At 67.4% G+C, this 113,452-nt stretch carries 104 protein-coding genes, 4 tRNA genes and 2 pseudogenes (1 of these 110 cut by a window edge); 69 read left to right on the top strand and 41 right to left on the bottom strand.

Annotated elements, in window-relative coordinates:
• Both ACWF4Z_RS25700 and ACWF4Z_RS25695 read left to right on the top strand, forming a co-directional pair.
• Window positions 1-141: the final stretch of a 2-phosphosulfolactate phosphatase gene (locus ACWF4Z_RS25700; RefSeq protein WP_452245692.1), read on the top strand. The gene continues 495 nt to the left of window position 1, outside the view; 141 of the gene's 636 nt are visible here — the last part of the coding sequence; its start codon lies beyond the left edge, outside the window; its stop codon occupies window positions 139-141.
• Between the two features lie 255 nt (window positions 142-396).
• Window positions 397-1,623: an MFS transporter gene (locus tag ACWF4Z_RS25695; protein ID WP_452245691.1), complete on the top strand. Its 1,227-nt coding sequence runs from the start codon at window positions 397-399 to the stop codon at window positions 1,621-1,623.
• A 204-nt stretch (window positions 1,624-1,827) separates the two neighbouring features.
• Here ACWF4Z_RS25695 and ACWF4Z_RS25690 read toward each other — a convergent pair whose 3' ends face one another.
• Complete coding sequence (locus tag ACWF4Z_RS25690; RefSeq protein WP_452245690.1) at window positions 1,828-2,646, bottom strand: DUF6597 domain-containing transcriptional factor; 819 nt, start codon at window positions 2,644-2,646, stop codon at window positions 1,828-1,830.
• A gap of 55 nt (window positions 2,647-2,701) precedes the next feature.
• Here ACWF4Z_RS25690 and ACWF4Z_RS25685 point away from each other — a divergent pair, with 55 nt between their 5' ends.
• The 4 genes from ACWF4Z_RS25685 (at window position 2,702) to ACWF4Z_RS25670 (ending at window position 5,556) form a co-directional block, all read left to right on the top strand.
• Entirely contained in the window at window positions 2,702-3,187 is a 486-nt protein-coding gene (locus tag ACWF4Z_RS25685) for a VOC family protein (RefSeq protein WP_452245689.1), read from the top strand.
• A 334-nt stretch (window positions 3,188-3,521) separates the two neighbouring features.
• Window positions 3,522-4,802, top strand: coding sequence for an adenylosuccinate synthase (locus ACWF4Z_RS25680; RefSeq protein WP_452245688.1), 1,281 nt, complete (start codon window positions 3,522-3,524; stop codon window positions 4,800-4,802).
• Between the two features lie 77 nt (window positions 4,803-4,879).
• A complete protein-coding gene (locus ACWF4Z_RS25675; protein ID WP_452245687.1) occupies window positions 4,880-5,152 on the top strand; it encodes a hypothetical protein in 273 nt (90 codons plus the stop codon).
• Window positions 5,149-5,556, top strand: a complete 408-nt coding sequence (locus ACWF4Z_RS25670; RefSeq protein ID WP_452245686.1) for a PIN domain-containing protein — start codon at window positions 5,149-5,151, stop codon at window positions 5,554-5,556. Before ACWF4Z_RS25675 ends, ACWF4Z_RS25670 begins: the two co-directional genes overlap by 4 nt.
• 13 nt (window positions 5,557-5,569) lie before the next feature.
• On the opposite strand, the gene ACWF4Z_RS25665 is transcribed toward ACWF4Z_RS25670, so the two are convergent.
• A complete protein-coding gene (locus tag ACWF4Z_RS25665; RefSeq protein ID WP_452245685.1) occupies window positions 5,570-7,612 on the bottom strand; it encodes a serine/threonine-protein kinase in 2,043 nt (680 codons plus the stop codon).
• 90 nt (window positions 7,613-7,702) lie between these two features.
• Window positions 7,703-9,733, bottom strand: coding sequence for a sialate O-acetylesterase (locus ACWF4Z_RS25660; protein ID WP_452245684.1), 2,031 nt, complete (start codon window positions 9,731-9,733; stop codon window positions 7,703-7,705).
• 184 nt (window positions 9,734-9,917) lie between these two features.
• Here ACWF4Z_RS25660 and ACWF4Z_RS25655 point away from each other — a divergent pair, with 184 nt between their 5' ends.
• On the top strand, window positions 9,918-10,508 hold the full coding sequence (locus ACWF4Z_RS25655; RefSeq protein WP_452245683.1) for a DJ-1/PfpI family protein: 591 nt from the start codon (window positions 9,918-9,920) through the stop codon (window positions 10,506-10,508).
• On the opposite strand, the gene ACWF4Z_RS25650 is transcribed toward ACWF4Z_RS25655, so the two are convergent.
• On the bottom strand, window positions 10,505-11,203 hold the full coding sequence (locus ACWF4Z_RS25650) for an SDR family oxidoreductase (protein WP_452245682.1): 699 nt from the start codon (window positions 11,201-11,203) through the stop codon (window positions 10,505-10,507). The genes ACWF4Z_RS25655 and ACWF4Z_RS25650 overlap by 4 nt on opposite strands.
• A gap of 88 nt (window positions 11,204-11,291) precedes the next feature.
• On the opposite strand from ACWF4Z_RS25650, the gene ACWF4Z_RS25645 reads away from it, so the two are divergent.
• Entirely contained in the window at window positions 11,292-11,882 is a 591-nt protein-coding gene (locus ACWF4Z_RS25645; protein ID WP_452245681.1) for a TetR/AcrR family transcriptional regulator, read from the top strand.
• Window positions 11,883-11,903: 21 nt separating this feature from the next.
• Here ACWF4Z_RS25645 and ACWF4Z_RS25640 read toward each other — a convergent pair whose 3' ends face one another.
• On the bottom strand, window positions 11,904-13,007 hold the full coding sequence (locus ACWF4Z_RS25640) for a glycoside hydrolase family 88 protein (RefSeq protein WP_452245680.1): 1,104 nt from the start codon (window positions 13,005-13,007) through the stop codon (window positions 11,904-11,906).
• 191 nt (window positions 13,008-13,198) lie between these two features.
• Here ACWF4Z_RS25640 and ACWF4Z_RS25635 point away from each other — a divergent pair, with 191 nt between their 5' ends.
• Window positions 13,199-14,428 carry an alginate lyase family protein gene (locus ACWF4Z_RS25635; protein ID WP_452245679.1) on the top strand — a complete coding sequence of 410 codons (1,230 nt, stop codon included), beginning with the start codon at window positions 13,199-13,201 and terminating at the stop codon, window positions 14,426-14,428.
• A 95-nt stretch (window positions 14,429-14,523) separates the two neighbouring features.
• Here ACWF4Z_RS25635 and ACWF4Z_RS25630 read toward each other — a convergent pair whose 3' ends face one another.
• The gene (locus ACWF4Z_RS25630; protein ID WP_452245678.1) at window positions 14,524-15,345 is read right to left on the bottom strand and encodes a siderophore-interacting protein; all 822 of its coding nucleotides are present in this window, start codon (window positions 15,343-15,345) and stop codon (window positions 14,524-14,526) included.
• Window positions 15,346-15,457: 112 nt separating this feature from the next.
• Between ACWF4Z_RS25630 and ACWF4Z_RS25625 the strand changes: the two genes are divergently transcribed.
• The 8 genes from ACWF4Z_RS25625 to ACWF4Z_RS25590 are packed head-to-tail and all read left to right on the top strand — an operon-like array spanning window position 15,458 to window position 27,936.
• Window positions 15,458-16,543, top strand: coding sequence for a FecCD family ABC transporter permease (locus tag ACWF4Z_RS25625; protein WP_452245677.1), 1,086 nt, complete (start codon window positions 15,458-15,460; stop codon window positions 16,541-16,543).
• Window positions 16,543-17,586: a FecCD family ABC transporter permease gene (locus tag ACWF4Z_RS25620; protein WP_452245676.1), complete on the top strand. Its 1,044-nt coding sequence runs from the start codon at window positions 16,543-16,545 to the stop codon at window positions 17,584-17,586. Before ACWF4Z_RS25625 ends, ACWF4Z_RS25620 begins: the two co-directional genes overlap by 1 nt.
• 3 nt (window positions 17,587-17,589) lie before the next feature.
• Window positions 17,590-18,567, top strand: coding sequence for an ABC transporter ATP-binding protein (locus ACWF4Z_RS25615; RefSeq protein ID WP_452245675.1), 978 nt, complete (start codon window positions 17,590-17,592; stop codon window positions 18,565-18,567).
• A 12-nt stretch (window positions 18,568-18,579) separates the two neighbouring features.
• Window positions 18,580-19,617: an ABC transporter substrate-binding protein gene (locus ACWF4Z_RS25610; RefSeq protein WP_452245674.1), complete on the top strand. Its 1,038-nt coding sequence runs from the start codon at window positions 18,580-18,582 to the stop codon at window positions 19,615-19,617.
• Window positions 19,614-20,603 (top strand): FecCD family ABC transporter permease, encoded by a 990-nt coding sequence (locus ACWF4Z_RS25605; protein ID WP_452245673.1) that lies wholly within the window; start codon window positions 19,614-19,616, stop codon window positions 20,601-20,603. Before ACWF4Z_RS25610 ends, ACWF4Z_RS25605 begins: the two co-directional genes overlap by 4 nt.
• Window positions 20,600-21,652 (top strand): FecCD family ABC transporter permease, encoded by a 1,053-nt coding sequence (locus ACWF4Z_RS25600; protein ID WP_452245672.1) that lies wholly within the window; start codon window positions 20,600-20,602, stop codon window positions 21,650-21,652. Before ACWF4Z_RS25605 ends, ACWF4Z_RS25600 begins: the two co-directional genes overlap by 4 nt.
• A 30-nt stretch (window positions 21,653-21,682) precedes the next feature.
• Window positions 21,683-22,846 (top strand): M48 family metalloprotease, encoded by a 1,164-nt coding sequence (locus ACWF4Z_RS25595; protein WP_452245671.1) that lies wholly within the window; start codon window positions 21,683-21,685, stop codon window positions 22,844-22,846.
• Complete coding sequence (locus ACWF4Z_RS25590) at window positions 22,843-27,936, top strand: AAA domain-containing protein (protein WP_452245670.1); 5,094 nt, start codon at window positions 22,843-22,845, stop codon at window positions 27,934-27,936. Before ACWF4Z_RS25595 ends, ACWF4Z_RS25590 begins: the two co-directional genes overlap by 4 nt.
• Window position 27,937: 1 nt before the next feature.
• Here ACWF4Z_RS25590 and ACWF4Z_RS25585 read toward each other — a convergent pair whose 3' ends face one another.
• Together ACWF4Z_RS25585 and ACWF4Z_RS25580 are read right to left on the bottom strand one after the other, a co-directional pair.
• The gene (locus ACWF4Z_RS25585; protein WP_452245669.1) at window positions 27,938-28,600 is read right to left on the bottom strand and encodes a hypothetical protein; all 663 of its coding nucleotides are present in this window, start codon (window positions 28,598-28,600) and stop codon (window positions 27,938-27,940) included.
• Between the two features lie 119 nt (window positions 28,601-28,719).
• Window positions 28,720-29,091, bottom strand: a complete 372-nt coding sequence (locus ACWF4Z_RS25580) for an FKBP-type peptidyl-prolyl cis-trans isomerase (protein WP_452245668.1) — start codon at window positions 29,089-29,091, stop codon at window positions 28,720-28,722.
• 174 nt (window positions 29,092-29,265) lie between these two features.
• Between ACWF4Z_RS25580 and ACWF4Z_RS25575 the strand changes: the two genes are divergently transcribed.
• The 5 genes from ACWF4Z_RS25575 to ACWF4Z_RS25555 all read left to right on the top strand — a co-directional run bounded on the left by ACWF4Z_RS25575 (window position 29,266) and on the right by ACWF4Z_RS25555 (window position 33,810).
• Window positions 29,266-29,991 carry a hypothetical protein gene (locus tag ACWF4Z_RS25575; RefSeq protein ID WP_452245667.1) on the top strand — a complete coding sequence of 242 codons (726 nt, stop codon included), beginning with the start codon at window positions 29,266-29,268 and terminating at the stop codon, window positions 29,989-29,991.
• Between the two features lie 243 nt (window positions 29,992-30,234).
• On the top strand, window positions 30,235-31,266 hold the full coding sequence (locus tag ACWF4Z_RS25570; protein ID WP_452245666.1) for a hypothetical protein: 1,032 nt from the start codon (window positions 30,235-30,237) through the stop codon (window positions 31,264-31,266).
• Window positions 31,267-31,426: 160 nt separating this feature from the next.
• Window positions 31,427-32,704 carry a phosphoribosylamine--glycine ligase gene (purD, locus tag ACWF4Z_RS25565; protein ID WP_452245665.1) on the top strand — a complete coding sequence of 426 codons (1,278 nt, stop codon included), beginning with the start codon at window positions 31,427-31,429 and terminating at the stop codon, window positions 32,702-32,704.
• Between the two features lie 52 nt (window positions 32,705-32,756).
• On the top strand, window positions 32,757-33,248 hold the full coding sequence (locus ACWF4Z_RS25560) for a SigE family RNA polymerase sigma factor (RefSeq protein WP_452245664.1): 492 nt from the start codon (window positions 32,757-32,759) through the stop codon (window positions 33,246-33,248).
• Window positions 33,241-33,810 (top strand): hypothetical protein, encoded by a 570-nt coding sequence (locus ACWF4Z_RS25555; RefSeq protein ID WP_452245663.1) that lies wholly within the window; start codon window positions 33,241-33,243, stop codon window positions 33,808-33,810. Before ACWF4Z_RS25560 ends, ACWF4Z_RS25555 begins: the two co-directional genes overlap by 8 nt.
• On the opposite strand, the gene ACWF4Z_RS25550 is transcribed toward ACWF4Z_RS25555, so the two are convergent.
• The gene (locus ACWF4Z_RS25550) at window positions 33,750-34,064 is read right to left on the bottom strand and encodes a hypothetical protein (RefSeq protein WP_452245662.1); all 315 of its coding nucleotides are present in this window, start codon (window positions 34,062-34,064) and stop codon (window positions 33,750-33,752) included. The two genes, ACWF4Z_RS25555 and ACWF4Z_RS25550, sit on opposite strands and share 61 nt — an antisense overlap.
• Before the next feature lie 66 nt (window positions 34,065-34,130).
• On the opposite strand from ACWF4Z_RS25550, the gene purB reads away from it, so the two are divergent.
• A complete protein-coding gene (gene purB, locus ACWF4Z_RS25545; protein WP_452245661.1) occupies window positions 34,131-35,567 on the top strand; it encodes an adenylosuccinate lyase in 1,437 nt (478 codons plus the stop codon).
• Here purB and ACWF4Z_RS25540 read toward each other — a convergent pair.
• Window positions 35,564-36,118, bottom strand: a complete 555-nt coding sequence (locus ACWF4Z_RS25540) for a hypothetical protein (protein WP_452245660.1) — start codon at window positions 36,116-36,118, stop codon at window positions 35,564-35,566. The two genes, purB and ACWF4Z_RS25540, sit on opposite strands and share 4 nt — an antisense overlap.
• Window positions 36,119-36,254: 136 nt before the next feature.
• Between ACWF4Z_RS25540 and ACWF4Z_RS25535 the strand changes: the two genes are divergently transcribed.
• The 7 genes from ACWF4Z_RS25535 to ACWF4Z_RS25505 all read left to right on the top strand — a co-directional run bounded on the left by ACWF4Z_RS25535 (window position 36,255) and on the right by ACWF4Z_RS25505 (window position 42,584).
• On the top strand, window positions 36,255-37,187 hold the full coding sequence (locus tag ACWF4Z_RS25535; protein WP_452245659.1) for an LLM class flavin-dependent oxidoreductase: 933 nt from the start codon (window positions 36,255-36,257) through the stop codon (window positions 37,185-37,187).
• Between the two features lie 27 nt (window positions 37,188-37,214).
• The gene (locus tag ACWF4Z_RS25530) at window positions 37,215-37,571 is read left to right on the top strand and encodes a hypothetical protein (RefSeq protein ID WP_452245658.1); all 357 of its coding nucleotides are present in this window, start codon (window positions 37,215-37,217) and stop codon (window positions 37,569-37,571) included.
• Between the two features lie 15 nt (window positions 37,572-37,586).
• A complete protein-coding gene (locus ACWF4Z_RS25525; RefSeq protein WP_452245657.1) occupies window positions 37,587-37,979 on the top strand; it encodes a hypothetical protein in 393 nt (130 codons plus the stop codon).
• A gap of 63 nt (window positions 37,980-38,042) precedes the next feature.
• Window positions 38,043-39,275 carry a glycosyltransferase gene (locus tag ACWF4Z_RS25520; RefSeq protein ID WP_452245656.1) on the top strand — a complete coding sequence of 411 codons (1,233 nt, stop codon included), beginning with the start codon at window positions 38,043-38,045 and terminating at the stop codon, window positions 39,273-39,275.
• A 1-nt stretch (window position 39,276) separates the two neighbouring features.
• Window positions 39,277-41,334 carry an ArnT family glycosyltransferase gene (locus ACWF4Z_RS25515; RefSeq protein ID WP_452245655.1) on the top strand — a complete coding sequence of 686 codons (2,058 nt, stop codon included), beginning with the start codon at window positions 39,277-39,279 and terminating at the stop codon, window positions 41,332-41,334.
• 369 nt (window positions 41,335-41,703) lie between these two features.
• Entirely contained in the window at window positions 41,704-42,039 is a 336-nt protein-coding gene (locus tag ACWF4Z_RS25510) for a hypothetical protein (RefSeq protein ID WP_452245654.1), read from the top strand.
• Between the two features lie 122 nt (window positions 42,040-42,161).
• Entirely contained in the window at window positions 42,162-42,584 is a 423-nt protein-coding gene (locus tag ACWF4Z_RS25505; RefSeq protein WP_452245653.1) for a hypothetical protein, read from the top strand.
• On the opposite strand, the gene ACWF4Z_RS25500 is transcribed toward ACWF4Z_RS25505, so the two are convergent.
• Window positions 42,562-43,143, bottom strand: coding sequence for a TetR/AcrR family transcriptional regulator (locus ACWF4Z_RS25500; protein ID WP_452245652.1), 582 nt, complete (start codon window positions 43,141-43,143; stop codon window positions 42,562-42,564). The two genes, ACWF4Z_RS25505 and ACWF4Z_RS25500, sit on opposite strands and share 23 nt — an antisense overlap.
• Window positions 43,144-43,197: 54 nt before the next feature.
• Between ACWF4Z_RS25500 and ACWF4Z_RS25495 the strand changes: the two genes are divergently transcribed.
• Together ACWF4Z_RS25495 and ACWF4Z_RS25490 are read left to right on the top strand one after the other, a co-directional pair.
• Complete coding sequence (locus ACWF4Z_RS25495) at window positions 43,198-44,247, top strand: FAD-dependent monooxygenase (RefSeq protein ID WP_452245651.1); 1,050 nt, start codon at window positions 43,198-43,200, stop codon at window positions 44,245-44,247.
• 21 nt (window positions 44,248-44,268) lie between these two features.
• A complete protein-coding gene (locus tag ACWF4Z_RS25490) occupies window positions 44,269-45,144 on the top strand; it encodes a phosphoribosylaminoimidazolesuccinocarboxamide synthase (RefSeq protein ID WP_452245650.1) in 876 nt (291 codons plus the stop codon).
• Here ACWF4Z_RS25490 and ACWF4Z_RS25485 read toward each other — a convergent pair.
• Genes ACWF4Z_RS25485 through ACWF4Z_RS25465 form a run of 5 tightly spaced genes read right to left on the bottom strand, consistent with a single transcriptional unit; the run spans window position 45,141 to window position 48,778 of the window.
• Entirely contained in the window at window positions 45,141-45,635 is a 495-nt protein-coding gene (locus tag ACWF4Z_RS25485) for a hypothetical protein (protein WP_452245649.1), read from the bottom strand. The genes ACWF4Z_RS25490 and ACWF4Z_RS25485 overlap by 4 nt on opposite strands.
• Window positions 45,632-46,249 (bottom strand): CDP-alcohol phosphatidyltransferase family protein, encoded by a 618-nt coding sequence (locus tag ACWF4Z_RS25480; protein WP_452245648.1) that lies wholly within the window; start codon window positions 46,247-46,249, stop codon window positions 45,632-45,634. The genes ACWF4Z_RS25485 and ACWF4Z_RS25480 overlap by 4 nt, the downstream gene beginning before the upstream one ends.
• Window positions 46,249-47,577 (bottom strand): hypothetical protein, encoded by a 1,329-nt coding sequence (locus ACWF4Z_RS25475; protein ID WP_452245647.1) that lies wholly within the window; start codon window positions 47,575-47,577, stop codon window positions 46,249-46,251. The genes ACWF4Z_RS25480 and ACWF4Z_RS25475 overlap by 1 nt, the downstream gene beginning before the upstream one ends.
• Window positions 47,577-48,260 carry an ABC transporter ATP-binding protein gene (locus ACWF4Z_RS25470; RefSeq protein WP_452245646.1) on the bottom strand — a complete coding sequence of 228 codons (684 nt, stop codon included), beginning with the start codon at window positions 48,258-48,260 and terminating at the stop codon, window positions 47,577-47,579. Before ACWF4Z_RS25470 ends, ACWF4Z_RS25475 begins: the two co-directional genes overlap by 1 nt.
• Entirely contained in the window at window positions 48,257-48,778 is a 522-nt protein-coding gene (locus ACWF4Z_RS25465) for a helix-turn-helix transcriptional regulator (protein ID WP_452245645.1), read from the bottom strand. Before ACWF4Z_RS25465 ends, ACWF4Z_RS25470 begins: the two co-directional genes overlap by 4 nt.
• A gap of 115 nt (window positions 48,779-48,893) precedes the next feature.
• On the opposite strand from ACWF4Z_RS25465, the gene purS reads away from it, so the two are divergent.
• The 5 genes from purS to ACWF4Z_RS25440 all read left to right on the top strand — a co-directional run bounded on the left by purS (window position 48,894) and on the right by ACWF4Z_RS25440 (window position 54,688).
• Window positions 48,894-49,148 (top strand): phosphoribosylformylglycinamidine synthase subunit PurS, encoded by a 255-nt coding sequence (gene purS, locus ACWF4Z_RS25460; protein ID WP_452245644.1) that lies wholly within the window; start codon window positions 48,894-48,896, stop codon window positions 49,146-49,148.
• Entirely contained in the window at window positions 49,145-49,813 is a 669-nt protein-coding gene (purQ, locus tag ACWF4Z_RS25455) for a phosphoribosylformylglycinamidine synthase subunit PurQ (protein ID WP_452245643.1), read from the top strand. Before purS ends, purQ begins: the two co-directional genes overlap by 4 nt.
• Window positions 49,814-49,821: 8 nt before the next feature.
• Entirely contained in the window at window positions 49,822-51,864 is a 2,043-nt protein-coding gene (locus ACWF4Z_RS25450; RefSeq protein ID WP_452245642.1) for a hypothetical protein, read from the top strand.
• 1 nt (window position 51,865) lies between these two features.
• Window positions 51,866-54,139: a phosphoribosylformylglycinamidine synthase subunit PurL gene (gene purL, locus ACWF4Z_RS25445; protein WP_452245641.1), complete on the top strand. Its 2,274-nt coding sequence runs from the start codon at window positions 51,866-51,868 to the stop codon at window positions 54,137-54,139.
• A 78-nt stretch (window positions 54,140-54,217) separates the two neighbouring features.
• Window positions 54,218-54,688 carry a DUF1707 SHOCT-like domain-containing protein gene (locus tag ACWF4Z_RS25440; protein ID WP_452245640.1) on the top strand — a complete coding sequence of 157 codons (471 nt, stop codon included), beginning with the start codon at window positions 54,218-54,220 and terminating at the stop codon, window positions 54,686-54,688.
• Window positions 54,689-54,694: 6 nt separating this feature from the next.
• Here the strand turns inward: ACWF4Z_RS25440 and ACWF4Z_RS25435 are convergent, their stop codons facing one another.
• Window positions 54,695-55,399, bottom strand: a complete 705-nt coding sequence (locus tag ACWF4Z_RS25435; RefSeq protein ID WP_452245639.1) for an SDR family oxidoreductase — start codon at window positions 55,397-55,399, stop codon at window positions 54,695-54,697.
• Between the two features lie 23 nt (window positions 55,400-55,422).
• Window positions 55,423-56,400 (bottom strand): LacI family DNA-binding transcriptional regulator, encoded by a 978-nt coding sequence (locus ACWF4Z_RS25430; protein WP_452245638.1) that lies wholly within the window; start codon window positions 56,398-56,400, stop codon window positions 55,423-55,425.
• Window positions 56,401-56,574: 174 nt separating this feature from the next.
• On the opposite strand from ACWF4Z_RS25430, the gene ACWF4Z_RS25425 reads away from it, so the two are divergent.
• From ACWF4Z_RS25425 to ACWF4Z_RS25405, 5 genes are read left to right on the top strand one after another with little or no spacing between them, the layout of a single operon-like run.
• Window positions 56,575-59,016: a beta-L-arabinofuranosidase domain-containing protein gene (locus tag ACWF4Z_RS25425; RefSeq protein ID WP_452245637.1), complete on the top strand. Its 2,442-nt coding sequence runs from the start codon at window positions 56,575-56,577 to the stop codon at window positions 59,014-59,016.
• A 26-nt stretch (window positions 59,017-59,042) separates the two neighbouring features.
• Window positions 59,043-59,369 (top strand): hypothetical protein, encoded by a 327-nt coding sequence (locus ACWF4Z_RS25420; protein ID WP_452245636.1) that lies wholly within the window; start codon window positions 59,043-59,045, stop codon window positions 59,367-59,369.
• Window positions 59,370-59,371: 2 nt separating this feature from the next.
• Window positions 59,372-60,142: a DUF1707 domain-containing protein gene (locus tag ACWF4Z_RS25415; protein WP_452245635.1), complete on the top strand. Its 771-nt coding sequence runs from the start codon at window positions 59,372-59,374 to the stop codon at window positions 60,140-60,142.
• 15 nt (window positions 60,143-60,157) lie between these two features.
• The gene (locus ACWF4Z_RS25410; RefSeq protein ID WP_452245634.1) at window positions 60,158-60,703 is read left to right on the top strand and encodes a GNAT family N-acetyltransferase; all 546 of its coding nucleotides are present in this window, start codon (window positions 60,158-60,160) and stop codon (window positions 60,701-60,703) included.
• Window positions 60,700-61,356 carry a hypothetical protein gene (locus tag ACWF4Z_RS25405; protein WP_452245633.1) on the top strand — a complete coding sequence of 219 codons (657 nt, stop codon included), beginning with the start codon at window positions 60,700-60,702 and terminating at the stop codon, window positions 61,354-61,356. The genes ACWF4Z_RS25410 and ACWF4Z_RS25405 overlap by 4 nt, the downstream gene beginning before the upstream one ends.
• Here the strand turns inward: ACWF4Z_RS25405 and ACWF4Z_RS25400 are convergent.
• From ACWF4Z_RS25400 to ACWF4Z_RS25380, 5 genes and pseudogenes are all read right to left on the bottom strand, one after another.
• Window positions 61,335-63,185 carry a putative PEP-binding protein gene (locus ACWF4Z_RS25400; protein ID WP_452245803.1) on the bottom strand — a complete coding sequence of 617 codons (1,851 nt, stop codon included), beginning with the start codon at window positions 63,183-63,185 and terminating at the stop codon, window positions 61,335-61,337. The two genes, ACWF4Z_RS25405 and ACWF4Z_RS25400, sit on opposite strands and share 22 nt — an antisense overlap.
• A gap of 51 nt (window positions 63,186-63,236) precedes the next feature.
• Window positions 63,237-63,647: pseudogene (gene dhaM / locus ACWF4Z_RS25395) on the bottom strand (dihydroxyacetone kinase phosphoryl donor subunit DhaM); the annotation flags it as partial.
• The gene (gene dhaL, locus ACWF4Z_RS25390) at window positions 63,644-64,267 is read right to left on the bottom strand and encodes a dihydroxyacetone kinase subunit DhaL (RefSeq protein ID WP_452245802.1); all 624 of its coding nucleotides are present in this window, start codon (window positions 64,265-64,267) and stop codon (window positions 63,644-63,646) included. The gene dhaL and the pseudogene dhaM, both read right to left, overlap by 4 nt.
• Window positions 64,268-64,269: 2 nt before the next feature.
• Window positions 64,270-65,274, bottom strand: coding sequence for a dihydroxyacetone kinase subunit DhaK (dhaK, locus tag ACWF4Z_RS25385; RefSeq protein ID WP_452245632.1), 1,005 nt, complete (start codon window positions 65,272-65,274; stop codon window positions 64,270-64,272).
• 45 nt (window positions 65,275-65,319) lie between these two features.
• A complete protein-coding gene (locus tag ACWF4Z_RS25380; RefSeq protein ID WP_452245631.1) occupies window positions 65,320-65,880 on the bottom strand; it encodes an RNA polymerase sigma factor in 561 nt (186 codons plus the stop codon).
• A gap of 94 nt (window positions 65,881-65,974) precedes the next feature.
• Here ACWF4Z_RS25380 and ACWF4Z_RS25375 point away from each other — a divergent pair, with 94 nt between their 5' ends.
• Complete coding sequence (locus tag ACWF4Z_RS25375; RefSeq protein ID WP_452245630.1) at window positions 65,975-67,549, top strand: serine/threonine-protein kinase; 1,575 nt, start codon at window positions 65,975-65,977, stop codon at window positions 67,547-67,549.
• Window positions 67,550-68,184: 635 nt separating this feature from the next.
• On the opposite strand, the gene ACWF4Z_RS25370 is transcribed toward ACWF4Z_RS25375, so the two are convergent.
• Window positions 68,185-68,913 (bottom strand): hypothetical protein, encoded by a 729-nt coding sequence (locus ACWF4Z_RS25370; RefSeq protein WP_452245629.1) that lies wholly within the window; start codon window positions 68,911-68,913, stop codon window positions 68,185-68,187.
• 137 nt (window positions 68,914-69,050) lie between these two features.
• Complete coding sequence (locus ACWF4Z_RS25365) at window positions 69,051-69,764, bottom strand: hypothetical protein (RefSeq protein ID WP_452245628.1); 714 nt, start codon at window positions 69,762-69,764, stop codon at window positions 69,051-69,053.
• Between the two features lie 299 nt (window positions 69,765-70,063).
• Between ACWF4Z_RS25365 and ACWF4Z_RS25360 the strand changes: the two genes are divergently transcribed.
• Genes ACWF4Z_RS25360 through ACWF4Z_RS25350 form a run of 3 tightly spaced genes read left to right on the top strand, consistent with a single transcriptional unit; the run spans window position 70,064 to window position 73,058 of the window.
• Window positions 70,064-71,347 carry an ABC transporter substrate-binding protein gene (locus ACWF4Z_RS25360; protein ID WP_452245627.1) on the top strand — a complete coding sequence of 428 codons (1,284 nt, stop codon included), beginning with the start codon at window positions 70,064-70,066 and terminating at the stop codon, window positions 71,345-71,347.
• Complete coding sequence (locus tag ACWF4Z_RS25355; RefSeq protein ID WP_452245626.1) at window positions 71,344-72,240, top strand: carbohydrate ABC transporter permease; 897 nt, start codon at window positions 71,344-71,346, stop codon at window positions 72,238-72,240. Before ACWF4Z_RS25360 ends, ACWF4Z_RS25355 begins: the two co-directional genes overlap by 4 nt.
• Entirely contained in the window at window positions 72,237-73,058 is an 822-nt protein-coding gene (locus ACWF4Z_RS25350) for a carbohydrate ABC transporter permease (RefSeq protein WP_452245625.1), read from the top strand. The genes ACWF4Z_RS25355 and ACWF4Z_RS25350 overlap by 4 nt, the downstream gene beginning before the upstream one ends.
• Before the next feature lie 3 nt (window positions 73,059-73,061).
• On the opposite strand, the gene ACWF4Z_RS25345 is transcribed toward ACWF4Z_RS25350, so the two are convergent.
• Entirely contained in the window at window positions 73,062-74,342 is a 1,281-nt protein-coding gene (locus ACWF4Z_RS25345) for a vanadium-dependent haloperoxidase (RefSeq protein ID WP_452245624.1), read from the bottom strand.
• A 129-nt stretch (window positions 74,343-74,471) separates the two neighbouring features.
• On the opposite strand from ACWF4Z_RS25345, the gene ACWF4Z_RS25340 reads away from it, so the two are divergent.
• Together ACWF4Z_RS25340 and ACWF4Z_RS25335 are read left to right on the top strand one after the other, a co-directional pair.
• Window positions 74,472-75,065 carry an RNA polymerase sigma factor gene (locus ACWF4Z_RS25340; RefSeq protein ID WP_452245623.1) on the top strand — a complete coding sequence of 198 codons (594 nt, stop codon included), beginning with the start codon at window positions 74,472-74,474 and terminating at the stop codon, window positions 75,063-75,065.
• A 2-nt stretch (window positions 75,066-75,067) separates the two neighbouring features.
• Window positions 75,068-75,742, top strand: a complete 675-nt coding sequence (locus ACWF4Z_RS25335; protein ID WP_452245801.1) for a Rieske (2Fe-2S) protein — start codon at window positions 75,068-75,070, stop codon at window positions 75,740-75,742.
• 3 nt (window positions 75,743-75,745) lie between these two features.
• Here the strand turns inward: ACWF4Z_RS25335 and ACWF4Z_RS25330 are convergent, their stop codons facing one another.
• Window positions 75,746-77,059: a glycoside hydrolase family 43 protein gene (locus ACWF4Z_RS25330; RefSeq protein WP_452245622.1), complete on the bottom strand. Its 1,314-nt coding sequence runs from the start codon at window positions 77,057-77,059 to the stop codon at window positions 75,746-75,748.
• Window positions 77,060-77,388: 329 nt separating this feature from the next.
• Between ACWF4Z_RS25330 and ACWF4Z_RS25325 the strand changes: the two genes are divergently transcribed.
• The 10 genes from ACWF4Z_RS25325 to ACWF4Z_RS25280 all read left to right on the top strand — a co-directional run bounded on the left by ACWF4Z_RS25325 (window position 77,389) and on the right by ACWF4Z_RS25280 (window position 88,745).
• On the top strand, window positions 77,389-77,622 hold the full coding sequence (locus ACWF4Z_RS25325; RefSeq protein WP_452245621.1) for a hypothetical protein: 234 nt from the start codon (window positions 77,389-77,391) through the stop codon (window positions 77,620-77,622).
• Between the two features lie 56 nt (window positions 77,623-77,678).
• Complete coding sequence (locus ACWF4Z_RS25320) at window positions 77,679-80,366, top strand: hypothetical protein (RefSeq protein ID WP_452245620.1); 2,688 nt, start codon at window positions 77,679-77,681, stop codon at window positions 80,364-80,366.
• 346 nt (window positions 80,367-80,712) lie between these two features.
• On the top strand, window positions 80,713-80,946 hold the full coding sequence (locus ACWF4Z_RS25315; protein ID WP_452245619.1) for a hypothetical protein: 234 nt from the start codon (window positions 80,713-80,715) through the stop codon (window positions 80,944-80,946).
• Window positions 80,947-81,125: 179 nt separating this feature from the next.
• Window positions 81,126-82,490: an FGGY-family carbohydrate kinase gene (locus tag ACWF4Z_RS25310; RefSeq protein WP_452245618.1), complete on the top strand. Its 1,365-nt coding sequence runs from the start codon at window positions 81,126-81,128 to the stop codon at window positions 82,488-82,490.
• Window positions 82,487-83,116, top strand: coding sequence for a histidine phosphatase family protein (locus tag ACWF4Z_RS25305; protein WP_452245617.1), 630 nt, complete (start codon window positions 82,487-82,489; stop codon window positions 83,114-83,116). The genes ACWF4Z_RS25310 and ACWF4Z_RS25305 overlap by 4 nt, the downstream gene beginning before the upstream one ends.
• Window positions 83,113-83,913 carry a DeoR/GlpR family DNA-binding transcription regulator gene (locus ACWF4Z_RS25300; protein ID WP_452245616.1) on the top strand — a complete coding sequence of 267 codons (801 nt, stop codon included), beginning with the start codon at window positions 83,113-83,115 and terminating at the stop codon, window positions 83,911-83,913. Before ACWF4Z_RS25305 ends, ACWF4Z_RS25300 begins: the two co-directional genes overlap by 4 nt.
• Before the next feature lie 13 nt (window positions 83,914-83,926).
• On the top strand, window positions 83,927-85,384 hold the full coding sequence (locus ACWF4Z_RS25295) for an FGGY family carbohydrate kinase (protein ID WP_452245615.1): 1,458 nt from the start codon (window positions 83,927-83,929) through the stop codon (window positions 85,382-85,384).
• Window positions 85,384-86,382: a 2-hydroxyacid dehydrogenase gene (locus tag ACWF4Z_RS25290; protein ID WP_452245614.1), complete on the top strand. Its 999-nt coding sequence runs from the start codon at window positions 85,384-85,386 to the stop codon at window positions 86,380-86,382. Before ACWF4Z_RS25295 ends, ACWF4Z_RS25290 begins: the two co-directional genes overlap by 1 nt.
• Before the next feature lie 328 nt (window positions 86,383-86,710).
• Window positions 86,711-87,907 carry a Gfo/Idh/MocA family protein gene (locus ACWF4Z_RS25285; RefSeq protein WP_452245613.1) on the top strand — a complete coding sequence of 399 codons (1,197 nt, stop codon included), beginning with the start codon at window positions 86,711-86,713 and terminating at the stop codon, window positions 87,905-87,907.
• A 343-nt stretch (window positions 87,908-88,250) separates the two neighbouring features.
• On the top strand, window positions 88,251-88,745 hold the full coding sequence (locus ACWF4Z_RS25280) for a YxiG-like protein (RefSeq protein WP_452245612.1): 495 nt from the start codon (window positions 88,251-88,253) through the stop codon (window positions 88,743-88,745).
• A 290-nt stretch (window positions 88,746-89,035) separates the two neighbouring features.
• Here ACWF4Z_RS25280 and ACWF4Z_RS25275 read toward each other — a convergent pair whose 3' ends face one another.
• Window positions 89,036-89,260, bottom strand: coding sequence for a hypothetical protein (locus ACWF4Z_RS25275; protein ID WP_452245611.1), 225 nt, complete (start codon window positions 89,258-89,260; stop codon window positions 89,036-89,038).
• Window positions 89,261-89,517: 257 nt separating this feature from the next.
• Entirely contained in the window at window positions 89,518-89,829 is a 312-nt protein-coding gene (locus ACWF4Z_RS25270; RefSeq protein WP_452245610.1) for a hypothetical protein, read from the bottom strand.
• A gap of 709 nt (window positions 89,830-90,538) precedes the next feature.
• Here ACWF4Z_RS25270 and ACWF4Z_RS25265 point away from each other — a divergent pair.
• Window positions 90,539-91,045: a SigE family RNA polymerase sigma factor gene (locus ACWF4Z_RS25265; RefSeq protein WP_452245609.1), complete on the top strand. Its 507-nt coding sequence runs from the start codon at window positions 90,539-90,541 to the stop codon at window positions 91,043-91,045.
• Window positions 91,046-91,056: 11 nt separating this feature from the next.
• Complete coding sequence (locus ACWF4Z_RS25260) at window positions 91,057-92,148, top strand: hypothetical protein (protein WP_452245608.1); 1,092 nt, start codon at window positions 91,057-91,059, stop codon at window positions 92,146-92,148.
• A 189-nt stretch (window positions 92,149-92,337) separates the two neighbouring features.
• Here ACWF4Z_RS25260 and ACWF4Z_RS25255 read toward each other — a convergent pair whose 3' ends face one another.
• Both ACWF4Z_RS25255 and ACWF4Z_RS25250 read right to left on the bottom strand, forming a co-directional pair.
• Complete coding sequence (locus ACWF4Z_RS25255) at window positions 92,338-92,748, bottom strand: hypothetical protein (protein ID WP_452245607.1); 411 nt, start codon at window positions 92,746-92,748, stop codon at window positions 92,338-92,340.
• A complete protein-coding gene (locus ACWF4Z_RS25250; protein ID WP_452245606.1) occupies window positions 92,745-93,416 on the bottom strand; it encodes a GntR family transcriptional regulator in 672 nt (223 codons plus the stop codon). The genes ACWF4Z_RS25255 and ACWF4Z_RS25250 overlap by 4 nt, the downstream gene beginning before the upstream one ends.
• Before the next feature lie 118 nt (window positions 93,417-93,534).
• Here ACWF4Z_RS25250 and ACWF4Z_RS25245 point away from each other — a divergent pair, with 118 nt between their 5' ends.
• Genes ACWF4Z_RS25245 through ACWF4Z_RS25215 form a run of 7 tightly spaced genes read left to right on the top strand, consistent with a single transcriptional unit; the run spans window position 93,535 to window position 103,950 of the window.
• A complete protein-coding gene (locus ACWF4Z_RS25245) occupies window positions 93,535-96,249 on the top strand; it encodes a UxaA family hydrolase (protein WP_452245605.1) in 2,715 nt (904 codons plus the stop codon).
• A gap of 59 nt (window positions 96,250-96,308) precedes the next feature.
• Complete coding sequence (locus ACWF4Z_RS25240; RefSeq protein ID WP_452245604.1) at window positions 96,309-97,151, top strand: fumarylacetoacetate hydrolase family protein; 843 nt, start codon at window positions 96,309-96,311, stop codon at window positions 97,149-97,151.
• The gene (locus tag ACWF4Z_RS25235; RefSeq protein ID WP_452245603.1) at window positions 97,148-98,599 is read left to right on the top strand and encodes an aldehyde dehydrogenase (NADP(+)); all 1,452 of its coding nucleotides are present in this window, start codon (window positions 97,148-97,150) and stop codon (window positions 98,597-98,599) included. The genes ACWF4Z_RS25240 and ACWF4Z_RS25235 overlap by 4 nt, the downstream gene beginning before the upstream one ends.
• Window positions 98,596-100,395 (top strand): IlvD/Edd family dehydratase, encoded by a 1,800-nt coding sequence (locus tag ACWF4Z_RS25230; RefSeq protein ID WP_452245602.1) that lies wholly within the window; start codon window positions 98,596-98,598, stop codon window positions 100,393-100,395. Before ACWF4Z_RS25235 ends, ACWF4Z_RS25230 begins: the two co-directional genes overlap by 4 nt.
• Window positions 100,395-101,699 carry a DUF2088 domain-containing protein gene (locus tag ACWF4Z_RS25225; RefSeq protein ID WP_452245601.1) on the top strand — a complete coding sequence of 435 codons (1,305 nt, stop codon included), beginning with the start codon at window positions 100,395-100,397 and terminating at the stop codon, window positions 101,697-101,699. Before ACWF4Z_RS25230 ends, ACWF4Z_RS25225 begins: the two co-directional genes overlap by 1 nt.
• Window positions 101,696-102,562, top strand: coding sequence for a hypothetical protein (locus ACWF4Z_RS25220; RefSeq protein ID WP_452245600.1), 867 nt, complete (start codon window positions 101,696-101,698; stop codon window positions 102,560-102,562). Before ACWF4Z_RS25225 ends, ACWF4Z_RS25220 begins: the two co-directional genes overlap by 4 nt.
• Window positions 102,559-103,950, top strand: a complete 1,392-nt coding sequence (locus ACWF4Z_RS25215; RefSeq protein ID WP_452245599.1) for an FAD-binding oxidoreductase — start codon at window positions 102,559-102,561, stop codon at window positions 103,948-103,950. The genes ACWF4Z_RS25220 and ACWF4Z_RS25215 overlap by 4 nt, the downstream gene beginning before the upstream one ends.
• On the opposite strand, the gene ACWF4Z_RS25210 is transcribed toward ACWF4Z_RS25215, so the two are convergent.
• The 8 genes and pseudogenes from ACWF4Z_RS25210 to ACWF4Z_RS25175 form a co-directional block, all read right to left on the bottom strand.
• The gene (locus tag ACWF4Z_RS25210; RefSeq protein ID WP_452245598.1) at window positions 103,907-104,950 is read right to left on the bottom strand and encodes a hypothetical protein; all 1,044 of its coding nucleotides are present in this window, start codon (window positions 104,948-104,950) and stop codon (window positions 103,907-103,909) included. The two genes, ACWF4Z_RS25215 and ACWF4Z_RS25210, sit on opposite strands and share 44 nt — an antisense overlap.
• A gap of 42 nt (window positions 104,951-104,992) precedes the next feature.
• Window positions 104,993-106,912 carry a heparinase II/III domain-containing protein gene (locus tag ACWF4Z_RS25205; protein WP_452245597.1) on the bottom strand — a complete coding sequence of 640 codons (1,920 nt, stop codon included), beginning with the start codon at window positions 106,910-106,912 and terminating at the stop codon, window positions 104,993-104,995.
• Between the two features lie 425 nt (window positions 106,913-107,337).
• Complete coding sequence (locus ACWF4Z_RS25200; protein WP_452245596.1) at window positions 107,338-108,099, bottom strand: RtcB family protein; 762 nt, start codon at window positions 108,097-108,099, stop codon at window positions 107,338-107,340.
• A gap of 148 nt (window positions 108,100-108,247) precedes the next feature.
• Window positions 108,248-108,394 (bottom strand): annotated as a pseudogene (locus tag ACWF4Z_RS25195) (RtcB family protein); the annotation flags it as partial.
• A gap of 278 nt (window positions 108,395-108,672) precedes the next feature.
• Window positions 108,673-109,119, bottom strand: coding sequence for an HNH endonuclease (locus ACWF4Z_RS25190; RefSeq protein WP_452245595.1), 447 nt, complete (start codon window positions 109,117-109,119; stop codon window positions 108,673-108,675).
• Between the two features lie 127 nt (window positions 109,120-109,246).
• Window positions 109,247-109,320, bottom strand: a tRNA-His gene (locus ACWF4Z_RS25185).
• Between the two features lie 2 nt (window positions 109,321-109,322).
• Window positions 109,323-109,396 (bottom strand) — tRNA-Arg (locus tag ACWF4Z_RS25180).
• 91 nt (window positions 109,397-109,487) lie between these two features.
• Window positions 109,488-109,558 (bottom strand) — tRNA-OTHER (locus ACWF4Z_RS25175).
• 768 nt (window positions 109,559-110,326) lie between these two features.
• On the opposite strand from ACWF4Z_RS25175, the gene ACWF4Z_RS25170 reads away from it, so the two are divergent.
• Window positions 110,327-110,402: transfer RNA gene (locus tag ACWF4Z_RS25170), tRNA-Thr, on the top strand.
• 103 nt (window positions 110,403-110,505) lie between these two features.
• Entirely contained in the window at window positions 110,506-112,290 is a 1,785-nt protein-coding gene (locus tag ACWF4Z_RS25165; RefSeq protein WP_452245594.1) for a tyrosine-type recombinase/integrase, read from the top strand.
• 30 nt (window positions 112,291-112,320) lie between these two features.
• On the opposite strand, the gene ACWF4Z_RS25160 is transcribed toward ACWF4Z_RS25165, so the two are convergent.
• Both ACWF4Z_RS25160 and ACWF4Z_RS25155 read right to left on the bottom strand, forming a co-directional pair.
• On the bottom strand, window positions 112,321-113,175 hold the full coding sequence (locus ACWF4Z_RS25160) for a hypothetical protein (RefSeq protein ID WP_452245593.1): 855 nt from the start codon (window positions 113,173-113,175) through the stop codon (window positions 112,321-112,323).
• Window positions 113,176-113,452: hypothetical protein (locus ACWF4Z_RS25155; protein WP_452245592.1), on the bottom strand; the 277-nt coding region annotated here is incomplete at its 5' end.

The raw sequence follows: 113,452 nt of genomic DNA, 5'->3' as shown, positions 1-113,452 counted from the left end.
GATCTCTGGGGAGCTGGTGGATTCCTGAGCGCATTGCAGCTGGAGGGATTCTCACCGGAGGCGAGAGCGGCGGTTGCGGCGTACGACGCTGTCGCCGACGAGCTGCCGGCACTGCTGCACGACTGCGTCGGGGGGGCGTGAGCTCACGAGGTACGGGTTCGCCGAGGATGTGGCGATCGCGGCGGAGGTCGACAGCAGTCGCTCGGTGCCGGTGCTGAAAGACGGTAAGCTGAGCGGGTCAACCTGAAACTGATTTCTGCCCGTTGACAGTGCCGGCAGGCGGCGAGCGTCCCCGTTACCTGCCGAACATGGACGGTTCTAGGCGGACGGACAGACCGGTGAAGCAGGACGCCCACGGTCGAGTCCCCGCCCCTCCGGGCAGCGGAAGGCATTACCGTGCCGGCACTCACCGGACGGCTCCGCACGCACACCTACGGGGAAGTCCTGCGTACTCCCGGGGCGTGGAAGTTCTACTTGGCCGCGGCACCAGCCCGGATCGGTCTCGCTATGACAGGCCTCGGCATCGTCTGGCTGGTCCACGGATCCACTGGCTCGTACGCGGCGGCCGGCACCGTGACTGGTGCTTACGCGGTCGCCGAGGGACTAGCAGGTCCACAGGTGGCTCGCCTGATCGACCGATTCGGTCAGACCCGGATGCTGCCGATCACCCTGCTCGCGCATGCGATCGCGGTGGCACTTCTCATCGGTCTGACGGTCGCGCACGCACCACTCTGGTGGCTCGTGCTGGGAGGGGTCCTGGCTGGTGGGTCACTTCCACAGCTAGGTGCTCAAGTCGCCGCCCGCTGGTCCTACGCACTGCGTGGGACGACGCTACTGCCATCAGCCTTCGCTCTTGAGGCGCTGGGCGTCGGGCTCGCCTTTCTGATCGGCCCACTGCTGATAGGCACGGTCGGCTCACTGAGCAGCCCAGTAGCAGGTTCGATCCTCGCCACGAGCCTCGCTCTGGCCGGGGGCGTATTTCTAGCCGTGCAACGTCGTACGGCGCCGCCCCCAACAGCACGTGGTCAACGTGAGAGCGCAAGTCGCCTGCTGAACAAGCCTTTCCTGGCGTTGAGCGGCACCAGCGTAGGTATCGGCCTGTTCTTCGGCAGCATGCAAGTGTCCGTCACGGCGTTCGCCGTCGCGCGAGGAACACCACAGCTGGCCGGACCGCTCTACAGCATCACCAGTCTGGTCGGCCTGTTCGCCGGACTCGCCTACGGCGCAAGGCGTTGGCGCACACCACCGCAAACCCAACTAGTCATCGTCCTAGCCGGCCTGACCCTGGCAACCCTCCCCCTACTAGCCGCCAACACCCCACTCACCGCAGCCTTCGCATTAGCCCTACCAGGCTTGGCAATCGCCCCCTTCCAAACCCTGTCCTCGGTCATAGCCGAGTCCTCGGTCCAACCCGGAGTCTTCACCCAAGCCTTCACCTGGCTCAACTCAGGCAACGCGGCCGGCATAGCCCTAGGAGCCGCCCTCTCCGGCCACCTGGTCGACGCCTACAACGCCAAGTACGGCTACGTCGTCGCCTTGGCCGCGACGTTGCTTGCGACCGCGATGGCGGTCGTGGTTTCCACAGCCAGGACGAAGACAACGAGCGACAAAGCGTTGACCTAGTGCCTCGCGTAGTTGGTCGGTGGTGCCTGCGACAGTCATCTCGGAGCACCCGATCTGGCCGATTTCCTGGGTCGGCCCATGAAATCGGGGGTTGCTGACCCTGAACGCGGGTGTGGATCCCCCGATTTCACTGGTTGACCCATGAAATCGGCTCGGCCGGGTGCCCACTCCATCGTTACGACCCCCGCATTACTTGCCGGAGCACTAGCGGTAGGTGATTTGACGTTCGGTGCTGGCTCGGAGGGCGTATTCGGCGGGGGTCAGGCCTATTTGTTGTTTGAACTCCTTGGAGAAGTGGGCCTGGTCGAAGTAGCCGAGGGAGGCGGAGAGCTCGGCTAGTTCGGAGACTTCGCCCTGGGCCAGGAGTTCGGCGCCGTCGTGGAGGCGGTAGCGGCGGAGGACCCACTTGGGGCCCACGCCGACGTAGCGACGGAAGAGTCGTTGCAGAGTGCGGATCGGTACGCCGAAGCGCTCGGTGACCTGATCGACCCGGGTCACCGAGCGGTCCGCGGCCATGGCGGTGACGATCTCCCGGACCAGGTCGTACGACGGATCCGGCGGCGCCAGGTGGTCATGCAGGAATGCCTCGAAGATCGCGCGACGTCGTACGTCGGAATCCTCGGCGAAGATCAGGTCCGCGAGCCGATCGCCGTCCGGGAAGACCGCGGTCAGCGGCAACACCTGGTCCCGGAAGGACGCGACGTCCAGCCCGGTCACCGCGCCGAACCCACCGGCCCAGAACTTCACGCCGAACGCCCCACCGCGCCCGACAAGCTCCCGCTCGAACTTCCGGGTGCAGACGCCGTTCACGAACGCACCACCCGGTTGCTCGAACGTCACGTTGACCGCAGGGAACGGCAGAACCTCGGCCGTGTACGGCGTCTCGAGATCCCACTCGACGATCCAGTACCACTCCACGAACCGGCCGGCCTCAGGCCCAGGAGCGAGCCGGCTCAACGAGCGATGCCGGGCCTGCTCCCGCGGATGCAGGATGCCCTTCTCGCTCTCGGATGGAGTGGTCACTCTGCTGTCGCTTTCTTACAAGACCGCTACCCGGGTCGCCGCGTTGACTAAGACCATGACGACGAACACGGTAAACCCCATCCCCGACGGTTATCACTCACTCACCCCGTACCTCGCCGTTGCGGACGGCCCGAAGGCGATCGAGTTCTACCAGTCGGTGTTCGGGGCCGAGGTGATCAGCCGGCAGGACCTGCCGGACGGGCGGGTCGGCCAGGCCGAACTGAAGTTCGGTAACTCGATGCTGCAGCTCAGCGATCAGATGCCGCAGATCGGACTGCGCGCGCCGAACGGCGAGTGGGTGCACTCGTCGCTCGTGCACTACGTGCCGGACGTGGATGCGACCTACGCGAAGGCCGTCGCGGCCGGGGCGAAGCCGGTGGAAGAGGTGCAGACCTTCATGACCGGGGACCGGTTCGGCGCGGTGATCGACCCGTTCGGCCATCGCTGGGCGATCCTCACGAAGGTGGAGGACGTGTCCCGGGAAGAGGCCGATCGCCGGGTCAAGGAGTGGCTGGCCTCGAACCCCGAAGGCCTCGACTGATCACGATCGCGGAGCCTCGCGCAGAGCACAGGTCAGCGGCCCGCCGGAACCGTCCCCTGCGGCAGTTTCGGCGGGCCGCTGACTAAGAGTGTGCACGTGATCACGCTAAATGGCAACCCGTCAATCACTTGAAAGAGACGGGTGTGATCTTGTGGACAGGACCGGAACGCGGGCGCCGAACGCAGGCCTCGCGTTCCGGTAGGCTTCTGTCGCAAGAGCCTGGATGCGTCGCCGGATGAACGTGCGGTGAACGTCTCCGGGCTTCACCGTTTCCAGCGTCGGCGACCACGGGGTGTGAGGCCGTTTCCGCCGGCGCGTGAAGAGGAGGGCTGAGATGCCCGCAATCGTGCTCGTCGGCGCCCAGTGGGGCGATGAGGGTAAGGGTAAAGCGACCGATCTGCTCGGGAACACGGGCGAGGTCATCGACTACGTGGTGAAGTTCAACGGCGGGAACAACGCCGGCCACACGGTCGTGATCGGCGCCGAGAAGTACGCGCTGCACCTGCTCCCGAGCGGGATCCTGACCCCGGGAGTCACGCCGGTGATCGGGAACGGCGTCGTCGTCGACCTGAGCGTGCTGTTCGAGGAGCTCGATGCGCTCGACGCGCGCGGGGTGGACACCTCCCGGCTGGTGATCAGCGCGAACGCGCACCTGATTCCGCCGTACAACCGGACCCTCGACAAGGTCGCCGAGCGGTTCCTCGGCAGCCGCAAGATCGGGACCACGGGCCGCGGGATCGGGCCGACGTACGCCGACAAGATGAACCGGGTCGGCATCCGCGTCCAGGATCTGTACGACGAGAAGATCCTCGAGCAGAAGGTCACCGGTGCGCTCGAGCAGAAGAACCAGCTGCTGGTGAAGGTGTACAACCGGCGTGCGGTCGAGATCCGCGAGGTCCTCGACGAGCTGCTCGGGTACGCCGACCGCCTCCGGCCGATGGTCGCCGACACCGGCCTGCTGCTGAACCAGGCGCTCGACGACGGCAAGACCGTCCTGATGGAGGCCGGGCAGGCGACGCTGCTCGACGTCGACCACGGGACGTATCCGTTCGTCACCTCGTCGAACGCGATCTCGGCCGGCGCGTGCACGGGTTCCGGCATCCCGCCGACGCGGATCGATCGAGTGATGGCGGTCGTCAAGGCGTACACGACGCGGGTCGGCGAGGGTCCGTTCCCGACCGAGCTCCTGGACGCCGACGGTGAGTGGCTGCGGCAGCAGGGCGCCGAGTTCGGTACGACGACCGGCCGCCCGCGGCGCTGTGGTTGGTACGACGCAGTCATCGCCAGATACGCCGCCCGCGTGAACGGCCTGTCGGACTTCGTCCTCACAAAACTGGACACCTTGACTGGTCGCTCGACAATCCCGGTCTGCGTTGCGTACGACGTCAACGGCGTACGGCACGAGGAGATGCCGATGACGCAGACCGACTTCCACCACGCCGTACCCGTCTACGAAGAGTTCGACGGCTGGTCCGAGGACATCACCGGCTGCCGCACCTTCGAAGACCTCCCGAAGCAGGCCCAGTCCTACGTCCGAGCCATCGAATCCCTCAGCGGAGCCCCCATCTCCGCCATCGGAGTAGGCCCCGAACGAACCCAAATCGTCCAACTCTGACCGGCCGGCCCCGGCCGGCGGGATCCCACTGCCCGGCCGGGTTGGCAATGGTCACACCGCGGTCATACCATGTGGCCATGGTGGTCAAGAAGAAGACGCTGTCCTTCGATGAGGATCTGTGGACGGCGGTCGAGCGTCGAGCGCGTGCGGCGGAGACGACGCCGTCGGCGTACATCAACGAGCTGGTGGCCAAGAGTGAGCGGCTCTATCGCGGGCTTGAAGCCGTGTCGGACTGGGAGTCCGACCATGGTGCCCTGAGCCCCGACCAGCTCGATTGGGCTGACCGGGCGCTGGCCGAAGCTCAGCGTGAAGCGGCCGATGACGACGCCAAGGGCAGTTCGAAGGCGTGACGCAACTGGTCTACGACGCCGGCGCACTGATCGCCGCAGAGCGGAATGACCCGCGGCTGTGGGCGATTCACCTGCGAGCGTTGATGCGTGGAGTCGAGCCCAGCATTCCCGCCGCAGCGCTCGCGCAGGTCTGGCGTGGTCACCAGCAGCGAGACCTACGGCGTCTCGTCGACGGATGTGAGGTTGTGCCGCTGACCCACGACCTTGCCACCAGGGTCGGAGAATTGCTGGCGGTGGCCGATCGAGCCGACGTGGTCGACGCGCAGGTCGTGGCTTGTTGCTTTCAGTCTGCCGCGACCTGTGTGACTTCGGATCGAGGGGACATTGCGCATCTGGCAGAGGCTGCGCGCACCGGTGCGTGGCGGGGCAACACGCGGTGGAAGGTGCCGATCATCTCGCTCTGAATCGGGGCTGTTGTCAGTTGCCGATGAGGGGGAGGTTTCGGATGAAGGGGGCTTGGCGGAGGTCGTTCAGGGAGGGGCGGTGGTTGAGGGATGAGGTGTCGATGGGGTGGCGGGCCCAGGAGTTGCCGGCGCCTTGGGTGGCTTGGTAGAAGGTGAGGGCGCCGATGGCCAGGAGGACGACGGCCACGGTTGCGGAGAGCCAGGACGGGCGGAAGGCGTTGCGGGCGGCGATGTGCGCGCCGCGACGGAGTGAACTGCCACCGGGGCCCCACCACGCGGTGAAGAGTGCGGTGAGGGCTGCCGAGCCGAATCCGATGGCTGACAAGGGTTTCCAGTCCAGACCGTAGGCCGTTGCCGCGACTCCGGTGACGCTGCCGCCGATGAGGCCGCCCATGATCAGGGGCAAGATCAGACACGGCAGCGTGACCAGACCGGCCGTGACTAGCTGCAGTGGTGTCGAGGCTGCGGCGACTACGCCGTCGGACTTGCCGGATCGGCCGCGCATTTGCCGGCGTCGCATCAGAGCCGTGCTGGAGCGATCGACAGTGCGTGCGATCACGAACAGCACGATCGTGATCAGTGAACCCACACTCGGGTACAGCGCGACCAGTCCGGTCAGCATCACCATGAACCCGACGATCACCACCGTCCGGCGACCGGTGGGCGGAGCCTTCTGCGGATGCGCCAGCTGCCCCGGCTGGACGCGCTGTACAGCCTGACCAGGCTGGCCGTTCTGCCCGGGCTGGTACGCCGAAGGCTCGCGGCTCCGGTACGGCGCCGGCACCGGGCTCTGGTACGGCGACACACCCGGATACGGCTGTGGTGAGCTTTGGTAAGGCAGCGGCATCGCAGCAGGAGCAGCCGCGCCAGGCGCCGGACTGTACAGCGCAGGATGCACCGGCGCACCCACACCAGCCCCAGCCACACCAGCGCCGCCGGCTCCCGCAGCGTAAGCGCCCCCAGCACCAGCACCAGCACCAGCGCCTGCGGCTCCGGCGGCGGCCGCGCGCCTGGCTGCAGCTGCCTCGCGGAGTTTGTCGCGGATCGGCGCGAAGGCCGACAGCGGCGGGATCACCGGCGGTACCAACTGCGCCACGTCGGTGGGCGTCGGCTCTTCAGGAGAGTCGGAAGGCAGCGCGCGCGTCATCATCGCCGTCGGCGGATGGAGCTGCAGTGTCGGCGGTACGGCGATCGCAGTCGGCGTCTCGCGGACCGGCAGGGCGTCACGTCCCTCGGCGTACCGGTTGAGGCCTTCCATGATCTCGGTCTGCGTGGGCCGGTCCTTCTTGGCCGGTGACAGCGCGGCGGCGAGCAGAGGCTTCAGCCGCGGGTCCAGACCCTCCAGATCGGCCTGGCCGCTGTGCACTCGATGCAAGACAGCCTCGAACGGGCCCTTGCCGAACGGCCGTCGTCCGGTCGCGGCGAACGACACAGTGGCCGCCCAGCCCCACCAGTCTGCCGATTCCGACACCATCTCGCCCTCGATGAGCTCAGGTGCCAGGTAGCCCGGCGTACCAATGACGAGACCGGTCTGCGTGAGCCGGAGGTCGTCAGCGGCCTGCGCGATGCCGAAGTCGATCATCACCGGCTTGCCGTTGAACATCATCACGTTGCCCGGCTTGAGGTCGCGGTGTATCACACCGGCCGCGTGGATCGCCTCCAGCGACTCGGCCAGGCAGCCGGCCAGTGGCAGCCACTTGCGTGGGGTCAGCGGTCCGCGTTCGTCCACCTGCTCGTCCAGCGGCCGGCCCGGAACGAATCGGGTGACCAGATAGGGCTGATCGCCTTCCAGGTCGTGATCGAGGATGCCTGCCACCCCGGGGTGGTTCACCTTCTGCAGTGTGGTTGCTTCGCGCTGCAACCGAGCCCGTGCGGTCGCGTCGTGGGCGATGTGTGGACGCAGCACCTTGAGCGCGACCTCTTGATGCTCAGGCCCTTCGGCCAGGTAGACGACACCCATGCCGCCCTGCCCGAGCCGCCGGATCAACCGGTACGGCCCGACCCGCTCCTCCACCTCTTCCACAGGTGTAGAAGGCGGTCCCCCTGTGACTGACATGCCATCTACCGTACGTCGGCAGCAGACCAATCAGGTCCGCTCGCTCAACACGATGGTGCAACACAAGGGGCAGCAGGGCGGCCGCACCGGTCAGGTGATCGGCAGTGTGAACGTGAGCAGTCCGGTCCCGATGGCGTTGGTGATCCAGGGCCCCGCCCGCAGGTGCGCCTGATAGGTGAGCGTGGTCGCTCCGGTTGGCGGACCGGAGAGCGTCAGCACCAACCTGCCGGTCTGATATGCGACGGACGTCACCGTGACCGATGAGCCGTCCACCCGGAAGTCCGCAGCTACTCCGGCCTCGACAGTGAGCGGATCGTTGGACCGCAACTGCACTGTGAGTTGCGAACCACTCTTGGTGACGGTGCGCGGGTTCGGCGGAGCCACACCGGCCGAGGGGCCGCCGTACAGATCGCGAGCGAGTACGGCGAAGGTGTGGTCGCCCATCTCGCGATAACCGTTCGCATAGGCGTAGTGACAGCCGTCATGACCGGACAGCCCAGTGGTCGACAACACCGTGACGCCAAGGGTGTCACCCATTTCGCGTTGCGCTTCGCGCAGGTTGGTCAGGGTGCTGTTGCCACAAGGCGACGTACGGACTTGGTAGACGTAGTACTTCGTCGGACCGAAGTCGGATTGCCAGTCCTGCAGCAGTGTCTTGAAGCCGGCCACGTGCACAGCCGCGTTGTCGCTGTCGTTCTCGCCCTGGTACCAGAGCACGCCTTTGAGATGGCCGAGGGCACCTGCGGCGGCGAGGCGCTGCCGGAGCCGGCCGTAGTTGGTGTTGAGGTCGTTCGGGTTCGCGTCGTTGCGCTGGAAGAAGCTGATCGGCTGGCCGCCGTGCGAACCGTTGAGCAGCGCCACCGGCACCTTGTACGTGTCGACGATCCGCTTGGCCATCCGGATCGCCCACTGCCCGACCGAGCCGGTCTGCCGGGACACATCGGCGGTCGCGTAGTTCCACACGTGGTCCGCACCGGAGATCGACGGATCGGCGACCGGGCTGCCGAAACTCCGCACGTACGGCGACTCCTCGGCCGCAGCGGATCCGTTGTACATCGACGCTTCCGCGTTCGACTGACCCTGTACGACGTACACGTCACCAGACACGACGCCCTCGCGCCGGGCCACCACTCGATCGAGTCCGGCGCCCAACGCATGCAGCTCGAACGTGTACTCGTGCAGACCAGCCGTGATGCGCGGTGTGAACCGGAACGTGCTCGCAGCGGATGTATAGGTGTCAGTCCGGCCGTTACCGATCACCCTGAGCTGGACGCTCGTGACTCGCGTGTCGGTGAGACGTCCGGCTACAGGGACGTTCGCACCGCCTTGCGCGTCGCGCGGCACGACTTGCCGGTCCTGTGGCGATTCAGTGACCGAGACGAGCGCCGTACGTACGAACGCGGTCAGCCTGCGCTGGGTGTATCCCGCAGCGTTGGCTGCGAACGTCCAGTCCGGGTCGGCGGTCGGCCGGGCTCCGATTCCCAGGGACAGCAGGCTGGTGTCCGCCTGGGTGAAGGTGTTGATCGCGAACACTGGCTTGGCCGGCACCGTCGACGGCCGAGTCGGCCCCACCTGCGACACCTGGAACGAGCCATAGCCCAGCGGCGTGGTCGGGCTGTCGTCAGCGTCGAACGTCGTCGCGGACGCGTTGGCCACCTGGGCGCTGGCGGTCTGCGCGTACTGGTTCGGCCACATCTCCAGATAGCCGGTCTGACCGGCGCCCTGCGTCACGCCGGCCACGTTCGAGCGCACCTCGAGGTCACCCACGCGCTGACGAGTGATCTCGCCCGGGAGCGTCGGCAGGCCGATGCGGCGAGCATCCGTGCTGAACGGCTCCATCGCCGTCCACACCCACTGCGGGCCGCTCGGTCCGTTCAGCTCGACGCAGTACCCGACACGGTCGAAGTTGGCGCCGATCTCGGCCGTCCGGTCGAGGCTGTACGGCGGAGTCTTGTTCAGGTAGTTGGCTCGTTCGGGCAGGTCGAGCTGCAGCACTGGAGTGAACCCGGCGGCCGCCGCGTCACAACTGGTCGCAGCAGCGGCGGCTTGGGTCGGTGCCATCACCAGAGTGGCGCCGACGGTCGAGAGAATCGCGGTGAGTACCAGAAGCGGGCGAGACAAGGCGGACCTCCTGGGGCGGCGGGATGTCACCACCAGGTGTAGCCGATCTCTCACCCGCAGTACGAGAGTCAGGCGCCCAGCGGCACCAAGCCTGCGCCGAGAGAGACCGGCCATGGCCGGAACCTAGCGAACACCGACCATCCGGCCACTCGTGATCCGGCGCCGCAACCGCTTGGGTTGTCTCATGCGAATCGAGATCCTGGTGTTCGACGGCGTCGACGAGATGGACGTGATGGGCCCGTTCGAGGTGTGGAGCAGCGCCTCGCGGCGAACCGACCTCGAGCTCGCACTCGTCGGGCTGGACGGTCCGACCGTGGTGACCGGCATGAACGGCCTGCAGTTCAAGGCGCCCGGAGCACTCGGTACGCCGGACGCCCTGTTCGTCCCGGGTGGTGGCTGGATGAACCGCGCCGAGAAGGGCAGTTGGGCTGAAGCCCGGCGCGGTGTGATGACCGCGAGGATCGCCGAGCTCGCGCCCAGCCTGAGCTGGATCGGTTCGGTCTGCACCGGCGGGATGCTGCTCGCGGAGGCCGGGCTGGTCAAGGGCCGCCCGGCCACCACGAACCGCAACGCCTGGGCCGAGCTCGAAGCCTTCGGCGCCGAGCTCAAGACGAACCGCGTCGTCGATGACGGCACGCTGATCACCGCCGGCGGCATCACTGCCGGCATCGATCTCGCCCTGCGCGTCGTCGAACGCGAGTACGGCGTGGAGATCGCCGACGGTATCGCGGCCGCGATGGAGTACACCCGCGACCGCGATCTCTATGTCGGTTAGACCAGCTCTGGGTATACGGCGGTCAGATCGCCGGACAAGGTGGCCTTGACGTTGCGGGTGAAGTCGTCGGCGATCACCTCGTAGGCGCCGGTCTCGATGCCGTCGAGGGCCTGCTTGGCGATGTCTTCGGGCTTGGACTTCGGGGACGTGACCGCGGCCGCCATGTCGGTGTCGACGTACCCCATGTGCAGGCCGGTGACGCCGATGCCGCGGTCGAGCAGCTCGAGCCGGATCGCGTTGGTCTGCAGCCAGAACGCCGCCTTCGTCGCGGAGTACGCGCCGTGGCGGGCGACCCACGACAGGACGGAGTGGGCGTTGAGGATGTGACCGCCGCCGTTGCGCTCGATGATCGGGACGAACGCGCGGGTGAGCTCCAGCGGACCGAAGAAGTTGATGTCGAAGACGGCGCGGATGTCTTCGATCGGAGCGTCCAGGTAGGTGGCCGGTGAGGACCCGCCGGCGTTGTTGATCAGCACGGTGACGTCGGGTGCGGCCGCAGCCAGCGCCTCGATCGAGGCCTGGTCAGTGACCTCCAGCGGGAGCGGGACCACGCGCGGGTCGTCGCTGGGTTTGGGGCTCCGCGCGGTCGCGTAGACCTTGGCGACGCCGCGATCGAGCAGATCGTCGACGATGGCCTTGCCGATTCCGCGCTGTCCGCCGGTGACCAGGACAACGGCGCCTGCGAGTGATGTCATCTGAAACTCCTCCATGGAAACCGATCTGTTTCCAGTACCGTAAACCGATCGGTTTCGAAACGCAAATCCAGCCGGTACTCTCGTTGCTATGACCACCTCGACAACTCCCCGTGAGCGGCTCCTCGACGCCGCTGGCGACCTCTTCTACCGCGACGGCGTCAACATCGGAGTCGACGCGGTCTGCAAGGCGGCCGGGGTGTCGAAGAAGTCGATGTACCAGCTGTTCCGCTCGAAGGACGAGTTGATCGCGGAGAGCCTGGCCAGCCGTGGTCCGGCGTACCAGGCGCTGCTGCACCCGGATGCCGCCGACGGGCGGCCGGCCCGGGATCGGATCCTGGCCGTGTTCGAGGGGCAGGACGCGGTGGTTGCCGCTGGCAACTTCCTCGGCTGCCCGTTCGTGAGTACGGCGGTGGAGCTGAAGAACCCGGAGCACCCGGGCTCGGTGGTGGCGCGGCATTTCAAGCAGCAGCTGACCGACTTCTTCCACCGTGAGCTGGTGGCGGCGGGCGCGGAGGACCCGGGCACGCTGGCAATCCAGCTGACGATGATCTTCGACGGCGCGAACGCGCGGTCCGTCGTCCGGGCGCAGCCGCTGGCCGGCCTCGGCGTCGCCACCGCGGCCGCGATGCTGGACGCGGCCGGTGTCCGATCGGGAGAGCTGGCGGCCCAAGCCGGCTGACCTGAGCCGCCAGAAGCCCCGTCAGGTAGCGAGTGCGGCCAGTTCTGCGCCGGCCAGCAAGAAGCCGCCGACGCCGAAGTCCGCCGTGGAGTCGTAGGTGATCGGCTGGCTCGACTCCGGCCGATCACCGACCTTCTGGACGTACCCCAGGAAGCCGTCCGGGTGCACCGCGGTCGCGACCATCCCGTTCCAGGCGCGCGCCGCCATCGGCAGATAGGTTGCACTCGGCAACAACCCCGTCTTGACCGCGTACGCGGCGGCATACGCGAAGAACGTCGTACCACTCGTCTCCGGACCCGGTAGGTGCTGCGGGTCGGCGAGGTTGACGTTCCAGAAGCCGTCCGTGCGTTGGATCGGCCTCAACGCAGTCACCAGCTGCTTGAGGGTCGCCGCGTATTCGTCGTTCGCCATCGCCTTCAGCGTCTTGACGTGAGCTGCCGCGACCCACCCGTTGCCGCGCGACCAGACCACCGGTTTCCCATCAGGAGAAAGGATTCCGCCCGGCTTGAATCGCTCGTCGCGGTACCACAGTCCGCTCGACGGGATCCACAACTGCCGCGTCCGCTTGCTGTGGTTGTAGAGCTGGTAAAGCTTCGTCCAGTACGACGTGTCGCCGCGCAGCTTGCCGAATCGGGCGAACGGCGGCATCGCCATGTGGAGCGCGTCGCACCACCACCAGTCGTCGATCTTGGTGCTGTCGACCATCCGCCGCAGGGTGTCCGTCGCGGCGGTGAGTTTGTTCGCCGATGGCTCGAGCTCGTACAGATCGAGGTAGGTCTGGATGCAGTTGTGGTTGTCGGCGTGCCGGGTGGTGACGCCGCCGGGGATGCCGTACGCGTGCTTCTCGGCCCACGCGCGGGTGTAATTCAGGTACCGGGTGTCACCGGTCAACCGATACGCGGCCATCAGGCCGCTGAAGAAGGTCGACCGAGCCCAGCCGTTGTCGCCGGAGTCGGTGTGGGTGGCGATCCACTGATCGGCCACGCGGCGGACAGTGGCAACGATCGTGGCCCGGGACGGCAGCGTGTCGGGCGGGGGCGCGACGGTTGCGGTGGCGGTGACGGAGGGTAGTGCCGGGGCGGCCATGACTGCGGTTCCGACGGTCAGGAACTGGCGTCGTTTCATGGGACAGATCCTCACTTTGTTCCACTGAGCTGGGAAAATCCGTTCTGTTGTTCCACTGTGAATCTTGTTCCTGCTGGGATATTGACGCGTTCACCGTCCGTCGTCAAACTTTCGAAAAGACCCTGCGCTAGTGCCTTCGGCATGCGGGGGAGCGCAGTGTCCTACCGCCCCCAAGAACAGGACATCCGCCCATGAAAGTTCAGACGTTGGCCCTGGCTGCCGCGTGTGCCGCATTGGTCGCCGGGGCTCTCAGCAGCCCAGCGGTCGCGGCCACCAAGGCTGAGCCCCAAGCCGTTGGGCCGCAAGCCGTTGCACCCAGTGCCGTCCAAGCCCCCGCGACGTTCACCCACCCCGGTGTCGGGGTGAGCAAGGCTCAGCTCGACTTCGTCAAGGCGAAGGTGCAGGCCGGCGCCCAGCCCTGGACGAACGCGTTCAACCAGGCGAAAAACAGCACGTACGCCTCCCTGTCCCGCACGCCCACACCACGTGCGGTTGTCGAATGCGGCCCGTACTCGAACCCGAACCTTGGCTGCACCAACGAACGTGAGGACGCCATCGCGGCGTACACCGACGCGCTGCTCTGGTACCTCACCGGCAACACCGCCTACGCGCAGAAGTCGATCCAGCTGATGGATGCGTGGTCGGCGACCATCCAGGACCACACCAACAGCAACGCGCCGCTGCAGACCGCGTGGTCGGCGTCGTCGTGGCCGAAGGCCGCGGAGATCATCAAGTACCTGTACGGGAACTGGCCGAACTCCGGCCGGTTCGCGACCATGCTGCGCAACGTCTACGTGCCGGAAATGATCAACGGCTCCAACTCCAACGGGAACTGGGAGTTGAGCATGACCGAGGCGCTGCAGGGCATCGGCGTGTTCCTCGAGGACAAGACGATCTACGACAAGGCGATCTCGCTGTACCGGCTGCGAGTTCCGGCGTACGTCTATCTGGAGTCGGACGGCGCGCTACCGAAGACCGTCCCGAGCCAGAACCTCAACACTCGCGACAAGATCGTCAGCTACTGGCAGGGCCAGGGGACGTTCGTGACCGGTCTGACTCAGGAGACCTGTCGCGACTTCACCCACACCGGCTACGGCATCTCGTCGATCTCGCACGTGCTGGAGACGTCGCGCATCCAGGGCATCGACCTCTACCCCGAGTTCGGTGAGCGGCTGCGGCAGGCGCTCGGCTTCCAGTCCCGCTGGGAGCGCAACCTCGAGGCGGTCCCGTCCTGGCTCTGCGGCGGTACGGTCACCCGCGGTCTCGGCCCGATCACCGAGGTCGGGTACAACGCGTTGCACACCCGCCTCGGGATCGCGATGGCGAACACCCAGGCCCTGACGGAGTCCCGCCGGCCGGCCGGCTCCAACAACCTCTTCGTCGCGTGGGAGACCCTCACGCACGCCGAGAATCCCTCGTAGTACAAGGCCTCCGGGAGGGCTGAACGTTCTGCCCATCAGCTCTCCCGGACCTGATCCGACGTACGCCGACGTCCTGGACGTCGGCGTACGTCGTTCTAAATCTGCGGTTCGCCGCGCTTCCAGTAGCCCTGGAAGGAGATGGTTGCCTTCGGCATCCCGACGGCGTTGACCAGGTGTCGGCGGACCGACTTGATCATCGAGGACTCGCCGGCGACCCAGGCGAAGTCCGCGTCGAACGGCAGGTCGGCGGCCTTGAGGGTCTCGAACAGCGACAGCCCGGTGCTCGGAGTGATCCAGGTGATGTCGGCGCTGCCGGGTGTCGGCAGGTCGCGGACGTCGGCGGCGTCCGGCACCTCGACGAAGACGGTCGCGTGGACCGCTGCGGGCAGCTGCTCCAGAATCCCGGCGAGCGCCGGCAGCGCGGTCTCGTCGGCGACCAGGATCCGGCGCACGCTGGTGGCCGGCGGGACGTAGTCGACCCCGGAGTGCAGCAGGCCCTTGGTGCAGCTCGTGTCGACGGCGAACGGCAGGATCAGACCGACCTGTTGGCCCGGCTGCGCTTCGCTGACCCAGGCCGACGCCGGTCCGTTGACACCGTGCTGGACGAACTCGATGTCGAGCTCGGCGACGTCGGCACGCAGGGCGCGGACGGTGTAGGTCCGCATGATGAAACGTTCCTCGACCGGTTGCGCACACCACTGCGGGTACCACTCGGGGCCGGTCGGCAGGGTGATCTCGTCGCCGTTCGGCGGGGCGAGCAGCACCTTGATGCGCTGGTCCGGCCCGGCGGTGACCACGTCGGCGATGCGCGGTGCGACAAAGGTCACGCGACGCAAGTGCGGGCTCAGGTCGTCAACGGCGGCCACGGTGGCCAGGACCGCGTCGAACACGATCGGCCGCTCGAGCACTGTCGTCATGCTGTTGCTCCATAAACTCTGCAAGGGAGACGCAGGGGTGCGGACCCGTGGACGGCCGGGTTATTCTGAGGCGTCTAGAGGTAAGCCTTACCTAAGAGGATCCCAAAGTCCAATGCCCCCGCCTACTGCCGCGGCCGAAACCACCGGCCCCGCTGCCGCCCTCGACGGCGGCACCGCTTCGAAGCGACCCCGGCGCACCCGGCGGGCGACGCTCGTACTGGGACTGGTCGTCTGTCTGGCCCTGCTGGTGCTGATGACGTTGCTGAGCATCGCGGTCGGGTCCAAGCAGATCCCGTTGTCGACCGTGATCGACGCGCTGCGTCACTACAACGAGGCGGATACCGATCACGTGATCGTCCGGTCACTGCGCGTGCCGCGAACGCTGATCGGCCTGCTGGTCGGTGCCGCGCTCGGATTGTCGGGCGCGTTGATGCAGGGCGTGACACGGAACCCGCTGGCCGATCCCGGCATCCTCGGCGTCAACGGCGGCGCCGCGCTGTTTGTTGTCGGAGGCATCTATTGGTTCGGGCTGACGAGCCTGACGGCGTACGTCTGGCTCGCGTTCCTGGGTGCGGCGGCGGCATCGGTCGCGGTCTATCTGCTCGGGTCGCTCGGCCGAGAAGGCGCGACGCCGGTGAAGCTGGCGCTTGCCGGCGCGGCGATGACGGCACTGCTCGGGTCGTTGACGACAGCGTTGCTGATCGGCGATGTGGACACCTTCGACCAGTTCCGGTTCTGGTCGGTCGGGTCGCTGTCCGGCCGTGGTTCGGACATTGCGGCGCAGGTGGCGCCGTTCATCCTGGTCGGGATCGTGCTCGCGCTGGTCTCCGGCCGGCTGCTGAACGCGCTGTCCCTCGGCGACGAGGTGGCGAAGTCGCTCGGTCAGCGGGTCGGACTCGCCCGGCTGTTCGTCGCGGTCGTCGTTGTGGTCCTGTGTGGCGCGGCCACGGCCGCGGCCGGCCCGATCGGGTTCATAGGGCTGACGATCCCGCACGTGGCGCGGTTGGTGACCGGCCCGGACTACCGCTGGATCCTGCCGTACTCGATGCTGCTCGCGCCGATCCTGCTGCTCGGCTCGGACGTCCTCGGGCGCATCGTCGCGCAGCCCGGTGAGCTGCAGGTCGGCATCGTCACCGCGGTCATCGGCGCACCCTTCTTCATTGCCCTGGTACGACGACGCAAGCTGGCGGACCTGTGATGACGACCACGGCGGAAGCTGTTCGGATCGTCGGTCATGCCCGGGCCGCACGGCAGGCGCGATCGATCGCGGTGATCGTGGTCCTCGCCGTCCTCGTGTTCGTCGTGTTCTGCGTCTCGTTGTCGCTGGGTGACTTCAAGATCCCGGTCGTCGACGTGGTGAAGACGTTGTTCGGTGGTGGTGACCGGGCGACCGAGTTCATCGTCAACCGGCTTCGGTTGCCCAGGGCACTCACCGGGCTCCTGGTCGGTGCCGCGCTGGGCATGTCCGGTGCGATCTTCCAGAGCATCGCCCGCAACCCGCTGGCCAGCCCGGACATCATCGGAGTCACGTACGGCGCCAGCGCGTTCGCGGTGTTCGCCATCATCACGCTCGGGCTGACAGGCGTCGCGGTCTCGGCGTTCGCGATCGCCGGCGCCGTCCTGACCGCGTTCATCATGTACGTGCTCGCCTGGCGGCACGGAGTGTCGAGCTACCGGCTGATCCTGATCGGTATCGGCATCGGCGCGATGGCGACCAGCCTCACGTCGTACCTGTTGACCAAGGCAAGGGTCGAGATCGCCCAGCAGGCGCTGATCTGGCTGACCGGCAGCCTCAACGGGCGGGACTGGTCGAACGTCCGGCCGCTCGCGATCACGCTCGTCGTGCTGGCGCCGTTGACGGCGTTCCTCGTGCATCGGCTGCGCATCCTGCAGCTCGGGGACGAGACGGCGTACGGGCTGGGGCTGCGGGTGGAGAGCTCGCGACTCGGGCTGATCGTGATCGCGGTACTGATGGCGGCCGTCGCGACGGCCGCGGCCGGGCCGATCGGGTTCGTCGCGTTCGTCGCGCCGCCGATCGCGCGGCGGCTGACCCGGTCGCCGGGGCCGGCGATGATCACGTCCGCGCTGCTCGGCGCGCTGGTGGTGGCGTTGTCGGATCTGATCGCGCAGCACGCGTTCGGAGACACGCAGTTGCCGGTCGGAGTGGTGACCGGCGTGGTGGGCGCGCCGTACCTGATGTTCTTGCTGGCTCGGGTCAACCGGGTGGGGAGTGGTGGCTGAGAGATGGAGAACTCTGTGGAACCCGAGACACAGCACAGCTTGGCCGCCGAGAGCCTGGCGGTCGGCTACGACCAGCGGGAGATCATCCACGACCTGTCGGTGCGGATCCCGACCGGGAAGATCACCGTCATCGTCGGGGCGAACGCGTGCGGCAAGTCGACGCTGCTGAAGACGCTCGCCCGGCTGCTCAAGCCTTCGCGCGGGACGGTGCTGCTGGACGGCAAGCGCATCTCGTCGATCCCGACCCGCGAGGTGGCGACCAAGCTCGGGCTGCTGCCGCAGTCGCCGACCGCGCCGGAGGGGATCACGGTCGCCGATCTGGTCGGCCGCGGGCGGTACCCGCGGACCCGGTGGATTCGGCAATGGACCAAGGCCGACGACGAGGCGGTGGCCGAGGCCATGACCTCGACCGACGTCCTGTCGCTGGCCGATCGGCCCATCGACGAGCTGTCCGGCGGCCAGCGGCAGCGGGTGTGGATCGCGATGGCGCTCGCCCAGGAGACCGACATTCTCCTGCTGGACGAGCCGACGACGTTCCTCGACCTGACCCACCAGTTCGAGGTGCTCGATCTGCTCGTCGATCTGAACAAGTCGGCGGACCGAACGATCGTTCTCGTGCTGCACGACCTCAACCAGGCCTGCCGGTTCGCCGACCACCTGATCGCGATGAAGGACGGCGCGATCGTCTGCGAAGGCGACCCGGCCAAGGTGATCACCGAGGAGGTCGTGCACGACATCTTCGGGCTGGCGGTGAAGGTCATCCCCGATCCGGTCGCCGGTACGCCGATGGTCGTGCCGATCGGCCGTCACACCACCCGCACCGACCAGGCCGCGGTCGTCGACAGTGCTGAGCGGCTTGCGTCACCTGCCGCCGAACCGTTGTCTCCCGCCACTGAGCCGTCTGCTCCGGCGTCTCCCGCCGCGGCAGCACTCGCCGCCTCCGCCGCGGCCAACGGCGTCTGCCGCCCCGTCGATCGCTGATCAGGAGTGCTTGTGCCGAAGCTGAAGGCCGCCTTGACCGTTGTACTGCTCGCGGGACTGGTGGCGGGCTGCTCGTCCGCGGCCGGTGACGATTCGAAACAAGCACAGAATCCGGTTCTGGGCGCCTCCAAGGGCTCCGCCGACGGACCGACCGCCGCGCCCAGTGCGCTGGCCGACGGCATGGGTTCCGACGTGGCGAAGGACGGCGTCTTCCCGCGGACCATCAAGCATTTCAAGGGCAGTACGACGCTCAACGCCAAGCCGGTGCGGATCGCCGTACTGAGCACAGGTCAGCTCGATGACCTGCTCTCCCTGGGCATCGTGCCGACGGCCACGACCCGCGCCACCAACGCCGGTCTTGTCCCCACCTACCTGGCGACCGGCTTCCCGCAGTACAAGACGCAACTCGCCGCCATGACCGACGTGGGCACCCGGCAGGCGCCGAATCTGGAGTCGCTCGCCAAGGTCAAACCCGACCTGATCCTGGCCAACGATTCGCTCGGCGAGCTCTATCCCAAGCTGGCGAAGATCGCGCCGACGGTGGTGACGGCCGGCAACGGCATCAACTGGAAGCGCGACCTGCTGCTGGTCGGCGACGCGCTCGGTGAGGGACAAGCGGCCCGGCAGCTGCTCGACAACCTCGCGACCGACGCGGCCGCACGCGGTAAGGGCCTGAGCCGGACGACGGTGTCGATGGTCCGGTTCACGCCGGACCGCATCCGGATGTTCGGCGTCTCGTCGTTCACCGGGTCGATCGCCGTGGACATGGGGCTGGGCCGGCCGGAATCGCAACAGTTCCGGGCGATCTCGCAGGACGTCGGCGCCGAAAGCATCGACACCGCGGACGGCGACTGGATCTTCTACTCTGTGCAGGGTGATCCGGCCAAGACCGATGCGGCGAGTGTGCTGGCCGGTCCGCTGTGGAAGTCGCTGAAGGGCGTGACGGCCGGTCACGCGATCAAGGTCGACGACGATCCGTGGTACCTGAACGCAGGTCCGGCCGCGGCGCGTCTCGTCATCCAAGAGCTCGCTGAGCACCTCGGCAAGTGAGGTCCCGCGTCGTCTGGCCGGTGGCCGCCGTTGTGCTGGTGGCCGGCGTCGCAGTCCTCAGCCTTGCCGTCGGTACCCGTCCGGTGCCGCTGTCCGCCGTACTCGACGCAGTGCTGCACGGTGGCGGCAGCCGGGACGCATTGGTGGTCCGGTCGTTGCGGATACCTCGGACCGAGGTCGGGCTGACCGCCGGCGCGGCGTTGGGGTTGGCGGGGGCAGCACTGCAGGCTGTGACCCGCAACCCGCTCGCTGATCCGGGCATCCTCGGGCTGAGCCAGGGTGCGGCGGCCGGAGTGGTGTTCGCCATCGCCTTTGGGCTGGCCGACGGTTTCAGTGGATACGTCTGGTTCGCGTTCGTCGGCGCAGTCTTTGCGGCCTGCCTGGTCTATGCGATCTCTGTGCGCGGACGGGGTGGCGCGTCCCCGGTGAAGCTCGCACTAGCCGGTACGGCGTTGTCCGCCATGGCGGCCGGGGCCACTACGGTCGTGTTGACCACCAGCTCCGCGACGCTGGACCAGTTCCGTTTCTGGCAGGTCGGCGCCTTGAGCGGACGTGACGCCGGCACTGTTGGCCGGATGCTGCCATTCCTGGTCGTTGGCGCTCTCCTGGTGTTGGTGTGTGCGCGTGGCCTCGACGCTCTTGAGCTAGGCGACGACACTGCTAGGGCGCTCGGACACCGCGTGCATCTCATCCGTGCAGCCGCGGCACTCGGTGCGACTCTGCTGACGGCTGCTGCCGTGGCTGCTGCCGGGCCGATCGCCTTTGTCGGTCTCGCCGTACCGCATTTGGCTCGTCGTCTCGTTCCGAGCGGTCATCGGCACATGCTTCCGCTGTCCGCGCTTCTCGGGGCCGCACTGCTGCTGGCTGCCGACGTCGTCGGTCGGGTGGTCCGTGCGCCGGCCGAGGTGCCCGCGGGAGTCATGACCGCACTCGTGGGCGTACCGGTGCTGGTGATCCTGGTACGGCGGAAAGTCGCGGGCGCGTGAGTACGACGTGGCGTGGACTGCCGGACGGGATCGCCGTTCTGCGGCCGCGGACACGTCTGTCCTGGCTCCTGCATCGGCGGTCGATCGTGGTCGCCGTCGTACTGCTGGTCCTGCTTGTGGTGGTGATGGTTGTGGCGGTCTGTGTCGGGCAGACGTTCATAACACCGGCTGAGGTGTGGCGGACAGTGCGCGGCGGCGGGCAGTACGACCTAGTCGTCAACGAGCTGCGGGTGCCGCGGATCGTGCTCGGGGCGATGGTCGGGTGCGCACTCGGTGCTGCGGGTGCGTTGATCCAGACTGTTACCCGCAATCCGCTCGCCAGCCCGGACGTCATCGGTGTCGGCCACGGCGCGGCCGCTGCGACCGTGCTGGCGCTGGCAACCGGCGCAGTGCGGTCGCCCGGGGCGATGCCGGTCGTGTCGGTCGCCGGCGGCGTCGCTGCGGCGACGCTCGTCTACGTGCTGGCTTGGCGGCGTGGGATGCACGCGAATCGGTTCGTACTCATCGGAGTCGGGATCGGCGTCGTACTCTCGGCAGTCGTCCAGCTGTATCTGACGGACAGCCAACTGGAGGCTGCCGAGCAGCTGAAGCTCTGGCTCACCGGGAGCCTCAACGGGCGGGGCTGGGAGCAGGCCGGCCCGCTGGCCGTCGTGCTCGTGCTGTGTGCGCCGGGGCTGGTGTGGGCGGGCCGGGCCGTGCGGCCATTGGGCTTCGACGACGACACCGCGGCCGGGCTCGGCGTCCGCGTGCAGCGGGCTCGGCTCGGGCTGACTGTCCTTGGGGTCGTCCTTGCTGCTACCGCAACGGGCGCCGCAGGGCCGATCGGGTTCGTCGCGTTGACAGCTCCACAGTTGGCGCGACGACTTACGCGTACGCCGCAACTTCCGTTGGTCGGCTCGGCGTTGACCGGCGCCGTGATCCTGGTGGCCGCCGACCTGGCCGCCCGAACGGTGCTACCGCCGGTCGAGATCCCAGTCGGTGCCCTCACCGCACTCGTCGGAGCGCCCTATCTCCTGTGGTTATTGGGCCGGAACAACGACCGTCGCTAATTCGTCGGCGGGGGTGGTTAGGGTGTCGCCATGTTGTCCGTACTGGGGTACCACCGAGCTGTCCTCGCGGTTGTCCGCCGCCAGGACGAGCACGCGTGGGCCGCGTTGCTGGGTGGGCCGGTCGACTCAGTTGGCGAAGTCTTGCTGCGGAACGCCTACCGCTTGGAGCCTGCATCGCATCCCGCCGTGCATCGGGCCGGGAGACGGGCGGCCGAGGCGTTGGAGATGTCCGCGGACGTCGAGTACTTCCAGGTGAACGGCGACCCCAACGCCGTCTACATCCATCAAGACCAGCCGGTCATCGTCTTTCAGGGGCCGTTGCTCGATCGGCTGGACGAGGACGAGCTGACCGCGGTCATCGGGCACGAGCTGGCCCATCGGCTGTTGTGGCAGGCGGAGGACGGTGGGTATCTGGCCGTCGATCGCCTGCTCGATGCGGCCGCGGGCGACGCTCGTACCCCGCCGCAGTATCTCGAGACGCATCGGCGCTGGTCGCTCGCGACCGAACTGTTCGCCGATCGGGGTGCCCTGACCGCGTGCGGCGATCTGAGTACGGCGATTCGCGCGCTCCTGAAGCTGGAGACCGGGCTGAGTACTGCGGACCCGGAGGCCTACCTGCGACAGGCGGACGGACTTGATCTGAGCTCCGGGAGTCGAGGGACCACACACCCGGAGGCGGTCGGGCGGGCCTGGGCGCTGCGGAACTGGCTGGCCGGTGAGAACGTTGAGGCGCTAGTGACCGGACCACTCGACGTAGACGCGCCGGACCTGCTCGACGCAGCGCTGCTGCGCGAGCTGAGCCGTGATTTCGCTGCTGCGATCGCGTTTGCCGACGGACTGCGTACGGACGCGGTCGCCACGGCTGCTGCGGGATTTGCGGACCCGCCCGGGCCGCTCGGCGTGCCTGGGGGAGCTGTCCGCTTCGACGAACCGCTGTCGATCCGGCCCGTCGATGGCGCGCCACTGCCACGACCGCGGCCGCTGACCGACGCCACGAAGCGATACCTGTCCTACCTCCTGCTCGACCTCGCCACCAGTGATCCGGAGGCGGGTGAGGACGGGCTGGTCGCCTCGCTCGCGATCGCCCGGCGCTCCGGCCTGACCGGGTACGCCGATGTCGCCGACGACGAGCTGGGCTGGACCGACAAGGAACGCGCACGGCTGGTGCGCGCGGCTGAGGCGGTGGTCGGGTGAGCGCTGAGGATCTGGTTGCCCTGGCCGTTTCCACCGGTGGCCTGGGTAACGACGCGCTGCTAGCCGCTGTGCTGCCGCTCCTCCACGCGACGGCCGAGGTGCACGAGCGCGGGTTGGTCGCGCCGTTGCGCGGGCTCGAGCGGATCACCGTCGACGAGCAGCATCGGCTCGGCTTCCCGCCCGAGGACGCCACTCGGCCGACGCTTGCGCCTGCCGCGATTGATGCCCGGCAGGGATCGAGGCCGACTGCCGTCGAGGTGGTTGCGCACCGGCAGACCGACCTCGACCTCGGCGAGAGCGGTGGGCGGGCGAAGACCGTCGTCACCGAGCCGGTTGCCGAGGCCATCACCGCACCCGTGCACGTCCCGGGTTGGCAGAGCTGGGAACACGTCGTCGGCCACCACGACCCGCTCACCGACATCTTCAGTCTGGGGCAGCTGCTGGTCGCGCTCGGCTGCGGGCTCGACCTGTCCAGGACCGCGGACGTCACCGAGCTGATCGATGCCCATGGCAACTTTCATCGGCTGGGTCCGAGCCTGCACCCGGTGATCGCCTCGGTGGCCGCCCAGATGGCCGAGCCGGACCGGCATCAGCGCGCCCAGGACCTGCACTCGCTGATCGAGCAACTCGAGAACTACCGCGACCAGCCGCTCGACTTCGACGTCGAAGCGACCGTCCGCGGGGCGACCGACCGGCGTACGGCGGTGCTCGGCGCGCTGCGGGACCGGCTGTTCGACCTGTCCCGCAGGAACCGGCTGATCAACTTCCGCCCCACCGCCCAGACGCTGAACGTCACCGAGGTGTCGGTGCCGCTGATGCTCGATGTGCGGACGATCCGCGACGAGCACCTCTTCACCTGGCGTGACGATCTGGCGAAACAGCTGCTCGGCAAGGCGCAGCCGCTGGGAAAATGGGTCCGGTACGACGAGGCGCCGTACGCCGCGAACACGCTGGACAAGCTGATCGCGACGGCTCGACGGGACAAGGCGGACTACGGGCAGGACCAGCTCCGGCTGGTGCCGGCGTTTCTGCGGTGGCACGACCTGAAGAACGATCCGGAGACGCGGCTGGCCTCACCGCTAGTGTTGGCCAAGGTCGAGCTGACGAAGAAGCGCGGAGTGCGGGACTCGTACACGCTGCGCATCACCGACCCGATCGCCGAGGTGAACCCGACGCTGCGGCAGCAGTTGCGCCAGCTGTACGGGATCACGCTGCCCGAGACCGTGGATCTGTCCGAGCTGGATGCGATCCGCGGGTTGCACGAGCGGCTGGCGAAGGAGATCCAGACGACCGAGCCCGGGCTACGGCTCCAGTTGCGGGAGAAGCCGCGGATCGATCTGGTTCGGCACCGGGCGATGGTCAAGCTGCGCAACTATCAGCGCCGCAAGCACGGCAACCCCGCGGGCGACTTCGGCGGGAAGCATTACGCCTATTCGTATCGCCGTACCGACTATCAGCCGCTCGGGGTGCAGATCTTCCGGGCGCAGATCGCGCAGCAGACGCTGCCGCTCGGGATCGCCTTGGGTGAGCAGCCGCGGCAGGCGGGCGCGATCGAGACCGACACGTACTCGCTCGACACCGAGGGTGGCCCGTACGCATGGGACGTCGATCTGTGTGCGGTGTCGCTGGCGAACTTCAACTACCGCACGCTCGGGCTCGTCCGGGACTACGACGAGCTGCTGGTCAGTGGGGACTCGTCGGCGTCGTTCGACCAGCTGTTCTCCGATCATCCGCGGCCGATCAGCAGTGCGCTGCCGGAGTTGCCGACAGCCGATCGGCATCTGGTCGTGCCGGCGGACGGTTCGCAGGTCGCGGCGATCGCCCGGGCGCGGCGGGGCGAGAGCTTCGTCATCCAGGGACCACCGGGGACAGGTAAGTCGCAGACGATCACCAATATGATCGCGGACTTCGTCGCGCAGGGACGGCGGGTGCTGTTCGTGTGTCAGAAGCGGGCTGCGCTGGATGTTGTGCACGCACGGTTGGCGAGCCGGCGACTGGACGGGTTGTGTGCGTTGATCCACGACTCGCAGGCCGACAAGAAGGCCTTCGTGCACGGGTTGCGGGAGACGTACGAGACGTGGCTGGCGGCTGAAGACGACCTGGAGTCGGTGACCGCCCACCGGGATGAGCTCGTAGGCCGAGTGGATCGGCTACTGGCCACGGTCGGCGAGTTCGAGCAGCGGCTGGGCGTTGGTGAGCCGAAGCTACGTGAGGTCGTCAACGCGCTGGCTGAACTGCGGGATCACCGGTTCGAGGCTGCGGATCCGCCGCGTGCCGACGAGTGGTGGGCCGGGCGCTCCGTCGTCCGCGAGTTTGCGCGGGAGCTGGCTACGGCGGCTCCGACGAGTGGTGGGGTGTTGGCACGGACCCCACTGGCGTTTCTCGCGGAGGAGCGGTGGGGTGATACCGATATTGCTTGGAAGGCCTGGGCCGTGGGGGTTGCCTGGGATTCGGTGGCGGGGATCGAGGTTGGCGCTGAGGCGCCGGCTCGTGGGTGGTCGGTGGCGCAGGTGCGGGTGCTTGCCGAGTTGGGGCGGGTGATCGAGCCGCTGGTATCGCGGCGTCGGGTGAAGGCGATCAGACCGCGGTCGGCGATGGGCCGTCGCTTGAGGGATGAGTGCATCGCGCGGGATACCTTGCTGACGTACGAGCGGGATGCGTGGGCGAACGCGGCAGGGTGGCGTGAGCCGCTGGCACCGGCCGACACCTTGGCCGCACTCACTGTTGCCAAAACCTGGGAAGTTCGGGTGTTCTCGTTCCTGAGTGGGGATTGGCGGCGGGTGCGCACGCTGGTTCGGGATCGCTTCGACGCTTCGACGCGTGCCGTGCGGCCGTCAGTTCGTGAAGTGCTCGACGAGCTGGCCTACGCACAGTACGCGTCAGCCAGCGTGGCAAGGCATGTCGAGCAGACGCGGCGTGATTGGGGTGTGGACGATCCCATCGTCCTCGCCGAGCAGTTGTCGTCGTTGCGGAAGAATCCGTTGCTGGACGACTGGCAGTTCGTCCTGCGGGACGACGACGCTCCGGCTCGGTTGGCGCGACTCGCGGATGCGGTTGATGCTGCGACGGAGCTGACTGACGAGTTGTTGGCGTCCGACTACGAGACGCTGACCGTCGATGGCGTGCGTTCGTTGGCAGAGCAACTGGCCGCGTCGGATTCCGTCGTACGGGCTGTGGCGCCGGCGCTGCAGGAGCTGGCGGAGGCTTCGGCGGCGGTTCGGACCGCTGTGCGGCGCTTGGATGCCTCACCGGATCAGCTCGAGTATGCGGTGTGTGCGGCGGAGTGGTACCGGTCACGGACAGCTGCGTCGCTGCAGCTGTCCTCGGCGCGGGTGGATTCGATCGTCGGTGAGTTGGGCGTCGTGTACGACGAGCTGGCTCTGGTGAACGCGGAGCTCGTGGTGGCGCAGGTCCGGCGGCGGTTCCTCGCCGAGGTGGCGCACTCCGAGCAGAGCGTGACGGGGATGTCGCCGGAGGATCGGGAGCGGAAGAAGACGTTCGCTGCGGGGCGGCGGGAACTGGAGCACGAGTTCGGCAAGGTGATGCGGTACCGGTCGATCCGGGATCTCGCGTCCGGGGCGCCGGGTTCGGTGGTGTCGAAGCTGCGGCCGGTCTGGCTCATGAGTCCGTCGTCGGTGTCGGACACGTTGCCGCTGACCGGCGCTTTCGATGTCGTCGTGTACGACGAGGCGAGTCAGATCCCTGTGGAGGAAGCGATTCCGGCGTTGCATCGGGCACCGCAGGTGATCGTGGTGGGCGATCAGATGCAGTTGCCGCCGATGCAGTACTTCCGGGTGCGGGCGGATTCGGATCCTGTCGAGGAAGGTGGGGCGGCTGAGCAGGTTGGCGTCGTACTGACCGAGGACAGCTTCCTCTCGATCAGTGCACTGCGGTTGGCTTCCTCGATGCTGACGTGGCACTACCGGAGTCGGTCGGAGGCGTTGATCTCGTTCAGCAACGCGGCGTTCTATCAGGGGCGGCTGGCAACGATCCCGGATCGGCTGCCTGCTGCTGCCGCGCCACCGTGGACGGTGCGGTCGGACTCGGCGGTGGGTGAGGTCTGCGACGGTGTGCTGGCCGGGAGCATCACGGCGGTGCGGCTCGTCGACGGTGTCTATGTCCGGCGTACCAATCCCGGCGAGGCTCGGTATATCGCGGAGTTGGTCCGGGAGCTGCTTGGTCGGGAGACCGGGCAGAGTCTGGGGATCGTTGCGTTCTCCGAGGCGCAGCAGGGGGAGATCGAGCGGGCCCTCGACGAGCTGGCGGAGGCGGATCCGGTCTTCGGGGCGCGGTACGAGGCCGAGCAGGTGCGGACGCAGGACGAGCAGGACGCCGGGTTGTTCGTGAAGAACCTGGAGAACGTGCAGGGCGACGAGCGCGACATCATCCTGATGAGCGTGTGCTACGCCGCCGGTCCGGACGGCCGGATGCTGATGAACTTCGGTCCGATCAACACATCCGGGGGCGAGAAGCGCCTCAACGTCATCTTCAGCCGCGCGCGTCAGCACATGGTCGTCATCAGCAGCATCGAGCCCGAGGCGATCACCAACACCTATAACGACGGCGCCAACACCTTGCGCCGCTTCCTCAGCTACGCGACCGCTGTGTCCCGCGGCGACTCGGCCGCAGCCAAGTCAGCCCTCAAGCCGTACGCCGTCGGTCCGTCACGGACGTCCGCTGGACCTGCGACGAGGGGCGCCGAGCCCGCGGGGAGGACTGCGCCGCACGCGGGGAGGCCTGCGCCACACGGCGCGACCGCCAGGGGCGAGGGGGCGGCGGTGGTTGAGCAGCTTCGGGAGGCGTTGGAGGCTCGGGGAGTTGAGGTGGAGACGGGTGTGGGGGAGTCGGTGTTCCGGTGTGATCTGGCGTTGAAGTTGCCGGGGGACGAGGGGCACCGGCTCGCCGTACTCGTGGACTCTCCCGAGCGGGTTGCCGCGGACACCCTGCTGGAGCGGCTGACCACTCACCCGCGGGCTCTCACGACAACCGGCTGGCGCGTACACCACGTCCTGACCGCGGACTGGATCCGTTCGCCCGAGACGGTCGTGGCTCAGCTTCTCGAGACACTCCATCGCCCGGTCGACGCCTGAGTCAGTCGTTCCTGCCGGCGGCGCTTACCTGGTAGACGATCAGCCCCGCCAGGAGGGCGCCGAGGGTGCCTAGGGCGAGGTCGCCGAGGGTGTCGGTGTAGGCGGTCTGGAGCTCTGGCGAGTTGCGGACGAAGGCGACGTACTCACCGAGCTCCCACACAACCGCTGCGGTGGCGCCGAAGCCGAGCGCGACGAAGGTGGTCAGGCCGCGGGACAGGTTCCGCGGGGCGAACGCGAGCAGGACGCCGGCGGTGAGGAATCCCCACAGCACGAAGTGCATGGCGTCGTCCCACCAGTCGACGGTGTCGAACAGGTTCAGGCGGTTGCCGATCAGGTCGATCAGCCAGGGCAGCGTCATCAGCAGGTCGGCGCGCCACGGGAAGCTGCGATGGAGCTTGCTCTTGGTTCGTCCGTACGCCCACCACCACAGCGGCAGCACCATCGCGCCGATCGGGTAGACGATCAACCGTGCGGTCGACGCCTTCCCTTTGATCCCGCTCAGGTCCGGCCAGATCAATGCCGAGAGCAACAAACCGAACAACAGCACCTTCGCGGCCAGGTCGCCGTACCGCACCCAGGTCGCCCGCGGAGCCGGCGCCGAGGCCGAGGCTGGGTCCGGACTCGGCGCCGGGGTCGGAGTAGGGGTCGCCACCATCGTCGTCATGCCTCCCAGTCAAGCGGGCCGTTGGGCGCGGCGGATGAGTACAACTACGCGAAAACCCCCAGGCGCGTCATTGTGACGCACCCGGGGGTTGTTGTCCCGCTTCTACCGTTCGAGCAGCTTCAGCTGACGCTGATCAGGTCCACCACGAAGATGAGGGTCTCGCCCGGCTTGATCGCGTTGCCGGCGCCGCGGTCGCCGTACCCGAGGTGCGGCGGGATGACCAGCCTGCGCCGGCCGCCGACCTTCATACCCTGAACGCCGGTGTCCCAGCCCTGGATGACCTGGCCGACGCCGAGCTGGAAGGCGAGCGGTGCGCCGCGGTTGTACGACGCGTCGAACTCCTCGCCGGTCGAGTGGGCCACGCCCACGTAGTGCACGTTCACCCGCGACCCGGCCTTGGCCTCGTCGCCGTCACCCTCGGTGATGTCGGTGATCTCCAGATCCGCCGGCGGCGGGCCCTCCGGAAAGTCGATCTCTGGCTTCTCAGTCATACCCCAACCTAACCAGATCCCCACCGGCCCCCCACTCCCAGGGCCGCGTGAGCCCCCGGCGAGCCCCGAAACCCCACTTTGTGCACGGGATCCGTACGTCGGGGGCCGCTGTGTACAGACTGGGTGCACAAAGTCGCGCCGGGTGCGGCCCAGGAGGGCGTTAGCCTCGCGGCTATGGCGATGACGAGGGTTGGGGTGCTGGCGGCGGTTGTGGCGCTGGTGGTCGGGGTCGGGACTTCGGCGGCCTCGGACGCGAGTACGACGGCGGAGAACTACGGGCAGTACTCGCTGATGTTCGAGCGGTCGGCCGGGCAGTATTTCGCCGGCGGGACGGCGGCCGGTCAATGGGCCTGGACGCCGTTGACCGCGACCACGGCCGACATCTCCTGGGGCGACCCGAAGACCTGGCCACCGACATCGGCCGAGCACTTCATCCACGAGGGCGATTGGGTCCTGCTGGACGGATACAACGACGGCGCCGGGAAGCCACTGACGCAGATCCAGCGCGTCACCTCCGAGAAGATCGGGGATGCCAAGTGTCAGAACCTGGCCTCGATCCCGTCGTCCGGCGGCCGCCAGCACTACGTCAAATGGAACATCCCGGCGACGGGCTACTGCCTCGACGCCACCGGCACGATCAAACCGCCGAACGGCTCCACGACCGTGAACTTCCGTCACCTGCAGAAATGGTCGCCGCCGCACCCGTGCTCCAACCCGTACTTCGCCGGCCAGACCTGCATCACCCAGTTCGAGCAGTGGTGGGACGACAATCAGCACCCCTACTCCCTCCAGCTCTCCCGCACTCTCGAACTCGCCCGCGGGCTGGGCATGGCATTCACCAACCGCACCACCGTCCCAGTCACCTGGAACGCAGACGGCCGCTACTACTGGCACTACTGAAGGAAGGAAAGAACAGAGAGGGAGGGGTGGAGGGCAACGGTGTTTGACGCTGGCGTTGTGTGAAAGGTTGCCGGAATTGTTCAAGTGGGGTTAACTGATAGCAGCAATTCCGGTCCTGACCGTAAAACACGAAAGTGACCGGTTTTCAAGCTTTTCGCGTATTGCTGAAGAGCTGTCGCGCCCCCGGCCGAGCGTGTGACCCTGCAGGCATCATTCCGCGATGCCATCAGGGGGAAGACAGATATGATGTGGAAGCTGGTCGCCGCAGCGGCCACCACCGGATTACTCATCACGCTGGCTCCGACCGCGAACGCCGTACCGGCCGTGAAAGCCCCATCGAGTTGCACGAAGGTAGTGCTCAACCTGCCGGCCGACTCCGAACCAGGGTCGAGTCAAGCCACGAAGGCGGATCCGTCCGGGAGGTACATCCTCGGTTCGGCCGGTCGCAAGGACCATATGCAGTCGAACGCCGTGTTGTGGGTGAACGGCGTACCGCGCTGGCTGGGGACCGACCCGGCCGGTGAGTCGTTCGCGTTCTCGGTGATCGCCGGCGGGCTCGTGCTCGGCTCGACCTCGACCGGGGACGGCACCGGCTACTGGATCTACTCGGCCAAAACCGGCAAGTACACGACATTGACGTCGCCCAACGGCCTGAAGATCGCTTCGCTGTCGGGGATGAACAAGAACCAGGACATCGTCGGCACGACCCGGGACGCCAATGGCACGCGGGTCCCGTTCGTCTGGCCGGCCGGTGGTCAGCCTCGACTGCTCCCGGTGCCGGACGGACAGCAGTTCTATGCCTTCGACGCCATCTCCGACGAGGGTCTGATCGTCATGCGCTTCCAGGCCTCGATCAGCTCACCGAACACCAGCTACCTCTACGAATCGTGGAACAAGGCCCCGGTACGGCTGCCGGGCCTGCACCAGAAGGAGGTCTGGGCGCGCGACATCGAGGGCCGCTGGATCGCCGGCGGTGAGATCGACGGCAACGACGACGTCACCGGCCTGCTGTGGAACACCACCAACACCCGCATCGTCGAGCTGGAGCAGGGCGTGATCGACCTGAACAGCTCGCGCGACGCCGTCACGGCCGGCGCGTTCGGTCCGTTCGGCGACTACCCGTCGATGATCATCCGCAGCAACGGCACGAAGATCACCTTCCCCGACGGCACGCTGCTCTCGTACATCTTCGAGCGCGGCACCAAGTGGACCGCGGCGGGCTTCGACGTCAGCACCGGAACGCTGCAGCCGATCCTCTACGCCTGCAACAACTGACACCTGTCAACACGCCAACTGACCGCAGTATCCGCCTGCCGGACATCCGGACAAGCAGCCGGCGGGCATATGAGGCAGCCGCCCGAGGACCCAGGTCTTCGGGCGGCTGTTTGCGGCGCAGGGGGCAGCGCCGGATCCGGGCACGCTAGGCTGAGCGCCCGTGAAGGTCTTGGTGATCGGCTCCGGCGGCCGCGAACACGCACTGGTCTGGGCGCTGACCCATGACTCTGAGGTCGAGCAGGTCGTGGCGGCCCCCGGTAACCCCGGCATCGCTGTCCTGCCCCCGGCGTACGACGGGCAGACGATCGTTTGCCGTTCGGTGGACATCTCCAACCACGACGCGGTGGTCGCGCTGGCGCTGGAGATCGGGGCCGACCTTGTCGTCGTCGGACCGGAGGCGCCCCTGGTGGCCGGGCTGGCCGATCCGCTCCGCGAGGCCGGGATCGCCGTCTTCGGGCCGTCCAAGGACGCCGCGCAGATCGAGGGATCGAAGGCGTTCGCCAAGGACGTGATGGCCGCGGCCAGTGTGCCGACCGGCCGCGCGTACGTGTGTACGACGCCCGAGCAGGCCGCGGAGGCGATCGACGCGTTCGGCCCGCCGTACGTCGTGAAGGACGACGGCCTCGCCGCGGGTAAGGGCGTCGTGGTCACCTCCGACCGGGACGAGGCGCTTGCGCACGCGGCCGGATGCGAGCAGGTGCTGATCGAGGAGTACCTGGACGGCCCGGAGGTGTCGCTGTTCGCGATCACCGACGGCCGGACCGTGCTGCCGATGCAGCCCGCACAGGACTTCAAACGCCTTGGGGACAACGACGAAGGCCCCAACACCGGCGGTATGGGCGCCTACACACCGTTGCCCTGGGCACCCGATGACCTGGTCGAGGAGATCACCGAAAAGGTGCTTCAGCCAACGATCGACGAGCTGCGCCACCGCGGTACGCCGTTCAGCGGTCTCTTGTACGCCGGTCTCGCGCTGACCTCTCGTGGTGTCCGCGTGATCGAGTTCAACTGTCGCTTCGGCGACCCGGAGACGCAGGCGCTGCTGCCGTTGCTGAAGACCCCGTTGGGTGGTCTCCTCTACGCAGCCGCGACCGGCAAGCTCGCCGATCATGGGTCACTCAGCTGGAAGAGCGCGTCCGCCGTGGCGGTCGTGGTCGCGGCGAAGAAGTACCCGACCAGCCCACGGAGTGGTGACGTGATCAGCGGCGTCGACCAGGCCGAGGCTGACACAGTCAAGGTCTTCCACGCGGGTACGGCGCTCGACGGCGAGGAGCTCGTGACGTCGGGCGGCCGGGTCCTGGCGGTCAGCGCCACCGGCAAGGACCTCGATGAGGCCCGGCAACGCGCCTACGCCGCAGTCGGCCAGATCCGGATCAAGGGCTCCCAGCACCGCACCGACATCGCCCTGAAGGCTGCTCGCGGCGAAATCACCGTCTGAAACTGATCCCACCGCAGGGAACCCAGAGTGCGGTTCGGGGGTGTGAGTGGGTATGAGGACGGCGGAGCTGGACGGGTTGCGCGACTTCTACACCGCGCAGCAGCCCCGGTTGGTCGGGGTGATCTCGCTGCTGACCGGGTCACGCGCCGAGGCCGAGGACATCGTGCAAGAGGCGTTCGTGCGCCTCGTGCCGCGCTGGCCGAAGGTTTCGCGGTACGACGCTCCTGAGGCCTGGGTCCGCCTGGTCGCGATCCGGCTGGCCGCCAACCGGCACCGGAACACCGGTCGTCTCGCCCAGCTCTTCCGCCGCCTGCCGCAGGAACACGCACCCGATCCCGCCGACGGGTACGCCGGTGACCTGCAGCGCGCACTGGCCGAGTTGCCGATGCCGTCGCGGCAGGTCGTCGTCCTGCACTACGTCTGTGACCTGAGCGTCGCTCAGGTGGCGGACCTGCTCGGGATCGCCGAAGGCACGGTGAAGTCGCGCCTGTCCCGCGCCCGGGAAGCACTGTCCGTGACTTTGAGGAGCGACGACCATGCCTGACCTGAAAGAGGCGCTCGAGACGCTGGCCGAACGGCAGTCCGCCGAGACCAGCACCGACTTCGACGCTGTGCTCACCGCGGCCCGCGTACGTCGGCAACGCCGTACCGGAAGCTGGGTGGCGGTCGTGGCCGCGGTGATCGCTATCGTGGTGGTCTCCTTCGCGCTGGTGCCGCAGAGCAAGTCCGTGGTCCCGGCTCAGGTGCCGCAGCAGACGCCCGCGCCGCTGTCTCTGGTCCTCACTCCGTCGACGGCGGCGCCGGGCGACCGAATCGTCGCCACGTTCCCGGACGGCATCAGTCGTGGTCTCGAATTCATCCTGGCCGAGGCCGACTCCTCGCCGTCGAGCATGTACGTGTTGTTGTCGCGGGTGCCGGGCGACTCACGACCGCCGGCCTACTTCAAGGTCGCTCTGGACAGGCCCGTGACGGGCCTACCCATTCCGGCGTACGCAGGACCCGGACCGGATGACCTGATCGTCCCGTCCGGCCTCCAGAACGGGTCCTATCGGATCTGCGTCAACTCGAAGAACCGGCTCTGCGGTCTGCTGACAGTACGACGCTGACCTGTCATGGCCCGGCAATGATGTTCGGGTTCGGGCCGATGGTGCCGTCGATCGAGTTGTCGCGGACCGACTTGTGGGGCGAGCGCGGCCGCGGTGAGCCAATCGGGCGCGTCGTTGCGCGCGACCGTGACCCGCTGGCGGCGGTAGGCGACCTCCAGCCGGCCCCCGGTGGCGAGGCCGACGAAGGTGACCAGCGCCACTCGCCGCGCACCGCCGACCAACCAAGCGATCTCCTCGGTCGTCAAGGTGTTCATACGCCATGGTGGCCACGACGAAGGGTCACTCTTCGTGCTCTGGGCCGGACCAGGGAGAATGGGGGCGTGTCGAAGCCCAGTAAGCCCCGGATTCCTAACGTTCTCGCGTCGCGGTACGCCAGTGTGTCGATGGCGCAGTTGTGGTCGCCGGAGCACAAGATCGTGCTCGAGCGGCAGCTGTGGGTGGCGGTGCTGAGGGCCCAGAAGGACCTCGGGGTCGCGGTGCCGGACGGTGTCGTCGAGGACTACGAGCGGGTGATCGACCAGGTCGACCTGGAGTCGATCGCGGCCCGCGAGCGGGTCACCCGGCACGACGTGAAGGCGCGGATCGAGGAGTTCAGCGCGCTCGCCGGGCACGAGCACATCCACAAGGGCATGACGAGTCGGGACCTCACCGAGAACGTCGAGCAGCTGCAGATCCGGGCCGGCCTCGAGCTCGTCCGGGATCGCGCGGTGGCAACCGCCGTACGCCTCGGTCAGCAGGCGGCCGATCACGCGGCGCTGGTGCTGACCGGTCGTTCGCACAACGTGGCCGCGCAGGCGACGACGCTGGGGAAGCGGTTCGCGTCGGCCGCCGACGAGCTGCTGGTCGCGATCGCCCGGATCGAGGAGCTGCTCGAGCGGTATCCGCTGCGCGGCATCAAGGGCCCGGTCGGTACGTCGCAGGACATGCTCGACCTGTTCGGTGGGGACGCGGCGAAGCTGGACCAGCTGGAGAGCGAGATCGCCGCGCATCTCGGATTCGGCCAGACCCTGACGAGCGTCGGCCAGATCTACCCGCGGTCGCTGGACTACGAGGTCGTCTCGGCGCTGGTGCAGCTGGCCGCGGCGCCGTCGAGCCTGGCGATCACGATCCGGTTGATGGCCGGGCACGAGCTGGTCACCGAGGGCTTCAAGGAGGGCCAGGTCGGGTCCTCGGCGATGCCGCACAAGATGAACACGCGGTCCTGCGAGCGGGTCAACGGTCTCGCCGTGATCCTGCGCGGGTACGCGTCGATGGCGGGTGAGCTGGCCGGTGCCCAGTGGAACGAGGGTGACGTCTTCTGTTCCGTCGTACGACGGGTGGCCTTGCCGGACGCGTTCTTCGCGCTCGACGGGTTGTTCGAGACGTTCTTGACCGTGCTCGACGAGTTCGGGGTGTACCCGGCCGTGATCAGCCGCGAGCTGGAGCGGTACCTGCCGTTCCTGACCTCGACGAAGGTGCTGATGGCCGCGGTCAAGAACGGCGTCGGCCGCGAGACCGCACACGAGGTGATCAAGGAACACGCGGTCGCCACCGCCCTCGACCTGCGCAAGGGTCTCGCCGAGAACGACCTGTTCCACCGCCTCGGCACCGACGGCCGCCTCGGTCTCACCGAGGACCAGATCGTCGGCATCGTCGGCGAGCCGCTGTCCTTCACCGGCGCCGCCCTCTCCCAGGTAGCCACCGTCGTCACCAAGATCGAAGCCCTCGCCAAACAACACCCAGAAGCCGCCGCATACAACCCGGCCGACATCCTCTAGATCCCCTGCTGAGGTCCGTCCTTCGCCGTACCGCGACCCGTCGACGGCCGGGACGGGTCCTGTGCGCCGGGCGGCCGCGGCGAACCCGGCGCAGGCTGGGCAAGGTCCTGCCCTGACCACGTCCGCACCTGCCAGTCGGAGACCATCCGCGAGACCGCTTCGGTCGCCTGAGTTGCGTCAGTCGTGGGCGGCTCGAGGTAGGGCTTCCAGCCGGCGGGTCCCGTGGGCGGGCGCAGATGCTTGCCGGTGGTGTGGTCTCGATAGAAGGTTTGGCGCGACCGGTAGTCGCAGAAGTTGTAGACGTCGGCGAGCGGCGCACCGCGGCCGGCGAGGCGAGTGAGCTCGATCCGGACGTCGTCATCCAGCCGATCCCAGCGCTGGAGCAGCTGGCCGATCGCAGCGGCCTCGCGCTCGGGCCTGTTCTCGTAGTTGCGCGGGGACGCCCAGCCTCGGCCGGGCCGGCGCAGAGCGACCAGCTCGGTGAAGCGTGTATGGGCGTCCGGATACGACTGGCGCAGTAGCTCGCTGAACTGTCGTTGGGTGAGTGCCATGGTTCCTCCTCGCCCCGTGCGCCGAGTCTCAGTCTTACCGCGCTCGAGGTTCATCCCTTGATAAGCGGACTGTGGTCCATTACGTTAATGGGACTGTAGTCCGGTTGAGGAGGGTGTTGTGGGGCGGGTTGGGGTTGTGTTCGGGAGTTTGACGCCGGCGGAGGAGTTGGCGGCGGGGGCTCGGGCTGCCGAGGAGGCCGGGTTGACGGAGCAGTGGTTCTCGGAGGACTGCTTCTTCAGTGGTGGGCTGTCGGGTGTGGCGCAGTTGCTGGCGTCGACGGATGGCGTACGCGCGGGGCTCGGGCTGGTGAGTGTGGTGGCCAGGCATCCGGCCGTACTGGCGATGGAGATCGCGGGGCTGGCGCGGATGCATCCGGGCCGACTGCGCGTCGCGGTCGGGCTGGGGAGCGAGTCGTGGGTACGGCAGATGGGGTTGATGCCGGCCAAGCCGTTGACAGCGGTGCGCGAGACGGTGGGGGTACTGCGGGATCTCCTTGGCGGGAAGACCGTGGACCGGCGGACGGTGGCGCACGAGTTCCACGGGATCACGCTGGACCTGCCGCCGGCCGACGTACCCGAGATCTGGGTTGGTGCGGTGAACGAGAAGGCTCTGATGGCCAGTGGTGAGTTCGCGGATGGCGTGCTGCTTTCTGTGCTGGCTGGCGCGAGTTACATCCGGTGGGCGTCTTCGCTCACGCAGGCTCCGGTGACGGCGTACGTGCTTGCCGCTGTGGATGACGACCCGGCGGTGGCGCGGGACGCGGTCCGTGGTGCCGTCGGCTTCTTCCTGCAGGCCGAGCTGCAGTCGTCGCTGGTCACGCAGTCGAGGTATGCCGACGAGGTGTTGGCAGCTGTGCAATCGGGTGGGGAGTTGGTCGTGCCGGACCACTGGGTCGACGAGTTCGCGGCCGCCGGGACGCCGGATCAGGTTGCCGAGCGGCTGCGGGTTCTGCTGGACGCTGGTGCGGACTCGCTCGGGCTCTGGCTGTTCCCGCCGGAGCGGCTGACCGACCAGATCCAGCGCGTCGCGAGCGAGGTGTTGCCCAAGCTGGACCCGGTCGACCGGTGACGTGCGGTGGGTGACATTCTCTAGTCCGTGTTTGGTCCGCTTACCTGGGCGCTGGTCGCGCTCTCGCTCGCCGCGATGGTGCTGGCGATCGTGCTGGCCGCGCGGGACAAGCGGATCAACTGGACGCTGCTGGGGATGCTCGGAGTGGTCGAGGTCGGGCTGCTGGCTCAGCTCGTGGTCGGCATCGTCCAGTTCGCCGGTACCTCGCGAGATGTCTCCGGCCCCTTCTTCTTCGGGTATCTGATCGGCTCGCTGATCGTGCTGCCGGTCGGTGCGTTGTGGGCACTCGCGGAGAGCAGCCGCTGGGGTGCCGGTGCGCTGGCGGTCGCGTGCTTCGTGATGCCGGTGATCGAGTTGCGGTTGTACGAGATCTGGACTGCCTGAGATGGACAGGGCGAGATGACCGACCCGAGTGAGACCCGGCACGGCCCGGGCCGGATCCTGATCGCTGTGTACGGCGTCTTCGCACTGGCCGCGACCGCCCGCGCCGGTGTGCAGATCGCGACCAAGTTCCACGATGCGCCGATCGCTTACCTGTTGTCGGCCGTTGCCGCGGTCATCTATTGCGCGGCGACGTTCGCGCTGGCCAAGGCGACCATCGTGTCCCGCCGGGTGGCTACGGCGGCGATCGTGATCGAGCTGATCGGTGTGATCGGGGTCGGCGCCTTCAGTTACGCCGTACCGGACGACTTTCCGGATGCGACGGTGTGGTCGCACTTCGGGCAGGGGTACGGGTTCGTTCCGCTGGTTCTCCCGGTTCTCGGGCTGCTCTGGTTGCGTCGCACTCGGTAACTGCCAGCGAACTGCCAGCCACGCGCAGGGGTTGACTCAGGTTCGCCCGACAGCATCGGTGGCATGCAGATTCCAGGTCATCCTCGGGTCGAGATCGTCGTACCCGTCAAGAACGAGGAACACGACCTCGGCCCGAACATCCGGCGGCTGCGCGAGTTCCTTGACACCGCCTTTCCGTTTCCGGCCGAGGTCTGCATCGCGGACAACGGAAGTACGGACGCGACCTATGAGATTGCCACCCTGCTCGCCGTCGAGCTGCCCGGGGTCCGGGTCGTCCGGCTCGAACAGTCCGGTCGCGGCCGCGCGCTGAAGCAGGTGTGGTCGGAGAGCACCGCCGAGGTGCTCGCCTATATGGATGTCGACCTCTCCACCAACCTGAACGCACTGCTGCCGTTGGTGGCACCGCTGTTCGCCGGGCACAGTGATGTTGCCATCGGCACCCGGTTGTCGAACGGCTCTCGGGTGGTCCGGCGGCCGAAGCGGGAGTTCATCTCGCGCTCGTACAACTTGATGCTGCGGGCAACGTTGAGTGCGCACTTCTCCGACGCCCAGTGCGGGTTCAAGGCGATCCGCGCCGATGTCGCGCGGGAGCTGCTGCCGCTGGTCCAGGACACCAGCTGGTTCTTCGACACCGAGCTGCTCGTCCTGGCGGAGAAGGCCGGCCTGCGGATCCACGAGGTCCCGGTCGACTGGATCGACGACCTCGACTCACGCGTCGCGATCGCCAAGACCGTCGGCGAGGACCTGCGCGGGATCGCCCGGCTGACGCGCGACCTGGGCCGCGGCCGGATCGACCTCGAGCCGGTCCGCAGGCAGTACGGTCGCCCGCGCATGCTCGATCCGCGAACGGCGATGGCCGCGCGGGTCCTGCGGTTCTGTGCGATCGGCGTGCTGAGTACGGCGGCCTACGCGCTGCTCTATCTCGTGCTGCGTCAAGCCATGCCGGCTCAGGTGGCGAACCTGGTCGCCCTGCTCATCACGGCGGTCGGCAACACCGCCCTCAATCGGCGGATCACGTTCGGGGTCCGCGGCGTTGAGGGTCGATGGCGTCACCAGCTGCGCGGTCTGGTCGCGTTCGGCATCGGCTGGAGCCTGACCGCGGCGTCGCTGTGGTTGTTGCACGCGGCAATCGCCGTACCGCATCAGGCGGTGGAGATCACCGTCCTCACCGTCGCGAACCTGGCCGCGACCGTGGTCCGGTTCAGCCTCTTCCAAGCGTGGGTCTTCGACGACGACGCCCCCACCATCCCCACCTTCGAACCGCCGGCGGTTCTCGATCAAACCCGGAGCAACTGATATGGCAACCGTTACCGATCCGGTCGAGGCGTCACAGCGCCGGGCCGGACCACGGGCGATCAGCACGCAGTACACGATCGGCCGGGACAAGATCCTGTACGGCGGTCTGCTGGCACTGACCGCGATCGCGTACCTGTGGGGACTGTCGAAGAACGGCTACGCGAACGAGTACTACGCGGCCGCGGTCCAGGCCGGGTCGACGAGCTGGAAGGCCTGGTTCTTCGGGGCGCTCGACTCGTCCAGCTTCATCACCGTGGACAAGACGCCCGGATCACTCTGGATCATGGGCCTGTCCGGACGGATCTTCGGCTTCAGCACCTGGAGCATGCTGATTCCGCAGGCGCTGATGGGCGTCGCGAGCGTCGGGTTCGTGTACGTCTCGGTCCGGCGGTGGTTCTCGGCGAACGCCGGACTGCTGGCCGGTGCGATCCTCGCGCTGACGCCGGTCGCCGTACTGATGTTCCGGTTCAACAACCCGGACGCGCTGCTGATCCTGCTGCTTGCCGCCGGCGCGTGGGCGGTGACGCGGGCGATCGACTCGACCGATCACGCCGCCCGGTGGATGATCCTGGCGGGATCGCTGGTCGGGTTCGGATTCCTGACGAAGATGCTGCAGGCGTTCCTGGTCCTGCCGGCCTTCGGGCTCGCGTATTTGATCGCGGGCAAGCCCAAGCTGGGCAAGCGGTTGGTGCACAGCGTGCTCGCGCTGGCGGCGCTGATCGTCAGTGCTGGTTGGTGGATCGCGATCGTCGAGCTCCTGCCGGCGTCGGCGCGTCCGTACATCGGTGGCTCGACGAACAACAGCATTCTCGAGCTGACGCTTGGGTACAACGGTCTGGGCCGGCTCAGCGGTGATGAGACCGGATCTGTCGGTGGCGGTGTCGGCAATATGGGCTGGGGCGGGGCGACCGGTTTGCAGCGGTTGTTCGGTGGTGAGTTCGGGTCGCAGATCGCTTGGCTGCTGCCGGCGGCTCTGCTGGCGACCGTCGTACTGATCGTTGCCGCGGGCAAAGCTCCACGGACCGACAAGACGCGCGCGTTCGCGATCCTGTGGGGTGGCTGGCTGGTTGTGACCGGGCTGACCTTCAGCTACATGCAGGGGATCATCCACAGCTACTACATGATCGCGTTGGCGCCGGCGATCGCTGCGTTGATCGGTGGCGCGATGGCGGTGCTCTGGCGGCGCCGGGCGCAATGGTTGCCGCGGGCGACGCTGGCGGGCGGGATCCTGTTGACGGCCGGCTGGAGCTTCTCGCTGCTGAACGCGACCCCGACCTGGCAGCCGTGGCTGCGCTGGGTGGTGCTGTTCACCGGCGTACTCGGGGCCGGTGCGTTGCTGTTGCTGCCTGAGCTGAAGCTGCATCGTACGGCGGCCCGGCGGGCCGGGATGTTCGCGGGTGCGTTGCTCGTGGTGAGTGCGTTGGGCGGTCCGACGGCGTACTCGCTGGCGACGATCAACTCGGCTCACGCCGGAGCGCTTCCGTCCGCGGGACCGGCGGGCGCCGGCGGGATGGGCAGGCCGGGCGGATTCGGTGGTGGCGGTCAAGGTGGTGGGCCTGGTGGTGCCGGTGGCGGGCGTTTCGGTACGCCGCCTGGCCAGACCGGGACCGGGACCACGGGCAACGGTACGACGGAGAACGGGACTGCCGGTCGTGGCTTCGGCGGCGGCGGTGGGGTCGGTGGATTCCTTGGTGGCGGCGGGACCAACGGAGTGTCGAGCGAGCTGGTCACCCTGCTGCAGAACGGATCCAAGGGGTACAGCTGGGCGGCCGCGGCGGTCACGGCGAACGGCGCCGCGCCACTGCAGATCGCATCCGGCGAACCGATCATGGCCATCGGCGGCTTCAACGGCACCGACCCGGCGCCTTCGCTGTCCGAATTCCAGTCATTGGTTGCCCAGGGCAAGGTTCACTACTTCATCGGTAGCGGCGGTGGCGGGATGATGGGCGGCCGCGACGGCGCCTCCAGCGAGATCGCCACCTGGGTCGCCGCCAACTTCAAGGCGCAGACGGTCGGCAACACCACCGTCTACGACCTCACCACGAGCACCACCAGCTGAGAAACCGGAGCTAGAGCTATGACGCAGAATCCCACCGTCAACCCGGGTGGTACCCCGGAAGAACAGTGGCAAGCCGCCCGCGCCGCCGGCGCCGTCCCACCCCACCCAGGCGGTGCTGCACAACCAGGTGCCGTCGCCGGCGGAGTTCACCCGGGTGCGCCCGCCGGCGGGTCTTACCCCGGTGGCGCGCACGCCGCTCCTCCCGCCGGTGCGCCCTATCCCGGTGTGAGTGATCCGTTAGGGCCGGGGCCGCAGTTCGAGGCCGGCGCTCCGGCGCCTGCACCTGCGCCGGCGGGGTCCGCGGCTGCTGCGCCGAGTAGTGGACGACCGAGCACGTTGGTGTTGGCGGGAGCTGGTTCGATTCTCGCTGTGCTGGCGTTTTTGGGTGGGATGGCGGTCGGGCACGCTTGGGACGGGACCGCCAACCAGCAGACGCAGTTCCCGGGTGGTGGCGGACAGTTCCCGCGGGGCCAGTTCCCCGGCGGACAGCTCCCCGGCGGCACTGGTCAGAACGGCACTGGCCAGGGCCAGGGCACAGTCCCGAACCAAGGCACGGTCCCGAACCAGGGCACGGTCCCGAACCAGGGCACAGTCCCGAACCAAGGGACGGTCCCGAACCAGCGTGGGTTCGGCCAAGGGCAAAACGGTACTGGGCAGCCCGGCACCGGGACCCAGGATCCCGGCGGTCAAACCCAGACCAGCTGACCCCGGAGAAGCAGCCCGGCGGGCCCCGAGCGGACACTCGGCCCGCCGGGCCTTTCCGGCGACGGAGGGTGACGACACCCGTAAACGGTTCACAGGGTGGTGGGGTGGGGTAATGATCGGGCGTGGAATGGTCGAACGTCACCTGGTTCCTGACCGCCCTCGGTGCGGTCGTCGTGCTGCTGACGCGCGTCCGGCTCGGCGCGACGGTGGTGGACGGCACCGGCCACGGCGCGGGTCGAGCCGGGTACTCCGCTGTCCTGTTGCGCCTTCACACCGTCATCGGTGTGCTCACCCTGATCGGATGGGTCGTTGCCCTGGTCACCGGTCGCCGGGAGATCGCGCTGGTGGTGCTAGCCGGCTGGTGGCTGCTGGCACTCGTCGGGATGTTGCTCCTGGCCCGTTGGTTGCCCAGCGGCGGCAAGCATTCGGAGGACACGAAGGGTGACGCCTGGGGTTCCGGTGCGGGCCTGTCACTCCTCGGCCACGTCGGCATGGTGCTGGGCGTCGGCTACTTCACCTTCGTCACGCTGACGGACCGCCTCTGAGTCCAGCGATCAGCGCGGCGACAGAGCGCCGTACGGCGTCCTCGAAGCCCTCATCGCTGAGCGTGGTGCCCACTCCGGCGACGCGGTCGTACAGAAGCCCGTCCATCATCGCGGCGACCGGCCAAGCCGCATCCCGCGGATCGGGTACGCCGAGACCGGCCAGCAACTGTGCCAGCAGCTCTCGCAACTGCCGGCCGCCCTGGTCGATCGCGGTGCGCAACTCCGGCTGGCGACTCGCCTCCAGCGACAACTCGTACCGCGCCACCAAGTCATCCGGCCGATGGCGCGCCAGCCCCACGGTCATCGCGACCAGCAACTCCACCCCCTCCCCACCGACAGGCACGCCACCGACGTCCCTGGCGAGCATGCGGTTGACGCACGCGGTGAGCAGGGCGTTGCGCGTGCGGAGGTAGTACGACGTCGAGCCGGGCGGGAGGCCGGCCTCCGCGTCGACCGCGCGGTGGGTCAGCCCGCGCAGTCCTCGGGTCGCGACGAGGTGGATCGCGGCGTCGGCGATGGCGTCCTGGCGATCCGCGCCCAGCGGAACCTGCTTCGTCACGCCGGTCAGTCTCCCACCTTTCCCATCGGACTCTACAGATGTAGAGTCAGGAGCATGAGTACGGCGATCGTGGTCGGAGCGGGGATCGGTGGGGTGACGGCGGCCGTCGCGTTGCAGCGGAGCGGGTGTCAGGTGGTCGTTCTGGAGCGCGCGGCCGAGCTGGGTGAGGTGGGGGCCGGGATCTCGGTCTGGCCAGCGGCGGTCGCCGTACTCGAGGAGCTCGGTGTCAAGGGTGTCGAGAAGGCGGCGGCGGTCGCCAAGCCGGCCGCGATGCGGAAGCCGACTGGTCGCCCGGTTGTCGCGGCGGCCGATCTCGGCGTGGAGATGCCGGTGATGATCCACCGGGCGCAGCTGCACGACCTGATCACGGCAGAGTTCGGTCCGGCGATCACGGTCCGGACCGGCTACGAGGTGACGTCGATCGCCCAGGACGACTCCGGTGTGACAGTCAACGGCGACCTACGGGCTGACCTGGTCGTGGCTGCGGACGGACTCCGCAGTGCGATCCGGACCGCGCTGTACCCGGACTACAAGGGACCGCGGTACTCCGGCTACACGGCGTACCGGGGTATCGCGGATGTCGAGACCGACGAGGGTGATGGCGAGACCTGGGGACGCGGTCAGCGGTTCGGGTTCGCTCGGCTGATCGACGGGCGGACGTACTGGTACGCGACCGCGAACCAGCCAGCCGGGTCCGGTGGCGACCAGGCGGCAGTTCTGGAGGCCTACCGCGAATGGCACCGCCCGATCCCGGACCTCATCGCCAACAGCGGCACTGTCCTCCAGAACGACATCTACGATCTCACGCTGCCGTTGGTCCCGTTCACGAAGGGACGTGTCGTCCTGCTCGGGGACGCCGCCCACGCGATGACGCCGAACCTCGGCCGCGGCGCGTGCTCAGCGATCGAGGACGCCGGCGCCCTGGCGCGACACCTCTCCGATCTGAGCGGGTACGACGCCGAACGCCGCCCTGCAACCACCAAGCTGGTCAGGCGGTCCAGAAGCATCGGCCGAGTGGGCCAAACCGAGAATCCGGTGTTCTGCACGCTCCGCGACGGCCTCTTCGGCCTCGGCGGCAAGTTGGTGGCACTCCGTCGCCGCTGAGGGGATGACAGAATCGTCGACGTGACCACACCTCCGCAGGCCCCCGAGATCCCTGGCGCGAAGCACCTCCACTCCGGCAAGGTCCGCGACCTGTACGAGTTGGAGTCCGGTGACCTGCTGATGGTCGCGAGCGACCGGATGAGCGCGTTCGACTGGATCCTGGAGCCGCCGATCCCGGACAAGGGGAAGGTGCTCACGGCGATGAGCCTGTGGTGGTTCGAGCAGTTGGACGTGCCGAACCACATCATCTCGACCGACGTGCCGACTGAGCTCGCCGGTCGCGCGGTGGTCTGCGAGAAGCTCGAGATGTTCCCGATCGAGTGCGTCGCCCGTGGATACCTGAGCGGCTCGGGCCTGCGCGAGTACCGGGCCACCCGCGCGGTCTGCGGCATCCCGCTACCGGCCGGTCTGGTCGAAGGCTCCCGACTGCCGGAGCCGATCTTCACCCCGGCGACCAAGGCCGACCTCGGTGAGCACGACGAGAACATTTCGTACGACGTCGTGGTGGCGACCGTCGGTGCGGAGACGGCAGCGAAGCTGCGCGACCTCACGCTGGACATCTACGCGCGGGCGCACGAGCTGGCGGGAGAGCGCGGGATCATCCTGGCCGACACCAAGTTCGAGTTCGGTGCGCGGCCGGACGGGACGATCGTGCTGGCCGACGAGGTGCTGACGCCCGACTCGAGCCGGTTCTGGCCGGCCGACCAGTGGTCGCCGGGCAAGCAGCAACCGTCGTACGACAAGCAGATCGTTCGCGACTGGCTCCAGTTCGAGTCCGGCTGGGACCGGACGTCCGGCGAGGCGCCGCCGCCATTGTCCGACGAAGTGATCGAGAAGACGAGGGCGGCGTACATCGACGCCTACGAACAGCTGACCGGCCGCACCTTCGAGGGCTAGAAGAGGCTGACGCCCAACGCGATCAGGACGAAGCGGCCGCCGCGGCTGACGAGGACCGACAGGCCGAAGGTCACGACGCCCATCCGGGACGCGCCGCCGATCAGGGCGACGCCGTACAGCGGTGGGATGCCCACGAACCCGCTCAGCAGCGTGACCGGGATACCCCACTTGCGGTCGCTCAGAGCGTCCAGGAGCCGTTTGCTCAGGTCGCGGTTCCACTGCACGAACCGGCCCCACCGGGTGTCGAGGTTCACCGGCTTCTGCTCCTTGTGCTTCTGCCCGGCGAACCCTTTACCCGTGCGCACGGCCAGGAACATCGCGACCTTGCCGATGGTCTGCCCGATCCCGACCCCGATCCCGGCGACCACAGGATCCAGGACGCCGGACACGCCCGCGCCGAGGATGTACGCCTCCGCGTTGAGCACCGGTACGACGGCAGACCCGACCCCGAAGCCGATCGCCACGAGGAGCTGCCAGATCCACGCGCTCATGGCCGCCCGGGGGCGGCGTCCAGGCGGCCGCTGAGGATCGAGTTGAGCCGGTACGACGAGATCACCTTGACCACGCAGGCTGCGATCGCAACCGTGTACGGAAGCCACTGTGCGCCGGTGTAGTGGGCGAAGACGAGTGAGAGCACCACTGCGGCCGTGTTGACCGCCTTCGCCGGCTTGGACCAGTTCCAGACATAGATCGGCCGGTCGACCTTGTAGAAGTAGTTAGGGCTGAGAGTCTCAGGCCAGAGCAGGAACGCCAGCGACAGCATGGTGTCCAGTACGCCGAACTGCACCAGGAAGATCACCAGTGGCCCGATGGTCTCCGGGTACGTCGTCATGAACGCGGCCGCCAGCAGGAACGAGCACGCCCGGTCGCAGACGATGTCGAAGATCGCTCCGGAGATCGACTCCTCCTTGCGCCGGCGCGCTACCGCGCCGTCGAGCATGTCGCCGAACCAGTAGGCGGCGTACCCGATCACCAGCCAGGTGATCGTGCCGGTGTGGAAGGCGATCGCCGCGACCACCATGGCAATGACAGTGCGGACCAGTGTGATGCGGTTGGGCAGGCCCAGCAGCAGTGCGGGCCGGACAGCCAGCGGTGTCGAGCCCATTAGGCCGCCCTCAGATTCTCGGGATCGAGTGCGTCCCGGAGTTGGTTGCGAAGCAGAAAGCCGGCGGCGGTGCCCCCGAACAGGCCGAGCAGCCAGCCTGCCACGGTCAGTCCGATGGTGGTCGAGATCAGCACGCCCGGCCTGATCGGGTCGTTGCCGGCTCCGATCAGCCGGCTGAGGCCGAGGAGCATGCCGAGCAGCAGACCCGCCGCCAGTGCGGGCGCGGCGACCGCGGTCAGCTGGCGTCGGATCACTCGGCGAAGGAAATGCACATCCACGCCGAACGCGGTCAGGCAGGCCAGCTGTCGGCGTTGATCCACCAGCTGGTCGGCCACGCCGACGATCAGAGCCCCCATAGCGGTCAGTATGACCAGCAGAAGGCCCAGAACGGCCATCCCGAATCCGGTCGCGTAAAACGTGGTGTCGTAGAGGTCTCTGGACAGCATCAGCACAGCAGCGAGTCCGTTGATCAGCGTCCCGACCAGGAAGCCGCAGCAGCCCAGCATCATGGCCAGTCGAGCGGAGGGGCGCGAGTCGGTGACCAAACGCACACCCGCCAGCAGGTTGGCGGGGTCACTGGACCGGCTCAACCACCGGCCGATGGCCCGGATCCACAGGGCGCCGAAGCTCAGAAAGCTCACACCCAGTCCGATGACGATGGTGGTCGACCCGACGAGCCCCGCCCAGGGCGCAGCGACGAGACCGACGACGATCAACACCGGTCCAGCGATCAGACCGGTACGGCGCCGGCCCGCCGGCGGCAGCTCCGACTGAGCCGGCCCATCGGCGTGCAGCAGACTCCCGATCACCACCCCGGCCGTGGTCATCAGCACAATCACTGGGATCCAGATGAGCACATCGACGACCTCAGCACCGGGCAGTACCTGGGCCATCCGCGGCAGTATGCCGAACAGCAGGCTGAGCACCAGATAGACCGGTCCGGCGAGCAGTCCGCCCGCAAGGCCGGCCATTGCGCCGTCAGTCACGGACAGCTGTCGGAGCTGCCGCCGCGAGGCGCCCGCGAGTCGCAGCGCGGCGAGTCGTCGCTCGCGAGCCGCCGTGCCGAGCCTTAACGCCTGGACAGCGAGTCCTCCGGTCAGCGCGGCCAGAACCACCAGGATCGCGGTCAGTCCGGGACGCAGGCCACTCTCGGCCAGGTAGTTGCTGTAGACGGTCTCCGACAGCTCGCCGCCACCCATCCGGGCGATGCGCAGCGCGCCCAGGAGCAGCGCACCGCTCAGTCCGAACGCCGCAGTCGCCAACTGGATGCGGCTGCGGTCCGCGGGCGTCCGGGATCGGGAGAGCTGGACCAGAGTTTCCAGGGTCATCAGAGCCCCACCTCGTGCTGGATCGCGCCGTCACGAAGTCTGATCTCACGGTCTGCCAAGGAGGCGACCAGGTTGTCGTGGGTGACCATCAGCAGTGCGGCATCGCGGTACCGGGCGGCCTGCAGCAGCACGTCCATCAGGTCGCGTCCCGCGTGGCTGTCGAGGCTGCCGGTCGGCTCGTCCGCGAGTACGACTGACGGTCCGGTGATCAGGGCTCGCGCTACGGCCGCGCGCTGGGTCTGACCGCCGGACAACTCGGCCGGAACCGCATCGGCCTCGTCCTCGATGCCAACCTGCTTCAGCCAGTCCAAAGCGGCCACATGCGCGTCGCCGCGTTCATGACCGTCCAGCAAGAGGGGCAGCGCGACGTTGTCAATCAGCGGCAGGTCAGGCACGAGCTGACCGAACTGCAGCACAATGCCGATCTTCGTACGCCGGAGTCCGGTCCGCAGGCCCTCCGGAAGCGCAGCCAGGTCCTGACCGTCCAGGCGGACGGAACCGGCGTCCGGACTGATGATTCCGGCCGCACAGTGCAGGAGAGTGGACTTGCCGGATCCACTGGCGCCGGTGACTGCGACGACCTCGCCGCGCTTGAGTTGCAGGCTCACACCGCGGAGAGCCGTGTTTCGAAGGTAGGAGTACTCGACGTGGTCCAGCTCCAGCACAGGCTGTGGCGAGCTCATAGCGAGGCCTCCTTCTGCTCCGAGATGCGGTCCAGAGCGCTGTCCAGCCAGCGGAGGTCGGCGTCCAGGTGCGCCACGATGTACTCACGGACCAGCGATGAGGTCGGGTCGTCCTCGGCCGGAGTCTCTCGCAGCTCGCGGATCCGGCGCAGATGGCTGGCGCGCTGACGGGCCAGGAACGCCTCGGGGTCGCTGCCGGTCCGGATCGCGGCCACGAGCTTCCGCAGTACCTCGTCCGCACTGCCCCAGGCGGGCGGCACCGGGTCGTTCAGCCAGTCGGCGAGGTGGTCGCGGCCCTTCTGGGTCAGTGCGTAGACCGTGCGGTCCGGACCGCCGCCGGAGGTCTTGTCGACCACCTCAACCAGGCCGTCCCGCTCGAGTCGCCCGAGTGTCGTGTAGACCTGCCCGAACGCCAGCGGCCGGCTGTCCGGGAACCACGTGTCGTGGCCGCGCTTCACGTCGTACCCATGCGCCGGACCGGCGGAGAGCAGTCCGAGGACGAGCTCTGCGGTGGCCATGCGATGGACTATACACCGCGTGTATGTACTGAGTGTATAGTCGATGGATGCGGCGATCTGGCCCGCAATCGGTAGGATTCAGGCGTCACCCCGGAACGAGACCTGGAGTAAGTCAGTGGCTCGCGTTGTCGTCGATGTCATGCTCAAGCCCGAGATCCTCGACCCGCAGGGCAAGGCGGTGCACGGCGCGTTCGGCCGGCTCGGCTTCGACGGCGTGGCCGATGTCCGTCAGGGCAAGCGGTTCGAGATCACCCTGGACGGTGAGGCGACCGAGGAACAGGTCGCCGAGATCCGCAAGGCCGCCGACACGCTGCTGGCCAACCCGGTGATCGAGGACTACACCCTTCACGTCGAGAGCGACGTTCAGTGAAGATCGGGGTCGTCACCTTCCCGGGCTCGCTCGACGACGCCGACGCGCGCCGCGCGGCCGCGGTCGCCGGTGCCGAGCCGGTCGCGCTCTGGCACGCCGACGCCGACCTGCACGGCGTGGACGCGGTCGTCCTGCCGGGCGGCTTCTCGTACGGCGACTACCTCCGCGCCGGTGCCATCTCCCGGTTCGCCCCGGTGATGGACACCATCATCAAGAAGGCTGGCGAGGGCATGCCGGTGCTGGGGATCTGCAACGGCTTCCAGGTGCTGTGTGAATCGCACCTGCTCCCCGGTGCCCTGATCAAGAACCACCTGCGCAAGTTCGTCTGCCGGGACCAGCCGCTGCGGATCGAGAACAACCGCACCGCCTGGACCAGCGAGTACGACGCCAACCACGAGATCACCATCGTGCTGAAGAACCAGGACGGCTCGTTCGTCGCCGACGAGGCGACCCTGGACCGGCTGGAGGGCGAGGGTCGCGTGGTCGCCCGCTACCTCGGCAACCCGAACGGCTCGTACCGCGACATCGCGGGCATCACCAACGAGCGGGGCAATGTGGTCGGCCTGATGCCGCACCCGGAGCACTGCGTCGAGACACTGACCGGTCCGAGCACGGACGGCCTCGGCTTCTTCACCTCGGTGCTGAAGGCCGTCGTCGCCTCCTGATGGGGTTCATGCGGGCGTGGCGGCTCCTTGCCCGCACTCTCTTGCTCACCGCCGCCGTGGCCTTCACAGCGACCGGTACGGCGGCAGCCCAGCCGGTCGGCCCGGACGCCAAGGCCGTGGTGATCGGTGTGGCCGGTCTGACCTGGAGTGACGTGAAGAGCTCGCCGGAGCTGACCGCCCTGGTGAACCAGTCGAACGTCGGCTCGATGTCGGTGCGGACGGCCAGCATGATCACCTGCCCGATCGACGGCTGGCTGACGATCAGCGCCGGCTCGCGGGCCTGGGGCAACGTTCCGGACCAGCCGTGCGGCGATCTCCCGGCTGTGGTGAACGGAAGGATGCAGGGCTGGCAGACGTACGTCGATCGCCAGGCCGAGCACCACACCGGCGCACCGCTGGGCCGATTGGCCGCCAGCCGCGACGGAGTCTGCGGCTTCGGACCGGGGGCGGCCATCGCGGTCGCGAAACCGGACGGTTCGGTGGCCAACTGGTCGCCCGAATTCAACGCGGCCCAGTTGGCCACCTGTCGGGATGCGTTCATCGACGCCGGAGTGCTGCCGTTCGGCGAGGGCCGCGCTGATGCCCTTCGCCAGCTCGCCGATCTAGTCGATGCGGCCCGCGCAAGCGGTGGCTGGGTGCTGCTGACCGGTGTCAGCCGGGAGACCGTCGACGCACCGAAGCAGACGCTGGCTGCCCTGCAGGTTCCGCCGGCTGACGGCGCTCGCTGGCTGACCAGCGACTCGACGCACCGCCCGGGTCTGATCCAATTGGCGGACCTCACCGCGACCATGCTGCGCGGCCAGGCGACGGACGTGAAGCTGGACGGCGGCCAGAAGGCCGGTCCGCTCGGTGGCAGCGAGATCGACTCGACTGGCGACGTACACACGAACGCATCGGCCGTGATCGAGGACAGGCTCGATGCCAATCAGCGGTACGAGCAACCTCGGTCCGTGTTGAAGTATGTCGCGGGGACACTGGCAGTCCTGCTGGTTGTGACGCTTGGCTGGTTCCTGCTCCGACGCAACAGCGCTTGGGCCCGCCGTGCGGCGATCTTCGCGCTTCTGACCCAGGGCGGCTTCTTCATCGCGGTGTACCTGGCCACTGCGACGGTCTGGTGGCGGTGGCCGTCTCCCGGCGTTGCCCTGTACGCCGTGACCATTGCACTCAGCGTGGCTGCGGCCGCGCTGTCCCTGCTGTTCTTGAAGCGCTACGCATACCTCGGGCTAGCGGCGGGGGCGTATGTGCTGCTGGTGATCGATGGACTGCTGGGGACGCCGATGCAGCTCGGCAGCATGTTTGCGGACGGCCCGGTGTTCGGCGGCCGCTTCTACGGCTTCGGGAACTCAACCTTCGCCGCACTGGCCGTGGGCACGCTCGTGCTGGCCGGATGGGCCGCGCAGCAGCTGATTGATCGCAGTCGGGTCCAGGCCGCACTCGCAGTGCTAGCGATCGGCGGTGTAGCGATCGTCGTGGACGGCACGCCGGGCTGGGGCACGGACTTCGGTGGCATCCTCGGACTGACTCCCGCAGTGCTGTTGATGGCCTGGCTGACCTGGCGCGGCAGCATCTCCTGGCGCGCACTGCTCGGTGTGGGCGTTGGCGCCCTGGTGGCTGTGTCCGCGGTGTCCTACCTGGACTACCTGCGCCCACCGGACAAGCGCAGCCACTTCGGAGCGTTTGTGGCCCGGGTGCTCGACGGCGACGTCACCGATGTCCTGGTCCGCAAACTGCAGGCGGCACTGGCGGTCTTCCAGAGTCCGGCCGGGTGGGTGCTGCTCGTTGTGGTCATCCTGTTGATGCTTGCCACCGTGATGCCGGACCGGGTGCCGAGTGCGTCGTACCGGCGCTTCTACTACAGCAAACCGATGGTCCGGCCGACCCTGATCGCGATGACGGTCTGTGGTCTGGTCGGCAGCCTGCTGAACGACGTCGGCGTCATCGTGGCCGGAATCATGGCCGGGTTCGCCGTACCGATCCTGATCGCGCATCTGCTGGATGTGCGGCAGCCCGCTACCGTTTCACCTGAGTCCCACCTAGTGCAGGAGTCCTGACGTGGCCCCCGAAAATCATGCCGACACTGTGAACAACGCCATCGCCACCCCGGACGTCGAGCAGCCGTGGGCCGAGCTCGGGCTGAAGGCGGACGAGTACCAGCGGATCCGCGACATCCTGGACCGCCGGCCGACCAGCTGCGAGCTGGCCATGTATTCGGTGATGTGGAGCGAGCACTGCTCGTACAAGTCCTCCAAGGTGCACCTCAAGCGGTTCGGTGAGATCCCGCAGGAGACGCCGGCCGGGAAGATGCTGGCCGGGATCGGTGAGAACGCGGGCGTCATCGACATCGGCGAGGGGTACGCCGTCACGTTCAAGGTCGAGTCGCACAACCACCCGTCGTACGTCGAGCCGTACCAGGGCGCGGCCACCGGCGTCGGCGGCATCGTCCGCGACATCATCGCCATGGGCGCCCGCCCGGTCGCGGTGATGGACCCGCTGCGCTTCGGCCCGCTGGACGCGCCGGACACCAAGCGCGTGCTGCCGGGCATCGTCTCCGGCGTCGGCGGGTACGGGAACAGCCTCGGCCTGCCGAACATCGGCGGCGAGGTCGTCTTCGACCCGACCTACCTGGGCAACCCGCTGGTCAACGCGCTCTGCATCGGCGTGATGCGGCACGAGGACCTGCACCTCGCGAACGCGACCGGCGTCGGCAACCAGATGATCCTGTACGGCGCCAAGACCGGCGGCGACGGGATCGGTGGCGTGTCCGTGCTGGCCTCGGAGACCTTCGCCGAGGGCGGCCCGACCAAGCGGCCCGCGGTGCAGGTCGGCGACCCGTTCATGGAGAAGCTGCTGATCGAGTGCACGCTCGAGCTCTTCGCCGCAAAGGTTGTCGAAGGCATCCAGGACCTCGGCGGTGGCGGGCTGTCCTGTGCGACCTCGGAGCTGGCCAGCGCGGGCGACGGTGGCATGCGGGTGTCGCTGGACAAGGTGCCGCTGCGGGACGCGTCGCTGTCGCCGGAAGAGATCCTGATGAGCGAGTCGCAGGAACGGATGATGGCCTGCGTCACCCCGGAGAACGTCGAGGAGTTCCTCAAGATCTGCGCCAAGTGGGACGTCCAGGCAGACGTGATCGGTGAAGTGACCGACACCGGCCGGCTGGAGATCGACTGGCATGGCGAGCGGGTCGTCGACGTACTGCCGGAGACCGTCGCGCACGAAGGTCCGGTCTACAACCGGCCGTACGCGCGGCCTTCCTGGCAGGACGACCTGCAGGCCGACGGCGCCGAGAAGTTGCCGCGGGCAACGACTGGCGCGGAGCTCCGGGACACGCTGCTGACGTTGGTTGCCTCGCCCAACCTGTGTGACAAGTCCTGGGTGACCGATCAGTACGACCGCTACGTGCTCGGCAACTCCGTGCTCTCGCAGCCCGAGGACAGCGGGATGATCCGCGTCGACGAGACGAGTGGTCTCGGTGTCGCGGTCTCCACCGACTGCAACGGGCGGTTCGCCAAGCTGGACCCGTACACGGGCGCGATGCTCGCCTTGGCCGAGTCGTACCGGAACGTCGCGACCACCGGCGCCCGCCCGGCCGCGGTGACCGACTGCCTGAACTTCGGATCGCCGGAGGACTCGGGCGTGATGTGGCAGTTCACCGAGGCGATCCGCGGCCTGGTCGACGGATGCATCGCGCTGGGCATCCCGGTCACCGGCGGCAACGTGTCGTTCTACAACCAGACCGGCGAGACTCCGATCCTGCCGACCCCGGTGGTCGGTGTCCTCGGCGTGATCGACGACGTCACTCGTCGTACGCCGATCGGTTTCACCGCCGAGATGGAGGGCCACCAGCTCTACCTGCTCGGGGAGACCGAGGAGGAGCTGTCCGGCTCGGAGTGGGCGCACGTCATCCACGGTCACCTCGGCGGTCGGCCGCCGGCGGTCGACCTGGAGGCCGAGAAGCAGTTGGCCGACATCCTGATCAACGCTTCCCGCGACGGGCTGATCGACGCCGCGCACGACGTGAGCGACGGCGGTGTCGCGCAGACACTGGTCGAGTCGGCCCTGCGCGGCGGCGTGGGTGCCCGGGTGTGGTCACCGGACAGGCTCGACCCGTTCCTGTTCCTCTTCGCGGAATCGGCCGGTCGTGCGGTCGTCGCCGTACCGCGGACCGAGGAGGTCCGGTTCACGGACATGTGCACGGCCCGGCGGTTCCCGCACGCGAAGATCGGCGTCATCACCGGCGACACCCTCGACGTGCAGGACCAGTTCGAGCTGCCGCTGACCGAGCTCCGTACGGCGTGGACCGCGACCCTGCCGTCCGTCCTCAACTGACCAGGCGCTCCCGGACCTTTCGGGCACTTGAGGCTGCCTCTTTGTCTGGCACACTCGGAGGGAGGAGTGAGGTGAGGCATGGCGGAGCGGCGGCCTGTGAAGGCAGGGGAGTTGATGGGCCTGGCGGCTGCGGCCGGCCAGGAGGCTCGGGCTGCGGCGGCGCGGCGGCGAGTGGCGGCGTTGCGGTTGACCGACGACGAGCGGCGGATCTGTACCGATGAGCTGGCCGAGCAGTTCGCGATCGGGCGGCTGGACGAGGACGAGCTGCACGCGCGGGTGGATCGGCTGAATCTGGCCGTGACCCATGCCGATCTGCAGCCGATCTTCGCGGGGTTGCCGACACCTTCGCTGTATCAGCCTGAGCCGCGGAAGCCTGGCAAGTGGCGCTGGGCCGCGTTCGCCGGTGCGGTCTGGATGGCTGTGCCGTTCGCCCTCACCGGCCTGTTGATGCTGGTCTTCGGCCGCGAGGTGGCGGCCGCGATCTTCGGACTGCCCGCCCTGGCCTGGGTCTTCTTCGCGTACCGCTGGGCATCCCGCGGGGGACGCTAGCCGGGGTCAGACGACCCGGGTGCCACCGTCGAGGTGGAGGTCGATCGCGTTGGCCGCGCCGTTGCGCAGCAGGAAATCGGTCGCGTCGACGATCTCCGCCGTCGTCGTGAGCCGGCCGATCGGAGTGCGGGCCTCGATCATGGTCAGATCCCGGTCCCGCCACGCGGGGCTGTCGCCGACGACACCTGGGTGCAGTGCGTTCACCCGGACCGGAGCGAGCTCGACGGCCAGCGTCCGCATCACGCCGGAGACTGCGCTGTTCGTCGCGGTGATCATCGTCGAGCCCGGGTACGGCCTGACCTTGCCGAGCCCACCGAACAGGACGATCCCGGCACCCGGCCGGAAGCGGTCGTGCAGGACCCGGGCGACCTCGGTATAGCCGACCAGCTTGACCGTCGAGGCGCGCACGGCGTCGGCGATGCTGAAGTCCTTGACCGTGTTGCCGTACTGCTCGACCGCGGTGATCACCAGGTAATCCAGCTCGCCGACGCCGGCCAGCGCCTTCTCGATCGTCTCCGGCTCGGTCAGGTCGACGGCCAGGCCGCGGGCACCGAGCTCGGCGGCGACCTCCTCGGCCCGGTTGGCCGATCGGCTCGTGATCGTGACCTCGTCACCACGACCGACGTACTGCCGGGCGATCTCCTGACCCAGGCCGCCACTTCCACCAATGACCAGCACGGCCGCCACGATGCCCCCTCGCGTGAAGTTCAAGATTCAGCTACAGGGTATCCGGGTCAGCTGCCCAAGGTTGACTCGCGGGTGACCAACTGGGCCGGGAGCTCCAGTACGCCGTGATGCGGCCTGCCCGCGATCGCCTCGAGCAGGAGGTGCGCGGCGCGTCGGCCGAGGTCTTCGAGGCGGAGGTCGACCGAGGTGAGCGGTGGCCGGCTGGCCAGGGCCATCACGGGCCAGTTGTCGTAGCCGCTGACGGCGATGTCGGCCGGGACCGAACGTTCTAGCTCGCGGAGGCGGTCGCAGACGCCACGGGCGATCTGGTCGCTGCCACAAGTGATCGCGTCGACCTCCGGGTGCTTCCGCAGGACGAGATCGGTGGCTTGCCGGCCCCAGCGTTCGCTCCACTCACCGAAGAGTGGCTCACCGCACAGCGAGTCCTCGACGGCCTGGGCCCGGGCGGCGGCGGAGCGGTGGTAGGACGGGCCGGTGATGTGCGCGATGGTCGTCCGGCCGAGGCTGCGCAGGTGATTCACGGTCGCCGTCGCGCCGCCCGCGTCGTCGACGATGACCGAGGCGTCGTCCGGATTCGTCGAGGCCGCGAGGGCGTACACGACGGGCAACGGTACGTCGATCGGCGGCCGGGGCTCGGTCCTGCGACCGGTGACCACGATGCCGTCGACCCCGCGGGCCACGAGCGAGCGTAGATAGGTCTGCTCGCGGAGCGGATCGTCGCGGGTATCGCAGAGCAGGGTGGCCAGCTCGCCGGCACTCAGCACGTCCTCGACGCCGCGCATGATCGGAATGCTGAACCGGCCGGAGCTGTCGGTGGTCAGGAGGGCGACGGTGTAGGTGCGGCCCGAGGAGAGGGCGCGGCCGCGGACGTCCGGTGTGAATCCGAGAGTGGCCGCGGCTCGGCGTACTCGTTCCCGGGTCTCCTGGCTCAGTTGGCCGGTGTTGTTGAGTGCCTTCGACGCGGTGCCGGCAGAGACGCGGGCGAGCGCGGCGACGTCCGTGATCCGCACCGCCGACCGTTTCATCGCGTTTCCTCCCGATCGCTGGGCGAAGCCTAGCAGGAGCGGTTCGAGGACCCAGCTGACCTGGGCTTCGATCTTGACCGAGGCACTGGCGAGTCCTACGTTGTCAGGGACGGAAAACGTGTGCGGTATTTCCGTCGGCGTGATGACCGCTCCCATCACTCGAAAGGCAATGCCATGCCCGACAACCTCCCCCAAGGAATGCCTCGTCGTGACTTCCTCGGTGTCACCCTCGCTGCGGCCGCCGTCGTGACCGCCCTCGATCCGGCCCACGCCGACGCCACGCCGTCCGCGGCCGGCCTGCCCAATGGACGCGGCGGGCACTACGTCCCGCACCGCGCGCCGCTCCGGCCGGTTCCGTTCCAGAAGCTCCCGCCTGGCGTGATCGAACCGCGAGGGTGGCTGGCGCAGCAACTCGACCTGCAGGTCAACGGACTCTGCGGCCGGTACGACGAGATCTCCGACTTCCTCGGCTACGAGGGCAACGGTTGGGTCGATCCGGCGCAGGGCGCCTGGGAGGAGCTGCCGTACTGGCTGCGCGGCTTCGGCGATTTGGGTTACGTCACCGGCAATACCGGCGTACTGACGCGGACCGAGCGCTGGATGGAAGGCATCCTCGCCACCCAGGCGTCTGACGGCTGGTTCGGTCCGGACCGGCTACGGACCTCGTTGGAAGGCGGTCCGGACTTCTGGCCGGGGATGCCGTTGCTGGCCGCGTTCCGGTCCTGGCACGAGTACTCCGGTGACGAGCGGGTGATTCCGTTCATGACGAAGTACCTGCAGTTCCAGAACGGGCAGCCGGCCGACGTGTTCAATCGCTCGTGGGGTGCGTTCCGGTGGGGCGACAACATCGACAGTGCGTACTGGCTGTACAACCGCACCGGTGACCAGTGGCTGCTCGACCTGGTGACGAAGATGCACAGCGGTTCGGCCGATTACACGAACGGCATTCCGACCTGGCACAACGTCAATCTGGCCCAGGGGTTCCGCGAGCCACTGCAGTACTGGCTGCTGTCGAACGACGCGAAGTACCGGGCGGCGACGTACCGGAACTACGACACGGTGAAGGGGCTCTACGGTCAGTTCCCGGGCGGTGGGTTCGCTGGGGACGAGAACTCGCGGCCCGGGTTCGGGGATCCGCGGCAAGGGTTCGAGACGTGCGGGATCGTCGAGTTGATGCACAGTTGCGAGCTGTTGACCCGGTTCACCGGTGATCCGGTCTGGACGGACCGTTGCGAGGAGTTGGCGTTCAACTCGCTGCCTGCGTCGTACGACCCGAAGCAGCAAGTCATGCACTACATCACCAGTGCCAACAGCGTGCAGCTCGACGACCGGCCGAAGCACGGGCAGTTCCAGAACGGTTTCGCCATGCAGTCCTACAAGTACGGCGTCCATCAGTACCGGTGCTGTCCGCACAACTACGGCATGGGCTGGCCGTACTACGCCCAGGAGCTGTGGCTGGCGACGTCGGACAACGGACTGGCCGCGTCGATGTACGCCGCCAGCAAGGTGACTGGTCGCGTCGGGGCCGCTGGTGAGACGGTGAGCATTGTCCAGGACACGGAGTACCCGTTCTCCGACACGATCAGGTTCACCGTCCAGGGGTCTGCGCGATTCCCCTTCTATTTAAGGGTCCCTGGCTGGGCCCGTGAGTTCTCGGTCAGAGTGAACTCTGAGAAGGTCGGTGCGCGTGCTGAGGGCGGCTGGATCAAGCTGGACCGGACCTGGCGCCGGGGCGACCGGGTGGAGCTCGTGCTGCCGATGCGCGCGACCACTCGGGTCTGGGACGACAACCAGGACTCGGTGTCCGTCCAGCGTGGTCCGCTCACCTACTCGCTGGCGATCGATGAGCGGTACGAGCGCATTGGTGGCACAGACGAGTGGCCGGAGCTGAGTGTCTACCCCGAAAGCCCTTGGAACTATGGGCTCCTGGCCGGCGCCCCGATTGACGTCGTACGGCGTCCTGCCACGCCTGGAGCCAGTCCGTTCACGGCCGAGGGCGTGCCGCTCACTCTGACCACGAAGGCCCGGCGGATCCCGCAGTGGGAGACCGACACAGAGGACGTGGTGGGGCTGCTGCAGCCGAGCCCGGCTCGCTCGACGCAACCCGTTGAAACGATCACCCTGATCCCGATGGGCGCGGCGAGGCTCCGGATCACGTCGTTCCCGCAGGTGTCCGCGCGCGGTCGGGACTGGATCTACCGCACCCGCATCACCGCGTCGCACGTGAACGACGGCGACTCGCTGGAGGCCCCGGACTCAGGACGTGTGCCGGCCTCATCCGCCGACACGTCCATCCCACGCTTCACCTGGTGGGACCGCCGCGGTACGACAGAGTGGATCGAGTACGACCTGCGCTCGATTCGCGAGCTGTCCAGCGTCTCGACGTACTGGTACGACGACACCGGATCCGGCCAATGCCGAGTCCCGGCCAGCTGGCGCGTCCTTTGGCTGGACGGCTCAACGTGGCGTCCCGTCCAGAACACCACCCCGTACGAGGTGACCCCAGACCGCCTGAACACGACCACCTTCGCGCCGATCCGTGCCCAGCGCGTCCGCGTGGAGGCAGCCCTGCGTCCGACGTACTCGGGCGGATTGCTGCTTTTGACAGTCGACTGACCGCCAGGACCTGCGAAACTTGGACTGTGGGCGACGATCCAGCGTTGGAGCATGCGCTTCTCGAGCACCTGCAGTTCACGCCGTTGACCCGGGCGGAGTTGGTACGCCGTACCGCTGCCGATGACGGCCGGGTCCAGGTGGCGCTCGACGAACTGGTGCAGGGGACCTACGTCGTACGACGCCCGCAGGATGCCGGACCGGCCGATTACGAGATCACCGCAGCCGGATGCGGCCGGTTGGATCTGATCGACGACTTCACCGAGTCGCCCCTGAAGGTCATGGGAAAGCTCTTCGCCGCCGGCATCCGCGCTCTCCTGGCCCGGACGTTCCGCGGATCCGACCGGCGGAGGTGAACGTGTTTCCCAAGCAGGAGATACTGCTCAGGCAGCTCGAGCACGCACAATTGACCCGTGCTGAGCTCGTACGCCGGACTCAGATCACTGGCTTCGGGGTCCAGACGGCGCTTGACGCGTTGGTCGGTAGCGCGTTCGTGGAGCGGTATCCGCAGCCAGGTCGGCCGGCCAGGTACGGCCTGACCGCATCGGGGCTTGAGCGCTTGACGCTGCTGCGGCAGCTCGACCACGAGCGATCGGTCGCGGCTGCCGCGACCGAGGCCGAAGCAGCCGCCACCCGCGCCGAAGGCCGTCGTCGCTGGGCCGCAGCTAGGCGACCTCCGCGCCGGCGGTCGCCATCGACCGCTGCGCCAACCCCTGCCGCGTTCGCTTCGCCCGCCTCGAGCCGGCCGCTGAACGACGCCGAGCGGTCTGCCTGTTCGGCTGCGCTGGCGCAGCACTTCGCCGCCGGCCGGATCACCGAGGTCGACCTGGACCGTCGTTCGTATGCGCTCTACGCCGCGCAGACGACCGCCGACCTCGCCGAAGTCTTCGCGGGGCTGCCGGCTCCAGCTCTCGACGCGACGCCGTCCGGATCAAAGCCGGCGCCTCAGGATCCGGCCCGCCTGCTCCGGACGTACGGCAAGGCCGGTGCCCTGTATGCCGTGCTGGCCGTGGTGATCGCGCTGACCACCCACGGGAGTCTGCTCATCTGGGCGGTCTTCCTGGTGGTGGTCATCGGCAACGGCATCAAGGCCTACCGATCCTGGGCCAAAGGCGAAGAACCGGAGTGAACTAGCCTGTCTGGCGTGGAGGCTAGGTTGCGGCGGGCGGTGCCGGCGGATGGCGCGGCAGTGGCGGAGCTGGCGAGAGAGTCGGTGCTGGACATCTTTCCGGCGTTCTACGACGACGCCCAGACCGCTAGCGCAGCACAACACATCACCACGCTGGACACCGCGCTGATCGACGACGGCACCTACTACGTGCACGAGGCCGGCGGCGAGATCGTCGCATGCGGTGGCTGGAGCCGGCGGAACAAGCTTTTCAACGCCAGTACGGCGGGTGCCGACGAGCGACTCCTGGACCCGGCGACCGAACCGGCCCGGATCCGGGCGATGTTCGTCCGCGCGGACTGGACCCGGCGTGGTCTCGGACGGGCGATCCTGACGGCTTGTGTCGACGCCGCGCGGGCTGAGGGGTTCACCCGGCTCGCACTGATGGCAACGCTGCCCGGCGTACCGCTTTACCAGGCTTTCGGCTTCACCGAGGTGGAGTCCGCCGTACTGCCCATGCCGGACGGCGTCATCCTCGGTGCCGTCGCAATGGAACGACCTCTGGAGGAGAAGACCGCATGACTGCTGGGACTACCGTCACCGCCCCTGACGGCACCGAGGTCGTCCTCGGCGAGATCGGGACGCGCGTGCTGCTGAAGAACTCCCGCGTCCGCGTCTGGGAGGTCGCACTGCAACCAGCGGAGGCGCAGGCCTGGCACCTGCACCACAACCCGTACGTCGTCCTGTGTCTTTCGACCTCTCCGTGTCACATGGATTGGTTGGACGGCAGTGCGGCGCGAGAGCTCAGTGAAACCGTCGGCGGCTCGGTCTACCGCCCAGTGTCCCCTGTGCACATGCTCACCAACGACGGCGATGCGCCGTACGTCAACCGGCTGATCGAGGTGCTCGACCTGGGCGAGGAGGCCTCCGGCGAGCCGTACTTCGCGGTCGGCGGTGTGCCCGCGGAGGCAGGGTTCGAGCAGGTTGGTGAGGTTCCGGCCAAGGTGGTCCTCGACGAGGACGATGTGCGCGTCCAGCACGTGACGCCTGACGCGGGTGAGTCCTACACGTGGCACACCGGCGCCTACCCGGCCCTGGTGGTCGACCTGGACCTCTCCAGCCCAGACGTCACCTACCTCGAACCAGGTCAGTCCTACACGCTCCCGACCAAGCCCGAGCGCACGTCCGGATTCAACCTGGTCGAGCTGCGGTACTACAGCAACCCGCGCACCTGATCGGCGTCGCGCGCAGCCAATACCGCGGCAGTGTCGAGCTGTGAGAGGTCTGCCTGCCGTAGTCGCGCCTTGACCAGCGGTACCTGCGGACCGACCGCACTGAGCTCCTGAACGCCAAGAGCAGCCAGCAGTACGGCGGCCTGCGGATCACTGGCCAGGTCACCACAGACGGCGACCCGAACGCCCGCGTGCTTCACCACGTGGTCGATCAGCTGCAGTACGGCGGGATCCAGCCCGTCGGCCAACGGAGCCACGGCAGTGTTGGTGCGATCCGCAGCGGTCGTGTACTGCGTGAGGTCGTTGGTGCCGATGCTGACGAAGTCCAGGTCGGCCGCGAGCGTGGCGATCCGGAGCGCCGCGGCCGGGACCTCGACCATGATGCCGACCTCCAGGTCCGGGTGGTCACCGAGCTCGTGCAGCGCCCACTCCACCTCGTCGGCGGTCGTCACCATCGGGAACATCACGTGCGCCGGCGTCTCGGCCGCGATCCGTCGTACGGCCTCCAGTTGATCCCGCAGCAGCTCCGGACGCCGGCGGAACACCCGCAGCCCTCGCTCCCCCAGGAACGGGTTGGCCTCGCGCGCCTGTGGCAGGAACGGCAGCGGCTTGTCGCCCCCGATGTCCCAGGTCCGGATGGTGATCGGCTTGCCGTCCAGCGCCCGCGCGATCGCCCGAAAGACCTCCACCTGCTCGTCGACGGTCGGCGCCGTACGACGATCCCCGAAAAGCACCTCGGTCCGCACCAGCCCCGACCCGTCGGCACCCCGCGCATCGACAGCATCCTGTACGACGCCGACGTTGACGAGCACGTCGATCGTCCGATGGTCGACGGTCGTGGCCGGCTCGTCGGCTTGCAGGAGCGCTTGCTTCCGCTCGTCCTGCCGCTCGACGATCGTCGCCCGTACGACGCTCTCGTCCGGTCCGACCTCGAACGAGCCCGTCCGCGCATCGAACGCCACGGTTGCACCCGCCGGTACGTCGACGTCCCCGATCCCTGTAATCAAAGGGATTCCGCGTGACCGGGCCACGATCACGCCATGTCCGGTCGTCCCGGCCGCGCGCACCGCAATCCCCACAACCTTCGAGGTATCCAGGGTTGCCGCTGTCGCCGCATCCAACTCGGGCATGACGAGGATGCCCTCGGCCGGCTGCACCTGCGCGCCCGTCAGCGCTCGCAGGACCCGATCCCGGACCGAGCGCACGTCCTGTGCGCGCTCGCGCTGATAGACATCGTCCAAACCCTCGAACGTCGTCGCCAGTTCGTCGTAGGTCTGCTTCCACGCGGCCGGCGCGTTCGCTCCCGCGGCGATCGCAGCCCGGACCTGATCGAGCGGCTTGCGGTCGGTCAGCAACGCGAGCTGGGCCGCAAAGATCTCCCCATGCTCCGAATCCTGCAATCCCCGGAGCTCCTCACCGGCCAGACCAACGGCCTCGACGAGCCGTGCCGTCTCGTTGTCTCCGGCAACATAATCCCTGAGATCGACGTCGGCCCCCGCCAGCACCGCAGAACCCATGGCGACATCCAGCCCGGAGCCCCCGGCGACTGCGACGACCCCGCCCGCGGTCCTGGCAGCCACCTCGTCACCGAAGTTCTCCGCGGCCAGCTTCGTGATCGCATCCAGGGCGTCCTGTGCCTGCAGCCCACTAGCACCCACCAGCAACCTGTGCCCCTGTTGGGCGTTCAGCGTCGCGACCATGCTCAGACTGCCCGCGTCGACCGGCCCACGTCCGGTGTCCAGGTCGGTGACCGTCACCACTGCATCGAAACCGTTCACGAGCCCGACAAGCCGCGCTGCCAGCCGTGCGTGCAACCCATGCTCGTTGCTCACCGCAACTTCCACGGTCCGCTCTGCCTCAGAAGCCACGGATGCTTCCGCCGCCCCGCCCCCGAGATGCTCTTGCTTCCCGAGCAGTCCGCGCTCAGCCTCGGCGACAACCGCGTCAAGCGAAGCGCCGGTCGACGCCGTCACGACCGCCGCGACCAATCCCTCGACCAGCGGTGCACTCGTCAACCGCACGCGCGCAACCAGGTCAGGATCAACGAACTCCAGTGCCATTTCAGCGCTCAGAATGGCACTGCCAAGATCCAGCAACACCAGCACACCGTCGGGACTGTCGGCCGTCGCAAGTGCCTCGGACACCGCCATCGCGTCGGTGCCGAACGTCGTCTCGTCCAGCCCGGCCGCGATCGCGATCACCGGACGGTTGTCCCCGGCAACCATCTCCGAGGCCAGTCCGACCGCTGCGACAGCCAACGCATGACTGTGCGAAACGACCACGATCCCGATCATGCGAGCGTGCGGGCAGCCGACTCCAACAGCAACGTCGTACTCGTCGCACCCGGATCCTGGTGACCGGCGCTCCGCTCGCCCAGGTAGCTGGCGCGCCCCTTCCGCGCCACCAGGGGCACGGTCGCGTCTCGACCCTTCGCCGCTGCCTCGGCCGCCGCGGTCAACGCGCCGGCGATATCAGATCCGCCCGCCACTGCCGCGTCGTACGCATCCAGGGCCGGCGCCCAGGCGTCGTACATCGTCTTGTCGCCCAGCTCGGCCTTCCCGCGCTGCAGAATCCCGCCGACGCCGGCCTTGAGCGCCTCCCCGAGCAACTCCGGCGAGACCGACGAAGCACCCGGCAGCGCAGCGCCGAAGCGAAGGAAGAACGTCCCGTACAGCGGTCCGCTGGCCCCACCGACCTTGCTGACCAGCGTCATCCCGGTCTTCTTCATCAGCTCGTCGACCGACGTGAAGCTGGTCTCGTCCAGCATCGCCACGATGGCCTGGAACCCACGATCCATGTTCGCCCCGTGATCCGCGTCCCCGATCGCCGAGTCCAGCTCGGTCAGGTACGCCCCATTTTCATGCAAGGACTGAGCGGTATCGCGTAACCAGGCAACGAATTCGTCGACTCCCATGCTCACGCGTTCCAGCGTAGGCCGGGGGTGTTCACTGGGGCGTCCCAGAGGCGCACCAGTTCGTCGTCCACCTTGAGCAGGGTGACCGAGCAGCCGGCCATCTCGAGCGAGGTGATGTAGTTGCCGACCAGTGAGCGGGCCACGGTGATGCCGGCCCGGTCCAGGAGCTGGGCGACTTCGTTGTACATGAGGTAGAGCTCGATCAACGGCGTACCGCCCATGCCGTTGACGAAGGCAATGACCGAATCGCCTTGCTGGTAAGGCAGATCGCCGACCACTGGATCGACGAGCATCGCGGCGATGTCGTGAGCCGATGCCAACGGCAACCGTTGCCGGCCGGGCTCGCCGTGGATGCCGATACCGACCTCCATCTCGTTCTCGGCGAGCTCGAACGTCGGCTTCCCCGCGGCCGGGACCGTGCAGGACGTCAGCGCCATGCCCATGCTGCGGCCGTTGTCGTTCACACGTCGAGCGAGGTCCGCGACCTCCTGCAGCGGGCGGCCTTCCTCGGCGGCTGCGCCGACGATCTTCTCCAGCAGCACGGTCACGCCGACACCGCGGCGGCCGGCCGTGTACAGGCTGTCCTGGACGGCGACATCGTCGTCCGTCACCACGGACAGCACCTCGGTGCCCGCGTCGGCCGCGGCCAGCTCGGCGGCCATCTCGAAGTTCATCACGTCGCCGGTGTAGTTCTTCACGATGTGCAGTACGCCGGCGCCCGCATCGACGGCCTTGGTCGCGGCCATCATCTGGTCCGGCACCGGGGAGGTGAACACCTCACCCGCACACGCCGCATCCAGCATCCCGAGCCCGACGAACCCGCCGTGCATCGGCTCGTGCCCCGACCCGCCGCCGGAGATCAGCCCGACCTTCCCCGATCGCGGTGCTTCCTTGCGATAGACGATCCGGTTCTCCAGATCCACCCGCAACCGGTCCGGATGCGCCAGGGCCATCCCTTGGAGTGCTTCACTCACAACATCAGCAGGGTCGTTGATGAGCTTCTTCATGCTCCCATCTGAGCACACAGCCGCCCCGAGCGGGAGCCCCGAGAATCAGTCCTTCGGGCGCAGTAGCGGACGGACTACCTCGCGGGCGTCGTGGATGCGGGACTTGACCGTGCCGAGCGGGGCGCCGACCTCGGCGGCGATCTCCTCGTAGGACAGGCCGTAGACGTCGCGAAGGACCAGGGGAGTGACCATCTGGGGACGGTCGCGCTCGAGCGTCTCGAGGGCCTCCAGGAGGTCCAGGCGGGTGCCGGCGATGACGCTGGTGGTGCGCGGGTCCGGGCGCTCCATCGTCTCGGGGTTGTGCGCGGCCTGGGCGCTGCGCTTGAGCTTGCGGTACGTCGAGCGGGCCGAGTTCGCCGCGACCGAGTGGACCCAGGTGGAGAAGCTGCTCCGGCCGGAATACGTGCCGATCTTGGTGGCGATGTTCAGCAGGGCCTCTTGGGCCGCGTCCTCGGCGTCCGCGGAGTACGGCAGGACGCTGCGGCAGATCCGCAGGACCCGCGGATAGATCAACCTGAGCAGGTCGTCCATCGCGTTCTTGTCGCCCGCCTGGGCCTGCTCGGCCAGGGTCCCGAGGTCGTCGGTCGGGCTCGTACTCTCGCTCATCTGCGCCTTTGCTCTCGGTCGGCCCCCGGCATGGGACTCTCAGTGATCCATAATGCCTTGTATGGGGGTCCCAACCAGACTAGGCCGATACGTCGTGCGCCGACGTCTGGGCTCAGGCGGTTTCGCTACGGTATGGCTTGCTCACGATGAGCAACTGGACGCCGAGGTTGCGATCAAGGTCCTCGCGGACAACTGGGGGCACGACGACTCGGTTCGGCAACGATTCCTCGAAGAGGGCCGGTTCCTGCGCCGGGTCGAGTCCGAGCACGTGGTCCAGGTCCACGACGTGGGCGAACTGGAGGACGGCAGGCCGTTCCTCGTGCTCACGTACGCCGATCGCGGCACGCTGGCCGACCGGCTGAAGAAGGCCCCGCTTCCGCTCGGCGCGGCCGTCGACGTCGTCGTCCAGGTGGGCCGCGGCCTCCAGGCCCTGCACCGGCGCGGCCTGCTGCACCGCGACGTGAAACCGGCGAACGTCCTGTTCCGCAGTACCGACGACGGCGAACGCGCGGTCCTGTCCGACCTTGGGCTGGGCAAGTCCCTCGACGAAGTGTCACGAATCACAATGCCCGGCGGCACCCCGTCGTACGTCGCTCCCGAGCAAGCCATGGGTGAGCGGCTGGATCAGCGCGCCGACCAGTACTCGCTCGGAGCAGTCGCGTACGCCGCTCTCACCGGCCGGTCACCGCATCAGGTCGACGGGCTGGGCGCAGCGGGCCGGGTCGAGGTCGCGCCGCCGCCGAGCTCACTCGGGTTCGACCTGCCGGACTCGGTCGACGCGGCGATCGTGCGCGCGCTCGAGCCGGACCGCGAGAAGCGCTGGCCGGACGTCCAGTCCTTCACCCGCGAGTTGGTCGGTGGTCTGGACGAGACGACTCACGACTTCCCGCTGTCGATCCGCGAGTCGATCACCATCGGCGTACCGGGGGCCGATGAGGACAGCGGCGAGAACACCGCGCTGAGCGATTCGAACAAGCCGACCATCATCAAGACCGCAGACTCGTCAACCACGGTGGCGACCGGCCGGGCAGCGACGGCCGCCGAGGCTGAAGCTGAGACCGCTGCGGTCGAGTCGGCGCCGGTTGCAGCGGCGATCTCCACAGTTGATGCCTCGACCACCAAGCCGCCACGGCGGAAGCGCCGACGAGCTCGCTGGGTGGTCGCGGCACTGCTCGCTCTCATCCTCGGAGCGGCCGGCGGCTTCGGCGCCCAGCGGTACCTGACCGCGCGCCGGCTGGTTGGCGTCGACTACAACGGCTTTGCGCTGAAGCTGCCGCGCGGATGGACCCATTCGGTGGCCGAGTCGCAATGGCAGCCGCCCGGCAGCATCCAGGCCTTTCCGGCGCTGCGGATCAGCAAGAACGTCGACTGGTCGACGCGGACCCCGGGTGTCTTCGTCGGGGTGATCGAGGCCAAGAAAGCCAAGAACGCCTCGAGCCTCAGCACCGGCCAGTGCAGCGACAGGACCAATCCGAGTACGACGACCATCGAAGGCCGCACCCTCACCGATCAGTACTTCAGTCGTTGTGGTGCCGGCGGCGGTATGCTCCTGCAGCGAGTCGTCGTGCAGACGGGGACCGACGCCTCGCTGCTCATCCAGGTCCTGCTGCCGGAGGACGACCGAGACCGCGCCCGCGAGATCGCCGAGTCAGTCCAGTACCACGGCTGATGAGCGCCGCCGCTGTCCTTTCCTTCTTTTGAGGGTTATTCATAAGAGGGTTATTCAGAAATACTGAAGACCCAGAGCAAAGAACAAGAGCAAGAACGTTAAAAGGCAGGAAAGAGAAAATAGAGAGGGTGCTGGGTGCCTGGCTGGGGTCGGCGGGCCGGTGGTGGTCGGCGGGTCGGAGTACGTGTCGGCATCGAGTCGTGGATCGCGGTCGTCCAGACACACCCCACCACGCCACAATCCACGACTCGAACCACCCAGCAGGCACCCAAGGCATCCGCACCCGGGGCTGCAGGACCGCTCACTCAGCGACTGGTCTTCGACAGCCCCGATCCCTCACGCACCGCGGTCATCGCATTCCCGACACGCCAACCACAGGCCGCCCGCACCTACGTACCCAGCCCGCCATGCGCCCAGCCACTCTATCTTTTCTTTACCTGTTCTTCCTGATTCTTCTTTGCTCTTCTTCTCTGCGGGTTCTGAATAACCCTCTTCTCATGCTCGAGGAATCCCCTGTGCGTATCTCGTCGGACCGGTTTCGGCCCTCCCCTGCCCTGATCCAGTCCGCCCGGCGGCATTTCTACCGGCTCCGCTCGACCATCTTCCGCACCATCTGGCCGATCGACTGAATCAGCTCAGGAGTTGAGCGGGCTGTCCTGGCGACTGACGCTGTCGGACGCGTGATCGAGGACGTCCAGCAGAGCCTTCTTGTCCTGCGGGAGTCCGGTCGAGCTGATCTCGACGGCGCAGTTGCCGCTGTCGTCGGCGACCCAGCGGACGATCACATAGCGCAGGACCTCCGCGGGAGACTGGCTCTTCGGCGGCAGGTACGTGTAGGCCAGCGTGGCCTGGTTGCCCACGACCTTGTGCATGAGGATCTTCAGCATCTGATCGGCCGGCAGCCGGTTGAGGTCGTCGATCCTGGCCTGCATCGATTCCTCGGGCAGGCGCCTGATCGTGAACCCGGCCTCGATCCGGATCCAGCGCTTGCGGGTCGGGTCGGTGTAGCGGCCGTTGATCGGCGGATCCGGCTGGGTGAAGGTCCAGGTCAGCGGCACGCGCAGGCTGACCTGCGACTTGACCACGTTGCTCACCGTGAGCTGCCGGGTCTTGTAGCGCAGGTCGTCCACCCGCAAGGCCGGCGACCGGTCGTAGTGCACGACCCGCAACGGCGTGATCGGCGTGGTGGTCACCGGCGGCGGGGCCGACGGGCCGCCCCCTAGCGCCACCGCCGTCCCCATCGCGGCGGCCGATTCCTCGGTGGTCGTCAACAACCCGACCGCGTACCCCCCGGCGCCGCCGATGGCGATCATCGCCACCAGCCCTGACGTCAGCAACGCGCCAACCGTCCCCCGACGTGCCACGCCCGCCCCACCTCCCCAGTTACCTACTAACCACTCACCACAAAAGACCCGTGAAACCCCTACTAGGTTGCACGACGGATGTAACAATCCCGTGAAAGTCGCCGGATCGGATTCCGTCCGGCCGGGATCGAGTGGGCTCAGCTGGTTTCGCTGACTGATTCGGTGGCGGTTTTGAGGATCTCCTGCAGGGCCGGGGCGTCCTGGGGGAGACCGGTGATGCTCATCTCCACCGAAACCAGATCGCTGCCCGGCATCGCGATCCAGCGGACGATGACGTACCGGGTCGTCTGCTTGGGGATGTAGGTGTAGATCAGCGTCGCGACCGAGCGGATCTCGCCGTCGTCGCCGGTGACCTTGCCGGTCGGTTGGCTGACGATCTGGAGGTTGTTCTCCGGCGGCTGGCTCTGTCGCAAGCCGATCAGCAGCGACGCTCGGGCGGCCTTGGGCGTGAGCGCGGCCGGCTCGTCGGACTCGACCCGGACAGCCCGCTCCTCCAGCTCATCCAGGAACCTGACCTCGCTCGTCGACTTCGTGTCCCGCCTCAGCTTCCAGCCCGACGGCACCTTGATCGACAGATCCACCGACTGGCCCGACGGGGTGACGGTGAAGCTGCGCCGCTGGTACTGCAGTCCGGTCTCGAGCGGTGGGACGTCGCTGGGGACCGGGGTCTTGACCGGCAGCGGCGGCGCCGTTGGTGTCGTCGTGGTCGGAGGCGGCAACTGGCCGAGCGGTGCCGCCTCTCCGGACGGGGTCGGCAGCGGCTGGTCCAGACGGTCGCCGGTGTAGTACCCCCCGGCGACGCCAAGGGCCACGGCCAGCAGGAGCAGGCCGGTCAGGAGAACTCGTCTCACCCGAACACCGGCCCGGGACTCGGGTCTGCGGTAGGTGCGGAGGGACCGCCGGCCGGCAGCACGGCGTACGTCGTACTGACCGGATGGGAGGTGGCGGTCGCGGGCACGGCGCCATCTTCTCAGGACAGACGGGCAGACACCCAAAATCGGAGGCCGACGCGGCGCGGACTGAATCCTTTCAAGGAACTCTTGACACCCTCCCGGGCCATCCGTAGCGTCCCGATGACATAAGTAACGTGATTTCGCGGTTACTTCACACTCTCTGGCGGTATCTCAGCGCTGGACGCTCAGGAGGATCCATGGCACTCGATCAGTCCGTCAGCCGCAGGCGGCTCCTCCAGCTGATGGGTGGTGCCGCCGCGGCCGGAACGCTGGCGGCCTGTGGCGGCAACGGCGGTACGGCGTCATCCGGCGGTCCCCTGAAGGTCACCGGCGTCGGCGACCAGGAGGCCGGTCTGCGCAAGGCGCTCGAGGAGTACAAGAAGGCTCACTCCGACTTCGACTTCACCCTGTCGTTCGCGCCCGCGGATCAGGTGCAGACCGCGCTGCGGACGCAACTCGCGGCCGGTAATGCACCTGACCTTCACGTGGTCTACCCGGGTAACGGCAGCGCGATGTCGATGGCCCAGCTGAGCAAAGCCAACCTGCTCGCCGACCTCAGCGGGCAGTCCTGGACCCAGAAGATTCCCTCGGGATTCAAAGGTGCGTTCCAGAACGACGGCAAGACCTACATCTTCTCGCCGGGCACGAGCATGCTCGGCGCGATCTACAACAAGAAGGCCTTCGCGACCGCGGGTGTCGAGCCGCCGACGACCTGGTCGGAGCTGTTGTCGGTCTGCGACAAGCTGAAGCAGAAGGGCATCGTCCCGATCGCCCTGGGCGCGCAGACGCCGTGGGTCACCCAGTTGATCGACTACGCGCTGGTCCCGGGCACGGTCTACGCCAAGACGCCCGACTTCGACGACAAGATGATCGCCGGGAGTGCGTCATTCGCGGACTCGGGCTGGGCCGACGCGATGACGAAGTACCTGGAGCTGCAGAAGCGCGGGTTCTTCAACGACAACCCGAACGGTACGACGTACGAGCAGGCGACCTCCATGGTCGGTACGGGCAAGGCCGCGATGGCCGTTCAGGTCTCGGCCGTCCTGCCCGCGTTCCGGGCCGCGGCGCCGTCGCCTGCGGACCTGAGCATGTTCCCGTTCCCCGCGACGGATGTTGCCGCCGACAACTGGATTCCCGGGGGAGTGGTCGTCGGGATCGCGGTCAGTGCCAAGAGCAAGAAGGCCGATCAAGCGCTGAAGTTCATCGAGTACTGCGGTGAGCCGGCCACGGTCAAGGCGTGGGCCGACGCGGTCGCGTGTGTACCGCTGTACTCCGACGGCGATCCCAAGGTCGATCCGGCGTTGACGTCGTTCCTCCCGTACTTGAAGGAGAACAAGGCGGTGCCGTTCATGGATCAGCGCTGGCCGAATGCGGAGGTGCAGCCGACGCACTTCGCCGTCGTCCAGCAATTGCTCGGTGGGAAGACGACGGTCGAGGCTGCGCTGAAGAAGATGGACGAGGCCTACCGGAAGTCGGCATGACGGCAGGGATTTCTCGCAAGGCTCGTACTGGGCCGCCGTGGCTGTTCGTCGTACCGGCGTTGGTTGTTTACGCGGGGATCGTGTTGTATCCGGCGATCTCCGGTGCCGGATCGGCGTTCACGGACTGGTCCGGGATTGGTGCGTCGCGGTCGTTCGTCGGGCTGGCGAACTTCAAGCAGTTGGTGCACGACGACCAGGCGTTGGGTGCGCTCCGGAACACGTTGCTGCTGACGCTCGCGATCGTCGTCGTACAGAACGGAATCGGGTTGCTGCTCGCGCTCGGCGTACATACGAGAATCAAGAGCCGGATGGCGTTGCGGGTGATCTTCTTCGCGCCCGTCGTGGTGAGTCCGGTGATGGTGTCGTTCTTGTGGAAATACGTCTACAACCCGGCGCCGGATGCGGGTCTGAATGCGGCGTTGGGTGCGCTCGGGCTCGGGTTCTTGCGGCAGGACTGGCTGGGGAATCCGTCGCTGGCGATCTGGTCGGTCGCGTTCACGGTGATCTGGCAGTGTGCGGGCTACTCGATGGTGATCTTCCTGGCCGGGTTGGAGGGAGTGCCGGCCGAGTTGCACGAGTCCGCGATGGTCGACGGCGCCGGGACGATTGCGCGCTTCCGGCACATCACCTGGCCGTTGCTCGCCCCGGCGGTGACGATCAACGTGATGCTGTCGACGGTCGGCGGGTTGACGCTGTTCACCCAGATCATCGCGATGACGAACGGCGGACCTGGGTACGCGACGGACACCTTGTCGACGGTCCTGTACAAACAGGCCTTTGTTTATGGGAAATTCGGCTACAGCACGGCGGTCGCGCTCGTCCTCGCGATCTTCGTCGCGGCCGTGTCGTTCATCCAGATCGGGTACCTGCGATCGAGGGAGACCGCGGCATGAAATACCGCCCGCGCACCTTCGTCCTCGAGCTCGTGATGATCGCGGCCGCTGTCGCATTTCTCTTTCCGGTGTATGCGTTGGTGACGTTGGCGTTCAAGGATCCGGGCCAGATCGCCAACAAACCGCTCTCGTTGCCGTCCCCACCGTCGTTCGACAACTTCGGCGCGGCCTGGCAATCTGCTTCGCTCGGGGTTGCCTTGCTCAGCAGCACGGTAATCACGGTGGCCAGCGTCCTGCTGCTGATCGCGCTGGGGTCCCTGGCGGCGTACTTCCTGGCCCGGACGGCTTCACGACTGGGCTACAGCCTGTACATCCTCTTCCTGGTCGGGATCATCCTGCCGTTCCAGCTCGGGATGATCCCGCTGTATCAGTTGGTCAACAACCTCGGCCTGCTCGGGACCTACCAGGGCATGGTCCTGTTCTACACCGGGATCCAACTGCCGTTCACGGTCTTTCTCTACACCGGCTTCATCCGCTCACTCCCCGCGGACTACACCAACGCCGCCCTGATCGACGGCGCCTCGCACCTGCAGGCCTTCGCCCACATCATCTTCCCCCTCCTCCGCCCGATCACGGGCACGGTCCTGATCCTCAACGCCGTACAGATCTGGAACGACTTCTTCACCCCGCTCCTCTACCTGGGCGGCTCCGGCCGAGAAACAGTCCCCGTCAAAGTCTTTGCCTTCGTCAACGAATACACCTCGAACTACGGCCTGGTAGCCGCCGGCCTGGTCCTGGCTGCCCTCCCCATCCTCGTCATCTTCCTCCTTCTCCAACGCTTCGTCATCCGCGGCTTCTCCTCGGGTCTGAAGGGATGACGGCTACAGAGGCGAGCGGCCTAGTGATCGCGCCAGGTCGTGGCCAAGGGCCTGGCCGGCGTAGTGATCGAGCCGGGTGTGGACTCCGGCGTAGATACGGCTGATGCCGGCCTCGTCGGCAATGGATTGGAACGAGGTGAAGTGGCGGGTGACGCCTGGGAGAGCTTCGGAGGTGACGGTGAGTTGGTGGTGTGGGCCGAAGTGCCGGCTCAGCAGGATCGCGGCGGTCTGGGACACGACGCTGTGGGCACCGGGATAGGACGGATCCGCAGGGGTGTTGGCACGGCTGTTCCAGCCGGGATTCGGGACGGTGGCAGCGTTCGCGTCGGTGCCGGCCAGGCGGATCGCGGTGATCGGGCGCCAGATGCGGTAGTGGTACTTGGCGTCGTAGAACGCGATCACCGCATCGGCGAGCGTCAGGTTCAGTTGGGCGAACAGCTGGGCCGCGACGGACAGATCGTTGCCTGAGGCATCGACCGCGGACTGGGCGATCTCGTTCCAGTAGTTCCAGATCGGTGCGGCCCAGAAGTCGGCTTGTTCGCTCTGGTCGTGGCTGCGGCTGGTGCTGGTGTCCTGGCCCTTTCGCTTCACCTCGTTGACGGCCGCGGCGTACCGGTGACTCTCGAGCGCGGGATAGGCGTCCGGGCGGAACCGGTCGGCGCGACGGATGAGGAACGGCGTGACGCGCGACCAATGGGTGAAGACCGCGGCGGCGAAGCCGGGTGGCGTCGGCCGGTACTCGCCAGGCTTGGTGCCGGGGTCTAGCGGCGGTGGTGTCGCCGACGACCCGTCGTGGCTGCGCAGTTCGATCAAAACCTCCGCGGTACGGCGACCGGCCTCGATCCCGGCCGCACGAGCCCGATGCTGCGTGACCATGGCGAGGTCGGCGATCAGTTGCTGGTCCAGGGCCGCAGCCTGTGCCGGATACAGCCGCAGCAGTACGTCGTGCGCGGCTTGCGCGGCCGCGGCGATGGGGGAGGCGTCCGGCGCCGCGTGCACGGCGAAGAGGTACGGCGTGCCGCTCCGCGTCGTGGCGACGACTGCGTTGTGGATCGCGGCGTGGAGGATCGCGAAGCTGCGGGTCGCATGGACGGTCGGTGACTGTGCACCCGGCGTACGAAGAATCCGGAGCAGAACCTGGTTCCACTCGATCACGACGTCGGCACCGGCAACTGTGCGGGTCGTAGTGGTAGCAGTGGCAGAGCTGGTGGCCCCGATGGCCAGCGCAGCGGTGGTCGTGCCGCCGGCGATGAGCAGGCCGCGGCGCGAGAGTGGAGCTGTCACGATGACTCCCAGAAGTGGACTCGATGGTCGTCATCAGATAGCGGACGGGGTTACAGCGCCGGCTCGTGTAACCCGGTCGCCTATTAGGTCATGTGGGGTTGATCCTGGCTTCGGAACGGAGGATGGCGCGTGGCGGGACAGCGGTCGTGGCGGCGGCGGAGATCCGGGGATGAGCTCGACCCGGACCCGGACCCGGGTACGACGCCGGTCCAGCTGCACGTGGTGGCCGACGACAGGTATCCGGACTGGGAGGCGGTGTACGACGACAACGTGGACCGGCTCCACCGGCTGATGTTCGTGAAGGTCGGCAACCGGCCGGACGCCGAGGATCTGACCGCGGAGGTCTTCGTGACGGCGCTCAGGCCCCTGCGGTTGTCGGCCAGCGTCGGCGAGGTCCGCGCGTACCTGCTGGCGACCGCCCGGACCGTTCTCGCCGGATACTGGCGGCGGACGCTGGGCCGGGAGATCACCACGCTCGAGGACGACTGGGCCTTGATCGAGACGGTGGAAGCATCCCGCGACACCGGCGCCGCGGCTCGGGCCGAGGCGATCCTGGCGGAGCTGCCCGAGCGGTACCGGCAGATTCTTCAGCTGCGGTTTCTCGGAGCCTGTTCGCTGAAGGAGGCTGCGCAGGAGATGGGTGTGACCGTCGGCAACGCAAAGGTGCTGCAGTACCGGGCGCTGCGCGAGGCTGCCGCCGCGGCGGACAGGATGGAGGCGTGACCATGCGGGGAGTGCGCCGTTTCGTCAGGGACCTGTTGCGCCAGCGCCGGACCAAGCCTTTCGCCGCCGATGCCGCGGACGAATCCGCTCTGCGGACGGCTATCGCGCTGCGGGCCGGGGGCGTGGATACCGAGCCCCGGGCGGAGTTCGTCGCCTCGCTCCGAGGGCGGCTGCGGGCGGAGCTGGACGAGGTGGCGGCGGAGCCCCCCAAGGGCAGCCGCCGCCGGTTCGTCGGTTCGGTCGCGGCGGCATCGGCCGCTTCGATCGCGCTCGGCGCTGTCGTCGGCAGGTCACTCGGTGATCCGGTCACCGCAGATCCCCCGGCGGCCGACCAGACCGTTGTGCCCGACAACGGCGAGTGGCACGCCGTCGTCGCCGCCAAGGATCTGCCCGACGGCGTCGTCCGGCCGTTCGACGCCGGCACTGTGGTCGGCTTCGTGCATCGCTCGGGCGGCGAGCTGCGTGCCGTCTCCGGCATCTGCACCCACCTTGGCTGCAGGCTGGCGTTGGACGGACCGGCCCGGCAGCTGAACTGCCCGTGTCACAACGCGGCCTTCTCGGTCGACGGCGCGGTCTTGCACCACCGCCTCCCGATCGCGCTGCCGTCGTTGCCGAAGTTGATGGTCCGCGAATCCGATGGCGTGGTCCAGGTCTTCGTGCCGCCGCGGCCCGCGTAACCCTCAGTAGATCTCGATGCGGTCGAGGCTGATGACTGCGCTGGTGGAGGCAGGATTCTTGTCGCCGGTTACTCGGACTTTGAGGGTGTGGGGGCCGGCAGCGAGGGTGGGGGTGATGTACATGAGTTGCTCGCCTACCCGGATCGAGCTGTAGTAGTCGATGCGTTGTTCGGGGCCGCCGTCCACCGAGATCGCGGCGATGCCGTTGCCGGTGTCGGCGACGCTGAGGAGGGCGGCGCGGGTCCCGGTGAATTGGATCGTGGCGGTCGCGTTCGTTGCGCCGCTCCAGTGGTCGTTGCCCCAGAAGCACTGGTTGCCGCAGCCTGAGCCGGAGCTCCACGCGCCGGTGTAGGTGACCGTGGAGTCGGTGTCGTTGATCCAGTGGTTCGACGAACCGGGATCGCCGGACGGCAAGGTCTGGGTCGCACCGGCTGCTAGTGGGCTCCCGAGATTCGGCGTGCCATCGGCGTTCCAGCTGATCTTCTGTACGCGCGTGGTCCGGAAGGAATACGTGTACGTGCTGGTGTTCTTGCCGTGGTACGCGATCCAGTCCTCGCTGCCGTCCGGCGACTTGAAGAACGAGTGATGCCCCGGGCCCCAGACGCCGGTGCTGTCGTTGCGGGAGAAGATCGGCCCCGGGTGCTGGACCCAGTTCGACGCGACCATCGGGTCAGCGCCGTTCGCGATGCTCTTCATCCACAGTTGGTAGTCCGGCTTGCCGGTGTCGCAGGTCGAGTACGTGAGGAAGGTACGCGCGGCGCCGTACAACGGAGTGGGTCCCTCGCGCACCTCGGTGCACCCGCCGTCCGCTGGGATCGCGACGCGCGCGCCGGTGGCCGTCCACGGGTTGCTCATCCGGACGATGTACAGCTGTGCCGGTCCGCCCTGACCACGGCCGGGGCCGGTCCAGACGAAGTACTGCTGGCCGTTGACCGTGATCGGCTCGCCGTCGATCGCGTACTCACCGAAGTCCGCGATCTTCGCCTTGAAGCTGTACGGGCCGAGCGGATTGTCCCCGGCGGATTCGAGCACGTACATCCGGTGGTTCGCGTCGACGCCGTCGGAGGCCGTGTAGTAGATGTACCAACGACTGCCGACATGCCGGAACGCCGGCGCCCACATCTGCGTGTTCCGGGTCGGGTCCGGATCTCGCCAGACCACCTGCTCGGGCTGCACGAGCAGCGTCGCCAGACTCGGCGACGACCAGATCCCGATCCGGTCACCGCGGGTCGTCGTGACGTAGTACTTGCCCTGGTAATACATCAGCGACGGATCCGCCGACGCGTTCACCGGATTCCGAAAGCTCTGAGAAGCCACCGCATGCTCCCGCTGTTCGACAACAGGCGAGGCGCCGGCCGGAACGGTGCTCCCCGCAATCCCAACCATCAAGCACACAGCTATCCGAAAAATCTTCATGCGAACCCCTCGAACCGTGGGCGATCGGTCCTGAACACCCAACTAGGCAGCTGTGGGGCACTCCCCCCAAACCCCGAGCTAGGCAGGTGTGGGGCACTCCCCCCATCCCCGAGCGCAGCGAGGGTGTTCTTGGTTCTGGCAGTTGTATGCCACTTTGCCATCGTTGTAAACCTTTCGCGGCACGATGGAAACCCTGGAACCAGCGCCGCACGGAAGGCGTCGTACCGCACATGAAGCTGAAGGTCCGGGTCGTGCACTACCACTGTCAGGGGCGCGACTGCTGGTATGCCGACATCGACGACGCTGACGACCGTCAGCCCGACGACCCGTTCTGGTACGCCGACGGCTGCCGCACGCAGGCCGAAGCGCTCGGCCTCGCCTGCACCCAGCTCGCCGCCCTCGACCGGGCCATTGCGGCCGGCGCTACCCCATCCCGGATCAGCTCTCAGGCCGCAGCTGCCTGATCCCAAACGAGCACGAGCCCTGGCCGCGCACGGTGACCGGGCGTCATCATAGGGCGATGCTCGGGGAATCGGACGGCACCACCGGCAACGCCACGATCGAACAGATCGGCCGCCGCCGGACCTTCACCAGGACGCTCCAAATAGCAGTCGTACTCGCGGTCGTCCAATGGCCGCTGCGCGCCGCTGTCCACCACGCCGCGCCCGGGTCTGTCTGTGAGGTGCCGGGCCGACTCTCACTCCTGGTGGACGGCCTGTTCATCATGGCGTACGTCTATGCCGCGTATCGCGCGTACAAGTACGTCAAGTTCGTCAATCGCCAGTCCTGGAAGCAGATCTCCTGGAAGCAGATCGCCGCCGTCGGGGCCTGGCTCGTCTTCGCCGCGGCCGTGCTCGACGTCGTCGAGGACCTCCAGCTGTGGGGCGAGTTCCGCGGGTCGTGCGTCGACCTCTCGACCGGCGCGATCACCTGGCTGATGCGGGCGCTCGCGCTCACGGGAGCCGTCGTACTCGCGGTGTGCTTGTTCGCCACCAGTCGGCTCGGCCAGGCGAAGTTGTACGGCGCTCAGCCCGAGCCGCCGGTCACGTTCAAGCGTCCTCCGACCGACGGGAAAGACAGCGGCCGGCTCGTGATCACCTGCTCCGGTGGAGGCATCCGGTCGGCGTCGTTCTGTCTTGGTGCACTGCAACTCCTCCGCGAGCGAGGCCTGTACGACAAGGCATCCACGGTGATCGGTGTCAGTGGCGGCGGCTACATGGCGGCGGCCTTCCACGTGTTGCGGCGGACTTGTGCCGACCCGTTCTCGCCCGGATCGCCGGAGCTGGCGCGGCTGCGTCGGCAGACCCGCTACCTGTTGTCGGGCGGCCGGGCGATGTTCCGGGCCGCGCTGTCCGTGCTGTTCGGTCTGGTCGTCAACCTGTTGCTGATCGGGATCACGTTGCGCGCGATCGCCTGGGTGCTCGGCTGGTTCCTCGCCGATCAGAAGGTGATTCTGCCCGGATACAGCGAGATTCACGTCGCCTGGCGTCCGGACGGCTCATGGTTCTTCATCGGCCTGTCGCTCATCCTGCTCGCGGTCAGCGCCGCGATGTTCGTGATCGAGAAGGTCTGGGATCGGTGGGCGCGGATGCCCGACCCGGTCCGCACCGTCCTCAACGCGATCGGGAACATCACCCTCCGGTACGGCGTACCCGTTGCCGTCCTGCTCCTCGGCGTACCAGGAGGCCTTTATCTGTTGGGGAAACTGCCCGGCGGCTCGTCCGATCAGCCGAGCCTGCCGTCCGCTCTGCTGGCGTTGGTCGACCCAACGAAGCAGGGTGTCGCGTCGTTCGGTGCGCTGGTCGTCGTACTGATCGGACTCGGCAAGTCGGTGTGGAACGGGCTCGCCGTCGAAGGCAAGTCGGCGACCGGTCTCCGTGCCCGGCTGCTGTCGTTCGGGCGGACGAAGCTCGCGCCGTGGATCGGCAGCGCGATCATCATTGTTGCCGCGATCATCGTTCTGCTGCGCTGGACCGGCGGGTACGCGACAGACCCGTCGTACCAGGGGAACTGGAACGTCGCCTGGATCCTGGCCGGCATCGCCATCGCGATCAAGGTGCTCACCGACGCGAACCGGACGTCCCTGCATTCCTTCTACCGGGAGCGATTGTCCCGCGCGTTCCTGGTGACGCGGCAACCGAACGGCGCCGCGGTGGCGCTCGACTACTCGCTGCGGCTGCGCTATTCGGAGTGGGCGAAACCGGTCGCGGGCGGTCCGCAGCTCGTCATCGCCGGCGTTGCGAACGTCGAGGATCCGGACTTCGTGCCGACACAGCGCGACTGCGTCCCGTTCATCTTCGATGCCGAGCGGATCGGCATCATCGGGGATCGGTCGCTTCCGAACGGCGGTCGCCGCGAGACCGACGACTACGAGCGTGAGGCCGACGTCCTGGAACGCGAGGTGACCGTGCCGGCCGCGATGGCGATCAGCGGCGCCGCGCTCAGCCCGCTGACCGGCCGGGTCAATGGCCGGACCAGACCGGTTCGGCTGCTGCTCGCCGTACTGAATGCTCGCCTGGGCGTCTGGCTGCCGAACCCGTACTGGAACAACCGCGAAGAGCCCGCGTTCCCCGAGGTGCAGGGGTTCGTCCCGAAGATCCGCCGGTACGTCGCAAGCGTGATCGACAAGCCCGGTCCGTACCGGCTGCTGCACGAGGCGGTCGGGTCGCCGTCGATGTACGAACGCCGCATCTACGTCACCGATGGCGGTCACTACGACAACCTCGGCCTGGTCGAGGCATTGCGGCGCAAACCCGCGCAGGTGATTGTGATCGACGCGTCGAACGACGCGGAGGATCGCTTCACCGCGCTGGCCGAGGCGATCGCGACCGCCCGGATGGATCACGGGATCCAGATCGACATCGACCCCTCGCCGATGGTCCGCGGGTCGAAGCCGCGCGCCGATCGGGCCTGGGTCTACGGGATAGCAACTCATCCGCCAGGGAGGAAAGAAGGCGACGGCGGGAACGGGGAGCAGGAAGAGAAGCCCTACAAGACCGAGATCTTCTTCGTGAAGGCGGTGCTGGCCGGTCATCTCGACTGGGACCTGGAGCAGTATGCCGTCGAGCACGCGGACTTCCCGCGCCGGACGACCGGCGACCAGTTCTACGACGAGTGGGACTTCGAGGCGTATCGGGCGTTGGGGTACTCGTTGACGCAGTCGCTCACCGACCACCATCGCGTCCACGATCGCCTCGCCGACCTGTGATCCGACCCCGGACCGCCGTGTGACGCGAGCTGGCTAGACCGGTTACGCGTCGTAGGCAACGACCGTCAAACCCTTGTGCTTGTGGATAACTAGCGAGATCTGTGGACAAGGCAACCTTCGCGGATGCCGATGCACGTGCAGTCCGCCTGGTGAGCGAACGCTTGCCGGACCGCGATCGTGGTGGTGTGATAGGTGGCCGCGAGCCGGACGAAACTTTACCTAGATTTAGCCGTAACGCCCGGCGCGCCAGGTCGTTGATCAGTCAGACAGTTCGTGATCGGCACAGTTCTCTTGGTCAGCGCAGTTCGATTCAGCGGATCGCTGGGGAATCCGGAGGGGCCCGCTCGTGCACCGATTCAACCCGCCACCCGATTGGCCCGAGCCGCCGAGTGACACGTGGCGCCCACCCTTCGGCTGGCAGCCGGACCCGGAGTGGCCGGCCGCGCCGGCCGGCTGGGGCTTCTGGCTCAACCGCAGCGGCCGCCCGTCCAGCGGCCCGATCGGTGCCTACGGAGCTGTCGACGGAGGTCGCGTCGAGTTGGCCATCGCTGACCCCGGCCTGCTACTGATGCACTCCTGACGCTGAGCTGCTCCTGGCGTTCGGCGACGCTGAAGTGCTCCTGATTTCCCGCTGACTAGGCGCTGTCGGCCGGAGTGCGGCTCCCGTATGCCTTCAGCTGCGGGAGCCGCGGCCTGCCCTCTTATCGTTGTTCGATGTTATGTTATCAACGCAGATAACATCGGACCTGGAGGCGTGGGGTGGCGGGACCTGCCTGGATCGGCGTCGACCTCGGCACCCAGAGCGTGCGCGCCGTACTGGCCGATGCCCACGGCGCCGTTCTGGGGAGCGCGAGCCGACCACTCGTCAGCCACCGCGACGGCGTACGGCACGAGCAGGACCCGCAGACCTGGCTCACCGCGGTCGACGCGGTCCTCGCGGAAGTTCAGGGCTCGTCGATCGACGGCATTGCTGTCTGTTCGACCTCCGGCACCTTCCTGCTGACCGACCTGGATGGACATCCGGTCACCCCTGCGCTGATGTACGACGACGCCCGCGCCGCCGACCGTCGCGACCACATCGTGGACGCCGACCCGGATCGCTGGTCGACTGCGATGCAGCCGACCTGGGCGCTCCCGAAGATCCTCGCCCTCGTTGCTGACGGTTACGACCTCAGCACCCACCGAGTTGTCCACAGCGCCGACTTCGTCGCGGCGCACCTGGTCGGTCACCCGGTCGCGACCGACACGAGCCACGCGCTCAAGACCGGCTACGACCTGATCGCGAACGCCTGGCCGGCCGCCGCCTACGACAAACTCGGCCTGCCCCTCACCGCGTTCCCCGACGTCGTCCTCCCCGGCACTGAACTCGGCCGAACCCCTACCGGCATCCCCGTCTACGCCGGCATGACCGACGGATGCGCCGCCCAGATCGCCGCCGGCGCCCTCACCCCCGGCGCCTGGAACTCGGTCCTCGGTACGACGCTCGTCCTCAAGGGCGTCAGCAATGACCTCCTCGCCGATCCCACCGGAGCCGTCTACAGCCACCGTCACCCGGAAGGCGGCTGGCTTCCCGGCGGCGCATCCAGCACCGGCGCCGGCGTACTCACCGAACTCCTGCCCGGCAGAGATCTGGACGCCCTCGATCGAGCCGCCCGCGAACTCGGCCCGATCAACGCCGTCACCTATCCCCTCACCAAGACCGGCGAACGCTTCCCCTTCGTCGCTTCCCGGGCCGAACGCTTCACGCTCGGCGCGACCCCCGACGACCTGCACACGTACGCCGCTGTCCTGCAAGGAGTCGCATTCATCGAGCGACTCGCCTTCGAGCACCTGGTCGGCCTCGGCGCCGACCCGATCCGCTCGGTCTCGCTCACCGGCGGCGCCACCCGCAGCGGCTACTGGAACCAGCTTCGCGCCGACGTCCTCGGCGTACCGGTCGAGCTGCCTGCTGTTCCGGACCCGGCGTTCGGCATGGCGATCCTTGCCGCCTCGGGCGGCGCGCTCACCGAGACAGCGCGAAGAATGGTCCGCGTGGACCACATTCTCGAACCGCGCGGACAACGACTCGACGACCTGTACGCCGAGTTCGTCGCGGAGCTGGACAGTCGGGGGTATCGCGGATGAGGACCACGGTCGTCCTCGCCCGGCACGGCAGGACCCAATGGCACGACGGCAACCGGTACACCGGTTCCACGGACCTCCCGATCGACGAGGTCGGCGTACGACAGGCTCGGCAGCTCAGGGATTGGGCCATCGACTACGCGCCTGATGCGCTGTGGTGTTCCCCGATGCTCCGGGCTCGACAAAGCATCACACCGACCGCCGAGGCTTTAGGGCTCGAGCCGGTGGTGGACGGGCGCCTGCGCGAAGTGGACTTCGGTGAGGCCGAGGGGAAGATGCTCAGCGAACTCCCGCCGGCGGTGGCCAAGTCGTTCCAGCTGGATCCGGTCGGTCGGCACTTTCCTGGCGGGGAGGATCCCGCCGAGGCGGCCGAGCGGGTGTACGAGGTCTTCCACGAGATCGGACAGCGACACGAGGGGCAGAAGGTGTTCGCGGTCGCGCACAACACGCTGATCCGGCTGCTGGTGTGCAGGGTGCTCGGCGTGCGGCTCAACGACTACCGCAGACTGCTTCCTGCGCTCGGTCCCACGGCGCTGGTGCGATTCCGGTGGCAGGACGGCACAGTGGGTCTCGAGGCGTACAACTTGCCCCCTGTGATTCCTCCCGCACGAATGGAGACCCTGGCATGACATCGGATGTCGACGGCGACACCAGTGAACTGAGCCGTCCCGCCCGCCGGCAGGCCGAGATCGCGGCGTACGTCGTGAAGCACGGCTCGGTCTCGGCGAACGACCTGGTCGAGGCGTTCGGTGTGAGCGTGATGACGGTGCACCGCGATCTGGATGAGCTCGAACGCCAAGGCGTAGTGCGTAAGTACCGCGGTGGTGTGACCGCGCAGCCGACGAGCGTGTTCGAGAGCAACGTCGCGTACCGGCTGAACACGGCGACCGCGGAGAAGGCCGCGCTGGCACGGCACGCACGCGCGATGATCGAGCCGGGTATGTCGGTCATGCTGGACGACTCGACCAGCGCGCTGGCGCTGGTCGACCTGTTCGAGGGCATCACCCCGTTGACGGTGGCAACGAACTTCCTGCCGGCCATCAGCAAGCTGACCGAGCTCCGCGACATCACGCTGCTCGCGCTCGGCGGGATCTATTCGCCGACTCACGATTCGTTCGGCGGGATGCCTTGTGCGGAGGCGGTTGAGGCGCTGCACACGGATCTGTTGTTCTGCTCGGTGTCCGCGGTGTCGGCGACGCATGCGTTTCATCAGGAGGAGGAGATCGTTCTGGTGAAGCGGGCGATGCTCCGGTCGGCGCGGACCAAGGTGCTGCTGGTCGACCACGCCAAGCTGCAACGCACTGCCCTGCATCGGTTGGCGCCATTGACGGACTTTGATGTCGTGATCGTCGACGAGAAGACTCCGGACGACTTGATCATCTCGCTGCGCGACCACGGCGTAACCGTGGAGGTTGCCAAACTCTAGGAGGCGGGACCTGATGGACATTGGGGTCGATGTCGGCACGACCGTCACCAAGGCCGTTGCCTTCGACAACGACGGGCGACCGGTGGCTTCGGCATCCCGGCCCACCCGGCTGGTGCGGCCGGGTGTGGGTCGGTTCGAGCACGACACGTCTTCGATCGTTGCCTCAGTCAACGAAGTGGTGGGTGAGGTTGCCGGTTCGGTGGGGGATCGGCCTGGTGTCCTGGCGATCACCGCACAGGGTGATGGGCTGTGGTTGCTCGATTCTGACGGTACGCCGGTGCGGCCGGCGATCTCGTGGTTGGATGCGCGGAGCAGCGCGATCCTCGAGCGGTGGACGACGGATGGCGTGGCCGAGCGGGTGTTCCGGCGTACCGGCAATCGGATGTTTCCTGGTGCGTCCGGGCCGTTGTTGGCCGCGGTGGTCGCGGAGGAGCCGTCGGTGGTGGAGAGGGCCGGGACTGCGGCGTACTGCAAGGACGTGGTGATGCAGCAGCTCACCGGGGTGCGCGCGACCGATGTGTCCGATGCGTCCGCGCCGTTCCTTGATCCTCGGACGAATGCGTATGACGGCGAGGCGCTGGCGGCGACTGGGCTCGCGGACTTGCGGCACTTGTTGGCGCCGGTCGCGGCTGCCGGTCCGATAGGAGAGCTGCGGACTCCTTCGGTCGGATTGGCTTTAGGAACAAGGGTTTCTGCTGGTCCATATGACCTTCCTGCCGCTGCCGCGGGAGCTGGTGTTGATCAGACCGGCGATGCTTTGCTGACGGTCGGTACGACGCTTGCTTGTCAGGTGGTGACGCGTGAGTTGCCGGTCGATGGGGAGCCGGCCGGGTTGTTCCTAGGTACCTGGTCGCCTGGGGTTTGGTTGCGGGCGATGCCTGCGATGGTCGGTACGGCGGCGCTCGATCGGGTGCTCGCGCTCGTTGGGGTCGGGACCGATCAGCTGCCCTCGTTGCTCGCCGAAAGCTCGGTGGGCGCGGGTGGTGTGACCGTGCTGCCGTATCTGGCCGAAGCCGGTGAGCGTGCGCCGTTCGTCGACACCCGAGCGCGTGGAACGATCGATGGGATCTCGCTCTCCACGACAACGGCTGACCTGGTCCGCGCGACCTGCGAGGGGATTGCGTACGCCGCTCGGCACTGTCTGGACGCGGCTGGGTGGACGGGCCGGGTGACTGTGTGCGGCGGGGGAGCGCGGAGCAAGGAGTGGACTCAGATCCTCGCGGACGTGTTGAACGCGCCACTGCATACAGCTTCGGCAGAACAGGTTGCTGCCCGTGGTGCGGTGATCTGTGCCCGCCGAGCGGTTGATTCTGCCGTTGGTCCGGAGTGGATCGCGGAGACACGGCAGGTTGATCCCGATCCGGCCCGTGCGGCCTTCTATGCCGAGGGATACGACCACTATCTACGCCGCATCGAGGCCGCTCGTCCCCGCTGGTCCGACCCAGCTCCCACCTTTACTCCAGGAGTTTGATGAGAACCGTTACTACGTTGCTCGCGGGGGACCACTTCGTCCGCAACGACCTGCTTGTCTCGGCGCTATCTGGTTTGAAGGAAGTGAGCTTCGACTTCCGCGAGATCACCCTGCCGTGGCCATTGACGCCGTACGGACGAGTTGCTGAGGTGGACGAGGCGAGCGACGCCGAGGATCAACTGATCGCCGCGCTTCCTGGGGTTGAGTTGGCGATCACTCAGATGGGTCCGTTCACTGAACGGGTATTGGACTCGGCACCTGATCTGCGGTTCCTGGTGGTCTGCCGTGGTGGTCCGGTCAACGTGAACGTGCCTGCGGCAACTAAACGCGGGATCACGGTCGCATCCACTCCAGGACGCAATGCGGTCGCGGCTGCAGAGCATGCGGTCGCCCTGATGATGAGTGCCCTGCGCAACCTTCCTCGGCTGCAACGCACGCTGGAGCAGGGCGAATGGCGCAGCGACCTGTATGCATATGAGGAATGCGGCCTGGAGCTCGACGGCTCAACCGTCGGCTTGATCGGGTACGGCGCGATCGGCCAACGGGTCGCCCGCGTGATGCTTGCCTTCGGCGCCCAGGTGCTGGTCGCCGATCCGTTTGTCGACAAGTCTCCGGACGGGATCGAGTTGGTCGAGTTGGACGAGCTCCTCCGCCGATCTGATGTAGTCAGCCTGCACGCGCGCCTGACCGACCAGACCCGCAACATGATCGGCGCCGACCAGATCGCATTGATGCCACCAGGCGCCGTACTGGTCAACACCGCCCGCGGCGGCCTCCTCGACTACGACGCCGCCGTAGACGCCCTAGAGTCGGGCCATCTGGGCGCAGCCGCCTTCGACGTCTTCCCGGTAGAACCGATCCCCGCCAGTTCCCGCCTCCTAACCGCCCCCAACCTAGTCATCACCCCCCACCTAGCTGGCGCCACCCGCCAAACCGCCCACCGAGCCGCCACCCTCGCCACCGAAGCAGTAGCCACCTACCTAGCAAACAACGTCTAGCCGCCCACTTCCTCCGCGCCAGCCCGCCCACCTCCGGCAGCGCGCTGGTGAGCTGGCCAGCCTCTCCGCCCGTGACGCCCGTCCTCCAGGCCATCACAATCCCCGGACCGCGCCGACCCTGAGCGCAATCGCCCAACCGACTCCGATTGTGATGGCCTGGAGCTCCGCCGTCCGATGCCCACCAACGAACGCCGCCCCGCCCGCATGCCCCCGCCGCATACACCCGCCCGCCTGCCTGTCGCCCGCAAGGCGGGCGTGGCGTGGGTCACACCGTTCGGTGTGTGAATTTGTTCTTCCGTGGAAGATAAATGTGTGATTGCCTTGGGTTATGGGAATCAGCATCGGCGTGGTCGGCGCCGGCCAGTTTGCTCCTTCGTTCCTGCGGCTGTGGTCCGCGCACCCGGATGTCTCGGACGTGCGCCTGACCGACGTCGTACCCGAACGGACCGCCGAGATGGCGGCCGAACAGGGGATCGCGCTCACCTACCAGTCGTTCGAAGAGATGCTCGCGTCCGATGTCGACGCGATCGCGATCTTCACGCAGCGCTGGCTGCACGGCGAGATGGCGATCCAGGCGCTCGAGGCCGGCAAGCACGTGTACTCGACGGTCCCGATGGCGATCGAGGCGGATCAGATCGCCCGCATCATCGAGCTGGTCAAGGAGACCGGACTCACCTACATGATGGGCGAGACCAGCTTCTACTACCCGTCGTCGGTCTACTGCCGCCAGAAGATCGCCGACGGCGCCTTCGGCCGGATCTTCTATTCCGAGGGTGACTACGTCCACGACATGGACCTCGGCTTCTACGCCGCGTACCAGTACAGCGGCGGTGACGACTGGAAGAAGACCGCGTCGTTCCCACCCATGCTCTATCCGACGCATGCCGTCGGCAACGTTCTCTCAACGACCGGCCAGCACGCCACGCACGTCTCCTGCATCGGCGTGAAGGACGACCGCGGCGACGGTGTGTTCGACAAGGAAGTCAGCCAGTTCGACAACGACTTCAGCAACGCGACCGCACTCTTCAAGCTCGCCGACGGCGGCGTGATGCGCACCAACGAGATGCGCCGCGTCGGCTACCCGTCCCACATCCGCGAGTCCCGACTGCGCGTCTTCGGCACCGAAGGCAGCTTCGAGCAGCTAGCCACCACCACGCTCTGGCAAAACAAAGTGGGCGTAGAAGACGTCAGCCATCTGATGGAGACCGAGCCCAGCGGCTCGTACGACGACGCCGACCTGGCAAACGTAGACCCGGCCCTCCGCGACGCCTTCCGCTCCGGCCTCTCCCCGGTCCACGACCGCACCCGCCTTCCCAAGGAATTCGCCGGCCTCCACAACGGCCACGAGGGTTCCCACCACTTCCTGGCCGACGACTTCGTCCGCGCAGTAGCCGACAAAACCCTGCCCCCCATCAACGCCTGGATCGCCGCCCGATACACCCTCCCCGGCATCTACGCCCACCAATCAGCCCTCCAAGGCGGCGTACAACTAGAAATCCCCGACCACGGAGACGCACCGATCTAACCCCCGCGCGGCACGCGGGTGGGTAAATCCCCCCGCGTGCTCCGCGGACGACTCCGTTCGTCGCTCCGCTCCTCACCGCGCCCACTACGCGCGCTCCCACCCACCCCCCGGCTACCGCCGGTGCACCTCCTGCAGGGCCACCCGCCGGCGCTCTCCCGGCTGCCGCCGGGGTTGTTTCGACTACCGCCGGTTCTGCGGGCTGCCGCCCGATCCTGCCGCTGCCGCGGCGGTCATCTGGGCTGTGGGTGGGTAGGTCAGGACGTCGTAGATCGACCACGGCGGACTCAGCAATGGTGAACTTGGAGTGCCGGGCGCTGAGCGACCGGCAAGGCATGATGTCGGCATGGACAGCTCGGCGATCCGTACGGCGTTCGAGGACGTCTTCGACCAGGCCATCGTGTTTCATGGCTTTGCCAAGCACATACGCGACTACGACGTCTTCATCCATGTCATCGCCGACCCACGTACGGGCATTGAACCCGAACATTTGCGCTACCGATTTACTCACTGCGTACGAGCGACGACAACGACGGCGATTCGCCGCGACGTCTGGAAGCGATCCCTCGACGAACGCCTGCTTGACTACGACAGCTACCTGGCCGCCGACGACCTTGACGGCTACGTGTGGGGCGTCGATTGGCAGCTCTCGTACCCAGGGTTCTCCTTGCTCGACCAGTCGGCCGAGGCGGATCAATGGTCTGCAGACCTGGGCATTCCGTTTCATGAAGCCAGGATCGAGACCAACGGTCACGATGTGGGCCTGGTCTTCTCCGACCTGCGGGTCGACCGGGTCGCACCCGGGCACAGCCCGTTCGTCGTTCCGGCAGGCGGCCCCTGACGCAAAGATTCCGCTGCCCTGACGTCCGCTACTGCACGATGATGCACTCCTCTTTCAACAGCCGTTGAAAGACGTCTGACAGCACGTGAATTACTGTCATAGACAGCTCGAAGGTATCTAGTCTGGCTACTTAGACACGTCGCCTGACAGTCCTGCCATGCGCGCTACCTGGTATCCGAAGTGGCTACTTGGGAGGCTCACATGACAGCTTCGGCGCGAGCCCTGTCACGCGCCTTAACCATTCGGTCGCCAACCTCGAGCCGTGTCAACCCACCCTGTCGTGCAGTTACTCAGATGCGTTCGATCCTGATGTCGGCGTGGTTGAGGGTTGCGACGTAGGAGGTCAGGTCACCGGGATCGGTGGTGAGAACCTGGGCGGGCACGTGCAGGGCTGCGGTCACGACGACGAGAGCGTCTACTGCGTCTGGGCGCTTCTTGCCCGGCAGCAGGGCCTTGGCGAGCATTGCTCCGGCCCGCTGGTACGAGTCCAGAGTTGCGGTTCTTGCGCAGGCCACGCACTCAACGGACGCCGCGGCTCTTCCTTGCATCGGCGCAGCCGAACCCCGAGCTTGTGGGACGGTGCAATCCTTCAGGTATCCGCTGAAGGCGTGCACCGTCTTGGGGTCAGGTCGCCAAGCCTGTGCCAGGACCGGACCGATGATGATTGGCCTGTGCTGAGCTGTTCGCAGTCCGCGATGCAAGGTCAAAGCCACTGCATCACCACTCAGCATCGCAAGGAGCATGCCGGTGTCGTAGACGACAGTACGAGCAGTCACGCGACGTCGGCTCGGTCCGAGCCGAGCGCCGAGGCGAGGATCCTGCGGACCTGGGCTTGCTCCTCGGCCGTCAGGTCTTCGAAGACAGGCAGGCTAGGCGTCTCGAGTGTTGCGGCCTCATCCAGCGCGGCGGCGTTGTCATTGTCGAGTGGGGCGAAGACCGCCGCCGCGGCGTCATCCGCCGCCATCTGTGCCGTGGCGGCGGCAATGATGTAGCCGGAAACGTCCATGCCGGCGGCGTCGGCGTGTGCCTTCACTGCAGCATGAACCTGGGGGTCCGTCGAGATACTGAAGCGCATGTTGGCCATGACCCCAGCGTAACACGCAATGTTACGGTGCCGTCGGGTGGTCGAATATCCTCGGCGCCGGCGTGGCCGCGCTGGCGCTTGCTGTAAGGCGCGTTCGCAAGCTGGTCGAAGTACCAGGCTCGCGCCTGTTCTCGCCAGCGCGACGAGGACCTGCGCGGTAGCCGGGAGCCTGGCTCGGGATCCGGACATGAAATCGGAATGGCCTGGTACGCGCATCAGGCCGTTCTGCCCACGTCGGCTCCCTTGACGGAGCGAGCGGTCACGCAGAACGCGCGAAACCCGGCCGACTCACCGTCCGGAGAGCTGCCGGGTTCACTTTCGAGGGCTACCGCCCGCGACGTGTTCATGATGACGCATCGGGCCGCCGGGTCAACCGATTTGCCGCAGTTGTAGTCCGGTTCACGCAGCTGGACTGATCGGTGGGATACGGCGGAGGTGATAGAGCACCCGTCGATCAGACATGACACCAAATTTAGGACAAGGGCGTCGGTCTACTCGGCGGCTGTGGCGCGGATCATCACGGTGAGAAGGGGTGAGGACGGGGCGGTTGGCTCTGGCCGATGTCTTCGTATTTCCAGGTACAGCCAAGACTTGATCGGCCCGGGCGGTAGCGGTCTGGTGCGGTAGTTCTGGGGACTTCGGCTTGGGATGCAACCTGATGGCGTGGGCCACGCATCATTCGGGGGACATGGAGAGTGGAGGTGCGCGGATGGCGGAGCGGGACAAGACATTCGTCGAGTTCGTGGAGGCGGCGATTCCGTCGCTGCGGAGGACGGCGTACCTGATCGCTGACGATCGGCACAAGGCGGATGATTTCGTCCAGGAGACGCTCTACAAGCTGTATCTCGCCTGGCCGAAGGTGCAACGGGCCGACAACCCGTTCGCCTACGCCCGCCGGATGTTGATCAATGTCACGTACGCGGCGGGCCGGCGTTCCTGGCGTCGGGAGATAGCGAGCGCTGACGTCCCTGAACGCACGGTTCAGAGTGCCGACTTCGCGGCCGGGCACGCGGAACGTGACGAAGTGCTCGAGGCGCTGCGCGCACTGGGGCCACGGCAGCGTGCCTGTGTCGTCCTGCGGTACTACGAGGACCTCTCGGTCGAGCAGACCGCGGAGATCCTCGGATGCTCGAAGGGCACGGTCAAAAGCCAGGCCGCCCGCGGCCTCGACACTCTCCGCAAGGCCATCGATCGGCGACGGAGTCCGGCGCTGTGAAGGAGAACGAGATGGAAGACACCCGCGAGGTCAGCGCTGAGCTACACCGCCTGGCAGATACCGGACCAAACGATCACTTCGACACCACAGCGGTTCTCGTCCGAGGCCGCCGTAGCCTGCGGCGCAGACGGTTCTTGGGCGCGGGCGGCGCTGTCGCCGGCGTCGCCGCGGCAGCTCTCGCTGTCACCCTCATCCCCAACCTGGCCGGCGTCGGCAACGACCCCGGCGTGGCCGGCGGCACTGACACCGAGAACTCCCAGTTCAGCGCGGTCCCGGGCATCCCTCGCGGCGAGGACGGAGCCGGACAGCGGATCTCCGAGCAAGAGGCCGTACGACGCTGCGCCCTGAGATACCCCGGCATGAATGGCTCGATGAAGGAAAAGTCCGGCTTCCGGTCGGTCAGCTCGCGCGTCTACCTGCAGAAGGCCCGCGGGGGAGGGGCCCCGGAGGAGCTGTACTGCACGATCCCGGGTGGGGACAAGCCGTCCGCCGAGCTGGTCGCGGCTGCGAAGGCGGATCCGTTCCCGAACGACACGGCCGGCAAGCTTCGCAATTGCTCGGTGGACGCTTGGGTCGACATGACCAAGTGGCACATCCTGGTGTCGGACCGGTTGAATGCGGCCACCAAGAGCTACCCGGGATTCAGCCGCGAACAACTGATCGCCGTCTCACCGTCCGGCAAGACGGCGATCTCCTGCGGCATCTCGGCGGACCCGAGGGGAGGCGTCGGCTACGGCTGGGCGGTCACCGGCTTGCGCCTCGACGACCTCGGTGCGGACTACCCGCGGATGCAGCGGCCCGACGGGACCTTCGTCACGGAGATCGGCAGAATTACTGTCCAGGGCAAGGACTGCGGCCCCACGGCCGGCGGCCTTAGCTGTGGCCAGTCGCTGCCTGTGGGTTGGGGGCACGCGCCGGCGAACACCGCGAAGGTCGTCGTACAGGTCGGCTCCGGCCCGGCATACGACGCACCCTTCAAAGACGGCTGGTACACCTTCACCGCCCTGGACAAGACCCGCCACACCATGCTGCGTGACCCGCTGACGGTCAGGGCGTACGACAAGGACGGAAAGCTCCTCAGCAAGCTCTACCCCGAAAAGTGACCGAGTCGCCGGCCCGGACCACACCCGGGCCGGCGTTCGGCGGATGCGCTCCCAGGCACGCGACGCACCGGCGATCAGCGGGTGGGGGGTGGGAGCGCGGCGGCGCGCTCGGTGAGGTACGGAGCGACGAACGAAGCCGCCCGCGGAGCACGCGGGGGAGGACCTGCCCGCCCGCAGTTCCCGGCAGATTTAACCCCTTACGGCGATCTCGTCCAGGTCTTCCCAGGGGAGGACGTGTACGACGATGGTCGGTAGGCCCTCCAGTTCTGCGCGGAGTAGCCGGTGGATGCCGTCGAGGATGGTGAGGCGGCCGTTGGCTCGGCGTACGACGTGGAGTGGCTGGCGCGAGTCTGCGGCCAGCACCCGGTCCCACTGCTCGTGATACTTCGCGGGGTCGGCCGCGACCTCACGTGGGGTGACCTGGAACGGGCGTCCGTCGTACCTCCAGAACGGTAGGTCCAAGTGGTGGGCGAGGTCGGAGACCCGGACGCTGATCATCAGCAGGTCCAGCCGGTGGAGCTGGTCGAGGTCCCACTCGAGGTCGAGGATGTACGCCGTCAGTTCCGGCGGGATCGCCAGTGGGAACGGGCGTCGGGTCACTCGTAGATCTTGCGGAGGCGGAGGGTCATGGAGTTCTCGATGTGGGCAGTCATCGCGGACTCGGCCGCGGCGGGGTCGCCCGAAGTAATCGCGTCGACCAGGGTGTGGTGTTCGGTGAGGACCTCGGGCCCGATATCGCGGTCGTAGTGCAGCCGGAAGATATGCAAATGGCAGTGCGTACGCTCGAACGCCGACCGCACCTGCTGACTCCCCGACAGCCCGGCGATCAACAGGTGGAAGCGGTTGTCGTGCACGGTGAGCGACTTGTAGCCGGCGTAGTCGACCGATGTCGGCTCGACCGCGGTCGCCAGCTCGGCGCGGAGGCGGGACCGGCCGTCGTCGTCGATGAGTTCGGCGGCCCGGCGGGCCGCCCACGGCTCGAGCAGCAGGCGGAAGCGGTAGAGATCGTCGAACTCCGACAACGTCAGCAGCGGCGTCGCCCGGTATCCCTTCAGCGGCTCCTTCACCGCGAGCCCCTCGGACTCCAACCGTGCCAGCGCCTCGCGCACCGGCGTCGACGACACCTGGAACTCGCGCGCCAGCCCGTCGATCGAGATCCGCGCGCCGGGCCGGATGACGTGGTCCATCAGCATCGTCTTGATCGCTTCGTACACGTCGTCGGCCAGCATCTGGCGCCGCAACAGCCGCCGGTCGGCTGGCTCGGTCATCGCACCTCTCCGGATCCTGGTCGCGGTCTTGACCCACCGGTCTGGTTTCGACAGGGTGGCAGTGGTAATCATGCATCATGCACGATTCGAGCCCGGCGTAGCTACGGGAAGGCAGAAAATGGTGAGGTTCGACCAGGCCGGTGTCCTGCCAGAGCCGGGGGACAACGTCGCGATCGCCTCCCGCCGCCTCGAGGCCGGCACCGAGATCGACCTCGGCGGGCACAAGGTCGTCCTGCCACACACGGTCCTCGAGGGTCACCGCTTCGTGGTCGCGCCGGTCGCGCCGGGCGAAGCGCTCACCTCCTGGAACACCCCCTTCGCCCGTGCGAACCGCGACCTCGTCCCAGGCGACTACGTGTGCACGCCGAGCAGCCTCGCGGCGGTCACCGCCCGTGGGGTCGACGGCCTGCCGACCGAGCCGTCGGCGACCAACGAACCCCTCGATCCGTACGAGCTCGACGAGTCCGCGCTGACCTTCGGCCAGCAGGTCATCAGCGTCGAGCAACCCGGCACCTTCCTCGGCTACCCCCGCGCGCAAGGTCCGGCCGGCACCCGCAACCACGTGGTGCTGCTGGCGACCAGCTCCCGCAGCAGCGGGTTCGTCACCGAGCTCTCCCGCCGCTTCGACGCAGCGGCCGCCGGCGACGGCGTCGTACCGGTCGCTCACACCGAAGGCGGCGAGGACGAGGTCCCGAACAACCTGCACTTCCTGCTCGCCACGCTCGCCGGGTTCACCCTCAACCCGAACGTCGGCGCCGTCCTGATCGTGGACACCGACGACGACGTGGTCTCCGGCCAGGCGATCAAGGACTTCATGGCGGAGCACGACTACCCGTCGATCAAGGTGCCGCACGCGTTCTTCACCCGCCGGGCCGGATTCGAGCACGACCTCACCGAGGCCGGCGCCCTGGTCGAGCCGTGGCTGCCGATCGTCGACAACCAGACCCGCGCCGAGGTCCCACTCGCCGACCTCAAGATCGCCTTGCAGTGTGGCGGATCCGACGCCTTCTCCGGCATTTCCGCCAACCCGCTGGCGGGCCAGGTCAGCGCGGAGGTGATCAGGCACGGCGGCACCGCCGTACTCGCGGAGACCGATGAGCTGATCGGCGCCGAGCCGTACGTGCTGAAGAACGTCCGCGACCTCGCGACCGCACGACGGTTCCTCGGCATCATCGACTCGTTCAAGGAACGCGTCGGCTGGCACGGCCACACCGCCGAGGGAAACCCGTCCGGCGGCAACGTCTATCGCGGCCTCTACAACATCGTCCTCAAGTCGATCGGCGCCGCCCGCAAGCTGCCGCGCGAGGTCCGCCTCGACCACGTCATCGAGTACGGCGAACCGCTGCCCGGCAGTGGTTACATCTTCATGGACAGCCCCGGCAACGATCTCGAATCCGTCGCCGGTCAGATCGGCAGCGGCTGCAACCTCATCTTCTTCACCACCGGAAACGGTTCGATCACCAACTTCCCCTTCGTCCCCACGCTCAAGTTCGTCACGACGAGCGCCCGGTACGAGCGCCTGCACGCCGAGATGGATGTCGATGCCGGCCGCTACCTCACGGGTACGTCGATGGCCGAGCTCACCGCGGACACGTTCGACCTGACGATCCGCGTTGCGTCCGGCGAGCCGAGCGCGGGGGAGCGGGCCGGCCACAGCCAGGTGTCGATCTGGCGCAACTGGAAGCAGAGCGGCCCGCGCGAAGGCATCTCGGTCAGCACCGACGGCCGGATGAGCCGCAAGCTCAGTGACCTTCCCGCCGAGGATCGCGACGCTCCCCTCGACGGTCTTCCCCTGGAGGGTCTGACCTCAGACGCCCGCACGTACGCCCGGCTTCTGCAGGTTGACGACCGGCTGGTGCCGGAGGCGGTCGGGCTGATTCTGCCGACGAGCCTGTGCTCCGGGCAGATCGCATTGCGGCTGGCAGCCCAAGCAGAGTTGGAGAAATGGGCGGGCGACGCGGTCACCCGGATGGTTGCCCTCCCGCACACCGAGGGTTGTGGCAGCAGCGGCGGCGCGTCCGAGGAGACGTTCGCCCGCATCATGCTCGGTTACCTCTTGCACCCGAATACGCGGATGGCCTTGCTGTTGGAGCACGGCTGCGAAAAGACCCACAACGACTACTTCCGCTCGCGTCTCGTTGAGGCAGGCAAGGACCCGTCGCGCTTCGGTTGGGCCAGCATCCAGGCCGACGGCGGGCTCGATGCCGTCGGCATCAAAGTCAAAGACTGGTTCAACAGCTTCGACCTGCAAGCACCGATCGAGCAGCGCGGGGATCTCGGCGCGCTCACGATCGGGCTGGAAGCCCGCGGCGGCTTGTCCGGCGAGACGGCCGAGGCGCTGGCCCTGATCGGCCGGGAGATCGTCGGCTCCGGCGGTTCCGTCGTACTGTCGTCGCGCGGTTCGCTCCTCGCCGACGCGGACTTCCGTGCCGCTGCGTTCGGGTCGACGGATGAGGTCGGGCCGACGATCGCACATGGGCAGCGACCTGCTCAGCCGGGATGGCAGGTGATGCGGATGCCTGGCACGGACTGGATGGAGACCGCGACCGGCTTCGGTGCTTCCGGCGTTCAGCAGATCCTCGCTCATGTTGCCGGCGGCACCTTGTCGGCACAGCGGTTCGTGCCGGTTGTTGAGTTCAGCAACGATGCCGCGACGGTCGCGACGTACGGCGACGACCTGGATGCCGTCGCCACCGGCGATGCCGCGGATCAGGCCCGGATCGGCCTGGACACCATCGCGGCGGTCGCGAGCCGCCAGCTCGTCCCCAAGGCGGTTGCCTCTGGCAACGTCGGCTTCCAGATCACCCGCGGTCTCCTCGGCACCTCGATGTGAAGGGTTTGCATATGCACTTGGTCCGTTACCAGTCCCCGGAAGGGCGGCCGGTTGTTGGTGTGAGTACCGGTGACACGGTGGCACCGGTCGAAGGCATCGACAGCGTCGCGGAGCTGCTGCGACTGCGGTTGGATGACCTCAAGGCCGCGGTCGGCAAGGTGGGCGAGGCCGTGCCGGCTGACGGACTCACCTTCCTGCCGCCGCTCGACGGGCGCGGTGAGGTCTGGTGTGCGGGCGTGACCTATGAGCGGTCGCGCGGCGCGCGGATGGAGGAGAGCACCGAGCAGTCCGTGTACGACAAGGTCTACACCGCCGATCGGCCCGAGCTGTTCCAGAAGGCGCCGGCCTGGCGGGTTGTGGTCGACGGCGAGCCGGTCGGGATCCGGACCGACTCGGGTCACGACGTACCGGAGCCGGAGCTCGCGGTCGTTGCCAACAGCCACGGTGAGATTGTCGGGTTCACAGTCTGCAACGACATGAGTTCGCGGTCGATCGAGGGCGTCAACCCGCTCTACGTGCCGCAGGCCAAGCTGTTCGCCGGTGGGTGCGCGCTGGCGACCGGGATCCGGCCCGTCTGGGAGGTGGCGAATCCGAAGGACCTGACCATCGATCTCGTCATCGAACGCGCCGGCGACGAGGTGTTCGCGGGTACGACGTCAACCGCGAAGCTCGTGCGTGAGCTCCAGGACCTGATCGACGCACTCTTCCTGCCGAACGACTTTCCCGACGGCGTGATCCTCGCAACCGGCACCGGGATCGTGCCGGAGCTGGACTTCACGCTGGCCGACGGCGACGTCATCACGATCACCATCGCCGAGGTCGGCACGCTGACCAACACAGTAGCTACCGGCCGCGAACCCTTTGCTTTCCTGGCCAAAGACAACCTGGAGGAGAAGCGATGACCCCGGACACAACGCCTGCTGAGCTTGAGAACGCTCTTGCTGAGGCTACGGCGGCTGCTCCGGCGTTGGCGGCGAGCGAACCCAATGTCCGCGCGGGATGGATTCGTGCAGTGGCGGATGCGCTCGATGCCGCGGCGGATGAGTTGGTGCCGATCGCGATCCGGGAGTCGTCGCTGCCGGAGCCGCGGCTGCGTGGCGAGGTCGCCCGCAGCACCGGTCAGCTGCGGATGTTCGCCGACGCCCTGGCAGAAGGTTCGCTGCTCGAGGTCATCATCGACACAGCGGACGCCCAGGCCAAGCCGGTCCCACGCCCCGACCTCCGGCGAGTCTTGGTCCCACTCGGCCCGGTCCTGGTGTTTGCCGCGAGCAACTTCCCGTTCGCGTTCAGCGTCTGCGGCGGCGACACCGCCTCTGCGCTGGCGGCCGGTTGCCCAGTGATCGTCAAAGCACACCCCGGCCACCCAGAGCTCTCCGCCCGCACCGCCGCAGTGATGATCGAGGCGCTGCACACAGCAGGCGCCCCGGATGGTTCGTTCGGCCTGATCCAAGGTTTCGACGTCGGCGTCACCGCGCTGAAGGACCCGCGCATCACGGCCGCAGGCTTTACCGGCTCGGTTCCGGCCGGTAAGGCACTCCACGAGATCGCAGTCACCCGCCCAGAGCCCATCCCGTTCTACGGCGAGCTGGGCAGCCTGAATCCGGCCTTCGTCACCCAAGCCGCAGTCGATGCCCGAGGCAAGGACATCGCCACCGGGTACGTCGGCTCGTTCACCCTCGGTGTCGGCCAGTTCTGCACCAAGCCCGGCCTCCTCTTCCTCCCGGCCGGACACGGCCTCCAGCAACAGTTGACCGAGGCCGTCACCGGTGTCGCCGAGGCGCCGATGCTGAACGACCGGATCAAGGACGCCTTCAGCTCCGGCCTGGATCGCCTGGAGAAGATCGACGGCGTGAGGGTCTGGGCCTCGGCCGGCGCAACGTTGCTGCAGACAACGGTCCCCGAGCTGCTCACCCGTCGCGACGAAATTCTCGAGGAGTGCTTCGGCCCGGTCTCGATCGTGGTCGAATACGCGTCACCCGACGAGCTGCGATCCGCGATCGAAGCGTTCGAAGGCAATCTGACCGCGACGCTTCACGCCGAGGACTCCGACGCCGACTTCGCGCGAGAGCTGTTGCCGTTGCTAACGGCAAGGGCTGGTCGCGTGCTCTGGAACGGCTGGCCGACCGGCGTCGCGGTGTCCTGGGCGCAGCATCACGGCGGCCCGTTCCCGTCGACCGTCGGCTCGATCCACACCAGCGTCGGGGTGACTGCGGCCCGGCGGTTCCAGCGTCCGGTCGCGTACCAGGACGCTCCCGATGCCGTGCTTCCCGACGTACTGAAGGACTCGAACCCGGCCGGCATCAGCCGGCGGGTCAACGGATCCGTGACCACAGGCGAGGTGTCGCGATGACCGATCTGTCCGCGAACGAACCGACGGTCGACGAGCCTGATCAGCCCATCGGGCGGCGGAGTTTCGACCACTGGTTCGGTGAGAAGGGCCGCAACGGGTTCATCCACCGGTCCTGGATGAAGTCGCAGGGCTTCTCCGAGGAGGCGTTCGACGGCCGCCCGGTGATCGGGATCGCCAACACCTGGTCCGAGCTCACCCCGTGCAACGCGCACCTACGCCGGCTGGCCGATTCGGTCAAACGGGGTGTCTGGCAGGCGGGTGGGTTCCCGCTCGAGTTCCCGGTGATGTCGCTCGGGGAGACGTTGCTGCGGCCGACCGCGATGCTGTTCCGCAACCTGCTCAGCATGGACGTCGAGGAATCCCTGCGCGGCAACCCGATCGACGGCGTCGTCCTGCTGACCGGCTGCGACAAGACCACACCTGGTTCGATCATGGGCGCCGCGAGCGTCGACCTGCCGACGGTCGTCGTGACCGGCGGACCGATGCTGAACGGCAAGTTCCGCGGCTGCGACATCGGTTCCGGTACGGCGGTTTGGCGCTTCACCCAGGACCTCAACGCGGGCCGGATGTCGGCCGAGGACTTCGCTGCGGCCGAAGCGGGTCAGTCGCGCAGCAACGGCCACTGCATGACCATGGGTACGGCGTCCACGATGGCCTGCATGGCCGAGGCGCTCGGTCTGCAGTTGACCGGATCCGCGGCGATCCCCGCGGTCGACTCGCGCCGTTACGTGATCGCCCAGAAGTCTGGGCAACGCATCGTCGAGATGGTGAAGGAGGACCTCAAACCGAGCGACATCCTCACCCGTGACGCCTTCGCGAACGCTGTCCGAGCCAACGCTGCGATCGGCGGCTCGACGAACTTCGTGATTCACCTGCTGGCCATCGCCGGCCGCGTCGGCGTCGAGCTGACGCTGGACGACATCGACGAGTGGGCGCGCGGCGTGCCGTGGCTCGTCGACCTGCAGCCATCGGGCAAGTACCTGATGGAGGACTTCTACTACGCCGGCGGTCTGCCCGCGGTGATGAAGGAGATCCTGCCGCTGCTCAAGACCGAGGCGATCACCGTCACCGGAAAAACGATCGGCGAGAACGTCGCGAACGCCGAGCGGATCGAGGCGACCTATCCGGGCGCCGCTCCGGGCAGCCAGACCTACGCGGTGATCCGGCCGGTCGGAGACCCGCTGGGTAGCGGTGCGGGGACCGCCGTACTGAAGGGGAATCTGGCACCTGACGGCGCCGTCATCAAGCAGTCGGCCGCGTCCGAGCGACTCTCCCGGCACCGCGGCAAGGCGCTGGTGTTCGCGAGCATCGAGGAGTACGACAAGGCGGTCGAAGATCCGGAACTGGACGTCGACGAGGACACCGTGCTTGTGCTGCAGAACTCGGGCCCGCGGGGCTATCCCGGAATGCCCGAGGTCGGGAACATGACCATCCCGCGCAAGCTCGCCGAAATCGGCGTGGACGACATGGTGCGGATCTCGGACGCGCGGATGAGCGGTACGGCGTACGGCACCGTCGTACTCCATGTCACGCCGGAAGCGGCTGTTGGCGGGCCGCTTGCGCTGGTGCGGACCGGTGACTGGATCGAGCTCGACGTACCGGCTCGGCGCTTGCATCTGGATGTGTCCGACGAGGAGTTGGAGAAGCGCCGGGCGGATTGGCAGCCGCCGACGCCTCCGACCGACCGCGGCTGGGCCCGCCTGTACGTCGACCACGTGACCCAGGCCAACCAGGGCTGCGACCTGGACTTCCTGGTCGGCCGCACCGGCTCAGCAGTAGCGCGACAGAGCCACTGATGAGCTGGGGACCCTTCGAGGCTGTCCGCGGGCTGCGACCGGCAGGCGTACTCCCGCAGGTCACGCCGGTTCGCCGCATCCTCACCGATCTGCCGACCTCGCACGATCCGTACACCGACGCACAGGCCGCACTCGAACCCCTGCGCGAGCGGATCCGGCCTGGTACGCGGATCGCGGTGACCGCGGGCAGCCGAGGGATTCAGGACCTGGTGCCGGTGGTCAAGGCGGCGGTGGACTGGCTGAAGTCGGTCGGTGCGACACCGTTTGTCGTGCCGGCGATGGGGTCGCACGGCGGGGCGACGGCGGACGGGCAGCGCGAGATGCTGGCCGGCCTCGGGATCATGCCGGAGTCGGTCGGATGCCCGGTCGAGGCGACGATGGAGACCGTGGTCGTCGGCACGTTGGAGGACGGTACGCCGGTGCACCACGACGCCCTGGCCGCCAAGGCCGACGGAGTGCTCCTGGTCAACCGAGTCAAGCCACACACGGACTTCCGGGGTCCGATCGAGAGCGGTATCGCGAAGATCCTCGCGATCGGGTTGGGTAACCACGCAGGTGCTGCCGCCTTGCATGCGGGCGGGATCCCCTCGTTGGGTGTGGCCATCGAAGCCGCGGCCCGGATGGTCGTTGCGCAGGGCAAGATACTCGGCGGCCTGGCGATCCTCGAGAACGCCCACGAGCGGACCGCCACCGTCGAGTTCCTGGAGCCCGACGGGATCGCCGGACCGGCCGAGAATGCCTTACTCCAAAGGGCTTCGAGCCTACTCGGGCGGTTGCCGTTCGACTCGTTGGACGTCCTGGTGGTGGACGAGATGGGTAAGGACAAGTCTGGCGCCGGCATGGACACGAACGTGATCGGCCGGTGCTGGGTGCACGGGATCCCCGAGTTCGAATCGCCGTCGATCGCGGCGATCAGTGTGCACTCGCTGTCTCCGGCGTCGCACGGAAACGCATCCGGGCTGGGGTTGGCCGACGTCATCCCGGCTCGGCTCCTGGACCAGATCGACATCCAGGCAAGCTATGTGAACGCGCTGACCTCCGGCGCCGGTGGAGCGCGCCGATCCCGGCTGCCAATGGTGATGGAGGATGACGAGGCCGCCGTACTCGCCGCCGTGACGATGTGCGGCCGGCGAGACTGGTCCGAGCTGCGGCTGGCCCGGATCAAGGACACGCTGTCCCCGAACGAATTGCTGGTGACCCCGGCCTTGCTGGCCGAGGCTGCCGACCGGTTCGACCTGGAGATCACCGGTACGGCGCGCGACCTGACGTTGGCGGGGAAGCTCGGATCCTGGAGCGAGAGATGAACCTTCGCGAAGCACGGGCTCTGCTGACCGATCGCGGGTTCGGGCCTGGGGCCCCGTCTACTGCGACGTTCCCGGACGGTTCGCCGTACCGGGTCGAGATCCCTTCCTGTGAAGGACCCGCGGTGATGGCTGCGGTCCTGGAAGAGGCGAAGACGCGCGGCGTCCAGGTCGACCGGGTGTCACAGGGCAGTGGCGTGATGATGCTGACCGATGCCGAGATCCAGGAGATGCTCTCGCTCGGCGCGACCGCCGGTGTCGAGGTCTGTCTGTTCCTCGGGCCGCGCGGTGCCTGGGATATCGGGGGACAGGCCAAGGTCTCGGCTGCCGTTGGTGGGGTTGCGCGAGGCAACGAGATGGTTGCCGCGTCGCTGTGTGACGCGTTCCGGGCGGTGGACCTCGGCGTACGGAGTCTGCTGGTCGGGGACCTCGGCGTACTGGAGCTCCTTGGTCAGTTGAAGGTCGAGGGATCGTTGCCGTCCGATCTGGTCCTGAAGACCTCGGTGCTGATGCCGTTGCCCAACGCACCGACCGCGCGGTTGTACGAGCGACTGGGTGCGACGAGCCTCAATGTATCGACCGATCTGCCAGTGCCTGTCCTGGCGGAGATCCGATCCGTCACGACCGTGCCGATCGACATGTACATCGAGGTCCCCGATGACCAGGGCGGCCATGTACGGTTCTACGACGTACCGGAGGTCGTTCGGGTCGCCGCGCCGGTGTATCTGAAGATGGGCCTGCGGAACGCGCCGAACATCTACCCGGTCGGCGCTCACCTCGCCGGTACGGCGGAAGCCCTGGGACGAGAGCGGGTCCGTCGGGCCGAGCTGATCCTACGACTGCTGGCGGAACAGGACGAAACATGAGTGATCCGTTGGTGGCCCGGCTGCGGTCGACGCTCGGTGACCGTGCGGTTGTGGACGATCCCGACGTACTGGACAGTCATCGCAATGACCACGCGACCTTCTGTACGGCCGGCGTGCCGCGGTTGCTGGTGCGGCCTGGCAGTACGGCGGACGTCCAAGAGGTGATGCGTGCGGCCGGAGAGTTCGGTGTGCCTGTGGTGACGCAAGGCGCACGGACCGGGTTGTCCGGAGCGGCCAACGCGATCGACGGATGTCTGTTGCTGTCGACCTCGCGGATGAACCAGATCCTGGAGATCTCGGTGGAGGACCAGGTCGCCGTCGTACAGCCCGGTGTGGTGAACGCCGAACTGTCGCGTGAAGTGTTGGCGCAGAACCTGTTCTACCCGCCGGATCCGTCGTCGTGGGAGATGTCCACGCTCGGTGGCAACATCGCGACCAATGCCGGTGGGTTGTGCTGCGTGAAGTACGGCGTGACAGCGGACTTCGTGCGTGGTCTTGAGGTGGTGCTGGCGTCGGGTGAGGTCGTCCGGACCGGCCGGCGGTCGGCGAAGGGCGTCGCGGGCTACGACCTGACCCACTTGATCGTCGGATCCGAAGGGACCTTGGGCGTCGTCACCGAGGCCACGCTGGCGTTGCGTCCGGCGCCGGAAGCCGCGCTGACCGCAGCCGCGACGTTCCCGTCGATGGAGGCGGGGATCGCCGCCGCGGCTGCCGTGATGGCATCCGGCCTGCGACCGTCGCTGCTCGAATACCTCGATCGCCCGACCTTGCGAGCCATCCAGGACTACCGGGACATGGGCCTGCCGGAAGACGCGGAGTCGATGCTGATCGCCCAGTCCGACCGCGGCCCGCGGGCAGCCGAGGACGTGGCCCGGATCGCCGCGATCTGCTTGGAGTACGACGCGGTCGAGGTCGCCGAGGCCTCGGACGCGGAGGAGTCCCGGATGCTCCTCGAGGCGCGTCGCCTGGTCAATGCGGCCCTCGAGGCGCGCGGTCTCACCTTGATCGACGACGTCGCCGTACCGCGATCGAAGCTCGTTGCCCTGGTCCACGGGGTCGAGGAGATCGGCGCGAAGTACGACGTACTGATTTGTTGCCCTGGGCATGTGGGCGACGGGAACATGCATCCGACGGTGGTCTTCGATCGTGACGATCCCGCCGCCGAGGCCCGTGCGCTCGATGCGTTCGGCGCGGTGATGGAGTTCGGGCTGTCGCTGGGCGGCACGATCACCGGCGAACACGGCGTCGGCATGCTCAAGACCCGATGGCTCGAGACCGAGCTCGGCCCGATCAGCCTCGACCTCCACCGCCGCGTCAAGCAGGCCTTCGACCCCCAGAACCTGCTTAATCCTGGAAAGGTGCTCTCCAGCCAACCGGCCCGGAGTTGAGGTCGTCCGGTAGCTGCGCCATCTGGAACAGCGGCACCTGAAAGCCCTCCTTACGGATGCGCAGATCGTGGTACAGCAGCGTGCTGATACCAGTCAGAAACTGCTGGGTGAAGCCCAAGGCCACCGACGAGACCACGACCGAGAGCACCAGCACGCCCGGCGTCAAGGCCGCGTCGAGCGCTTGGTTCAGGTCCTGGTTCGAGTTGCTCGGCAACCGGATCGCGGAAGCAGGTAGCTGCACCACACTGCTGGCGAGGTTGGCTATCAGCCCTGCCAGCAGCATGATCCCGAAGGTCCGCCACCAGAAGTCCCGGACCAACCCGCGCGACCGGCGCATCGCGGCCCGCGCCGGTATCGACTCCAGGATCAGTGCGGCGCCTGCTACCGTGAACCCGTTCCCGAAGTAGATCGCGAAGGCGGCCGCGGCGAGGAAGAGGGCGAAGGCCAGGCAGCCGAAGAGGAACGCTCCGTCGTCGTTGCCCGCCACGCCCAGCCCGATGGCACCGCCGATCGATCCGAGCGGTAGGAGGAAGAACGCGGCGATCAGCAGCCCGATCAACACGTTCAGGCCGACGATGGGCAGTATCCGGGGCAATGCCGCGCGCAGCGCCTGACCGATCGAGGTACGACGGCCGAGCACTGCGCGGCTCACCACCAGCGTGGCCGTCGTCTGGACGATCGCCGTTGAGAGCACGGTCAGCACGATCGTGACAACGATGACGACGATCAGGTCCCGGATGGTGCCTGAACTCGGTGCGTTGTTGCTGTCGAACGCCACCGACATACCGCGGATCGGCTTGATCACCAGGAGACCGTCGACGACAGCTACGACTGCGTAGACGCCGAACGGCAACAACAACGCGGCTTGCCAGTTCCGGAAGATCGCCTGGAACGATCCGTTCAGCACGGCTCCGACGTCCAGCGGCCGCAGTGGAATCACGCCGGGCTGTGGCGCCTGCGGTGGTGGGTAGTAGTTGAAGTTCGGTGGATAGTTCGTCATGCCGCCCCCTGGTTCTTGTAGCCATGCTGACATGGGACCGTGTCACGCGAGGCGGAAGAGCGAACCGCCGGGCGTGATGCCGACCGAGGTACGTACGCCCGCCAGGTTGAGGTCGACGACGAACGTCGTACCGGACATCCGCGTCTTGTACGTCACCGAGCCCGTCGCCCGCACGGGAGCGATGAACGAGAGGATGGACGCGGACGTCCCGGATCGCATGAACTGCAGCGTCGGCGCGGATCGGCGCGTGGTGATGTTCGGGTAGGTCCAGCCCTGGATCGGCTTTGTTTGGGCCTGTTTGAGGAGGATCGCCCCGCGCGGCAGAGCCTGCTTGTACGGGATCTGGAACAGGATCGTGTGGCTGGTGTCGCCCGGTCGTGCCGCGACGGCTGTGGTCCGCGAGTACACCGTCGCCTTCTGATCCGCCGGCAGATGCCACAGCGTTTGGAACTGTTGCGCGGTCTTGGACGATCCGCGGTCGAGCGCAACGACGAGGTCTGGATTGTTGAGCACCAGTACGGCGCGGACGCGGCTGATACCCGTCCCGGGTGCGTCGGCGAACTCGAAGAAGTCGGCGTTCGGCTTCACCGCGGACCTGGTCAGCTTGGTCGCCGTCAGGCGGTCGGCCGTCAGGGGAGTCGTCATCGCATTCGAGGAGAAGGGGCCCTTGGCCCACGCCCGCCAGACGTCGTTCTGGTAGCCGGCGTGGCCGCCACTGATCAGGATGTCCCGCCCGCGCGCGGTGTAGGTGATCGACGTGTGGTCGCTGTGGCCGTGCAGTTGACGCGCCGGCCCATACCTGATGCTGTACGACGCTTGGCCCGCAAACGTACTGCTCGTTCCCCAACCGGTCCGGCCGAAGACGTAGCCGGCCGAGTACATGCCGACGCGCTGGGTCGGTGCGATCCCGGTGGTGCCGTGGCTTCCGGCGTACTCGAGTGGCGTTCCGGCGATCGGCATCGTCCGGACGATCTCCGAATCGCCGATCTGGTGGAGGTTGCCGAGTGAGTTCGTTGCCAGGGCCAACCAGTTGGCCAGCAACGCGCGGCGCGTGTTGATCGTCGTACCCGGATCCGCGCCGCAGGCCCGCAGTACGTCGACGGCGCGGCCCCACAGGGCGTAGTTGAACTGGGCATAGGCCGTCGATTGCTCGTTGGTCGAACCTTGCGCGTCGATCGAGGTGGTGATCGCGGCGTTCAGCCGCTGCTGGGCAAGTGTCAGGTAGTCCTGGCGGCCGAACGTGCAGCCGACGCCGAAGAGCGTGATGCTCTCGTCGGTGCCGTGGTTCCACGCGCCGCTCCAATGGGCGACCAGGAAGTTGGCGTGGTTCACCAAGGCGGTGTCCAGCCAGGTGTACCGCGCCGGGAGCGTGGTGACGTTCAAACCGGCCATGACGGCCTGCCGGGTGCAAATGAGCACGTTGGCCCGGTGTTTCGTCGACTCCCAGGCGCCGACATTCGCCTGCCAGGAGTACGGATTGTCACGCACCCAGTCCGCGATGACCGTCGTCACGTGGTCGAGCGCGACCTGGTCGCCCTGGCCGGCGGCGATGATTCCTTGCCCTAGCCAACGAAGCGAGTGGAACCACATATACCAGCTGGGGTTGTTGTAGGGGTTGAGCTTCCAGTTGATGTTGCCTTTGCCGTCACCAACCTTGTACGCCGTGAACCCGCCCCAGCTGTAGGTGTCGGCCAGGACCGACGCCAGCGGGGTTGCGTTGTCGATCGTGCCGAAGCCGGGGCAGGTGTACGTGCCTCCCGTTGCCGTCAACGCCGTTGCCGTCTTTGTGCTCACGGTGTCCGCCGGGACCACATTCGTTGCCCCTGGCACGAATTGTGCCCCCGGCGGCTCCGGCAGATCCGGAGCGATCGCGATCCCCGGGCCGGTCCTGTCCGGCTCCGCCGTCGCGGTGCCCGCTATCCCCGCGATCACGAGCCCGAGCACCACCATCCATCTGACCATGGGCTTCCCCCACCAGTGAGTGCGCCCCAGTCGCGTGCCATCCCTTACTCCGCACGATGGTCAGTCGCCGGAGAAAGTTGCGGATGACTTGTCCTGTTGGGCTGTTTCACTCACCGTTGGGGGTTGGCGACGGCGCGTACTACTCCTCGACTGCGACGACGCGGATCCAGTCGGAGCAATCGGCTTCGCACCAGACGTGATCCCCGGCGTGGGCGATCCGATCGCGCTGCACATGTCCGCACGCAAGCCGAACCCGACGCAACGCATGACCCTGCTTCACCGGAGCACCGGTCCTACCGCCGGGCACTCGCTTCCTGTTTCTGAGGTCGGCCATAGCCGGTCCTCCTCTCTTTTAGTTGCTTGAGGCATTTATCGCCTCGCGTGTGCGGGTCCTGCCGTGTCCCCTGACCACGGCAGGACCCCTGCTATCCCTTGACGCAGACAATCTGCTTGAGGTGAGCAACCACCTCGACCAGATCAGCCTGCGCAGCAATCACGGACTCGATATCCTTGTACGCCGCAGGAATCTCATCGATCACCCCGGCGTCCTTCCGGGACTCAACGCCCGCCGTCTGCGCGACCAGGTCGTCGACGGTGTACCGGCGCTTGGCCTCGCTCCGGCTCATCCGCCGGCCCGCCCCGTGCGAGGCCGAGTAGAAGGACCGTTCCGAGCCGAGCCCACGAACGACGTACGACCCGGTCCCCATCGATCCCGGGATCAGCCCGAGATCCCCGAGGCCAGCCCGGATCGCGCCCTTACGAGTGACGAGCAGGTCGAGCCCGTCGAACTGCTCCTCGGCCACGTAGTTGTGGTGGCACGAGATCGGCTGGTCGAACCGCACCTCGTGATCGAACGACTCCCGTACCGCCTGCATCACCAGCGCCAGCATCACTGCACGGTTGCGTGCCGCGTACTCCTGCGCCCACGTGAGATCCCGCCGGTACGCGTCCATCTCCGGCGTACCGGAAAGGAACACCGCGAGGTTGCGATCCGGAAGATCCGCGTTGTGCGGCAGGTCCCGGGCGATCCGCATGTGCCGCTCGGCGAGCTCCTTGCCGATGTTGCGGCTGCCCGAGTGCAGCATCAGCCATACCCGGTCCTCGTCGTCGAGGCAGACCTCGATGAAGTGGTTGCCGGAGCCCAGCGAACCCATCTGCTGCTTGGCCTTCCGCTCCCGGTCCTGCACCCCCGTCGTGCAGACTCGTGAACCCGCCCCACAGCCGATCCCAGGGCCGCGGATCCAGCCCGAGCCGGCGAATCCCGACCGCATCCTCGTGCGCCCGGAACCCAACCGGTACGGCGGCCTCGATACGGGACCGAATCGCCGACAGATCGTCCGGCAGGTCCGCAGCTGTCAACGAGGTCAGGACACCTTCCATCCCGCACCCGATGTCGACTCCGACCGCTGCCGGAGAAACGGCCTGGTACATGGCGATCACCGAACCGACCGTCGCACCCTTGCCGAGATGCACGTCCGGCATCACCCGGACACCGTGCACCCACGGCAGCGCAGCGATGTTGCGCAGTTGCTGCAGCGCCTGAGCCCCGACCTCGTGCTCCTGGGCCCACATGAGCGTGGAGCTCTTCGCCCCACTCAGTTCCACCGGAAACTCCACGTTCATCTCCTCACTCTCCTTGTTCATGGATATGCGGCAAGGCAGGGTCTTGAACCCTGACGTCCCGTCGCGGGACAGACCGTTGTCGAGACGGTTGCCGTTAGGCCGAAACTCGGCTTACCTTGCCAGGCTGGCGTTTCGCCTCAGAGGGCGATCTCCGCGCGGGAGGGGATCCATGGCTGCCATAGCAGTGGCATGCCGGCCTCGTTCGGCGTACGCGAGCCTTTCCTCTCGTTGCAGGCCGCGTGGGCGGCGACGGCGTTCAGCCACTCGCCTCGTCCACCGCGCGACCGTGGAACCACGTGGTCCATGGTGGTCGCGCCGGGCTTGCCGCAGTACGCGCAGGTGTACTTGTCCCGCTTCAGCACGCCGGCGCGGGTGTACTGCAGGCGTCCGGACGCGTAGCGCCACTTGGTCACGACGTACCGCACCAGTCGCAGCACTCGGGGGAGGGGGAACGGTCCGATGCTGGCGCCGTCGTGTGCCTCCTCGACAACGGCGACCTCGCGGACGAGCATCCGGATGGCGTGCTGGATCGACACGACATGCAGCTGCTCGTACGACGCGTTCAGGACGATCACACCGCTCATGTGGTTCCTCCTCCCCTCCAGTGTGCCCGACCGCGCGCAGCCAGGTCGGTGATCTCGGTGTCGGTCTCAGCTCGTGCGGTACGCCGTACTGTCACGCGTTACGTACGGCGACGTCCGCCGTACCGAGGGTGTCCGGCGGGGCTCGAACCCGCTTCCTCCGGGTTCACGTCCCGGCGCATCGCCCACTTCCGCTTCGGACACAGCACGCCCGGCAGGACTCGAACCTGCACTCTCCGGCTTCGTAGGCCGGTGCTCTGTCCAGTTGAGCCACGAGCGTGGAGCGCCTTGCGCCGGATGTACCGCAGATTTCCGTCCCAAGGCACGTTGCCGGCGCCCGCTCGGCCGGTAGCAAGCATTCCGCGGGCGCCTGGTCCAGCTGGAGGGAGTCGAACCCTCGATCTCCTCGGGTGAGGCGGCCTACACCAGGGCCCACAGCCGGTCGACGTCCCCGGGGCTTTGCGGGCCCCGGGGACGGCCGCCCGGGACCTGCCCGGGCGTCTTCCCCGGCGCACGGGCGGCGCCGCAGGGAAGGTTTCTCCCGGGCCCTCGGTGACCCGGAAGAAAATGCGATGAATGTCCAGTTGTCAATTGATCGTGCCGGTATTCGTGAATACCGGAAAATGCATCGGTGGAAGGAGTCGAACCCTCGTGACGCGGGTTTGGAATCCGGTCCGCAACCATTGCGCACCGACGTGGCCCGATACTGCGGGCACAGAAAAAGGAGCCGCCTGCTGCCGGTTGGCCCGGCTCAGACGACTCCTGGGAGATGCTCCAGTTAGGAGATCACCCAGGCGGGCCGCCCATGCTCGGGCTCAGCTCGGTCCCGAGCCGGTGGTAGAAGGTGGCTTCATCGGCAGATCGCAGACACGCCGACAAAGCCTCGCGGCAGGGCCGCCAAGCCTTTCGCACGTTCCCCGAGCAGTACACGATGTCTCCTAGAGTTTCGAAGTCCTTGCGGGAAATAGTCTGACCCATCCCAACACTTGAGTCAACGCATTTCCCGCCCCATTCATTCCAACCAATTGTCCGACGTAAGCCGAACCCCCCAAGTTCCCCCAACCACGCTGAACCCCGATCCCTCCGCGCACTCCAACCCCCACCCCAACCACCGCAAGCCCCACCCCATCCATCCCCCTCAACCCCACCCCCACCCAGATCCGATTCGAAATCACCCCCACCCTCCCGCTACACTCTTGCCTCGGCACCCGCCGCCTTAGCTCAGTCGGCAGAGCGTCTCACTCGTAATGAGAAGGTCGTCGGTTCGATTCCGACAGGCGGCTCCACCCAAACCCCCAGGTCAGAGGCTACTTTCTGACCCTGGGGGTTTCTTCGTTCCACCCCTCCGTGGTGCCGGTCGTGGAGCCAGTCGGTCGTAAGCTGCCGTTCGTGGCCAAGGAAAAGGCGAAACCGAAGCGTCAACTCGGCGGGATCGAGACCCTGCCGTCGGGATCGCTCCGTGTCAGTGTGTTCGCCGGCCGCGACCCGATCACGAAGGACCGGGTGTACTTGCGGGAGACGATCCCCGCCGGGCCGAAGGCTGAGGAACAGGCGGAAACAGTACTCACCCGCTTCCGTTTGGAGGTCTACGAGCGGCGTCATCCCCGAACGGATGCGACTGTCGAGCAGCTCCTTGAGCGGCACCTGGCTGACGCCAAGCTCGGGTTCAAGACGGCGAAGAACTACCGCAGCCAATCCGACAAGCACATCGTCCGCACGATCGGTCGGGTCAAGGTCCGCGCCGTCGACGCGGGCGTGATGGACTCGTTCTATTCCGAGCTGCGTCGGTGCCGAGACCACTGCAACAAGAAGCCTCGGATCGATCACCGAACCGATCGGGCGCACGAGTGCGACGAGCGCTGCAAGCCCCACGTGTGTGAGGCGCTCAGTGAGTCGAGCATCCTCTACATTCACCAGATCCTCAGCGGAGCATTCCGGCGAGCGGTCCGCCTGAAGTGGGTCACCCTCAACCCGATCGACTTCGCCGAGCCACCGTCACCCCCAAAGCCGAGGCCACGGCCACCATCCGTGGAGGACGCCGCAGCAATCGTCAACGAAGCGTGGAAGGACCCCGACTGGGGGGCACTGATCTGGTTGACCATGGTGGCCGGCAACCGCCGCGGCGAGCTGTGCGGTATCCGCTGGCGCCACGTTGACCTCGACAGAGGGGTTATCCACGTCCAGCGCGCGATCGGCCAGTACGGCAAAGAGACGTGGGAGAAGGACACCAAGAACGAGGACGACCGACGGATCGTTCTCGATCCTGAGAGCGTTGCGGTGCTCTCTGAGCATCGAGACCGCTGCGAACAGCGCGCACGTGGATTGGGGAAGAAGCTCGCACGCGACGCGTTCATGTTCTCTCGCGACCCGCTGGGGGAGACCCACCTGAAGCCCGATTCGGTGACGCAGCGGTACAGCAGGTTGGTGACTCGGCTCGGGATCGAGACCTCGATCCACAAGCTTCGCACGTACAACGCAACCGAGCTGTTGTCGGCCGGCGTCGACATCCGCACGGTCGCCGGCCGCCACGGACATGGTGGTGGTGGTGCTACGACGGGACGCCACTACTCGGCTTGGGTATCCGAGGCGGACCAACGGGCAGCCAGCACCGTTACGCCGCGGATGCCCGCACGTCCGCGGGCTGCCGACCTTCCACCGAGGGTCGAGTTCGAGCCGAAGCACCCATTCGAGAAGCTCGCGGTTGAGCTGCGTGATCGTATCTACGCCGGCAGCCTGGTCGTCGGTCTGCAAATGCCGCCGGTCAAGGAGATCGGTCGGCAGAACCGCGTCTCGCCGTCGACGGCCCAGCGTGCCGTGCAGCTGCTTAGCGAGTGGGGATTGGTCCGCGTCGAGCCTGGCCGGCCGACCTTGGTCGCTCCCCGGCAAGCGGCTGCGCCAACTGTTGAGGTCGCTGACGCGGCGCTGGAAGGGCCGCCTGCTCCGATGCCCTTCGGCCCTGAAGCAATCAAGCTGGAGGTCCGCAGGCTTGGTGTCACCGTAGCCTGCCTGGAGACGCAGGCCGATCCCGGCGATACCGGATCGCTCCATCGACTGCTGCTCGGGGCCGTGAAGCGCCATGGTTCCCAGCCGCAGGAGATCGACGACTTCGAGTTGATCGTCCGGAGGCCTGGTGACGACGCGGTTCTGACTACGTACGTGGCCCTCGCGCCGTGATCCAGACCGCCATCCGGCTCGGGCATTCCGTCACGTAGCTTGCCAGGCCAAGCCCGATCGGTACGCCTGAGCACTGACCGTCGGAGCGCACCAGCTCGCCAGGGTCGCGTCGTCGTGCCGCTTGGTACGGGGGTAACGCTCGCCGTCAGGATCGGCTACTTCGATCTCGCGGACGTGGTCGATCAGCTTTGCCGGGCCGACCTTGTCCAGCAGATCCAGGTACTCGGGCCAGCCGTACAAGCCCATCTGGTCAACCGGGCGTGTAGCGCCGTCCGAGAAGATCGCGAGCCGACGTACGCCCGACCGCGGATAGCTGTTGACCAGTGCGTGGCAGGCCGCTTCAGGCTCAGCGGCTGCTACCCACCAGCCGTCCGGGCGATTGCGGGTCCTCGTCTGCGTGCTGACGAGTTCGGCCAACGCGGCCTTGTGCTCGGGGGTATTGAATTTCAGGCCAGCAACCGCATCAGGCTCGGTCCCAGCGATCTCCTCGATTCGGAGATCGCATGTGACCTGGGGGCCTTCCCCGCTCTCGACCAGAACCGTCACGTCCGACAGTGCGAGCGTGTCCACCTGATCGGCGCCAACACGCAGGATCCCAACCGCCGCGCACGGCGTACCCGGGTCGTCGAGGTCGCAGGTGTCGGAGTGCGAGGCCGCGACCGCAGCGAGAGCCTCGTGCAGACCATCGCGCAAGGAAAGGTCGGGGTGGCCGGCAAGGGCGCGCAGGGTATGTGCGCCGAGCTGCTGCGCGTACCAGGCGACGCCGTGCCGACACCCGCCCATCGGTACGCCGGCGCCGTCGACGACGATCGCGAGATCTGGCGTGACGACAACGAAGTCCTCGTTCGGGCGTCCAGGCGCTGCGTCTGTGGCTAGTGAGAACACTCAATGACCGCCAATCTCTGGTTCGACAGCAGCGAGCTTGGCACAGAATCGTTCCACCTCAGGTATGTGCGACCACCGGGCCAGGCCAGAAGGCATCGTGCCACGAAGGTCCGCGAGCGTGCGAGTCGAACCTGTGGCGACGGCGATGGTGTACGCCTCCTCGGCGGCGGAAGTTGCAGCCTCCGGCTGCTCAGCAAGGATGTGTGCGCGGGCAAGGGAGCCGAGGTACTGCCCGCGGTCGCGGTGGTAGTCAGGTGGAAGGCTGTCGATAACATCG

The sequence above is a fragment of the Kribbella sp. NPDC055071 genome, from assembly GCF_053608045.1.
The sequence above is the reverse complement of the archived record's forward strand: the minus strand, read 5'-3'. Positions and strand labels throughout refer to the sequence as shown.

Excerpts from the sequence above, each read along its gene's own strand:
- ACWF4Z_RS25425 (WP_452245637.1), top strand. The coding sequence starts at position 56,575 with ATGCCCGACAACCTCCCCCAAGGAATGCCTCGTCGTGACTTCCTCGGT.
- ACWF4Z_RS25305 (WP_452245617.1), top strand. The coding sequence starts at position 82,487 with ATGAGGACCACGGTCGTCCTCGCCCGGCACGGCAGGACCCAATGGCAC.
- ACWF4Z_RS25645 (WP_452245681.1), top strand. The coding sequence starts at position 11,292 with ATGACCACCTCGACAACTCCCCGTGAGCGGCTCCTCGACGCCGCTGGC.
- ACWF4Z_RS25245 (WP_452245605.1), top strand. The coding sequence starts at position 93,535 with ATGGTGAGGTTCGACCAGGCCGGTGTCCTGCCAGAGCCGGGGGACAAC.
- ACWF4Z_RS25350 (WP_452245625.1), top strand. The coding sequence starts at position 72,237 with ATGAAATACCGCCCGCGCACCTTCGTCCTCGAGCTCGTGATGATCGCG.
- ACWF4Z_RS25270 (WP_452245610.1), bottom strand. The coding sequence starts at position 89,829 with ATGGCCAACATGCGCTTCAGTATCTCGACGGACCCCCAGGTTCATGCT.
- ACWF4Z_RS25495 (WP_452245651.1), top strand. The coding sequence starts at position 43,198 with ATGAGTACGGCGATCGTGGTCGGAGCGGGGATCGGTGGGGTGACGGCG.
- ACWF4Z_RS25550 (WP_452245662.1), bottom strand. The coding sequence starts at position 34,064 with ATGAACACCTTGACGACCGAGGAGATCGCTTGGTTGGTCGGCGGTGCG.
- ACWF4Z_RS25635 (WP_452245679.1), top strand. The coding sequence starts at position 13,199 with ATGAAAGTTCAGACGTTGGCCCTGGCTGCCGCGTGTGCCGCATTGGTC.
- ACWF4Z_RS25595 (WP_452245671.1), top strand. The coding sequence starts at position 21,683 with ATGTTGTCCGTACTGGGGTACCACCGAGCTGTCCTCGCGGTTGTCCGC.
- ACWF4Z_RS25620 (WP_452245676.1), top strand. The coding sequence starts at position 16,543 with ATGACGACCACGGCGGAAGCTGTTCGGATCGTCGGTCATGCCCGGGCC.
- ACWF4Z_RS25560 (WP_452245664.1), top strand. The coding sequence starts at position 32,757 with ATGAGGACGGCGGAGCTGGACGGGTTGCGCGACTTCTACACCGCGCAG.
- ACWF4Z_RS25190 (WP_452245595.1), bottom strand. The coding sequence starts at position 109,119 with ATGAGCGGTGTGATCGTCCTGAACGCGTCGTACGAGCAGCTGCATGTC.
- ACWF4Z_RS25665 (WP_452245685.1), bottom strand. The coding sequence starts at position 7,612 with ATGTCAGTCACAGGGGGACCGCCTTCTACACCTGTGGAAGAGGTGGAG.
- ACWF4Z_RS25485 (WP_452245649.1), bottom strand. The coding sequence starts at position 45,635 with ATGAGCGCGTGGATCTGGCAGCTCCTCGTGGCGATCGGCTTCGGGGTC.
- ACWF4Z_RS25280 (WP_452245612.1), top strand. The coding sequence starts at position 88,251 with ATGGACAGCTCGGCGATCCGTACGGCGTTCGAGGACGTCTTCGACCAG.
- ACWF4Z_RS25515 (WP_452245655.1), top strand. The coding sequence starts at position 39,277 with ATGGCAACCGTTACCGATCCGGTCGAGGCGTCACAGCGCCGGGCCGGA.
- ACWF4Z_RS25525 (WP_452245657.1), top strand. The coding sequence starts at position 37,587 with ATGACCGACCCGAGTGAGACCCGGCACGGCCCGGGCCGGATCCTGATC.
- ACWF4Z_RS25540 (WP_452245660.1), bottom strand. The coding sequence starts at position 36,118 with ATGGCACTCACCCAACGACAGTTCAGCGAGCTACTGCGCCAGTCGTAT.
- ACWF4Z_RS25210 (WP_452245598.1), bottom strand. The coding sequence starts at position 104,950 with ATGACGAACTATCCACCGAACTTCAACTACTACCCACCACCGCAGGCG.
- ACWF4Z_RS25320 (WP_452245620.1), top strand. The coding sequence starts at position 77,679 with ATGCTCGGGGAATCGGACGGCACCACCGGCAACGCCACGATCGAACAG.
- ACWF4Z_RS25580 (WP_452245668.1), bottom strand. The coding sequence starts at position 29,091 with ATGACTGAGAAGCCAGAGATCGACTTTCCGGAGGGCCCGCCGCCGGCG.
- ACWF4Z_RS25520 (WP_452245656.1), top strand. The coding sequence starts at position 38,043 with ATGCAGATTCCAGGTCATCCTCGGGTCGAGATCGTCGTACCCGTCAAG.
- ACWF4Z_RS25680 (WP_452245688.1), top strand. The coding sequence starts at position 3,522 with ATGCCCGCAATCGTGCTCGTCGGCGCCCAGTGGGGCGATGAGGGTAAG.
- ACWF4Z_RS25360 (WP_452245627.1), top strand. The coding sequence starts at position 70,064 with ATGGCACTCGATCAGTCCGTCAGCCGCAGGCGGCTCCTCCAGCTGATG.
- ACWF4Z_RS25570 (WP_452245666.1), top strand. The coding sequence starts at position 30,235 with ATGATGTGGAAGCTGGTCGCCGCAGCGGCCACCACCGGATTACTCATC.
- ACWF4Z_RS25655 (WP_452245683.1), top strand. The coding sequence starts at position 9,918 with ATGCGAATCGAGATCCTGGTGTTCGACGGCGTCGACGAGATGGACGTG.
- ACWF4Z_RS25250 (WP_452245606.1), bottom strand. The coding sequence starts at position 93,416 with ATGACCGAGCCAGCCGACCGGCGGCTGTTGCGGCGCCAGATGCTGGCC.
- ACWF4Z_RS25335 (WP_452245801.1), top strand. The coding sequence starts at position 75,068 with ATGCGGGGAGTGCGCCGTTTCGTCAGGGACCTGTTGCGCCAGCGCCGG.
- ACWF4Z_RS25300 (WP_452245616.1), top strand. The coding sequence starts at position 83,113 with ATGACATCGGATGTCGACGGCGACACCAGTGAACTGAGCCGTCCCGCC.
- dhaK (WP_452245632.1), bottom strand. The coding sequence starts at position 65,274 with ATGAAGAAGCTCATCAACGACCCTGCTGATGTTGTGAGTGAAGCACTC.
- ACWF4Z_RS25585 (WP_452245669.1), bottom strand. The coding sequence starts at position 28,600 with ATGACGACGATGGTGGCGACCCCTACTCCGACCCCGGCGCCGAGTCCG.
- ACWF4Z_RS25225 (WP_452245601.1), top strand. The coding sequence starts at position 100,395 with ATGAGCTGGGGACCCTTCGAGGCTGTCCGCGGGCTGCGACCGGCAGGC.
- ACWF4Z_RS25285 (WP_452245613.1), top strand. The coding sequence starts at position 86,711 with ATGGGAATCAGCATCGGCGTGGTCGGCGCCGGCCAGTTTGCTCCTTCG.
- ACWF4Z_RS25325 (WP_452245621.1), top strand. The coding sequence starts at position 77,389 with ATGAAGCTGAAGGTCCGGGTCGTGCACTACCACTGTCAGGGGCGCGAC.
- ACWF4Z_RS25265 (WP_452245609.1), top strand. The coding sequence starts at position 90,539 with ATGGCGGAGCGGGACAAGACATTCGTCGAGTTCGTGGAGGCGGCGATT.
- ACWF4Z_RS25475 (WP_452245647.1), bottom strand. The coding sequence starts at position 47,577 with ATGACCCTGGAAACTCTGGTCCAGCTCTCCCGATCCCGGACGCCCGCG.
- dhaL (WP_452245802.1), bottom strand. The coding sequence starts at position 64,267 with ATGGGAGTCGACGAATTCGTTGCCTGGTTACGCGATACCGCTCAGTCC.
- ACWF4Z_RS25640 (WP_452245680.1), bottom strand. The coding sequence starts at position 13,007 with ATGAAACGACGCCAGTTCCTGACCGTCGGAACCGCAGTCATGGCCGCC.
- ACWF4Z_RS25555 (WP_452245663.1), top strand. The coding sequence starts at position 33,241 with ATGCCTGACCTGAAAGAGGCGCTCGAGACGCTGGCCGAACGGCAGTCC.
- ACWF4Z_RS25380 (WP_452245631.1), bottom strand. The coding sequence starts at position 65,880 with ATGAGCGAGAGTACGAGCCCGACCGACGACCTCGGGACCCTGGCCGAG.
- ACWF4Z_RS25470 (WP_452245646.1), bottom strand. The coding sequence starts at position 48,260 with ATGAGCTCGCCACAGCCTGTGCTGGAGCTGGACCACGTCGAGTACTCC.
- ACWF4Z_RS25260 (WP_452245608.1), top strand. The coding sequence starts at position 91,057 with ATGGAAGACACCCGCGAGGTCAGCGCTGAGCTACACCGCCTGGCAGAT.
- ACWF4Z_RS25440 (WP_452245640.1), top strand. The coding sequence starts at position 54,218 with ATGGCGGAGCGGCGGCCTGTGAAGGCAGGGGAGTTGATGGGCCTGGCG.
- ACWF4Z_RS25650 (WP_452245682.1), bottom strand. The coding sequence starts at position 11,203 with ATGACATCACTCGCAGGCGCCGTTGTCCTGGTCACCGGCGGACAGCGC.
- ACWF4Z_RS25480 (WP_452245648.1), bottom strand. The coding sequence starts at position 46,249 with ATGGGCTCGACACCGCTGGCTGTCCGGCCCGCACTGCTGCTGGGCCTG.
- ACWF4Z_RS25235 (WP_452245603.1), top strand. The coding sequence starts at position 97,148 with ATGACCCCGGACACAACGCCTGCTGAGCTTGAGAACGCTCTTGCTGAG.
- ACWF4Z_RS25355 (WP_452245626.1), top strand. The coding sequence starts at position 71,344 with ATGACGGCAGGGATTTCTCGCAAGGCTCGTACTGGGCCGCCGTGGCTG.
- ACWF4Z_RS25575 (WP_452245667.1), top strand. The coding sequence starts at position 29,266 with ATGGCGATGACGAGGGTTGGGGTGCTGGCGGCGGTTGTGGCGCTGGTG.
- ACWF4Z_RS25685 (WP_452245689.1), top strand. The coding sequence starts at position 2,702 with ATGACGACGAACACGGTAAACCCCATCCCCGACGGTTATCACTCACTC.
- ACWF4Z_RS25465 (WP_452245645.1), bottom strand. The coding sequence starts at position 48,778 with ATGGCCACCGCAGAGCTCGTCCTCGGACTGCTCTCCGCCGGTCCGGCG.
- ACWF4Z_RS25615 (WP_452245675.1), top strand. The coding sequence starts at position 17,590 with ATGGAGAACTCTGTGGAACCCGAGACACAGCACAGCTTGGCCGCCGAG.
- ACWF4Z_RS25215 (WP_452245599.1), top strand. The coding sequence starts at position 102,559 with ATGAGTGATCCGTTGGTGGCCCGGCTGCGGTCGACGCTCGGTGACCGT.
- ACWF4Z_RS25295 (WP_452245615.1), top strand. The coding sequence starts at position 83,927 with ATGGACATTGGGGTCGATGTCGGCACGACCGTCACCAAGGCCGTTGCC.
- ACWF4Z_RS25430 (WP_452245638.1), bottom strand. The coding sequence starts at position 56,400 with ATGAAACGGTCGGCGGTGCGGATCACGGACGTCGCCGCGCTCGCCCGC.
- ACWF4Z_RS25230 (WP_452245602.1), top strand. The coding sequence starts at position 98,596 with ATGACCGATCTGTCCGCGAACGAACCGACGGTCGACGAGCCTGATCAG.
- ACWF4Z_RS25405 (WP_452245633.1), top strand. The coding sequence starts at position 60,700 with ATGACTGCTGGGACTACCGTCACCGCCCCTGACGGCACCGAGGTCGTC.
- ACWF4Z_RS25625 (WP_452245677.1), top strand. The coding sequence starts at position 15,458 with ATGCCCCCGCCTACTGCCGCGGCCGAAACCACCGGCCCCGCTGCCGCC.
- ACWF4Z_RS25630 (WP_452245678.1), bottom strand. The coding sequence starts at position 15,345 with ATGACGACAGTGCTCGAGCGGCCGATCGTGTTCGACGCGGTCCTGGCC.
- ACWF4Z_RS25205 (WP_452245597.1), bottom strand. The coding sequence starts at position 106,912 with ATGGTCAGATGGATGGTGGTGCTCGGGCTCGTGATCGCGGGGATAGCG.
- ACWF4Z_RS25450 (WP_452245642.1), top strand. The coding sequence starts at position 49,822 with ATGCGGGCGTGGCGGCTCCTTGCCCGCACTCTCTTGCTCACCGCCGCC.
- ACWF4Z_RS25290 (WP_452245614.1), top strand. The coding sequence starts at position 85,384 with ATGAGAACCGTTACTACGTTGCTCGCGGGGGACCACTTCGTCCGCAAC.
- ACWF4Z_RS25675 (WP_452245687.1), top strand. The coding sequence starts at position 4,880 with ATGGTGGTCAAGAAGAAGACGCTGTCCTTCGATGAGGATCTGTGGACG.
- ACWF4Z_RS25220 (WP_452245600.1), top strand. The coding sequence starts at position 101,696 with ATGAACCTTCGCGAAGCACGGGCTCTGCTGACCGATCGCGGGTTCGGG.